We start from the raw sequence: 112,742 nt of genomic DNA, 5'->3' as shown, positions 1-112,742 counted from the left end.
CTTTATACCGTTCCTCTTTGGCAAGCTCCAACGCTTTATCCGATAATTGAGTGACGTTGTCAAGGCTGCTTGTTTGGCCCCCATTCGCATGTGCCGCGACTGGCAGACAAACAAGCAGTATACTGAACATAGCGGCAAATATAAATTTCATTCCCTGTCCCTCCCATACGGTATAACAAATCATATGTGGAAACGGACAAGGTTAGACCTTTATTTGCCAGAAGAAGCCGGCCGATCCCTCGTTAAATAATAAACAAGAATTACCGAAACAGCGCTGAGCCAGAACGTAAGATAACCGATCAGCTGCATGTGTTCCCAAAGAACATCATACCTTGGCATCATGCCGTATACATAGTCGATGATCTCGTTATGAAAGGCCCAAAGAGCCGCTACTGCCAGATGACGGAGGCGAATCCGATAGTATGAAGTGTACAGGAGCCCTTCCACCGCCATTCCAAGATGAGAGAAGATCAGCATGTAGTTCGCCAAATACAGTGGAGGGTACACGAGACCGCCGGCAATATTCATTCCGACTGCCCATATTCCGTACTTAAACAGGCTGACTGCCGCCAGCGCTTCAATATAGGGAAGATTTTTTCCAAATAGAAAGGCAATGAGCACGAAGACAAAGAACAGACTTGCCGTCGGGCTGTCCGGTACGAAAAGAACGAACTTCAGCGGGGTTTCCGCGAGCTGGTCTTTATACCAGTAATACCCGTAGGCGGTTCCAAGAATATTGATGATAAGCAAACTGGAAAGGAACCATTTTTGCTTCAGGATTCCATATAGATAGATCATTATTTTCCTCTCCTCACTTGCCGGTTGATGTAAAAAAAGCTGACTATGAAAGCCAGCTTTTTAGATGTTACTTTTCCAATTTTGAGATAAAGGTTGCCAATTTTTTCAAATCCGCTTCATTGCCTTTATAAGCGTTTGCAGGCATAGCTCCTTTACCCTCTTTGGCGATTTTCATGATCTCTTCAGGTTTTAATCCTGTGCCTATGAGCGAAGGCCCCGTTCCGCCTGTCAGTTCTGATCCATGACAGCCTACACAGGATTGGCCTTTGAACACTTGATAGCCCGGATCGTTCTTGTCAATATTGCTCTCAACGATCTTACCCTGTTCTTTCGCCTTTTCCCAGTCATGGGTAACCACTGACTCCCATGTTAAATATGTAATGGAAATAAGGGCAAGCAGCATTAATCCTGTGGCGACAGGTCGGCGCGAAGGACGGCGTTCAGGACCTCTGTCCAGCCATGGTGCCAGCAGCAGCGCTCCAAAAGCAAGTCCAGGAATAACAACCGTTCCGATCAGAACGTAATCACCGGCAGCGTACTTGTATTTTAAAAGCTGATACAAGAAAAGGAAATACCAGTCAGGAAGCGGAATATATCCTGCATCTGTCGGATCTGCCTTACGCTCCAGCGGAGATTCGTGAGAAATGGTTAAGATTAAATACCCTATTAAAAAGACGGCACCTACCATCCATTCTTTCAAAAGGAAGTTTGGCCAAAACGCCTCCGTTTTTCCGGGATATTCAGAATAATCCTTCGGGATGTTCGGTTTGCGCTCTGCAGGAACACGGGAGTCTCCTACAAACTTCATTCCTTTGCCTCGATGCATCTTTCTCCCTCCCTTTTTTAGCGGCCCAAAGCCTCTATGCCCTGAAGCATGTCCGCTTTGTCCGCCAAGCTGTATCTCTATTGCAGAGAATGTCTTTCAATTTCAAAAATAAAGATAATTAAAAAGGCAATTTTACAACGGACCCGAGATACCTTGTTTGCGGATCATGATAAAGTGGGCACCCATTAGCGCCAGCAGTGCAGCTGGCAGGAAAAAAACATGAATCGCAAAGAAACGCGTTAATGTCTGTGCTCCGATAATCTCTCCGCCTGCAAGGAACGTTTTTGCGATCGGTCCGATCACAGGAATGGTTTCTGCGATCTGAATCCCTACTTTTGTAGCGAACAGCGCTTTCATATCCCAAGGCAGCAAATAGCCTGTGAAACCAAGTCCAAGCATAACACCAAAAATAAGTACTCCAACTACCCAGTTTAATTCACGTGGTTTTTTGTATGCGCCCTGGAAAAATACGCGCAAGGTATGTAAAAACATCATAACGATTACCAAGCTGGCTCCCCAGTGGTGCATCCCCCTTACGATCACTCCGAATGCCACCTGGTTCTGAAGGTAATAAACGGATTCCCAGGCATTGACGATATCCGGAACATAATACATGGTCAAGAACATTCCAGACAAGATTTGGATGACCGTAATAAAGAACGTCAATCCTCCGAAACAATAAACGAACGCGGAAAAGTGATGGGCCGGGTTAACGTGCTCTGGCACTTCATGGTCAGCCACATCGCGCCACAGCGGCGTAATATCCAAGCGTTCGTCTACCCAATCGTAAATTTTTTGCAGCATTTATTACGCCCCCTTTCGTGGTTTTGCCTTTCCTAGATACAACTTGCCGTCCTTCACCTTGCTGTCATACTCATCAAGAGGCGCAAGAGGCGGTGTGCCTTTAATATTCGTACCGTCTTTTTCATAACGGCCTCCGTGGCAAGGACAATAAAATTGGTTTGGGTGGCTTGGATCTGTGTTCCAGTCAATCGTACAACCCAAATGCTTACAAACCGGTGAAAGCGCTATTAATTCACCCTTTCCGTTTTTGTACACCCATGCAGATTGGGTGACCTCCGATTCGTACCATCCGTCTTTTTGCTTGATCTTAAAGTTGAATCGCTTTGGTTCCTTGCCGATCTTGCTGACTTCAGTAACCGCTACCATATCCTGGTCCGCACCCTTTTCAAGGATGGGGTCGATGGCAAAACGCACCATAGGCATGAGCATCCCTGCAGCCATGAATCCTCCGACACCTGTCAATGTGTAGTTCAAAAACTGGCGCCTGGAGATATCTTCCTTAGACATTTCGTTTCCCCCCCTTGCTGTAAATAAAGTCCATCCGGACAATTGTTTTACACACATATTACTAGGACATTAACATGATAGCGTAAGTTGTCTTTTACTGTCAATATGAACATGTATCTCCAGTACTTGGTTTTTCAGCATTCCTGCCACTTATGGAGAATGATCTGAAACAGCTGCTTGACCTGTTCTTTGACGATCTCTTCTTTGTATGAAGGATCCATTGTTTCCATCGGGATGACAGGCATCCAAAGGAGATTTTCTCCCAGCTTCTGTTCACTTTTTTTCCATTCGGCATCACTCGTAAGGAAAAAAATATGCCGGAACCCTTCCTCTTTGAGTTCCTTTACCCATGACAGGAGCCTGGATATGAGAGCTTCTTCACTATCATGTTTTAAATAGGTAAAAGCGGGCATCAGAAATAAACGGCCGTGAAGCTGCCGTTCTGTTTCTTCAGCGATCAGAAGGGAATAATCGGCCATTCCGGCGCTTGTTTTCATCGAAATCCCGAAGGAGAGGGGCTGCAGAGGGATGACAACCGTATCGACGAACTCTTTTGACTGCTGATAAACTGTAATATCACCTGATCTCCATTTCATCTGTGAAGCTCCTTTATGCAATAATAGTTTGCTGTTTACTCCATCGTATCAAAAAACAAAAAATAAAACCCTCTTTTTTAAAAAGAGGGCTACAACTTTCTAAGTTCGTCAGTCAGCTGCTGGAACGTTTCTTCATCTTTTTGATCCAGCGCACGGTCAATTTTTACGAGAATTTTTTGTTTTTTAAACTGAGACACCGATTGGTCCAGAATCAGCTCTGCCCACAGGCCGTATTTGCGGTCTGTCACCATATTGTCAGGCAAATGCGGGTTTTCTTCCAGCACAGAAGCGTACTCGGGTGTCAACCTTGAAGAATTAAAGTTCAATTCGATAAAGATGTCTTCTTCGTGATTAAGCCGGATATCGTGGAATGATTTTTCCGCATCCGTCGTTAAAACATTCTGTTTATAAAAACGGAACGGGACACCATCCGTGCATTGAGCGGACATAATAATGGCTTTAGGGCAATACTCTGCTTTTTCGACAAAGTGAACCTTTTCCATGAGCTGGTCGTCACTGACAAGGTAATTTAACAACCAGACGCACTCACGTTTTTTTAGTTGATAATGATTTAAAAACCATTTAATAAAATCCTTCTTTTCAAGGACAGAAACGGTGCTGCTCATTGTGATCCCCCCATCATTCCTAACCAAAGTATATTACTTTAGTATATTCTTGCCCTCCTTGTTAAATCCTTCTAACCGGAAAGAATATTTACAGAAAAAAGCGGGTGGTTTAGAACTCTTCCAGCCTGCTGATCGTCTCCTCCACATGGTGAAGGTTCGGGTTCAGTGATAAGACATGTTTCAAGATGCCCGCTGCCTTGACAGGTTCTCCTTCTTCAATCAGAAACATTCCGTACTCTTCCAGGAAAACTTCATGATTTTTAAAATAAGGATAGGCCCCTTCATATTGTTCTCTGGCAAGTTTAAATTCTTCTGATTCCTTGTATGCAAAGGCCAGATCCCATATCATCTCGGGTGTCTCATCACCTTGTTCTGCCACATGTGTGAGCAGTTCGATCATATCGTCAAAACGTTCTTCCTTTTTCAGCATGGATGACAAATGAAGGACAGCCTCTGCATTTGATGGGTTAAGCGCAATCACTTCCCTCGCATACTTTTCGCCTTCTTCTCTGTTTCCGGTACGGTACATGAGGCGCGCGGCACGCACTTTAAGGTCTTCATTGAATTCGTCTTTGCTGATTCCTTGCCTGATCACCTCGACCGCTTCATCGAGAGCTCCTTCTTCCTCATAGGAGGCGGCAAGCAATGGATAGAGAGTTGTATATTCAGGATCCAGTTCTTTTAATTCTTCCAGAGCAGAAATGGATGTTTTATACTCCCCTGTTTTATGCGCCGTCAAACCGTATCCGAACAGACTGTGCAGTTCCTTTTTCAACTCCAGCCCTTTTTTATAATACTCGAGAGCTTCTTCAAACTTTCCGCCCCTGCTCAGTGCCTCAGCAAGCCTCAGGTAAAGGTCTCCTTCCGGAAGCGTCGAAGCAATCGGTTCAGCTTCCTTGAAGAAGGCGGCACTCTTGATAAAATCGCCCCTCTCTAAATACAGTTCACCAAGAGCATAGGCAAGGACAGGCTCGTCCGGTCTCGTCTTCTTGGCCTTCAGCAGCTTTTGTTCTGCTACTTCATGAAGCCCCTGCATAAAATAAAGGTCTGCCTGCAGAAGGAGAGATTGGACGTAGGAATCGTCATATGCACTGATCTGTCCCAGTATTTCAAGAGCTTCGTCTTCCTTTTCCATCTCGATGAGCAGCTCGGCGGCAAAGATGCCGAGGTCCCCATCCTCAGGATAAAAAGCTCTTAGCTGTTTGACGATTCCCATCGCTTCCTCTAAATGTCCCCAGTTTTCATAGACCCTTGCGATTGTGTAGAGCGTTTGATGGTCAGCTTCTTTTCTAAGTAACTCAATGAGCTTCATGCCCTCCTGGACATGTCCCATTTCAACAAGGGTGATGGCTTCCTGTAACTTTTCCACGAATAAAAACTCCTTCTCTCACGGCAGTCTGTTTGGTAACCATTATACATGAGAGAGGGCGTCCGCATCAAAATGTACGTCTTCAACTGCCGCCCTTATATAGACAGGCTATGAGCAAGCAGATAAAGATATGAGTATTTCAAAACAAAAAAAAACCCTGACTTTGAAAGCGCTGTCAGGGAAAACAATAATATGGATAGGAGTGGAGAGAAACCATATTAGTTATATTATAGCAGTCCCGACGTAAAAATCAACAGTATTTTTCGAAAATTTTGAATTTATCGAGAGAGAGACCAAGCCGGCCTCTCTTCTCCAGATGATTTATACCGTTTCTTTTTTCACGTTTCCAGACTTCAGTAAATAGTTTTCCAGGTGTTCAATGATCTCACTGTTCTGCTCTTTGTCACCGATCGTAATCCTCAAGCTTGTCGGAAAACCTAAGGCAGCACCCGAACGCACGATATAGCCTCTTTCCAGGAGATGCTGGAACAAAAGGTTCGAATCCTGTTTAAAATCAATGAGGATAAAATTGGCCTGGGAAGGATAATAGTCCAATCCTCTTGCCTTGCAGAAATCATAAAATTGCTGTAGGCCTTCTCTGTTTCTATCAGAGCAGGACTTGATGAATTCCTGATCTTTAATCGCAGCCCGAGCCGCTGCCTGTGCAATGCGAGAAGTGTTGAACGGTTCTCTGGCAGGTTCAATGGCAGTGATGAGCTTCTCATTACCGATCCCGTAACCGATTCGCAGCGCAGCCAATCCATAGGCTTTAGAAAACGTCCTTAGGATGACGAGGTTTGGATACTTATCCAGGAAAGGGATGGTTTCCGGAAAATCATCGGCTACTACGTATTCATAGTAGGCTTCATCGCTCACGACGAGCACGTTATCCGGAACATCCGCCATAAATGACTTGAACGATTGTTGATCAATATAGTGGCCTGTCGGGTTATTAGGGCTGCAAAGCCAAACGATCCTTGTTTGGCCGTCAATAGCCTTCAGCATGCCATCCAGGTCATGCTCTCCATTAAGCAGCGGAATCTCGCGTACTTCTGCACCTTCAATGACGGCGTTATGCTTGTATTGCGGAAAAGTGTTCGCTGCCATGACCGTGTTCGTGCCTTCACGAAGGAAGCTTCTTGACAAGATCTGCACGACTTCGTCGGATCCGTTGCCAAAAATTAAGCTGCCTTTTTTGACTCCTAAAAAACGTGAAAGCTCCTCCCTGAGTTCTGCACTGTATCCGTCAGGATAAAGCCCAAGATTAGCGGCCTCTGCTGTGATCGCATCTTTTACAGACGGTGAGCTTCCATAAGGATTTTCATTGGATGCCAATTTAACAATTTTGGACAGCCCGTATTCCCTTTTCACTTCCTCAATTGGTTTGCCCGGCTGATAAGGTTTTAAATTTAATAACTGTGATTTTGCCTCCACAAAGACCCTTCCTTTCGGTTAACTGTAAACTTTCAGCGGGACCAGTGCAGCCAGGAAATCTGAAAACGTTTGAAGTGCTTCCCTTTGCTTATCCTCCCTGAGAAGGTCCGGTCCCAGCTCCTCAATTTTTGAAACGATGGTGCTGCCTACGATGAAACCATCACATTTCTCCTCGAATTGCTGCATCTGCTCTCTGCTTGACAGTCCGAAACCGATGAGAACCGGAACTGAACTTGCCGCTCTCGCATCATTCAAAAAGCGGTCGATTCCGCTTGCAAACGATGTCCTTGCCCCGGTAACACCAAGGGAAGAGATGCAATATAGAAATCCTTGTGCGGACTCTCCGATCTCTTTAAGCCTTCCTTCAGATGTAGTGGGTGCAGCGAGAGAAATGAGACTGAGATCATGATCTGAACATGACGCCTGAAGGTCTTTGCTCTCTTCAAAAGGCATATCCGGAACAAGAAGCCCATCTATTTCGTGCTGTGCTGCCAATTCAAAAAATTTCTGTTCTCCCAATTGTAACAAAAGATTGTAATAAGTAAAGATAATGACCGGAATCGTTAAACCAGCAGCTCGCATATCGGAGACGAGCACCATCGCTTTTTCCAGGGTCATATCATTTTCAAGCGCCCGTTTGGAAGCACGCTGAATGACAGGTCCATCTGCGAGCGGATCGGAATAGGGAATCCCAAGTTCAAGAGCATCCGCCCCTGCTTTTTGAAGAGCGATTGCCAGGTCAACGGTAATATCAGGTGAAGGGTCACCTGCTGTAATAAAAGGTACAAACAACGGTGATTTTTTTTGCTGAAACTCTTTTATTCTATTCCCCATGAGCGGCATCCTCCTTCTGCTTTTCAAAAAGTGTATGAACGTCTTTATCTCCTCTGCCCGAGAGGCAGACGATAATATTTTCACCGGATTTCATGCTGCTGGCTTCCTTGAGGGCCTGTGCCACCGCATGTGCACTCTCGAGGGCGCATAAGATGCCTTCTTCACGGCAAAGAAGATTCAGTGCTTCGAGCGCTTCATGATCCGTAATGTTTTCATATCTCACTCGTTCTGTAGATTTTAAGAAAGCATGCTCCGGCCCCACACCCGGATAATCCAAACCTGCGGAGATCGAATAGGGCTCCTGAATCTGCCCCTCCTGGGACTGAAGCAGGTAGGTCATTGAACCATGGATGACACCTGCGGTCCCATTGGCCATGGTCGCGGCATGCAATCCAGTCAAGAGGCCTTTTCCTCCGGCTTCAACCCCGACTAGAGAAACATCCTCTTCAACGAAGGCGGAAAACATACCGATCGCATTGCTGCCGCCTCCGACACATGCGACGACTTTATCTGGCAGGCGGCCATCCTTAATTTGTGCAAACTGGGCTTTTGCCTCGTAACCGATGACACTCTGAAACTCTTTAACGATCTTTGGATAAGGATGGGGCCCTACAGCCGAACCGATCATGTAGAAGGTATCATCAACAGATGCTACCCATTGGCGTATCGCTTCATTCGTTGCGTCTTTCAGTGTTTTCGTGCCGCTGCTCACAGGAATCACTTCTGCTCCAAGCAGTTTCATACGGAATACATTTAACGCCTGCCGCCTGATGTCCTCTTCGCCCATGTACACTTTACATTCCAAACCATACCTTGAGGCCGCTGTAGCGGCTGCAACCCCATGCTGTCCCGCTCCTGTTTCAGCGATGATTTTTTTCTTGTCCATTCTTTTGGCTAGAAGCGCCTGCCCGATCGCGTTATTGATCTTATGTGCACCAGTATGGTTCAAGTCTTCCCGTTTCAGGTAGATGGAAGCTCCCCCCACCCGTCTGCTCAGCTTTCCAGCATAGGTTAATGGGGTGGGCCGGCCGGAATAGTCGGTCAGTTCATGCTGAAGTTCCTCCATGAAGCCTGAGTCTTCAATCGCTTCCTTGAATCCTTTTTCAAGGTCTTCCAAAGCAAACATAATCGTTTCCGGTACAAATTTTCCGCCAAATTCTCCATATCTGCCCCGGCTGTCAGGATATACTGCTTTCATTTTGCATCATCATCCCTTCTAAATCCTTAATTTTCATACGGCTTTTTTTGCCGTCTTCTTCAATTCCGCTGCTTATATCAATGCCGTGCGGACGATAGTTCAGCAGCTTCATAATATTTTCCGCCTGAATACCTCCCGCGATAAAACAAGCAACGCCTTGCCGTGCGGCCTCTTCTAAATACATGGGCACCGCCTCCCAGTCGAAGGCTGTGCCCGTCCCTCCATATACTCCTTCTACACGGGCATCGATAACGTATGCATCCGCGAATCCTTCAAACTCTTTCATGGAGTTCCATCCGCTTGCCTCATGCCGTATCGCTTTCCATATTGTTTTTCCGGTTACTCGTTTCAGTTCTTGAAGAAAGCCAGGTGTTTCGTCTCCATGGCATTGAATGATATTCAACGGTGCTTTTTCTAAAGCATCCTGCACCTCTTCAATCGTCGGGTTAACAAATACACCTGTTAATTGCAGGTTGACAGGCTGGATCTCCCTAATCCACCGCCCCGCGTCTTCCGGATCAACCCTCCGTTTGCTCGAAGCAAAAATAAAGCCTGCAAAATCAGCCAGTGATTCTTTCACAAGAAGGAGATCTTCCTTGCTTCGGCAGCCGCAATATTTAATAAACGGAATTTTAGCTGCCATACAAGATTCGGATCCCTTCAGCCGGCGATGATGCGCGCATCAGTGTTTCACCGACCAAGATCGCATCGATGCTGTGGCTTCGCAAGAAATGGAGATCTTCTGTATCTTTTATCCCGCTCTCGCTGACGGTTAAGATGCCCTCAGGTATGTGGCTTGCGATGGCGGCGGTATGGTTAACGTCCGTTTTGAACGTACGAAGGTCTCTATTGTTGATTCCGATCAGTTCAGGAGTAAACTCATTCAGGACGGCTTGCAGTTCCTCGACTGAGTGGACTTCCACCAGGCACTCAAGATCGTGTTCATGGGCAAAACGATAGAGCTCGTGCAGTTTTTGCGGTGTCATCGCCGCAGCGATCAGCAAGATGGCGTCGGCCCCGATATGAGCACTCTCAAGCACTTGAATTTTATCGATAATAAAGTCTTTTCTTAATACCGGAAGGGAGACCATCTGTTTCACCGCTACCAGATCGGCTATATGCCCCTGGAAAAAACGCTGATCAGTCAGCACCGAGATCGCAGCTGCCCCCCCCTGTTCATATTCAGCAGCTATTTCTGCAGGTACATAATGTTCTTTAATCGTCCCTTTTGAAGGCGATGCTTTTTTTACTTCAGCGATGAGTGCAGGGGAGGCTTCTGATGCTCTGATCGCTTTATAGAGAGAGGTCTTCTTTCTGTCACGTTTTAAACTGTAGCAGGTTTCGAGCTTTGTGATCTCTTCTTTTTTTTGTTCAAGAATTTGTTGCAGCATATGGAACTCCTCCTGTATGGTTCTGTATCATCTCTAAATGCCGGATGGCACTGCCATTTTCAATGATGCCGCGGGCCAATTTAACACCTTCACGGATGCTTGAGACTCGATCTGTAAGATACAATGAAGCAGCTGTATTATAGATCACGATATTTTCCGCAGAAGCATTCGCTTGGCCCCGCAGGACCGCACGAATGAGCTGAGCGCTTTCCTCGCTGGACCCGACCGTTACCTCCTTCGGCTGTCCATATGGGAGTCCGGCATCTTCAGGGGTAAGGATAAATTCGCTCACGTTGCCGTTTTCCACTTCATAAAAGTGGGTCGGTGCGAAGATAGAACATTCATCAAGCCCATCTGCCCCTGTGACGACGAGCGTCCTCTGGTGTTTGAACTCGGCGATGGCATGCGCCATCTTCTTTGCCGTTTCATTGTTATAGGCGCCAATCAGCTGATGGGTCGGATGAGCCGGATTGCATAAAGGCCCAAGAATATTAAATACAGTACGGAAGGAAAGTCCTTTTCTTGTGTGGCTTGCATGCCGGAGGGCCGGATGATAGTTTGGAGCAAAAAGAAAACAAAGGGAAAATTTCTCCAGGTTCTCTACGATATCTGCCGCGTTGCTGCTCGTTGCGATCCCAAGCTGCTGGAGCACATCTGCACTGCCGCTCTTTGAAGTAACCGCTGAATTGCCGTGTTTGGCAACTTTCACTCCCGCGGAAGACAGTAAGAGGGAGGACGCGGTGGATATATTAAAAGTCGACGCTCCATCTCCGCCTGTTCCGCACGTATCAAGAATTTGCGGATAATCCAAATGGAGAGGTACGGTATGATCCAGTATTGAAGTCGCGAATCCAACGATTTCCTCGATCGTTTCTCCGCGCAGGCGAAGAATCGTAAGCAAACTCGATAGCTGGACTTCCGTTACTTTTCCTTCCAATATTTCGTTCATCATTTGGCTGGCTTCTGCTCGTGTAAAGGTTTCTCCCAGAATGCCTTTTTGAAGCAGTTCTTTGACGGCCATTGCAATTCCTCCTTAATATATTTAGTGCAATAAGTCGGCAAAGATCTATTCATGTAGGGGATAAATAAAAGGAAAGACACAACATGGTTTGTATTCACCTCCATCAAAATGGGAATGAATGAGGCTAAAGGAGGTACAAAAAAAACCATGCACGAAGAGGCATGGGTAGTTTATGTATTCATAACCCTCTGCTCGGCTCCACTCATCATTCTCAACTATTCTCATCTCTAAACTAATCTCTAAACTCTATTCTCGGGTCAAAATTTAAAATCGTTAAAACACAAGATAAAGCATTGTGTTCAATTTGTCAACCCAAAAGCCTGATCACGTAATACCGATCAGTCAATGGTTTCTGATAGACTGTCACGGTCATGCCCCCTGCCTCCGTACGAAAACAGCTGTTCCTCACTGTACGAGGAACATTTTTTAATGATGACGCAGCAAATAAGCCTTCTTTTGCCTTCCTCAAGGCAATCACATCAAGATCCGTCGCCAAAATGGAATAGCTAAAATCACCGCCTCTCTCCTGCAGCATGGAAGAGAGTGTGTAAGGCTCTTCACCTGTTGAACACGCAGCACTCCATATTTTCAATCGGTTCGTACGGCTTAATAGGTCGGGTATGATCTTCTCCTTCACAACAAGCCATCGTTCAGGGTTCCGGTAGAACTCCGAAACGTTGATCGTCATCCGGTCAAGAAATTCGTCCATCAAAAGACGGTCTCTCCTCAAAGCTTTCGAAAAAAGTGCAAAACTTTCATAATTCTTCTTATCGCGAAAAGCAGCTAGCCACCTCTTCATCTGGGCCTCTTTATAGAGCGACAGGTCAATGGAAGTCATGGAATGAATGTCTTTTATAAAATTCGAATAATCTAGATCCACATTTCCTACTCCTTTTTATAGTGTTTACCTTTTTTATCGGCAATTAGGAAACATCCTTAACGCTCATGTAAAGAGGGTAAAAAAAACAGCCGGATTGAATTGACCCCAAAAAGCATTTTACTTTTTGGGACAATCCAGAACGGCTGGTTTTATAACGCTTACATTAAATCCAAGAAGAAATTGTTTTTTCGTAGTTAACGAGTTCGTCTTCCTTGAAGAAAAGACCGATTTCACGAACAGCACTTTCAGGAGAATCAGAACCATGAATGATGTTGTTGCTTACGTTTACTGCAAAGTCGCCGCGAACCGTTCCGGCTGCCGCTTCTGAAGGGTTCGTTTTACCCATCATGTTACGAGCAGTAGCGATTACATTATCTCCTTGCCACACCATAGCGAAAACAGGTCCGGAAGTAATGAAGTTTACCAGCTCTCCGAAGAACGGACGCTCTTTATGTTCTCCATAGTGGTTTTCTGCAAGCTCGCGTGAGATTGTCATCAATTTAGCTCCAGCGAGCTGAAATCCTTTTTTCTCGAATCTTGAAACAATCTCTCCGATCAAATTGCGCTGTACACCATCTGGCTTTACCATTAGAAACGTTTTTTCCACAATAGTTCTCCCCTATCTTCTATGTATTGGTTCAGGGCTTGTATTCTAGCTGAGACCCCTAGAAAATAGTATCAAAAATAATACGATTTAGCAATGAGCTAAAATTTGCGCTTGCCAATATATTTTGCAATCTTGATCATGCTGTTTTTCGCTTGTCCCGCTGGAAGCTGCTCGGCGGCGGCCAGCGCATCGGACAAATAGGACTGCGCAGCCCTGGAAGCTCTTTGAATGGATGAACTGTTTTTGATCTGATCGATAATACCGGAGAATTCATCCTGATCCCACGTTTGATAATATCTCTGGATTCTGTGTTTCAGTTCAGGCATCTGCTCCATCGCATAGAAAACCGGAAGTGTGATGTTCCCTTGTTTCAAATCGCCGCCTGCAGGTTTACCCAGTTCTTTTTCAGTTGCTGTGAAGTCCAGAATGTCGTCGGTGATCTGATACGCCATACCAACGGAATAGCCAAAACGGTACAGCTGCCGTTGCAGCTGTACAGAAGCATTGGAGGCAATCGCCCCAAGCTGGCAGCTGATTGCGATCAAGAGGGCTGTTTTTCTCTTGATTCTCCGCAAATATTGCCTGATGCTCTGATCAAGATCGAACTGTTCTTTAATTTGCTGGATCTCACCAAGGCACATCTCTTTCATGGAATAAGAGAGGACTTGATGTGCTGCGATCTGGCGGACATTGGTCATCATCTCGATCGCTTTAGCAAACAAAAAATCTCCTGTGTACATCGCAACTTTATTGTCGTACTGTGATTTTACGGTCTTTGCACCCCTGCGGAGCTCGGCGTCGTCGATCACATCGTCATGAACGAGAGACGCCATATGTATCGTTTCCAGAGCAGCAGCGACTTTTTTCACGCTGCGGACATCATATTCTCCAAAATGTGCGGACAGCAGCACGAAAACAGGCCTGATCCGCTTTCCTCCTGCTTTAAGCAGCTGGCTTCCGGCTTTTTGCAGGATGGGATGGTCTGCGGATATTGACTGTTCAAGTTCAGTTTCAATCTGCTGCAAATCTTTTTTTACATGTGAATAGAGTTCTGTCAGTTTCATAGCGTTCACCTAAATGCCCTGTAAGGAGTAGTCAAAAAAAGTAAATGCAGGAACGGACTCAATCAACGAATGCTTATGGGCGAGCTGAAAGTAGTGCTTAAGCCCTTTCAGATGTTCTTCCCCAAAATCATAATTGATGCCATGAAAATAGTTTGCCCAAAAAGAGAATTCTCCCCCATGTGCCGGAAGAATATGTCTGATCATTTCATGATAATGGTCTGACTTCGTTTTTTGTTTGCTCTCGGACATCTCAAATAAGAGTTTCTCGAGCAGAGCCGGCTCTCTTTTAATTGTATCGTTCCGCACCGCCATGACTGCGTACGTCATAGGAAATCCCGTATGATTAAACCATAGTTCACCAAGATCATATACATGGATTTCTTTGTCCTGCCGCCAATCAGCCTTAATCGCATCCTCACCGATCAGCAGGCATGCGTCATGGTCTTGAAGCATCTGATCATAGTGCGGAGCCATCGTTTCGTAAACCGGATTTAGGCCGTAAAATTCTTTAAGAATGATCTTCAGCAGAACGACCGAGGTTGCAGAACTTGAAGTAAGTGCGATTTTCTTGCCATCCAGTTCTCCAACAGCAGTTTTTGAAAATAAGAGAATCGATCCCACTTTTCCAAAGGTGGAAACGGACAGATTGGGAAAAAGGCTGTATTGGCTGCTGTTTTCACCGAATGAAAAGGAAGATATTCCTCCTAGATCGATTTCTCCCCTCGCCATTCTTCGGTTCAGCTCAGCGGGTATCTGAGGAATAAACTTCGAGCCAGTCCTCTCAAATTCATTTTTATTCAAATAAAAAAACATAGGAAGGATGTTTGTATATTTAATCTCGCCGATATTGAGCGCCATTACTCTCCCCACCTCCTAAACAGATCATGCTGGACACCCAAACTGTCCAGCGCTTTGCCGACTAAAAAATCCACCAGATCGTCCAGTGTTTTCGGCAGCTGATAATAACCGGGCATCGCAGGAAGAATCTTGCCGCCTGCCTGGGTTACTTTGAGCATATTTTCCAGATGTATGCTGTTCAGCGGTGTTTCCCGCGGCACAAGGACAAGTTTCCGCCCCTCCTTCAGCATCACATCCGCTGCCCGTTCAAGCAGGTTGCCGGATGCACCGTGAGCAATGCCGGACAACGTGCCCATCGAGCAAGGTATAATAATCATTCCGCTGTTCTGATAAGAACCAGAAGCAATAGGAGCTTTGAAATTCCTAAGCGTATGATAATGAAGCTCACCCGTGCTATCTTTCTGAAAATGTTCCTGAAGAATAGTTTCACGGTCTTCCGTATCCCAACCTAGTTCTTCATGAAAAACCTGCCAGCCGGCTTCGGTGACCATCAGGTGTACTTTATGTCCGCTTTTCAGCAGTTCCTGAACAAGGCGGACACCATAGATGGCTCCGCTCGCTCCTGTTATTCCTACAGCAAAATTTTTCATAGCAGCAAATCTCCCAATGAGAAAATAAACATCACAATGCTCAGAATTCCGTTCATCGTAAAAAAGGCAACATTCAGTTTAGACAAATCTTCCGGAGAAACCATGGAGTGCTCATAGATCATAATCGCTCCTGATAAAAACACTCCGGCAAAATAGACCCATCCGAACGAGGAAAAGGCACCGAGCACTAAGAAGGCTGTAAAGCTAAGCACATGAAAACAGCGGGCGATAAAAAGGGCTTTTGGAATTCCGAAATAAGACGGAATGGAATACAGCCCATGATTTCTGTCATAATCCGCATCCTGAGTGGCATAAATCACATCAAACCCAGCTGTCCAGAACACCACACCGGCATAGAGCAGAAAGGCTTCTGCCGAGAGAGTTCCAGTTGCTCCGACCCATCCTCCCAGTGGGGCCAAAGCAATCGTTGCTCCCAGAATCACGTGGCATAAGTAGGTAAAGCGCTTCGTATAGGAATAGAATACTAGAAAAAAAACAGCCAGCGGTAAAAGCCACACGGAAAGAAGGTTAAGCTGTGAAGCACTGACAAACAGCAGAACAAAAGAACCGGCAATAAATAATACGGCTTCTTTCATGCTGATTAATTTTGCAGGGATGGCCCTTGTTGCCGTCCTTGGATTTTTTTGGTCAATCCTTGCGTCGATGACACGGTTTAGCGTCATCGCTGCGCTGCGCGCACCGACCATGGCAAGAGTAATCCAGATCCATTCGCTGATCGATGGAAAAGATCCTTCCTCCACCACATTACCAAGTATCGCCCCCAAAAATGCAAACGGGAGCGCAAATAGAGTATGTTCAAACTTGATCATTTCAAGAATGATAGCTAATTTCTTAAACACAAGCGATCTCTCTTTCTATGTTTGTTTAATTCCCATATGCATGGCAGCCGTTCCAAACGTATAAGGCTTAACGGTTACATGGGATAGACCGGCTTCTTCGAATAAAGTCTTAAGCTCATTTCTGTCCAGGAATTCTCCGGCAGATTCCTGAAGCCAGGAATATTCACTATAGCTCTTTGCCAGAAGTTTCCCCAGGAACGGCATAACGACCGAGAAGTAAAAACGGAATACATGCTTAACGACAGGTGTGGTAGTCTGAGAGGTTTCCAGGCAGACCACTTTCCCGCCAGGCTTTACGACACGGTGCATCTCCCTGATTACCTGGAGATAATCAGGAACGTTCCGAAGACCGAACCCGATGGTCACGTAATCGAACGAATTATCGGGAAAAGGCAGCTCCATAGCATTTCCATGGATCAACTTTACATTCGTGCACCTGAGTTCTGAAACCTTTTTCTTGCCGACTTCCAACATGTTCTGGCTGAAATCCAGTCCGGTTACAGACCCGGATGCCCCGACCGCTTTCGCGAGAGCGATGCTCCAATCCCCTGTGCCGCAACACACATCAAGCGCCCGGCTTCCTTCTTTCACGGCCATGCGTTTCATCGTATCATTTCGCCATCTGGTATGCTGTTTAAAGCTGATCACGTTGTTCATAAAATCATATTGGCCTGAGATTTTTTCAAAGACCGAATGGACCCGCTGTTCTTTTAAATGTTCCATCGCTTATCCTTCCTCCGGCAATAAATAGTGAGGTGCTTCAAGCAGTGCCCTCATTCTCTTTTCCATGAATGGCTTTAATATGTCCGGCTGCTTTTGTGTCTTGAGCCTATGGCGGGAAAGCAGCAGATCATTTTTGATCTGATGATGATAATCTGAAAAAAGAGGATCAGGGCATTGAGAAGCGGCAGATACAAACAAAAACTCAGAGATAAAAGGAATGAACTCTTCCTTGCCAAAGTGTCGTGCCACCCTCGACAGGATCCCAGCCTCCAAGCTTTTGATTCCGCTTGTGATTTCTTCGGGTTTTGATTGTTTGCTGTAGTAAAGCCTCATCTTGCTCTCGTTCACATCCTGAATCGCGAGTGAAAGTGCCCGGATGAGCGGGAGATCTTCACAGAGAGACAGCATGAAATAGTACAGGCTGCTGTAATAATCTCCCGCCAGAACGGTTAATTGCCGTCCTTTCACATTGTCCTTTTGAATCTGAAGTATGTATTCATGTGTATCGAGCGCACTTTGAACGAGCATTACAGCTGCGTAATATTCCTGCAATTCTTCGCCTTCCAGCCCGCTTTCTCTCAAAAGCGAATACGCAATGAGGCATTTATCCTTATTCATCCGGGGAACATCGACATACTTATTTAAAAAGGAATGTTCCATCGCACGTAAAACGTATTCATTTAATTTTTTTATTTCTTGGATGATCTTCATGTCCCTGCCCCCACATCCTGCAAATACAGCATACTCTATCTATTATGTATTATATCATACAGGCCACTCAACAATCCTTTACGCCATAAAGAAAACTTGGCTCGAGCCAAGCTTTATACTTCCGTGTCAACTTCACCATGCCGTGTATATATGACCGCCTTGCCCCGTACTTTGACTGCTGATGTATGCTCAGTGAACTGCGCCAGCATGACCTCGCCCTTATCCAGTTTCTCCGAGTGGTGAAATCTGGTCTCAGTCCCTCTGGTCAATCCTATGACGTTAACACCGTTTTCTTTCGCTTTGATCACAAAAAACTCATTCTCGTTCATCTTCTCGTTCGCCTTCATGCCGTCCACTCCATTTCCTTTAAATTAACCGCGAATAAACGTTAAGACTTCTGCCCTGGCGGCGGCATCCTTAACAAATATTCCTCTTACTGCAGATGTAATGGTTTTAGAGCCCGGCTTCTTCACACCGCGCATCGTCATGCACATATGCTCTGCCTCGACAACGACAATGACACCATGCGGGTCAAGCGTTTCTACCAGCGCATCAGCAACATCAGAAGTAATTCTTTCCTGCAGCTGCGGTCTTCGGGTCACCGCCTCGACTGCTCTTGCAAGTTTGCTGAGCCCGGTAACTTTTCCTCCTCTTGGGATATAGCCGATATGCGCCTTCCCAAAGAATGGGACAAGATGGTGTTCACACATGGAATAGAACGGAATGTCTTTTACAAGAACCAGTTCCTCATGGTCTTCCCCGAAAATCGTAGCAAAATGTTCTTTAGGATCCTGGTTCAGACCCTGAAATACTTCCTGGTACATTTTAGCCACTCTTTTGGGTGTATCAACGAGTCCTTCTCGGGACGGGTCTTCTCCAATGGCCTCAAGTATCATAGTTACTGCTTGCTGTATTTTCTCCTGATCGAATTCCTTCACTGCGGTAGCCTCCATTTTCATTCCTGCAACGTTTTAAGTAGGTTCATTCCCACGTTCGCTGTACGTTTTCTAAAACCGATTCTAGCATATGTAACAAGCAATGGCAAAAAAGGAAGGCTCATGGCGCATTTTTCTTCCAAAATAAAAGAACCGCATAATGCGGTTCTTGCTTGCCCTATGTATAAGCTTATTTTAGAGCATCCTTAAGGGCTTTTCCTGGTTTGAAAGCAGGCACTTTGCTTGCTGCGATTTCGATCTCTTGACCAGTTTGCGGGTTGCGACCCTTACGAGCGGCACGCTCACGAACTTCGAAGTTACCAAAACCGATAAGTTGTACCTTGTTACCTTCTTTAAGAGTTTCAGCGATTGCCTCGAATACTGCATCAACAGCTTTAGTGGCATCCTTTTTAGAAAGTTGAGTTTGTTCAGATACTGCATTTACAAGATCAGTCTTGTTCATTCCATTCACCTCCTCTCAAAGAACACTATCATCTATATATGTTTCTCGGCTGTCTTACTATCATAAAGCGCTGAGCCCTGTTTTATACAGGATTTACTAAATACTTTCGTGACAAGCCTTATAATAAACGATAAGTCATAAGAATTCAATATTTTTATGCGGAAAATAGCGAAAATCCGACTTTTACAGAGCCAATTTGACTTTTTTCAACAAAAAAGACTCCTTTAAAGGAGCCTTTCATTATAAAATAATAGCGATTAAACCTCCAGAACCTTCATTAATTATGCGTTCCAGTGTTTCTTTCAGCTTGTATCTTGCATTCTCCGGCATGAGTGAAATCTTCCCTTGAATGCCTTCTCTTACGATGGAATTGAGGGATCGCCCAAAGATATCTGAGTTCCAGATCGACAGCGGATCTTCCTCAAAATCCTGCATGAGATACCTTACGAGCTCTTCGCTCTGTTTCTCTGTACCGATGATCGGCGCAAACTCTGATTCGACATCTACTTTAATCATATGAATCGATGGTGCTACCGCTTTCAGCCTGACACCAAACCTTGAGCCCTGACGGATAATTTCCGGCTCATCGAGGCTCATATCGGTCAGAGCTGGAGCCGCTATTCCATATCCTGTTTGTTTCACCATCCTTAAGGCGTCAGCGACCTGATCGTACTCCTGCTTGGCATAGGCGAACTCCTGCATCAGCTGCAGCAAGTGGTCTTTCCCCCTGATCTCCACACCGACGACTTCTTTTAATATCTGGTCATACAGGTCATCCGGAGCAAACAAGTCAATTTCGGCAATCCCCTGCCCCATCTCGATGCCTGCGAGACGTGCATCATCGATAAATTCGAAGTCGCTGAAGCTTCCTACGACCCGGTCGACATCTCTAAGCCTTTTAATGTCCTTCACCGTTTCCCTTACCGCTTCTTCGTAGCTTTCCCGCAGCCAATGCTCCTCTCTAAGCACCATGACCCAGCTTGGCAGGTTCACGTTGACTTCAAGAACCGGGAACTCATACAGCACTTCCCTGAGAACATTGTTTATATCATGCTCTGTCATACTCTCAACACTCATGGCGAGAACAGGAATATCATACTTCTCGCAAAGTTCCTTGCGAAGCTGCTCTGTATCTGGATGATGAGGGTGCACAGAGTTGACTACAAGTATAAATGGTTTGCCGACTTCTTTCAGTTCATCGATCACTCTTTCTTCCGATTCGATATAGTCATATCTTGGAATCTCACCGATCGAGCCGTCAGTAGTGACTACGACACCGAGAGTGGAATGCTCCTGAATGACTTTTCTCGTACCGATCTCAGCCGCTTCATGAAAAGGAATCGGTTCATCATACCATGGTGTATGGATCATTCTCGGGCCGTTCTCATCCTCATAGCCTTTTGCACTCGGCACGGCATAGCCTACACTGTCCACTAGCCGGACATTGACATCCAAACCTTCCCCAACATGGATGCTCACAGCGTTGTTCGGAACAAATTTAGGCTCTGTCGTCATGATGGTCTTCCCTGCTGCACTCTGAGGAAGCTCATCCTGTGCCCGCTGTCGTTCACCATCATTTTGAATGTTAGGCAGCACGACCAGCTCCATAAACCGTTTGATAAAGGTAGATTTCCCTGTGCGAACAGCACCGACTACTCCGAGATAAATGTCTCCTCCTGTCCGTTCAGCGATATCTTTGAAAATATCGATTTTTTCCATTCATTTCCCTCCCGATCCAAATAAGTTCCGGATGCTATTCTTGGACAATACATACTTATGATGTTGTCCCAAAAATATGATAAGGAATGAAAGTTTTTTCATACAAAAATCAGCGATGGACCTCAGTTCGTTGTATAGACCGGGAGAGAAGCACAAACACTTGTGATCTTCCGTGTGCAAACTGTCCAGGTTATCACCATGTCCGTTTTTATATAAAAAACCCTCCTCCTTTTCTATGAATGTATTAAAAAGGAGGAGAGTTCATGCCAATTATTTATGGGTGCCGTGGAAAGTTATTGATCCGTTACCTGAAACTCGGGTTCTCCGTTCTTAACCGTATAAGGAACGGACCGTACTGGAACAAAGAAGGAATTTTTAGTAAGAAGCGTCCGAACATCTTCCCCCTTTTTCACAGGGAGTCCCTTTTTGATGAGTGGATAAAGATCCATGGAATAGTCCACGTGGACTTTTGAGTCATTATCAACAATGAATGGCAGGTTCTTTCCGGAGTAAGGGCTGACAGCGTATGGCGCTTCTTTGTAGCCCATCTTTTTGTAATCAAGGGTGTACCTGCCATTGGCCAATATCTTTTGATATGGCGGATATTTATGGGTTCGGACATACTCCTTCAGTCTGGCTTCCAGATCCTGTGCTTTGTTCACGATCACCAGATCTATCAGCCTTACTTTTGGCTTTGTTTCTGCATCAATGAGCACATACTGGAACGTTCCGCCTTTTTCAAACGAATTTCCTGGAGGCTGCTGCATGTACTTTGGGACAAGCCTTCCAAAATCAATCGGGTATTTTTCATAGACGTCTGTTGAGGCGTCTTTGTTTTTGATCGGCAGCACTGACGTCTCTTTATGGTAATCGTCCACCGCAGACTGCACCATGGCAATCTGGTCTTTATAAGGGACCCGGTTTTCACTTTTTTGGCTGTCAGGATACAGACACCCCGTCAGGCTGAAGAGCAGGCAAACTAAAAACGTGAGAGTACATATCTTTTTCATGTTTCTGGCGTACCTATCCTTTCACCGGTCCGCTAAAGACTACGAGTACAATTAAGATGCCTGCTGTAATCATGCAAATATATGCGATAGCTGCCAGTATGTATTTAAAAATCCCTTTTAGTTTTAACCTGCTGATCATGATTGAAAAAACCGCGATAAACATCAATGCGATGGATGAAAGCGCAACCCACATTTTCATTAATCCAGCGTCCATTTATATCCCCCTTTGCATACAGCGTAAATTATAGCATAAAACAAAAGAAATGCGTATGTGCTCATGTTTTGGTCCGACAAGCGCTGGAGCGATTCTGGCGGTAGTGTGAAGACGACTAGGGATGAAAAGAAGATCTCACTTTTCCTCTTTCGAGAACCAGGGTGAAATATGATTCAAATTCATCTTTTAAGTTGTAGATGGACACTTCTTTCTTACATCAAAAAAAGACAGGCCGGTGTCTGATACACCGCCTGCCGAATGACTAAATACACCAATTTGCAGATTGATTGGCTATCCGTTCAAGCATACCTATTTGTTATCGAACATTTTGGATAATGTGCTGAAATCCAGAGGTACATTGTTATTAATAACCGCATTGACAATTTGATCTTCTTTTTGCCTAGAAACAGGGACACCGGCCAAGGAGGCTACCTGGGAGATCAGTCTTCTTAAAGTGCGTTCATCCCGCAGATTTTCATTGCTGACGGTCTGGGCTAGTTTAAAAATATCTTCTTTCTTAACGTTCGTTTTCTTCTCAACTTTATCAAAAAATTGATTGTTCCGATCCATTTTTCGTCCTCCTCCAACAACCTATTCACCATTATCCTATGCGTTAGTCTAATAATCGTGATAGAAATCGGGAAGATAACCGTATGGATGATTCGGACATTTTTTTTCCTATAAAAGAGAAGATACGTCTTCCACCTCATGGGTCCTGCTTCTTCTCATCAGCTCATCCACAGCTTCCTTTGCATTCTTTCCGTCAAACAGAACATCGTGAAGAACATTCGTGATCGGCATCTCCACATTTTCTTTCTGAGCGAGCTGATATGCTGCTTTCGTTGTTCTTACCCCTTCAACGACCATCCCCATCTTTTCAAGCACAGCTTCGAGTGCTTCTCCTTTGCCCAGCATGTTTCCGGCCCTCCAGTTTCTGCTGTGGACACTCGTACAAGTAACGATTAAGTCTCCAATTCCGGTCAAACCTGCGAACGTCAGCGGGTTAGCCCCCATCTTCGTTCCCAGTCTGGCGATCTCAGCGAGCCCTCTTGTAATCAGAGCGGCTTTCGCGTTGTCTCCATAGCCAAGACCGTCGGACATGCCCGCCCCAAGGGCAATGATATTCTTCAATGCTCCGCCGAGTTCAACGCCCACAATATCTGGATTGGTGTACACCCTGAAATTCTGGTTAATAAACAGGTCCTGAACAAATTCCGCTTCCTCAATATCCGATGAGGAAACAGTGACGGTAGTAGGCTGTCTCAGAGAAACTTCCTCCGCATGGCTTGGCCCGGACAATACAACGATGGATTTTCGTTTATCTGCAGGCACTTCCTCCTCAATGATCTCGGATACCCGTTTATACGTTTCCGGTTCGATCCCTTTGCTGGCATGAACGATGGTGACCGGCTGATCTAAATGAGCTGTCAGATCCCCCAGTACCTCTCGAATCGCTTTAGTAGGAGCGACGAGCAGGATCGTTCCAGTTCCTGAAACCGCTTCCTGGAGATCGGTAAAACCCCGAAGCTCTTCAGGAAGCGAAACGCGCGGCAAATATTTTTCATTGGTATGTAGGGAATTAATTTCTTCAATCTGTTCTTGTCTTCTTCCCCATATGCGAACATCGTGTCCGTTATCCGCTAGTACGAGGGCCAGCGCTGTGCCCCAGCTGCCGGCACCGACTACTGCTACTTTTTCCATTGCTAATCCACTCCTTGCTTAATGCCCTATTTTTCTTTCATTTCCTTTTAAAAGTCTGGAGATATTGGTGCGGTGCCTCCATATCGAGAGAACACCGATCAATGAGGCGCATAGCGCCGCCTCCGTAGGTATAGTTTTTAAAATAAACATTAAAACAGGCGTCAAAATCATAAATACGATGGAGCCTAACGAAACAAATCGGGTAGCTGCAATGATCAGGATGACGAAGAATCCCGCTATGAGAGCAGGAATAAACGAAGCCACCACAAAAACACCAATCGTCGTCGCCACCCCTTTTCCGCCCTTGAATCCATAATAGACCGGCCAGTTATGGCCGATGATGGACATTGCGCCCGCCGCAATCGCCGCGGTCATATTGTATTGCATGGCAAGTGCTGCCCACACAGGGATCATTCCTTTCAGCCCGTCCAGCAGGAGCACGCAGATGGCAGGACCCACACCGATCACACGCAGTGTGTTCGTCGCCCCGGCATTACCGCTCCCCAGCTTGCGTATATCACCTTTTTTCATACCTTTAGTGATCATATAGCTGAAACTGATCGAACCTAATAAATAAGCACCGATAAACAACAAGACAATCTGCATGAAGTTCACCTATTCATTTTTTTTGCGGGCAACGATTCTGATCGGAGTGCCAGTAAAGCCAAACGTCTCCCTCACTTTGTTTTCAAGGAACCGGCGGTATGAAAAATGAAGAAGTTCCGGATCATTGACAAAAAGTGCGATGGTAGGCGGCTTGATGGCTACCTGTGTAGCATAATTGATCTTCAGGCGTTTACCGTTGTCCGTCGGTGTAGGGTTCATCGCCACCGCATCCATAATAACATCGTTAAGGACGTTTGTCTGGATACGAAGAGAATGGTTCTCAGCCACTTGGTTGATCAAAGGATAGAGCGTATGAAGCCTTTGTTTTGTTTTTGCGGATACGAAAAGGATCGGAGCATAGCTTAAATACAAGAAATGATCGCGGATCTTCTGTTCAAATTCGCGGAGTGTTTTATCATCTTTTTCAATGGCATCCCATTTATTTACGATAATAATCACGGCTTTGCCTGCTTCATGCGCGAAGCCTGCCACTTTTTTATCCTGCTCGATAATTCCTTCTTCTGCGTTTAGTACAACACAAACGACATCAGCCCGTTCGATGGCCTTTAAAGCACGAAGAACGCTATATTTTTCGGTATGTTCATAGACTTTCCCTCTTTTTCTCATGCCTGCCGTGTCAATGATCGTATATTTCTGGCCTTCACGAGTAAATTCCGAATCGATCGCGTCTCTCGTTGTTCCGGCGATATCGCTGACGATGACACGCTCTTTACCTAATATCGCATTAACGAGCGATGACTTGCCAACGTTTGGACGTCCGATGAGACAGAAACGGATTGTTTCATCATCTTCCTCTTCCTCAGGCTGTTCTGGAAAATGGCTGAATACTGCATCCAGAAGGTCTCCTAAACCAATGCCGTGAGATCCTGATACAGGATAAGGCTCTCCCATTCCAAGAGAATAAAAATCATAGATCAAATCCTTGCGTTCCGGATTATCAATTTTATTTACCCCAAGGACAACCGGTTTCTTTGACCGATATAGGAGTTTTGCGACTTCTTCATCAGCTGCTGTAACCCCTTCTTTTCCATCCGCAAGAAAAAGGATCACATCGGCTTCATCGATAGCGACCTCTGCCTGCTGCCTCATGAGATGCAATAGAGGTTCATCACCGATTTCGATTCCACCGGTATCAATTATATTAAATTCACGGTTCAGCCATTCGGCTGAACTATAGATTCTGTCCCTTGTCACACCCGGCATATCTTCCACGATAGAAACCCGGTCTCCGACAATACGGTTAAATATTGTGGACTTTCCCACATTCGGTCTTCCGACGATGGCCAAAACTGGCTTTTGCATGTCGACACATCCTTTTAACTTAATAGTCCAAAAAAAGAAAACCCTTCCGGAATGAAGGGCCTAGAGATAGCTAATTAATTTTAGCAGATAAAAGTATAACCTACAACTCTCATTCAGCGCGCCCTCACCCTAGATACCCGTTTTATCATTTTTCCCTTCCCTGCTTCAGCAGACAAGAAGTGCCCGAACTGCTGCACGCCCCTCGAGACAAAGCATAAAGCCAGCGACAAGGTCACAACATCAAGGAAATTAAGGCTTCCGAGCTCGATGCCCGATGTTAATTTTTGAATTACCAGATGATAGAGAGCCTCTCCCACGCAGAATCCGCCTGTCAGCACGAGCGGGCGATAATGAGAATCCTTGATCAGCATCAGAGAAAAAACAAAAAGGGCGCCGGCCAGCAGCCATTTCACTTGGACGACGATCCAGACTGGATCATACATCGAGAACAGCAGCATTGCATTATAGGAAAGGGCAATAAGAAATGTACAGAAAACATAATACAGCACCATCTTAAACGGTAATCTTAAAATCCAAAGATAACAGCTTAAAGCTAAAATCAGAAATGAACAATGAATGCTTAAACGCCCCGTGTCCAATACGAGCCCATGCGTGATCAGCAAAATCAGAAGCAATGCTGAATAAACAGTCCTCCGAGGCGCTGTTTTCATCAAAAAAGTGCTGTAGGCCCAGCCGATCCATGCAAACCAATAAAAGAAAATACCCTCCAACCTGCTCTCCTCCTCTACCACCATTATGGCTCAATCGCATAAAACCTAATCAAGCAGTCATAATAAAAGCAAATAGAAAGGAGGCAGCATCATGGGAAAAGACCGCCAGGAAAAAAAACTTCGTGAATCACACCGGGTAGAATCCGACCGTGACCAGAGCCTGAAATACGCTGGGGCAACATCACTCGAAGGCCCTGAAGAAGCGAGAAGAAGAAATAACCAGAAAAGCTAAGAACAAAAAAGAACTCCTAAACGGAGTTCTTTTAATCTTACTCTTTATTTAAACCTTTAAGTTTATCGCCGATCATATCAGCAAGCGAGAATCCTTTTTCTTCTTTCGGGAAGTTCTCACGGATGTTCTGCTGTTCTTTAGCTTCTTGTGCAGCGCGGATGCTAAGTGAAATTCTTTTTTCTTTCCTGTCAATATCCAGCACTTTTACTGTCACTTTCTCGCCTTCAGACAGCACTTCTCCAGGATTTCCAATATGGCGGTTGCTGATTTCGGAGATATGCACAAGCCCTTCAACACCCTGTGCCACCTCAACAAAAGCACCGAAGGAAACAAGGCGCTTCACCGTCCCCTGGATGACTTTGCCTGGTGCAAGACCCGCTTCAAGGCTTTCCCAAGGTCCCGGCTGAGTCTCTTTAATGGAGAGTGAGACACGTTCGTTATCCCGGTCGACAGAAAGGACTTTCACTTTTACAGCCTCCCCTTCTGAGACAACTTCTGAAGGATTATCCACACGTTTATGGGATAGCTGGGAAATATGGACAAGGCCGTCTAGCCCGCCGATATCAACAAACGCACCGAAATCTGTTAAACGCTGGACAGTGCCATCGAGCACCTGGCCAGCTTCCAGATTGTTCAGCAGCTCCTGCTTTCGTTGAGATTCCTGTTCCTCCTCTACCGCCCGATGGGAGAGGATCACTCGGTTTTTCTCTTCATCCAGCTCAACAATTTTCACCGTTAATGTTCGGTTTTTATAGTCGCTGAAGTCTTCAATAAACCTTTTTTCGACCATGGATGCGGGAATGAAGCCGCGCACTCCAAGATCCACGACCAAACCGCCTTTTACTACTTCATGAACGGTCACTTCAAACGTTTCGTTCTGGTCAAACTTTTGCTTTAGCTCTTCCCACGACTTGACCGTGTCCACCGCCTTTTTGGAAACGGTGAGCTGATCTTCTGTAAGAGACGTGACTTTTACTGTCACTCTGTCTCCTTCGGTCAGAAAATCTGATGCTTTTTCAACAAAAACATTGGAAATCTCGTTCACAGGCAATACAGCATCCTGCTTATAGCCCACATCTATAATGGCCAGCTTATCTTCAACCTTTAGGACAGTCCCTTCTACCACATTTCCAACTTCCAGCACTTTTGTTTCTTCTAAACTTGTGTTCAACTCATCAGCCATACCACAATGCCTCCTCAATTTCGTATAAGTATATATTTCAACCTTCTATATGAAGGAAGTATACAGTATTCCTTTTACGATACAGATTCCTTTAGAAGCTTTTCTATATTTAACATTATAAGGTTTGTTGCGTCTTTTGCGGAAGCTTTTTGCACTCTCATTTCTGTAAAATCAATCGGCTTTCCGAAACTAACAGTGATTTTTTTGCCGCGTTTATACTCACCTTTGATGGCACATGGCACGACAGCAGCTTCTGATTTCAGTGCAAAAAAACCTGCTCCCGCCAGCCCCTGGCCTAATTCGCCTGTTTTGCTTCTCGTACCCTCTGGAAATAACCCAAGAACTTTTCCTTCTTTCAGTATGCCGAGTCCATTCCTTAACGCCTGTTTATCGCTCATACCGCGTTTAACAGGAAAAGCATTAATCATTGGCAGGATCGTCTTTAGGACAGGCATGCTGAACAGTTCTGCTTTTGCCATAAAATGAACGTCTCTTGGTGCGGCCACTCCGACAAGCGGAGGATCAAAATTATTAATATGATTGCTGCATAACAGGATTCCGCCCTCGGCAGGCACATTTTCAATCCCTTGAATTTCTACTCTGTACATGCTTTTCAAATAAGCACTGCACACCGCTTTACCGAATTTGTAAAGGTTCAATTTATCCAGCCCTTTCACTCACCAAATGAAGAATTTCATTAACAACATCTTGAATGGACATTGATGTGGTGTCAAGCTCTATCGCGTCATCCGCCTTTTTCAATGGAGCAAACTCACGTTCTGAATCACGTTTATCTCGGAGACTGATCTCTTCCTTCAATTTCTCTAGATCCGCTTCAAATCCTTTGCTTGTATTTTCATCGAATCTTCTTCTTGCACGCTCTTCTACAGATGCGATCAGAAATACTTTCAGTTCTGCATCTGGCATGACATGAGTCCCTATGTCCCGGCCGTCCATCACGACACCGCCAGCACTTGCCAGCTCCTGCTGGCGTCTGACCATCTCTTCTCTTACCTGTTGAGGTGCTGCGACAAAAGACACATTATTCGTGACTTCCGAGCTTCTGATCTCTTTGGAGACATCGTTTCCGTCAAGGATGACAGCCTGGCCGTTCTCTGTAATCTCTAATTCTATATTTGTATCTTTAAGAAGAGATTGCAGGATCCTGCCGTCATGTAAATCAGACTTTGAAGACAGGGCTTTATAGGTTAATGCCCTGTACATGGCACCCGTGTCTATGTATATATAAGAAAGCTTGTCCGCGACCAATTTGGCAACTGTACTTTTGCCCGCTCCTGCCGGGCCGTCAATGGCGATCTTTAGTTTCTTGTTCATGTTTCCTCCTGCATACACAAAAATCTTTTATTGAAACCATACGAATAAAAGCAGGTATACACCCTGCTTTTTTAACGTATTCGTTGGCCACATTCCGCCATTAACTATACCATAAACCCAACTAGCGGTCTATGGTTTCCATCGTGCCTGAGTTCTTGCCTTTTATGACGCCTTCATAATAAATGCTTTTGTTTACGTTCCGTTTCCATGTTTCATGTGTAAGTATCCATTGAGAGAGAATAAGAAAAACAAAATGGATAATGGCCAGCTTCAAGAGCAGGCTTTCAATTTTTTTCACGCCGATCAGCCTCCTGATACTTGAAACTAATATGTCCAAGCATCATCGGATCTATTCGTTCAACAACTTCTTTTTCTCGGCAAGCTGCTGCTCAAAACAGTAGCGTACAAGATTTTGCTGCGCGGCTTCACCAAGGCTGCTAAAGTGCACAGACGCCTTTTCTTTGCCGTTGTGCTCGAGGATGCGCAGCACATTGCATTCTGCCTTGAGGCAATGAACAGTACCTGAATTCATCGGGAGTATGACCCCGCAGATGATCCTCATGCCTTCCTTTAACGGATGTCCGGCAGGTAAAGCACTTCGCAAACCGCCAGCACTGATGTCCGAGGTGACTGAAGTAAACGGTATGAATACAGTATCTGACGGGTGCACAGCGATATCCAGCATGGACTCAATGCGAATAAATTGGCGCCTCTGGAGCTTGACTAAAGATTTTTCATCCGGATGCTGGATCGCTAAGAGTGGGATACGGTCAATTTTTCGTCCGCTCAGCTCGGTTTGAAACATATATACATTTTGATCTTGATGGTAGAATGTCGCTTTGAACGCTGTACCATTCACAAAAAACTCTGTTTTTCCTGTTACTTCATTGATCGGATAATCAATGTAGATCTGGTCATCAGACAGTTCCATCACTTTGCATTTATAGCGTATTTCCTGTCTTGAAACTGCCGGCTCCAAAATTAGCGAGTCACCTATAGCAAACAACACAATCCCCCATTATAAGACTATTTTACCATTTATTATGCCATAGTTCCCAAAAAGCACACGTGCATAAAAAAAGGAAAGCAGCGAAGCTTTCCTTTTACCAACTTACATGGAGCTGTAATCCGGTTCTCCTTCTTTTAATTTCTTCACTTGCTCTTCATCTCCGTTTTCCGCACTGACATAGATCACGTACGTTTCATCTCCAAGTACTCCTAAAAACTCATAGCAATAAATCTCCTGCTGAACATCATTCTTGATGATAGCCATGTGTTTTTCCATCATTTTGAACTTCGGATTAAGCTTCGTTCTCGCCTGCTTTTCACTGACTTTTGCAGGAGGGATGGTCCGTTCATGATGGGAAGTTAAGAAATCGGTCCCCTGGTACCCCATAATATCTCCATTATCCAGTGCCACTTTAACAGAGACACTGTCCGGATAGATTCTTACACCATCTTGAACATTTACGAAAGTGAAGACACCGATGTTATCGTACTGATTAGCTGAGACAACTTCCATTTTACTCTTCATGTGAAGGTTAAGGAACGAAACGGCTTGTTTCTGAGCCTCATTCAGGCTGATCTTCTGGGCGGCTACTTTTCGGTCTTGCAGCACCCATAATGGATAACCGCCTTTTTTTGTAACATCCATGTAGGTTGTTGCTTTTGTTTCCGGATTGTACATGGTGAGGGAATACGCTTTATATTCTGAGCCTTTACCCGTTTCTTTTACGCTTATTCTTACATTTTTCTTGAGCTGGAAGAACTTGATCGCGAGTTTTTTTGCATCCTCTCTCGAGATATTTTCTCCCTTCAGTTTGGATACGTTCCGTTTTTTAGCGTTGTGGATATTTGTAACTTCCGGGCCAAAATCTGTCCGTGAATAACCTTCAGAAGATTTATCTACCGTTTTAAAACCATCGATGATCGTATTGTCGTCAGGCTGTTTGTTGCTTGCAAGCGCCATCTCAACATCCATCCAGCGAAGGTTCTTTTTTGAAGCGAGTGCTTCTGTCTTGCGAAGTTCATTTTGAATTTCTGACGAGTTGGCATAAAGACTTTTAAGTGTTGAATATTCTTTATCTGACAGCGGCTTCTTCTCAAGATCTCTCAATGAGACACGGTAGCTGAAATCACCCATTTTCGTTAAGAAATCTTCTGTCTTGTTAAACGGGAGTAAAGAAAGCGGCAATTGTCCGACGTTGTTATGGGCTTCCGAAGTGAGCCTCCATACTTGAGCGAGAGTTGGAGACAACTGGCGTCTAGAGTTCATAGCCAGAGTTTCCCCGATCTTATCATGCAGGGCGTCAACATTAAAGTTTAAATCATGAAAGGCACGCTGATAGTTGTTTTCCGCCTGAATGAGGATGGCGTTCTTTTTCTGGTGTTCACTATATCCCCAATACCCCGTACCTGCTATAGCTACTACTAATAAAGCGATTAATACTGTCCGTATCAAGGAAATCACCTCCGTTATTTGGTATAGATGTGCTTACCAATTTTTTTGATTTGAGGCCTTGTCCAAATCCAGCCGGATGTTGCTGTATCAGGATTAAAATAATAAAGCGCTTCCCCGGTAGGGTCCCATCCGTTTAAAGCATCCATGACCGCTTTTTTCGCTTGTTGATTCGGCGTCAGGTAAATTTGTCCGTCTGCAACTGCCGTGAACGCTCCTGGTTCAAAAATAACCCCGGATACAGTGTTGGGAAACTCTGGGTTTTCCACCCTGTTGATGATCACCGCGGCTACCGCGACCTGGCCGATATAAGGCTCTCCACGAGATTCACCATAAACAGCGTTCGCCATCAAATTTATATCATTTTGAGAATACCCATCCGGAATGTTTTTGCCGGGTCTCGGCTTGCTGACTTTGGCAGCCTGCTTTTGGCCCGGCTTTGCCGGTGCTGCATTTTTCCCTGGTGCGGCGGGCTGCTGTGCAGCCTTCCTTCCAGCATTTTTTTTCACTTGCTTTTGTTTTGGAACTCCGCCGTAAGTAGTAAATTTATTGCCTTTGCGAATTTGTTTATGAACCCATCCATAATCAAATTTCGTCTGGTCCGCCAGCTTCTTCTTCGTTGTAAATCCAGCGAGTCCATCGACCTTTAACCTGTTTTCATACTGAAAATTACGAAGAGCCCAGTATGTTCTCCAGCTGAAGACACCGTCTATTGGACCATTGTAGAACCCGATATATTGCAGCCTCGACTGCAGCTCAACTACATCTTCACCTGTTGCACCCTTTTGAATGACCTGGGGAGTAAAGGCATGGGTCGTTTCCGGAGTATATCCGGCCATAATACATGTCATAGCAACTAAAAAAAACAGCGTCCGTCTAATGTAACGCATTGGTTTTTTCATGAGAAAGTGCCTCCTGTGAAATATTCTCAGCTTTGTATGATAAAAGTAGCTTTTGTAAATCTGAGCATTTTATGCAATGAATTGCTGAAGAATTAGACAAGAAAAAACCCGGAGCTTTAAATTCTCCGGGTTTAGGATCCTACATTTTTCTGCCTTGTCATCCAGGCTGTTTTATGGGCATTGGCGAGCTTCACTTTTTTCAATCCCAGCCACCAAAGGAACAGCATAAAAGGCAGCATGGCGATAAGAAAATCCTTTTCGAAAACAAGTAATATCCAATTGTAGATGGCATGCAATACAAACGGTATAAGAAGGGAAAGGGTTAAGAACATTTTTCTCTTCTTACCAGAAGAAAACTTAGCCTTCCCAAAATAATACCCGCTGATCACACCGAACAGGGCATGGCTGGAGACGGGCATCAATGCTCTGCCGAACGCTTCAGTCAGTCCATGCACGTACAGGTATAAAATATTCTCCATTGAAGCGAATCCAAGGGATAAAGCCACGGCATAGACGATCCCGTCATATGGCTCATTGAACTCCGCATGCTGATAGGCGCAATAAAAAACTAGAAACCACTTTAAGAATTCTTCGAGAACAGCAGACAGAAAAAAGCCCTCTGTAAAAGAAGAAACCATTATTTCTTCTTTAAATCCGAATTGGATAACCATAATGGGAAAAACGAGCAAAGCTCCAAAAATATATAATCGAATGACCATAGAAACAGGCTCAGTTTCATATTTATCTTTTAAATAAAAGAAAGCAAGCAGGGCGACAGCAGGAGCAACCCCTGCCGAAATAATTCCAATCATAGAAGCCCTCTTTTCAGCTGTTTTTTTCAATCGTATCATGGAACACATAGAATGGAAACCGTTAGCTGATGTTTATGAAGAAATTGTAACATCTGCCTAGAAAATCGTCTGTATGCGGTCTCCCTCTCCTGCAGCCAGAAGTACGGCAAGCCGGATTCTGGCCTTCTTGCTGTCATAATCCTTGCCCAATATCACTCCATGTTCAGCAAGATCAAACGTACTTCCGAGATAATCATAGGTCGGATAGACTTGACCTTCTTCAGAACTGGTCGTAATGACAACCTTAATACCTGCTGCAACAGCTTCAATAATGGATTCCATCATCAAAGGGGCAACCTGTCCCCTTCCAGCACCCTCAAGGATAATCCCCTGAACTCCGCTGTCCATGGCGGCTTTCACAAATTTGCCGTCCGCACCGATGTAACACTTGATGATGTCAACAGCAGGCACTTCTTGTACTACCGTATAAAATTCTCTTCCAATAGGCTTTTGATAAGCTACCACCTTATCATTATCAATGATCCCCAAGTAACCAAATCCGAACGAATTAAATCCCTGCAGGTTGGATGCATGGACTTTTTTTACATACCTTGCTGTAAAGATCCGCTCGTTAAAAACAACCACCGTTCCGGACCCTTTTAAATTGGGATCGCAAGCGGTATAGATGGCATGCCTCATATTCGTATACGAGTCACTGCCGATCTCGCCGGGCGAACGCTGTGACCCGGTTACAACCACTGTCCTAGGATCAGCAATGGTGAGATCAAGAAAATATGCGGTTTCCTCAATACTGTCCGTTCCGTGGGTGATGACTACTCCATCATAAGCGGAATCTTCATACAAGTTTTCAATCGCTTCTTTAAGCACGTTTAAATGTTCAAAGGTCATGTGCATACTTGGCACTTGGAACAGTGAAAAGATATTCACTTCAATATCGTTCGGGAGTTCAATCATTGCAGCCAGCTCTTCTCCCGTTAAAGCCCCTGATGACAGCAGTCCTGTCGTTTCATTCGGCTTACTGGCAATCGTTCCTCCGGTTGTGATCAACGCTACTTTTTTCATATGTAAACACCTCCTCAGTATCATAACACATGCTATTCGCTACAAAAACATCCATTCTTAACGAAGCACAAACAAAAAAACAGCCCCGGTTCTAAAGAAGCGAGGCTGCCAGCGTTTCGGCGATTAAACCGCCATGGAATCTTCCGTTCTCAATAAAAATTTCATTGGCATTGTTTCCCGCCGCAATCACACCGCAGATAAACACATTTTTCACATTGGTTTCCATCGATTCAGGATTGTAGGCCGGCCGACCGGATTCATGGTCTATAAGAATCCCAATTTTCTTTAGGAAATCATGGTCGGGATGATATCCGGTCATCGCAAACACAAAATCCGCTTTTACGGTTTCTCTGTTTCCTTTTTTATCAAATGTAACTGTATTTTTTCCGATCTCAAGAACATTTGATTGAAAATGCATCGAGATTTTCCCGCTGTTCACATGGGAAACAAACTCAGGCAGCACCCATGGTTTCACACTTTTTGAATAATCTTCTCCCCGATAAAGAACCGTCACTCTAGCACCCGCTTTTTGAAGCTCGAGAGCTGTATCGACTGCTGAATTTTTTCCTCCGATGACCGTTACATCTTTATTATAGTAAGGATGGCCTTCTTTAAAATAATGAAACACATGGTTCTGATCCTCGCCTGGGATGTTCATATAGGCAGGATTATCATAATATCCGGTTGCAATAACAACAGCCTTCGCTTCATACTCATATATATCGTCCTTCGCCGTTTTAGTTCGGATATAATAGATTGTATTGTTCTTTTTTTGAACTTCTGTTACTTTCTCAAAGGTACGGATATTCAGTTGTTTTCGTTTGGCCACCTCGCGATAGTAGGTCAGGGCATGAATTCTTCTCGGTTTCCTTTCCTCATTCACAAAAGGCACATTACCGATCTCCAGCTTTTCACTTGTGCTGAAAAATGTTTGATGGGTCGGATAGTTATAGATCGACTCCACAATGTTTCCCTTTTCAATCACCACATAGGATAGCCCTTTCTCTTTCACAGAGATGGCTGCGGATAAACCGCATGGGCCCCCGCCGATAATACACACATCGTACTTCATTTCTCCACTCTCCTGGTTTCACTAATCTATCGAATTAATCTTTTTTAAGCTCACCCAAAAACAATAAAAAATTCCCTATCCATTAATGATAGGGAATTTTTTCGCCTTTTGCAAAGTATTAAATCCAGCCCCTGAATCGAGAAGCTTCAGCCATTTTTCGCACGCCCACCATATAAGCAGCGAGACGCATGTTTACCTTTCGGTTCGTTGAAGTTGTGTAAACGTTATTAAAAGACTTCACCATAACGCTTTCAAGTTTCTCTTCCACTTCTTCTTCTGTCCAATAATACCCCTGGTTGTTCTGTACCCACTCAAAATAGGATACCGTTACTCCGCCAGCACTTGCCAAAACATCTGGAACGAGAAGAATGCCACGCTCGGTTAGGATTTTTGTTCCCTCAAGTGTTGTTGGGCCGTTGGCGGCTTCAACTACGATTGAAGCTTTAATATTATGAGCATTTTCTGCAGTGATCTGGTTTTCTATCGCTGCCGGAACAAGAATGTCGCAATCGAGTTCTAAAAGCTCTTTGTTGGAAATGGTATCTTTGAATAGTTTAGTTACGGTACCAAAGCTGTCTCGTCTTTCAAGCAGATAGTCAATGTCAAGGCCATCAGGATCATGCAATGCACCATAAGCATCCGAGATTCCGATAACCTTTGCACCTGAATCATGCATAAATTTCGCTAAGAAGCTTCCTGCGTTACCGAATCCTTGAATAACGACTCTTGCACCCTCAAGTTGAAACCCGCGTTTTGCAGCCGCTTCACGAATGCAAATGGTTACACCCTTTGCTGTAGCAGTTTCTCTGCCGTGAGAACCGCCGAGAACCAATGGCTTGCCTGTGATGAAACCCGGAGAATCAAACTCTCTGATTCGGCTGTATTCATCCATCATCCATGCCATGATTTGTGAATTGGTAAATACGTCTGGCGCTGGAATATCCTTTGTAGGTCCAACGAGTTGGCTGATCGCTCGGACATAGCCGCGGCTCAGGCGCTCCAGTTCACGGAACGACATGTTGCGGGGATCACAAATGATTCCGCCTTTTCCGCCACCGTAGGGAAGATCTACAATTCCCGCCTTCAAGCTCATCCAAATCGAAAGTGCTTTCACTTCTGTCTCTGTTACGCTTGGGTGGAACCGTACTCCCCCTTTAGTCGGTCCGACAGAGTCGTTATGCTGTGAACGGTATCCCGTGAAAATTTTAGTAGAGCCGTCATCCATCTTCACTGGAATGCGGACTGTCAGCATCCGGATCGGTTCTTTAAGAAGTTCATATACTTCTTCTGGGTACCCTAATTTATCAAGTGCTTCGCCAATCACCGACTGTGTTGCGGTAAGCACGTTGTTATTTTCATGGTTATCTGATTTGTGATCTGCTGCGTTTTGGGCAGTCATTTGGTTACCTCCCATAATTGTCACCTCTAAAGTTTAGTCCATCTTCAGAGACAGTATACACCTTTGTTAGTCCTATGAGAAGGGAATTTTAAAGATTATCGCGTAAAAGGTAAGCGCTTTCGTTACTATTTTACTATCCTATCGCCCGCATAATGAAACCCTCCCTAGATACGGCGGGAGGGCATCCATTTATTTTTGAAGGGAAAGCTGGATCAGCTTTTCGATCATATCAGGGTAAGAAAGACCTACTTCTTTTGCTGCGTCAGGGAACAAGCTGGTTGGTGTCATTCCAGGCAGTGTATTCACTTCAAGAATGACCGGTGCACTTCCGTCGTTCGGAACAATGAAATCTACCCGGGAATACACTTCGCATCCCAGTACTTCATGCGCCAAGACCGCCTGTTTTTGAAGCAAGGCAGTCGTACGATCGTCAAGGCGCGCAGGTACATAATGCACACTCCCGCCTTCCGCATATTTAGACTCATAATCGTAATACGCATTTTTCGGTACGATTTCAACCACCGGGAGAGCACTTACTTTACCTTTTTCCCCCATTACCGCCACTGTCACTTCTTTGCCAGAAATAAATTCTTCCACCATCACTGTATGATCATGCAAGAGCGCGGATGTGATGCCGCTCAGCATTTCATCTTTGTTTTGGGCGATGGTCAATCCGATCGTAGATCCCTCATGATTAGGTTTAACGACTAGCGGATATCCAAAAGGAACATCCAATTCATCTTCACTGTAGAGTTTTTTCTCCAAAACCAACTCATTTGCTGTACGGATTCCGGCAATTTTAAAGAACTGCTTCGAACGGGCTTTATCCATCGCCAGTGCCGAAGCAAGCACTCCGGAACCGACATAAGGTATTTTAAGCATATCAAGCAAACTTTGCAGCTTTCCGTCCTCACCATACTTTCCATGCAATCCGATGAATACGATATCCGCATTCAGACCAATAATTTCTTCCAAACGGTCAGGATGAAAGTCAACTCCGATTACTTCATGCCCTTTCGATTCCAAAGCGTTCATAATCTGTTTTCCACTTGATAAGGATACCTCTCGCTCTGCAGATACCCCTCCGTATAAGACTGCAATTTTCATGTGTGTAATCACTCCCACCCCAATAAATATATGTAGTTCATTATATTCCCTGCCACGTTTTGTGAGCTTTTCTATAAGGAAATCCCATCTATCATACCATGTTTGAAGGATGATGTAATGGCATATGTGTTTTTTTAAAACAAAAAAACTCCCGGATTTCCGGGAGTTTACTTAAAATAGGAATTGATCTGTGATATGGCATTGCTCTTCATCAGCGCTTTTCCATATTCGATCACCCTGTAGCTTGTTATGGTTGAAGAGCTTCCGAATTCGGCCAATAATGCAATAAGTGTATCCAGCTCTATATCAGGAAGATCCTGTTCTTCAAATTTTAGATAAAAACAGCTTTCGAATGAATAGAGTACTCCGCCGTCGATGTTAAGCTGGCCAAGGCGTTTTGCCAATGAGATCACATCTTCAAATGACGAAAATTCATAGAAGATTTCGTCACTTTCATCCAAGGTAACCTGCATTTCAATATAGTCTTCATCATAATCGTCTTCGAGTTCATACTCGTTATGACCTTTTGTCACAATGACCACCATTCCTTGCGCCGGTAAAGCAAAAACTTCAACAGCAATCGGTCCGTCTGCTTTGAATCCTACTTCATCGTCTGCTTCGGTCATCATATCTCTGAATAGTTGATGAACTTTCGGAATATCCTGCCAAATTTCATCTTTGGAGATTCCGCGTTCCTTCAAATCATCAAACGTTAGGAAGATCTTGATTTTGTTATAAGTTAATCGCTCTACCCGCATTTCTGGTCCCCCTTACGATCGATTCCGCATCTCTTTAATACACTATATGAGTGAGCAGAAAGTTGGTGCTAACTTCTCTTTGCCACTCTTCAATGATCAAGAAGCGGTCGTTTTTCTTGTTTTCGTTTTTTATGAATCCATTGTTCCCAATCTGTTTTTGTGTTCCCTATTATCATGTCTTTAAATTTGGTTTTTATATCATTGGATAAATATTCAATCCCCAAGCCCCCCAAGCCGATCTGAAGGTAGGGATATTCTTTTTCCGCCACTTCAAGCCATTTCAAGGTGTCTGAAAGATGTTCTTCCATTGTACAGGAAACCACTAACAGCTTAGGGTCGATTTCGTCAATGACCACACTGAGATCTTCTGGAGGAATCCCTTCACCAAGATAGATGACTTCAAAGCCCTTTTGCCTTAAGTAAAGCGTGAAGATGAGCAAACCTAATTCATGTGTCTCTTTCAATCCGCATACCGCCAGAACCTTTGGCCGATATCCGTCTACAGGCAGATGATAAATGACATTGCCGATCTTCGCTTTCAAAAAAGATGTTGCGTAATGCTCATGGGCGACTGTGATTTTTTGTTTTTCCCACATGTGCCCAATTTTTACGAGTAAAGAACCTAATATATCAATAGTAACTTTTTCTATTGTAAACAGGCTGAATGCACGGTCCAATACTTCCTTGGCTTTGTTTTCTTGAAAAGAAAGCAGAGCAGCCAGCAGCTCGTCCGCCAATTGAACTGCCAGATCCTTCTGGCTGCTGTTTTCCATGACGAACTCGTCGATATTATTCCCATGATGATCAAGCAGATCTACAGCCTGACTTATGGTGAAACCATGTTTAATTTTGTTCATGAGCCATTTGATGATATAGATGTGTTCATCTGTATAAAGCCGGTGTCCTGCTTCATTGCGCCTGGGCTGGATGATGGAGTATCTTCGTTCCCAGGCTCTTAAAGTTCCTGCTTGGATGCCAAGCATCTTTGACACAGCTTTAATATTATACTTCCCTTCCTGTGAAGCCATCTCTATATCCCCCAATAGCTGATTATACCTTTAAGTATAGCGGACTGCTTTCCTTGTGTAAAATTTGTACAACGGCTCACAATCATACGCGTACATGCATAGTACTAAAACTAAGGGAGTATTGGTTAAATCCCCGTTAATAACTTTTTGTAAAACACATTTTAACTGAAAATTGATAAAAAGGACAGCCCCTGCATTTCAGGGCTGGCCGGATCAGTCTTCATGTATGCTTAATATTCTAAAACCAGACTGGCTGAGCTTTTCCACAAACTTTTCAAGGTTTGGCGTTTTTTCCACTTTCATGACCATCCTTCTTACGAGCTGATCGGTTTCATCAAAAGTGGTCAGCGAGATAATATTTTCGTGGAATTGTTTAGTAATTTCAGACAGCCGGGCTATTCTGCCTTCTGTTTCAAGGGAAGCGAAGGAGATTCTGACCCCAGGCTTCTTCATGCCGAACGCACTTTGAAACTGCTCCAGAACATCATACCGGGTCACAACGCCAAGCAAATGATTGTGCTTGTCAGTGACAGCAACGATCGGCATGTCTTTCACAATGAGGAGCGTTCTTTCAAACATTTCATCCTCACAGATGGTCTGGTTTTTACAGCAAGCAATATCGCCGGCTTTGGTTTTTTCTAGAAACTGCACCTTCGACTTGCCGCTTGCAAAGAAAGCTTCATAGATGGAATGCCGGGTAAGAATTCCTTTAAACCGTTTGTCCGAAACAACCGGAACACCATCGATATCATGTTTTTCCAGAAGGTCAAGCACTTGTTTGACGGAATCTTTTTCCATCACAAAATGTGTTTTTCGCAGCGGGATCATATTGCTTTTTACAAACATATCCTCACTTCCTCCCCGTCTTCACACGATTTAAATTTTGAGAATATTTAAAATCTTTTATTGAAAATACTGTAAAATTGCCTTATCATGAGATTAACCATTTAAAATATTTAAAAGAATGGAGAGGAACACCATGACTTTATTAAAAATCAAGACAAAATCTCTCGTGTTGAATAAAGATTTACAATATAATGAAAAACTTGGCCTACCTGTAGAAGTGTATTGCCCGCTTTCCCACCAAACGATCGCTTTCGGTCGCATTGAAACAATGGATGATTGTTTTGTAGTGATTAATTCAGAAAAGCATTCCATTTCAGACCATTTCTTTTTCGGATGCCCCTGCGCATGCTAACTCTTCATTTATGATATAGATTAATGTTGTACTCTGCCTTGACATACTCCAATACCTGATGCCTATTCTTCCACATTTCCGGCCTTGGCCATAAATCGTCTCCGCGTTCAATAATCTCTTTCCTGATGCTTTCATATTCTTCATCTGCTTTTGCACATTTCTTTTTAAGCCGTTTCCACTGAACCCCAGCCAATAGAAAGTAGATCCCGATAAACCAGATCATCTTGTCACCGGCCAGTGAAAGCATTGCCGCCCTGACACCTTCCATATGGTTTAGCTTAAATCCGTACAAGTAAATCAAACCAAGACAACCCATTAATGCACTGTAAAATGCCCACCACTTCATCTGTCTGTCATACATGTCTTTTTGTTCTTTTTTTTCAATCAGCGTGTTAAGGACCACTTTGCAAATTTCTGAGATATAAGGCTCGACCTTCCAGTAGTTGATTGCGTTCATATAAGCCCCCTCCTGCTTCAACGTATGCGGAATGGGAATAAATCATTCCCAATCACATACTGTTTTTGAACCAGTTGTCCCGAGGCTTTTCAGATGACACGCAGCACCATTGACGAACAGAACAAATTGATAAAAAAAGGATGATGACGTAAGTTTAGTCACCATCCTTTAACACCTCATGATTCAATTTTCACCTTCTGTACATCATCATTGCCTTTTAACGGATCCGTTACTTTCGGAAACCAATAGTTATAAGTAAGGATAAATACCACGAGAAGCAAGAAGATCACTAAAAGGGACTTGGCCAGGGGCAGCCGGTCCTTTTTTTCCGTTGCCGATGGAGAACTTTCAGATTCGAGTTCTGCCGCATGTTCTTTTCCAATCCGTTCGGATTTTCTTTTATGAAATTCCTTCCTCGAAGGCAGCGGACGATCGCTGATTAATTCAGATTGTTCACTCATGTTCTTCATGAGTACCACCTCCGTTGTCCTCTAGTGGGTAAGATTCGATATGAGCTGAAAGCCATCCCTTTGAAATCAGCAGTCCCAGCAACAAATCGATAAAAAAATGAGCAGTCATTGGAACAAGGAGATTTCCGGTATATTCGTATAAATATCCAAGAAGAAAGCTAAGTAGAACCGCCGCAGTGAAAAGTACTGGTTTTTTTATATACCGTACATGAAGAACAGCAAACAGTAAACTGGTCAAGCTTAGTCCCAGCAGGGGCTGTACTGCTCCCCGAAAGAGCCACTCTTCCGAGAAAGAAATAACTGCTGTAAGAACAGCAATATGCCAGACCGGCATTGATCGGAAGATCCGAACATTGATTCCTCCATCGTCCAGGGATTCTTTCGGCAGCCATTTATGTAAAAGAAGATTGATCAGGACGACTCCAATAGCCGTTCCCGCCCCAAAGACAATGATGTTAAAGCTTTCCCACCTGAGCCGGGTCAGATCAAAATGTGTAAACCACATGACCGCTATGCCAGCCGTAAAGAACAGGAATTGGGAAAAATAAATATTAATGCGTAATTCTCTGTCGCTCATCTGCTGGATCAGCTGTGCTTGATCCCAATTCTTCATGTTGATCATCACTTTCCTGATTAAAGATTAGCTTCAGCTCTTTTTGCCAATTTATTGGAGCTTCAGTCTGCAGCTGTTGTTGGCTATCTGTTTGAAAAAAAAGCTCTATATCCGCCCTGCAAAAACTGCAGCATTGCTCCGGTCGCTCCTCCAGCTCTTCATGAAAGATATGCGCAATCCTTTTCCGTTTGCAAAAATCACCCTTTATCCATTCTACCATTTCATCTATTTTTTTGCGTTTTTGAGCTTTTCTGCTTCTTATTTTTTGAAGGATACGTTTTTTCGCATCTTCTGGAAGCACGTCCCCTTCGTTTGCAAAATAACCTTCTTTTTCGAACTGATAAACGACAAATCGCCTTGCACTTTCGTTCATCTCAAATCGCTCGAGCATAGCGGCAAAACATTCACGGCCGGCTGCCGGAAGTGACGCACAGTGGAGCACTTGCCCTTCTTCAGGGAACTCATGGTCAATAAACATTCCAGGAATCTCTTCATCTCCGCTGCAGTATAACATAACAGCAAGACTTTTTTTCCCGTCTCTCCCGGCACGGCCGATTTCCTGGACATAGGACTCCATCGCCGAAGGCATATGGAAATGGATGACAAACCGAATGTTCGGCTTATTGATGCCCATTCCAAATGCGTTCGTACAGCATATGATATCCAGCTCATCATTAAGAAACTGCTTCTGGATCAGCAGCCGCTCTTCATTTTCCATACCTCCATGATAGGCAGCCACACGATGCGTCCCTCTTTGCCTAAGATGCTCGGCCAGATTTTCAGCCCAGGACCTTGTAGAGGCATAAAGAATGCCAGGACCACATAAAGTGGAGGCTAGCCCAATCGCGCGGTTCAGTTTATCCAAATGCTCGTCATATTGCTCGACAGTTAGTGCGATGTTCGGCCTGTCCACTTGATAGATATGCATCGAACAGCCTGTCATTTCGAGCTTTTCCCTAATATCGTCTCGGACTTCCGGTGTTGCAGTTGCAGTCAGGGCGAGGCATGGAGGATTCCCCAGAGCAGAGCGGCAAGAAGCCAGTTTTAAATAGCTGGTCCTGAACTCATGGCCCCATTGTGAGATACAATGCGCCTCATCAACGACAAAAAGCGAGACGCTGATTTTTTTCAATTCGTTGATCACGTATTCATTCTCAAGAATTTCAGGGGAAACATATATAAATCTATAAGAGGAGAGCCTGTGAAGTACTCGTTTTTTCTCTTCGAAATCCATGAAACTGTTCAAAGCCACTGTCCTTTTTTCCCCTGAACGCTTCAGCTGCTCCACCTGGTCTTCCATTAAAGACAGCAGTGGTGATACAACAATGATGGAGCCTGAAAAAATATAGCCTGGAAGCTGATAGCAGATAGATTTCCCCGTACCGGTAGGCATCATCGCCAGTACATCCTTTCCCATCAGGAGATCTTCTATCACTTCCCTCTGGCCCGTACGGAAATCTCTGTATCCAAATTTTTCACTTAATAGATCTGCCAGTTTCATTCCGATCACCTGCCCTTCCAAGCACGAGCCGTATTTTAAAGTAAGAGATATCGTCTCCGAGGCTTTCTTTAATACGTTTCAGTTTTTTGGTCTGAAGCTGTTGAAAGGCCGTTACAATTCGGGCATGTTCCTGCTCAGAAACATAAGGCCTGATCGAAAAATCCGGACGATGGATTGAAATCTCTACCAGATGGTCTTCAATCGTGCTTCTCTTCATCCTTCTGATGCTGATGATCTGTTCCATGCTCTTCCCCGATTTCAGCAGTCTCCATGTCTTTTGGGCGGATACAGTTAGGGGATCGTTTACTTCCAGACAATTTACGAGCCTGTTTAATATCGGATAAGTGACCGCCTCACGACCTTCGGCATATTTAAGAAGATAGTGAAGAACAAAACGGAAATTAAACTCCGCATCTTCTTCCTGCAGCCCAAGGACTGCAGCCGCTTGCTGATTTGTCAGGCCCGTCCTGCCATAACGGCTGAGCTTGAGTACAAATACCTCTGCATAGGGCTCCGGCAGTTTGCTCAAAAGCGCAAAGAATTCTTCGTATAACCTGCCGGCAACTGCCTGCCTCTCCTGTCGTTTAGGAAAAATTCGTTTCACCCTAAAATGGGTCACCGGGTCTCTTGTTGCTGGAAGAAAATCATATACGTTCCGGGTACTGTAAGACAATGCTTGTATGTATTCAGCGAGGAGTCTGGAAAACGGTATTTCTGCATCCCGGTACCGAAGTCCGTTGAACGCAAAAATGTATGGCCGCTCCTTTAAAAATTTCGTAAGTTGTTCTTCACCTTCTTCGGAAATGATGTACCGGTCTTTCAGTTTTTTAACGAAATGGGCCTCGACCAGATGGTTCACCGTCTGTTCGAATTCTTCACGCCCGAGCCCTGGGAAGACTGCAAATAAAAAGGAAAGCTCAAAAAGGTGCCCGTCAGAAAGCGTTTGTGACGTTTTTTTCCCGTTGATCAGATGCAAGATTCCTGACAGGCTCCGCTCACCATTAAATTTTTTAAAACAATAGAGCAGCAGCCCTTCTCGTGTATTCATTATCTTTCACCACACTTACAAAACTTGAGTCTTGATGCGAAGACTGATAAAGAAGCAGAACTTCGTTTCATGGAGAAACACCCGGGGAAACATGTAAATAGAGGGAGTAAAGAGATAAACCGTTATTTTTTCTATTGAAATATTGGTAGCTAATAAATTACAATATGAATAGCACACATATATTGAAGTATAACATTTTGAATGTATACGTGTTTTACTGTATAGTTCTTACCATGATTAGGAGGTTACAAATATGCCAAAGTACACAATTGTAGACAAAGACACTTGCATTGCCTGCGGAGCCTGCGGAGCTGCTGCGCCGGATATTTATGATTATGATGATGAAGGTATCGCCTTTGTTACCCTTGATGAAAACCAAGGAATTGTAGAAATTCCCGACGTATTGATCGATGACATGCAGGATGCTTTTGAAGGCTGCCCTACAGATTCTATTAAAGTGGCAGACGAACCGTTCGATGGCGATGCGTTGAAATTCGAATAGAAAAATGAAACAAGACCCTTCATGCTCACGCTGGAGGGTTTTTTGTATTCCATTTCATTTAAAAACAAATGATAACCATTGTCAATTACATTTTTTCGAAAGAGGCAGCATCTTTTCATCTCTTCGTCTGAAAGCCTTTCATTTCTAGTTACCTCATATGATCTTCTCAATTTTCGTTTGTACTCTATATAGGCGTGTGGTAAATTATCAATATTATAAAAATATTCTGCCTAGTTAAGAAAAATTACAAATCGGGAGTGGATGAAATGTTTCGAGTGCTGGCAGCAGATTCAATTGCAAAAGAAGGTATGGCGGCTCTGGAGAGTGAGTCAGAGGTTTCCGTCATCTATGGCAAGGCGGAGGACATACAAGATCCTGAAAGTATAGACGCGCTAATCGTACGGAGTGCCACTAAAGTGACAAAAGAACTTCTTACTCGTTTTAAAAACATCCGGATCGTAGCGCGTGCTGGTGTCGGAGTGGATAACATAGATCTTGATGCCGCGACAGAGAACGGTGTACTTGTTATAAATGCCCCGGACGGAAATACAATCTCTACTGCTGAACATACATTTGCGATGATTATGGCCACCCTGCGAAAAATTCCTCAGGCCAACCAATCGATTAAAGATGGAAAGTGGAGCCGCTCCAACTTCAAAGGCGCGGAGCTCTCAGGAAAAATACTCGGCATCGTAGGGCTTGGAAGAATTGGGACGGAACTGGCTAAGCGGGCTCGTGCGTTTGGCTCTAAAGTACTGGTATTTGATCCTTTTTTAACGACTGAGAGGGCCAAAACACTGCAGGTGGCTCCAGTCAGTCTTGATGAACTCCTTGAGAGCAGTGATATTATTACTGTCCATACCCCCCTTACGAAAGAAACTAAGAATCTCATCAATGCCGACAATCTATCAAAGACAAAGAAGGGGGTTTATTTGATCAATTGTGCCAGAGGCGGCATCCTCGATGAGGAGGCACTGTACACCTACTTATCAAACGGCCATATCGCCGGCTGTGCGCTTGACGTGTTTGTGCAGGAGCCCGCGGTGGAAAACCGGCTTGTTCACTTGCCGAACGTGATTGCAACACCTCATATTGCAGCATCAACTGCAGAAGCACAGATGAATGTAGCTGCCCAGGTTGCCCAAGAGATCCTGGCTTTTTCCAAAGGAAAACCGGTTAAAAACGCGATCAACCTGCCAGCTCTCTCCAATGACGACTTTCAAAAGATTTATCCGTTTTATGAGCTTGCTAAAGTTTCAGGCCAGTTTTTATCCCAATCTTTTTCTTCTCCAATAAAAGAAATCAAGATTACCTTTTCAGGTTCAATCACAGAAATGGACACTGGCTTAGTTTCTAGAGGACTTCTGTCCGGCTTCCTACAGCCAAGAGTCGACCGAATTGTCAATGATATCAATGCCACTCTTATCGCGAAAGAACAAGGCTTTTCGTTTGGCGAGAAGTATAGTACAGAAACACAAGGCTATGAAAATCTCATCGAAGCCCGTGTCATTGGAGAAACAGAAAGCTTCAGCCTTCAATCTACCTTTATTTATGGCTATGGCCCTAGAGTCGTCAACATCAATGGTTATTCTACGGACTTTGACCCCGAAGGATTTCTAGTGTACATCGAGCATGTCGATAAGCCCGGGGTCATCGGCAGGGTCGGGAAGCTGCTTGGTGACCTGGAGGTTAACATTGCGGCGATGCAGGTCGGCAGAAAGATGGCTGGCGGTGAAGCGATCATGATGCTTACCTTTGACAAAGAACTGGATCAGGACATCTTGCTGAAGATTAAAGCACTTTCTGATGTTGTATCGGCTACGACCATTAACCTGTAATTTTAAAAGCTCTGTCAGCCTGCTGAATTTCTCTAGTCTGCGGCTCTAAAGGATAAAAAAAGCATGGAGACTGCTGTCTCCATGCCTTTTTTGTTAAAACGCGATTTCTTTTCTTTCTCCCTTATCAAAGGTCATTACAGACGTATAACCAGCTTCTCTCGCAAGCTCAAATGCCTGTTCATAATCCAAGCCCACATGTGAAGGCTCATGGGCATCGGAAGAAAACACGATTGGAATCCCTTTGCTGCGGCACATCTTTAAAAGAACAGGCTCTGGATACAGACGCTGGACCGGTTTTCGCAGCCCTGCAGTAGAGATCTCTACGCACGTTTTTGAATTTTTTAGAGCGTCTGTTGCCCGTTCATACTGTTCAAGAAGAAATTCTTCATCTTTCGGTATGTAGTTAAAAATTTTAACAAGGTCGATATGGCCGATGATATCAAATAGGTTAGACTCTGCCAGCGTGACGACTTGGTCATAATATTGCCGGTATACATCATATAGATCCCTTCTGTCCCACTCCTTGCGGAACTCTGCGAGATCAATGCCAAAGTCCCCTACCCAATGGACAGAACCTATCACATAATCAAAATCATAGCTTGATATAAAACGTTTCATCTCTTTGTGACGTCCTGGCGTATAATCCATCTCAATTGACATCTTTACATCGAGATCCTTAGACCATGCCTCATGAAACAAGTTTACATAGTCTTTCATGTCATAGTATCTGCGTTCTTCCATCCAAGGCTTGCTCACAATATCTTTTGTTTGGTAAAAATGGTAGGCATGTTCGGAGATTCCGAAGTGGCTGATCTCTCTTTCCTTAGCCTGTGCAACAAATTTTTCAAGATAGTCCAGTGTGAGCGTTCCTTTTTCTAAATGATTGTGATAGTCTGTCGGCAAGCTTGCTCCTCCTCAAATTGTCCAACCTAATTCTGATGCAAATCCTTATCAACTTTTGTATCATGAATTTCCGGTTCCTTCAAGTGTTTTTCAAAACTTTCTCCTGACTTTGCATTCCCTCCTTTCCCGCCCACAAACAGAATGCCGATGCACAAGGTGATGGCCAAAACAACAAGAAAACGTCGTCCATAATCTTTCATCTTATCCTCCCTGAAACTAGAATCACCTTTTCATGTTATGCGTCTATGTATGAAACAGAACAAAAAAACGGCATTAGTGAAACTTCAACTGGGTGAAGTTCATCGCCGTTTGTTTTGTTTTCATCCATGATTCATTTTGTTTCTTATGGAACAAGAAAAATCGAGCCGTTTTCCTATTCTTCAACAGCTAGCGGCAAAAAGAACGAAAACGTCGTCCCTTCGTTCAGCTTGCTGTGAACAGAGATCGTTCCTCCGTGGCTGACCACGATATTTTTGGCGATCGCCAGACCGAGGCCGGTGCCGCCTTTCTTGCCGCGTGTCCTTGCTTTATCCGCTTTATAAAACCGTTCAAAAACGAAAGGAAGGTCTTCATCGGCAATTCCCGAGCCGTTGTCGGTCACTTCTATTTTTAATCTTTTCCCTGTATCGCCGACCCGGATGGAAACTTTGCCGCTGCTTGCGGTATGGCGGAGCGCATTATCGATCAGATTGGTCAGAACCTGTTCGATCCGGTCAGGATCGAATTGGGCCATCCCGTCTGTATCGATGGTCAGTGAAAGATCAATCTCCCTCTCTCGTGCGATGCCGTAAAACTTGCGAACGACCCGTTCAAAAAATTCAGTAACCTGCACATTGACCGGGTGAAGCTTCATCTGTCCGGCTTCCAGTCTGGCAAGGTCGAGCAGTTCATTTACGAGACGGCCCATGCGGAGAGATTCATCATGTATGATCCTGACGATTTCCTTTTCTTCTTCCTTCGAGCCTGCCACATCATCAACGATGGCTTCACTGTAGCCTTGCAGCATGGCGATGGGTGTTCGGAGTTCATGAGAGACGTTCGCGATAAAATCTTTTCTTAATTTATCCATCCGTCTCTCTTCCGTCATGTCCCTTAAGACAGCGACTGCTCCCCTGACATACGACTGATTATAGAGAGGCGTCATGACTACCACCCAGCTTCTCCCCTGAATATCAATTTCAATGTACTGTTCTTTTTCGAGCGTAACCACATTTTCAAACAACTCCGTCAGCTCATCAGGCAGAGTTCCTTCCTCGCGGCGATCCATGCCCTGTTCATAATACCAGGCCTGCAGGAACCGTTCAGCAGGTGGATTGGACACGAGGATGCTCATCCTTCTGTCAAAGGTAATGACCCCGTCCGCCATCGAACTCAAGATTCCTGACAGCTGTTCCTTTTCCTGATTCAGAGCAGTGATAAAGTTTTTCAGCTGTCTTCCCATCCTGTTAAAGGCCATGGCAAGCTCGCCGATCTCGTCATGTGTCAGCATAGGAACCTTCATATCAAACTCTCCTCTTGCCATATGAGAGGCTGCCTCCCTCATTTTTCTGAGCGGGGCCGTTATCCGGGTAGAGAGAAAGAAGGCAAAAATGGTTGTTAAAATGATCGCGATGCCCGCTGATAAAAAGATCAAACGCTTCGTATAGTTCGTGCTTTCAGCAATGTTTTCAAGTGACTGGTAGATATAGACCGCACCCGTTTTTCCGTTTTGCATTTTAAAAGGCAATCCGACGATCAACAGCCTGTTATGTTTTTCTTTCCCTTTTGACATTACCGGAAAGTCGCCTTTTTTTACGACCTTATCCCCATTTTTGTAGACAGAGGACAGGGATTCATTTTTGAAGAACACCTTTACGGGCAAATCCGGTTCCTCGTTTTTCTTCGGAACGGGGGAATAATACTCCTTTTTATCCATGATGAACATAGCATTTAATGAGTATGCATCGACCAGTTCTGAGGAAATGCGCAAAGCCTCTTCCCTGTCGTCATAATGTTCAACGAGCTCCACCATTTTTTTAGCAAGCTTGGTGAGCTGCTGTTCTGCCTGTTCATCGTGGTATCTCTCTACGAATTGTGTAAGCAGGACAGTTAAAATAAAAAGGACGACGGAAACCAAAAGTAATATGGTTACCCAGAGCTTTCCGACTACACTGCGCCAGATCATTGTTGTTCGGCTACCTCAAATTTGTAGCCCACTCCCCAGACCGTCGCAATCATCGAGGCTGCTTCCGGTGAAACTTTGTTTAGCTTCTCACGAAGACGTTTAACATGCGTGTCTACTGTCCGCAGATCACCGAAGAACTCATAGTTCCATACATCTTTTAAAAGCTGCTCCCTCGCATATACTTTATCCGGTGTCTTCGCCAGATAATACAGCAGCTCGTACTCTTTTGGCGTAAGATTGACTTCCTTTCCTCCGGCGATCACGCGGTGTGCGTCATGATCAATCGTCAGATGCGGGAATACGATAATATTTTTAGCGACGGATTCCGTCTGAAGGAACTTAGTTGATGAAGACCTGCGCAGCAGCGCCTTCACTCTCAGGATGACCTCCCTTGGGCTGAAAGGTTTTACGATATAATCATCAGCACCGGATTCAAAGCCGTGGATCCGGTTCATCTCTTCTCCTTTTGCCGTAAGCATGATGACAGGCGTCGCTTTCCTTTGACGCAGTTTTTCACAGACTTCCATACCATCCATACCCGGCATCATCACGTCCAGCAAGATGAGGTCATAATTTAAGGTCAAAGAGTAGTCAAGCGCTTCCTCTCCGTTCTCCGCTTCATCTACATCATAATTTTCTCTTTCAAGATACATTTTTAAGAGCTTGCGAATCCTTTCTTCATCATCAACAACAAGAATTTTTGCTTCTTTTTCCACTGCTGTTCCTCCATTTCTTATGTATCTGCTCTTCTATCATACATGAACACTCTGTATATCACAAAACCCTTCATACCAGGCATTAAATCCTGACATGAAGGGTTTGGCTTTCTCCATATTTACGCGTAAGAATGCAGTCCGGAAATGACCAGGTTCACCGCAACCAGGTTGAACATGATGATGACAAAACCGATGACGCAAAGCCAGGCAGACTTTTCGCCATGCCAGCCCCGTGAAAGCCTGAAGTGCAGATAGGCAGCATAGAACAGGAACGTGATCAGAGCCCAAACCTCCTTTGGATCCCATCCCCAGAACCTTGTCCATGCCTGCTGAGCCCAGATCATCGCAAAAATGAGAGCGCCAAGTGTAAAGACAGGAAAACCAATGGCCACCGATCGATAGCTGATCTCATCCACAAGATCCGGTTTTAAATTCTTGAGCTTTGGCTGAATGGCTGCCGCGATCCGTTTTCTTAAGATCAGCCGGATGATGCCATACAGCACACCGCCCGTAAGCAGGGACCAAATGAATGTATTAAATTTCTTCGGCGCTTCTTCACCGTTCATCCAGGAAGGAGCGTTCAGAAGCGGTCCGAAGTGATTGTCTGCCTGTGTTCCATTCGGCGGACCGACAAGAGCCGGCACATTATACGTGAGCTCAGTTTTTTGATCCTTCTTGTCCGTCCAATCAAATTTCGTCTCATAACCAGCAGCAGAAGAGATTGCACTGACAAGCACGAATCCAAGCACACATAAGAGCAGGTACATGATGATTTCAATCATCTTTGTCTTTTTGGAAGAAACCGTTTGGTCGACCATGCGGATCAGATAGATGAAACCTGCTACAAATGAGATCGACAGGATCCCTTCTCCGAGTGCTGCAGTTGTTACGTGTATTTTCAGCCAGTCACTTTGAAGGGCTGGAATCAGCGGTGCGATATCTCTCGGGAACATGCTTCCGTATGCGATGACCAGCAGGGCGATCGGCATCGCAAAAACCCCGAGGGCATTCGTTCTGTAGATGCCATACAACAGAATGAAAGCAAACACCATCATCATTCCGAAGAACGTTGTAAATTCAAAAAGGTTGCTGACCGGAGCATGGCCGCTCGCGATCCACCGCGTAACGAAATATCCAAGCTGTGAAATAAAGCCCAGGATGGAAAGACCATATCCGATTCTCCCCCACTTCCTGGTATAAGCTGCTTTCTCGTTTCCTTTTTTGTCGGAAAGCGACATGGCAAAGACGGCTGTTGCAATTAGATAGATAATAAAGGCGATATAAAGCAGATTACTGCTAAGTTCAGCCATAATAACCTCCTGTCAGGGCTTAAGCGCTTTTTTCGTCGCTTTGGTCAACAGGCATGACCAGCCCGGATTCCTGTGATATGGCCTGCATTTCTTTTTTCAGGCCAAACCAGTTTTTATTCGTATGGGCAGCGATCCACAATTGCCCGTTTTTCTGCTGAATCCAAATTCTGCGGTGGTTCCAGTACAGACCCTGAACTACTCCAAGCATGAAGATGATTCCGCCAACGATAATGATTGGAAGTGTTCTGTCTTTTTTCACGGTTAATGCTGATACGTTTTTGGTTTCGAGTCCGGAGAAAGTCATCTTATACTTGTTCTTTCCGGCCTCGACGTTCTTCCGGATTCCAATAAAAGCGGTTTCTCCTTTTGGTGTTTCAGGAGTAAACATCTTAAATACGAATGCAGGATTGTCGGGAACACTGTTTTCTGTTGCAGGCTGGCCGTCTTCATCAAGCTTGAAGTTAGGGAAATATTCTATCATTTTCACTTTGTAGCCGTTTCCAAGATTATACTCGGATTTAGGATTAAAGAGATTGATCTTGATTTCTCCAAAGCTTTTGCCCGTCGATTTCTTTTCAAGCTTCAGGTTCATTCTATGAAACTCGTTCAGCTTGAAATCCACTTGATAGAGGGCATAGTCCCCAAAAGCAAGCGGCTCGTTCACTTTGATCTTAGCATCTTTGACTTTTTTCAGTTGTGGAGCTTCTCCAACCACATGTGAAGGATCGGCATGATAAAGCGTGACATTGCTCTGATAGTTCTTCGGCACCTCGTTGTTCACCTGATTCAGTGCATTGGAAAACTGCTTGTCCTTTTTATTGTAGAGCTCCATGACGAATTTATGGTTCTTGGCATAGTACTGGCCTTCATCCGTTTTTGTGCCAGGGATGGCGGCCGTCTCCCCTTCTCTGATCCAGAGGGTCTGATCGGTATACATGCCAGGGAAGAAACGGAGCATGGCACCGATCAGGAAGATGATGAGCCCGGTATGGTTTACGTATGGGCCCCATCTGGAAAATCGGTTCTTCTCAGCGAGGATATTGCCGTTGTCTTCTTTTATTTTGTAGCGCTTTCCCAAGAGAACCTTCTTCACTTGTTCAAATGAAATTCCATGATCTGAAACTGCAAAAAGGCGCTGTCTTTTCATAAAGCTTTCATGGCGTGTCACCCGCTGGTGCTTTAAGGCCCTGTATAGGGGAACACCCCTGTCAATACTCACAATAATTAAAGAAATACCTAAAGCGGCGAGCAGCAGTAAAAACCACCAAGACCCGTATAGATTGTGAAAACCGAGCAGATAGAAGATCTGCCCCGGAGTGCCGTACTCTTGTTTATAATACGTCGTTGGATCCACATTGGGAGGTATGTACATTTCCTGCGGAAATATAGTGCCGATCGCAGCCGCTACCAGGATGACAATGATAATTCCAATGCCTACTTTTACAGAAGAAAAGAAGTTCCAAATCTTATCGATAAAGGTTTTATTGTAGGTCTGTGAACGAACCGCGCTGCCCTCATATCTCATGTTGATGAGCTCTCCCGAATGTTCGTTGCTTAACGGCTTCCCGCACGATTCACAAATCTCAGTTCCGAACGGATTCTTGTGGCCGCATTCACATTGTATGGTTTTCAATTTTGCACACCCCGTTACGGCTTGATTTTTTCCATGTACGTTTTAATTGTTTGATTGGATAATGATTCACTCGTTTTTTCAATGATGTTTCCATTCTTGTCAACAAGGAATGTTGTTGGAATGGGACCTATGCCATAAGCTTTCGTCACTTCACGAGAACCATCGAGCGGAATGGGGAAAGACAAATGGAACCGGTCTGCAAAGTTTTTTACAGAAACATTGGATTCCCCGACATTGACGGCGAGAATCTCTACTCCTTGTTTCTGATACTTTTTATACTCTTTTTGCATGTACGGCATCTCCCGCCGACAAGGCTTGCACCATGTTCCCCAGAAGTTCAGGAACACTCCTTTGCCTTTATAGTCTGACAGCCGGACTTTGTTTCCCTGCAAATCCGTCAGCTCAAAATCGGGTGCTTTATTTCCCTTTTGCACACTGCCGTTCCTGTCTTGAAACACATTATTATAGAAGGTATAACCGACGGCAATGGCTATGATGGCAAGAAGAATTGAGCGAAACACCAGTCTTCTTTTCTTTTTCAATTATGACGCCCCCATCTTATATGTTCCCAACTTAACTATAACGCTTGAAATTTTATTTATGGCCTCTCTTTTTTGACGGTTGTGTGACAGCTTGGTTGCGAAGCTGTTTGACTTCATGCGGTGTCAGTTCTCTAAATTCACCGGGATTGAGACCTTTCACATCTAAAAACGCATAGCGCTCCCTCTTCAGTTTCATAACCGGATGCCCGATCGCTTCAAACATTCTTCTGACTTGCCGGTTTCTTCCTTCATGGATGATCAGCTCAATAATAGAGGTTTGTTTCTTTCTGTCCCCTGAGATGAACTTCACTTTTGCAGGCGCTGTCTTTCCATCCTCAAGCATGACACCTTTTTCCATTTTTTTCAGCACTTCGCGTTCAGGAATTCCTTTAACTTTGGCGATATATGATTTGTCCACCTTGTATTTGGGATGCATCAGTTCATTGGCGAATGCTCCGTCATTGGTCATGATCAATACACCAGATGTGTCATAATCCAAACGGCCGACAGGAAAAATGCGTTCCTCTACGATATCCTGAAAATAATCGGTTACGACTTTTCTTCCTTTATCATCTGAAACAGCGGTAATGACACCAGATGGCTTGTACAGCAGAAAATACACCGGTGCCTCCCTTTCTATCTGCACTCCATTCACTTCAATGCGGTCCTTTGCGGTAACCTTCGTGCCAAGCTCCTGCACAACGGATCCGTTGACTTTAACTTTTCCTTCCAATATCAACTCTTCAGCTTTACGCCTTGATGTAATTCCGCTCTGGGCAATTACCTTTTGTAAACGTTCCATGATTTCACCTCATTTAACATCATACTCTGTACATCTTTATTTCTCAAGTTGAGCATTGACATCTTCTTGACACAAAAACACACCGAACCATGAAGATTCGGTGTGTTCTATGAAAATACGATGGTAACGACGACAATGGATGCAATAAAACCCACCAAGTCTGCAAGGAGTCCGACTTTCAGCGCGTATCCCATCTTGCGGATGCCAACAGCACCAAAGTAGACCGTCAATACGTAGAACGTCGTATCCGTGCTTCCTTGAATGGTAGAAGCCAGCCTGCCAATGAATGAATCAGGCCCATGCGAAGCAATAAGGTCAGAGGTCATGCCTAGCGCTCCGCTTCCAGAGATTGTGCGCATCAGCCCAAGCGGCACTACTTCACCGGGCACGTGTATCAAGTCAAATATCGGTTTGCCGAAGTCCAGCAGCAGATCAAGAGCACCTGAGGCTCGGAACACAGAGATGGAAACAAGCATCCCCACCAGGTAAGGAATCATGGAGACCGCAAGAGAGAAACCTTCTTTGCCTCCTTCCACAAACGCTTCATAGGTCGGTACTTTTTTCACTGTTCCATACAGCAGGATTAAACCGATTAAAAAAGGGATAAACCAGATGGAAAATGAATTTATGAAACTCATAATCTACTTTTTCCCCTTCCTGATCGACCGATAATAGAAAAAACGGTCAATACAAAGTGCAAACACCGTTGAGACGGCAGTAGCCAGCAGTGTTGTACCTACAATGTCTGTTGGATTGGAGGATCCATAATTCATTCTGATCGCAATAATGGTTGTAGGAATTAACGTGATGCTCGACGTGTTGATGGCGAGAAGAGTGATCATCGACCGGCTCGCTTCATTCTTTCCCCCGTTCAATTTCTTAAGCTGTTCCATCGCTTTAATTCCCATAGGTGTCGCTGCGTTCCCCAGACCAAAGAGATTCGCTACCATGTTGGATAATATATATCCAAGTGCCGGATGGCCCTCTGGAACATCAGGGAAAAGCCGTTTGACGAGAGGGCGGAAGAGCAGGGCGAGCATTTCAAGGAGACCGCCCTTTTCCGCAATTTTCATAAGCCCTAGCCAAAAAACCAGGATACTGACCATTCCAAGGCTGATGGTTACCGCTTCCTGAGCGCTTTTAAACACAGCAGCATTCACTTTATCCACGTTTCCAGTCAGCATGGCGACAATAAATCCAATCACCATCATTCCTACCCAAATATAATTAACCATGTTTTGCACCTGAGGTGATGGAGAATAGGAAAGCCACCATATCTTTAAACACACTCCAGAAGCTCTTGCTGTCTTCCTTCACCAAACCTTTTCCCTCATAATACAGAGGCATGTCTGCAATCATCGTGTCCCCCAGCATCACTTTCATTTTGCCAATCGGTTTAGGAACCGCCCCATCCTTCCATTTTCCGCCTTTTGGAGGCTGATACAGGGTGACGGATTTCTGAATTTGTTTTTTCTCGGTTTTCATCAGTGGATAACGAAGATCTCTTGAGGCTTCAATCTTATTTTTATAGGCTTTCAGCTTGATTCCGCCCACTACCCCTTTTTTTACCACTCTGACCAGATCGAACGATTGAAATCCCCAATTGAACATTGCCGCATGATCATCCCAGTCGTTTGGATCGTTCAGTGTTACAGCGATCAGCCCCATTCCATCTTTCTTGGCCGTTGATACGAGCGTCCGTTTTGCAAGCTTCGTATAGCCCGTTTTTCCTCCCGTAGAATAAGGATACCGTTTTAGCATTTTATTCTTATTGCGCCAGACTCGGTCCCATTTTTCACCTTCTTGCGGCGAACGGTAGATTTCCGAGGCTGAAATCTCGCTAAACTGCCGATTCTCCATCGCATAACGTGTGAGCACCGCCATGTCGTAAGCGGTGGAATAATGGTCATCATGATCATCCAGCCCATGAGGGTTGCGGAACAGCGTGTTCTTCATCCCGATCTCCTGTGCTTTTTGATTCATCATGTATACGAAGCCGTCGAGGCTGCCTCCGACATATTCAGCGATGGCCACTGCTGAATCATTTCCCGAACGAAGCATGAGACCGTATATGAGATCTTTCAGGGGAATGCGCTCACCAGGCTTTAAATAAAGCGATGAGCCTTCCGTTTTCGTCGCTCTATCACTAACCTTCACCCGGTCCTGAAGTTTTCCGGACTCGATGGCAAGGATAGCAGTCATGATCTTCGTAATGCTTGCGATCCTCATTTGCCGGTGTTCGTTTCTTGCATATAGAATCCTGCCTGAATCCTGATCCATAAGGATGGCAGCCCTAGCTGAAACACCAGGCCCGTCCGCATGAGCGGCAAATGGTGTACAAACAAAGGCCAAGATGGCTATTAGTATCGGCAATATCCATTTTTTCGTTGTATAGAGCATATGTATCCCGTCCTTAGTTGTTTTGTACAAGTTTATGCAAAAACAGGACGGTTATGATGGTAAATTATATCCAATTATGTTTTATCACTTGGAATGAACCTTTGTTTCCGGCCAAACCGCTGACTGTAATCGGTTGCTTCCTTAAGAGCTCTTTCTTCTGCCGGAATGCGGACAGAAAGGATCAATGCATTAAAAGCAAGAAAAAGAAAGCCTGTGAAATAGGCCTGGAAAACAAGCGGTATCGTAATGATCTCAAGGGTTACAATACAATAGTTTGGATGTCTGATATATTTGTATGGCCCTCTTGCCACCACTTGTGCCCCGGGTAGTATAATAATCTTTGTGTTCCAATACATTCCCAGCGTTGTCAGGCACCAAACACGGGCAAGCTGTGCCAGTAAAAAGACGGAGAAGGGAATCCACCACCATGCGGCGGGCTCTTTATGGAAAAGTGTGACTTCCAAAAACAATGAAACAAAAAAAGAAGCATGGATCATGACCATCCATTTGTAATGTCGCTGCCCTGCCTCAACTGCTCCTTTGGAAAGCATCAGCTTTTCATTCCTCCTGGCTATGAAGAGCTCTCCCAGCCTTTGAAGAATGAGCATACCGAGAAAAAGAAAAAACATAGCATCTCCCCCTTACGACCATTGAATATACAGCAGTTCAGAAGAAAAACCAGGTCCCAGTGCAGCCATCAGTCCGGTTTCACCCTTATCCGGCATTCTTGCCATAAACCGTTCCATGACATAAAACACCGTAGCGGACGACATATTGCCAAATTCCCTGAGCACCGCTTTGGATATCGCCGTCTTCTCAGGCCGCATCTCCAGTGCATCCAAATAGGCGTCCAATACTTTTTTACCTCCGGGATGAGCGATAAAGTGCTGTATGTCTCGTCCGGATAAATTGTTATTTTCGAGAAACTCATCTACATTCGGTTTAAGCCATTCCCGTATGATATTTGGAATGTCCCGTGAAAACACAACGTATAGCCCGTTGTCTTTCACATCCCATCCCATCACATCTTCGGAATTTGGCATAAGGGTTGACATGGTATCCTTCACTTCGGGAATGGACAGAAGGGCTGAAGCTTCTGCCACATCAGATTCATCTCCGCAAAGAAGCGCACATCCCACGCCATCTGAAAAGAGTGATGTCCCGACAAGGTTGCTCTTACTGTGATCATCGTGCTGAAACGTTAAACTGCAAAGCTCCACACTAAGAACGAGAACGCATGCTTTTGGATACGCACGGCAATAGTCATATGCCCTTGAAAAACCGGCAGCCCCTCCTGCACAGCCAAGCCCCCAGATCGGCACCCGTTTTGTATGCGGCGAGAATGGGAGCTCGTTCATGATTCTCGCCTCAATGCTCGGTGTAGAAAACCCTGAACTGGAAATAAAGAAAATCGCATCAATTTCCTGGAAATTGACTTTACGGTTCAAAAATGGGGAATCCTGCAGGCATTTACTAATTGCCCTGCTCCCATACTTCGTTGCAGTCTCAATGTAAATATCGTTTTTCTCCTGAAGAGTATGTGTTTCCTTGAACCATTCCAGCGGTTTTGTGAAATGCCTTGTCTCAATTTCGCCGTTGTGAAATACTTTTAAAAGTCTCTCAATATCTTTAAACGACGAAGAAAATAACCCTCGTGCAAATTCGAGAGCCTGCTCCTGTTTCAGCTTATGTGGAAGATTAGTGGTTTGGACGGATACTATTTTGGGCATGTTTGAACCTCCGTATAGGTTGTTCTATAAGTTTTCCCTCTTTGCACCCGTTTTACGCCAGTATTTGCAGCCACAAAAAAAGTCTCCCGAAAGGAGACGCTTTTTCAACGGTGCTTCGCTTTTTTCCAGATTTCTTTTAATTCCACCCAGTCCATGTTCTGAAAAAGAGACCGAAAGTTTTCTTCATTGTTCATGTAAATCCTTCTTCGTTTTTGGGCTTCCTTTAACTGAAGCAAGGCTGCAAGTGCTGCGATGTCTTTGATCATCAGCTGTTCTCCGTTCTCTGTGGCCAATTGTTCGGAGATGAGAGGCTGAAGCCGTTCTTCAAAATATTTCACATACAGCAGCTGAAGACTCCTTTCGTTTCCATCCTGTTCATAGACCACCTCTGAACGGTTAAAGAATTCTTCTGGCGAGTTTGGCTTTTCCTTCACCAGCTCATAGCCGGTACATGCTTTAATTTTCAAAGCATTCAGCTCCTGTCCTCTTTATTCCATCGTCTCTTGAAACTTTGAAAAAAACAGATCCGCTTCCTCTTCGATGGACTGATCGTTCACCTGTTCAGGCAGCGGAGGAAGTTCCTGTAATGATTTTAGGCCGAAATGCTCCAAAAAGTTTTTAGTTGTTCCATAAAGAATGGCCCGCCCGGTTCCTTCTGCACGGCCTGTTTCAGTGATAAGGCCTTTTGTGGAGAGCGTCTGCAGCGGCTTTTCGGTCTTCACTCCTCTGACTTCCTCAATCTCAGCCCGTGTAATCGGCTGTTTATAGGCGATGATGGCAAGAGTTTCCAAAGCAGCCTGAGATAGACTGGCGTGGGAGGGAGCAGACACAAGCCGTTCATAATAAGCTGCATGCTCTCGCTTTGTGACAAACTGGAAGGAACCGGCGATCTCTATGATTTCCATGCCTCTCTCTTCAGATTTGTAGCTCTGGATCAGCTCAACAAGCAGTTCTTCGACCGAAGCCACGGTGATCTGCAGAACGTCGGCGATCTGCTTTTTGTCAATGCCCTCCTCTCCTGATACAAATATTAGTCCCTCAATGACTGCTTTATGTTCTGCTGATTGACTCAAACTTCATTCTCCTTTGTTGCATAAATAAAAATTTCACTAAAATTGTTTTCCTGTTCACACGTCACATCTTTTGTCTTCATGAGCTCAAGAACCGCAAGAAACGTTATGACGAGCTGTTCCCTGTTTGATGACGCAAACAGTTCCGAGAATTTTCTCCTGCCCGAAGAACGGATATCATTTATTATCTGCTTCATCCTTGTCTCGATCGGTATCTCCTGTCGTTCAATCGTTGTTCTTCTTGGCGCCTTCTCCAGCTTTTTCGTAAAAATCTTCTGCATTGCCGCGAGCATGTCATAGATCGTAACGTTAGCTACGGGATTAACATCTTCTTCCTGACTCTCATAATATGTCAGATCCATAGCCTCTCTTGTAAAGATCATGCTTCTGGCCGTTTCTTTCTCTTTCAGGCCGACGGCAGCCTGCTTGAATTTCCGGTATTCTATAAGCCTGCGGACGAGGTCTTCCCTTGGATCCTCATCCATCTCGATCTCCATCTGCTGATCAAAATCCTGTACCTCCTGTTTGGGAAGGAGCATCTTGCTCTTGATGGCGAGCAGCGTTGCCGCCATGACGAGGTACTCGCTGGCCACGTCCAGTTTTAATTCCTGCATCGTATGTATATAGTTCATATATTGTTCTGTAATCGCAGCAACAGGTATATCGTATATATCAATCTCGTACGAAGTGATCAGATGCAGAAGGAGATCGAGCGGCCCTTCAAATGCATCGACTTTCACGCTATACTTCATAGTAGTAACCCCTGTAGTCAAATTCTTTATCGTACCGGAATTATACCATATTTTAAACGCAGTTCCTTTTAAGCATTTCAAAAATTTTAGTAAGATATATGTAGAAGAGAAACAAGGAGGCCATTTCATGTACCCGGAAGCATACATCGAATATCTAACCTACTTCCATGGATCGAGGGACTTTTTCGAATGCCATGAAGTACTTGAAGAGCATTGGAAAGACGAAGGGCAGCATAACGGCGTGTGGGTCGGTCTGATCCAGATAGCGGTCTCCCTGTACCATCAGCGGAGAGGCAATTATAATGGCGCACTCCGGATGATGAAGAGCGCGATCGATAAACTGACTGTACATAAAGAGGAGATTGAGCGTCTGGGTCTTAAGTATGAGGCATTATTGGAAGTGCTTGGCAAACGATTGGATGAAATAGAACGGCTCGTTCCTTTTAGAGATGTTGACCTCCCTCTTGCGGATCCATTACTGATCAATCTTTGCTGTGAACGCATCGAAAAAGAAGGCTCGGTCTGGGGCAGAGAAAGCAATATGGATGATGAGCTAATCGTTCATAAACATAAGCTTCGTGACCGGAGCGAGGTGATCCGCGAACGGGAGGCTCAAAAAAAACTGCGGCTGAAAAAGAACAGCTGATCTTGCCAAAGAATGAATTTCCACCAAAAAACCCCCGGCTAACCGGGGGTTTTCTCTTGTTTTATTCTTCCCAAACTTTTACTTCTTTCATAACGTCGCCTTGCTTGATTCTTAAAACAGTATCCATGCCTTCAGTAACTTGTCCGAAAACAGTATGCACGCCGTTTAGGTGAGGCTGCGGCTCATGAACGATAAAGAATTGGCTTCCGCCTGTGTCTTTTCCAGCATGTGCCATAGAAAGTGAACCAGCTACGTGTTTGTGCGTGTTGCCGGCAGTTTCGCATTTGATCGTATAGCCAGGACCGCCTGCACCTGTTCCTGTTGGGTCTCCCCCTTGTGCTACGAAGCCTGGGATGACACGGTGGAACGTTACACCATTGTAGAATCCTTCGTTCGCTAATTTTTCAAAGTTAGCGACCGTACCAGGTGCTTCTTCTGGATAAAATTCGAGCATAATTTTTTCGCCGTTTTCAAATTCAATTGAACCTTTTTTCATTGAAATAACCTCCTGAATTCAACATACTCCATTATTTTATGCTTTTTTTGCCTCAGAGTCCAGCGAGGTCAGCTAGCACTTCTTAATTGCCGGCAAACACGCCATTCTTTAAAGGAAGATCCAGGCGTAAAAGGTCTTCATACGATTCTCTTCTAACGACGAGTCGGCCTTCTCCTTTTTCCGCGAACACGACTGCGGGTCTCGGAATGCGATTGTAATTGTTGGACATGGAATAGCCATAGGCACCCGTACAGAACACGGCCAGCAAGTCTCCGGTCCTTGCTTCAGGCAGTACGATATCCCAGATCAGCATATCTCCTGATTCACAGCATTTTCCAGCGATTGATACTTTTTTCGTCCCTTTTTCACCGGCCCTGTTCGCCAGCGCTGCTTCGTACTGCGCCTGATAAAGTGCAGGACGGATATTATCGCTCATGCCTCCATCCACCGCCACGTAGTGGCGAACAGAAGGAATTTCTTTTTGTGAGCCGACCGAGTAGATCGTCGTTCCTGCATCCCCTACAAGTGAACGGCCGGGTTCAATCCAGATCTCCGGTATCGGAAGAGAAGACGCTGCGGATAGCCTTGTAATCTCCCCTATCATCGCATCGATGTATTCTTTCGGTTCGAGCGGTTCATCTTCTTCTGTGTAGCGGATCCCAAAACCGCCTCCCAGATTTAAAACTACAGGAACGAACGAATATTTTTTATCCCAGTTCTGAAGAAACCCATAGAGTTTTTGAATGGCCAACACGAATCCCGCTGTCTCAAAGATTTGTGAACCGATATGGAAATGAACGCCCAAAAGGTTCAGATGGCGCGATTCAAGCGATTCGAGAACAGCCTCTTCCGCCTGCCCGTTCTGAAGGTCAAAACCAAATTTGGAATCCTCCTGTCCTGTGAGAATGTACTCATGGGTGTGTGCTTCAATTCCCGGAGTGATCCTCAGCAGGATGGATGTATCCTTGTTGTGCTGATTGCACAAGCTTTCAAGCATGCGGAGTTCATGAAAGTTATCGACGACAAAGCAACCGATGTCCGACTGAAGCGCGTATTGCAGTTCTTCATAGCTTTTGTTGTTTCCATGAAAATGGATCCGGTCCGCAGGGAAACCTGCCGAAAGCGCAGTGTAAAGTTCTCCTCCTGAAACGACATCCAGGCTCATCCCTTCCTCATCCATCAGCTGGACTTGCGCGAGACAGGAAAACGCTTTGCTTGCATATGCGACCTGTGCCTTGATCCCTTGATCCTCAAACGCCTTCTTGAAAGACCTCGCCCGCTGTCTGATCAGCTCCACATCATAAATGTAAAGCGGTGTACCATATTCATGCGCCAGCTGAACCGTGTCAACCCCGCCGATTGTTAAGTGGTTATCATCATTGATTGAACTTGTACCGTGTAAATACATGAAAGATTCTCCCCTCTGCTTTTCCATTAGAGATTCTGTTCCGACATAAAAATAAAGACAGCTAATGTAATAAGGTACATTAACTGTCTTATACCGTACCCCCATTTGCCGGAATAGTTCTCCACTGCGTGCATTGCAGTGACAGTCCGCTGTCTGTTCGGCAGCGACCCAGCATGAGGATGTATGGACCATCTTCACACTTCGGCAAATTGGCCTTTAAAATGATTTCTTCATGTCCATTCACTCCATCATCCTACTCATCCGCTTTGCGCCTCTACCCCATTATCAATAAATGAGGCATATCCAATTGTTATGAACAAATTTATCACAAATTTATTATTTCGGCAATACTTCTCAGGAAGTCGGCTGTTTTTTGCTGTTCTGTGGATGAACGATGCTCGGCCTGATATTTGAGAGCGGCACGGCGATCCTGATGACGATCTGCAGGAACGCTTTGGCGTTAAACGGAATGAATGGCCATAAGTAAGGAGTGTTCAGGTTTTTCATCGAACAGAGATAAAGGATTAAAACGGTAGATCCCCCTACAAGGCCTGGAACATGGAAGATGGCCGTCAAGATGAGCAGCAGCAGACGCAGCATCTTGTTGGCTATACTCAGCTCGTAGCTTGGAGTCGAGAATCCTCCAATCGCAGCCACAGCAACATAGAGAATTACTTCTGGAACGAAGAGCCCGACATCGATCGCGATCTGGCCGATCAATACGGCTGCTATCAATCCCATCGCCGTCGACAGCGGACTGGGTGTATGGATGGCCGCTACCCTCAGTATTTCTATCCCAATCTCAGCGAAGAGGATCTGAAGGAATAAGGGGATGTGCGTCGTCTTGTTCGGGCCGATAAAGTCTATGTTGGGGGGCAGAAGTCCATCCTGAGTGGCGTAGAGATACCATAGCGGCAGAAGCAGCAGCGAAGCGACGATCCCCGTGAATCGTACCCACCGGAGAAAGGCCCCTACCATAGGGGTCTGCCTGAACTCCTCTGCATGCTGAATATGATGGAAGTAAGTGGTCGGCGTAATGATGACCGATGGGCTTGTATCTGTAATAATCAGAACATGCCCTTCCATGAGATGCTGAGCAGCTACATCCGGCCTCTCCGTATAACGGACGAGGGGAAAGGGATCCCAGCCCTGCTTGAGAAGAAACTCTTCGATCGTCTTATCCGCCATTGGGATGCCATCGATGTTAATGCTCTGCAATTCTTGTTTTACGAGGTCGACGAGCCCCGGATCGGCGATGTCTTCAATATAGCAGATGCAGATGTCGGTCTTGGACCGCTCGCCGACCTGCATGATTTCATGCCGCAGCCGTTCATCCCTGATCCGCCTTCGGGTAAGGGCCGTATTGATGATGATATTTTCCGTGTATCCATCACGGGAGCCGCGGACGACCTTTTCAACGTCCGGTTCTTCCGGCTGTCTGCCAGGATAGCTACGTACGTCCACGATGAACGCTTGGTCCTCCCCTTCAAGAAAGACCGAAATCAATCCAGAAAGCATGCGGTCAATAGCGATCTCCAAATTATCGGTCAGTTCCACCTGCTGGTGAGACAGATGGTTATGAAGTACCTCTTTTACATTGGAGGGCGCACGATGCCCATGGTCCATATCCATGAGCTCTCTCATGATCTCAATAATAAATAGGCTGTCGCATAAACCTGTACAGTAATAGATCTGAACTTCTTTCTTCATTACGTACAGTTTTCTGACACCCACATCAAAGCTGATTCCGATTCCCAGCCGTTTTTTCAGCTGATGTTCGTTTTCTTGGATTTTTTTACTGATTGGTGTCTTCTGCTGTTCTTTCGATCCCTGCATGATAACCGCTCCTTTCTAAAATGGTCGCCACCGCCAGACTTGTGATCGGGGCTCCTTTTTCGACCGCGTCATGGCCGGCCATCTTTCCGATATCACCGATCCCGATGACCATCGGGAGGTTTAATTCGTCAAGAATATACACCGTGTCTCCGTTGATTCTTCCTGTCTCAATATCAGGAAGCCCGCTCTTGTCGATTCCGTATTCAGTAAAGGCCCCATAACGGTCGATGGAAAAATGGACTTTGGTCCATTCCGAATAACGGGTTTTGGATGCGACGGCTATCGCACCAAGCACTTCGATGTCCGGATGGCTGCACACGATTCTCATTGCGAGCTCTCCCGGGCCCTCCCCGCGAAACCCGCAATCATCGAACATGACGAGGACGGGATCGTACGGTGTCTGCAGGATCATTTTGACAAGCTGGTGCCCGCTAATTTTTGAAGGGTTCCCCCAGGACTGGGAAATACAGCGTCCACCTATTTTTCTGGCTACATGCTCTACTGCCCGCAGAGCATATAAATCTCCGTCTGTAATGAGGATGACACGCTTTTTTCCCACTGTTTTCACCCCTTAGGCTTAAAGATTAAAGCGACCAAAAAACCGAATAGAATAGCAGAAGAGATCCCGGCAGACGTCAGTTCAAAGATTCCCATGGCGATCCCGATAAAGCCATGATCTTCTGAAGATGCCATCGCACCGTGCAGCAGATTATGTCCAAAGCTCGTGATCGGAACAGTAGCTCCTCCGCCTGCAAATTTTATAAGATTATCATAAATGCCGAATGCATCCAGTGCAGCTCCCGCGACAACAAAGGAGCTGGTGACGTGTGCAGGGGTTAATTTAAACACATCCATCAGGATCTGGCCGACCACACAAATGGCGCCTCCCACTAAAAATGCCCAAAGATACTCCATTAGTTATGCCCCCCCTTTGTACTTTCAAGGACCACTCCATGAGCGATCGTAGGTATGGATTCCTTTTGCTGGATCATGGTCGGATTCAGGAGTGCCCCAGTGGCAACGACCAGAATCCGTTTCAAATGACCTGATTGGAGTTCTTTTACAAGATGGCCGTATGTTACGACTGCAGAACAGGCGCATCCGCTTCCCCCGGCGAACACTTCCTGATCCGGCCGATACACCATCAGTCCGCAATCTCTGTGGTTCTTTGAGATATCAACTCCTCGCTCACTTAAGAGCATCTTCACGATCGGGGCCCCGACTGCAGAAAGGTCCCCGGTTACGATTAAATCGTAGTAATCGGGGTCATTTCCTGTCTCTTTAAGATGAGCCGCGATGGTATCTGCTGCTGCTGGCGCCATCGCTGAGCCCATATCAAAAGGATCCTTGATCCCGAAGTCTTTTACTTTTCCGATCGTCGCAGCGGTTATTTTTATAGATGACGGTTCACTGCTGACGAGAGCGGCCCCTGCTCCTGTCACTGTGAATGTTGCGGTATCCGGTTTCTGTCCGCCATATTCAGTCGGGTACCGGAATTGGCGCTCTGCTGTTGCGTTATGTGAACTGACCGCTGCCACTACACGTTTGGCATATCCGCCGTCCACTAAAGCTGCACCAACTGCAAGAGATTCCATCGAAGTGGAACATGCACCGAAGACACCTAGAAACGGGATCTCATTGGTTCTAGCTGCGTAGTTCGCGGTTACGACTTGATTAAGGAGATCGCCGGCAAGGAAAAAGTTAATATCCGTGTTCTTCAATTTCGCCTTTTTCAAACAGCTTTCGATCGAATCTTCCATCAATCGCCGTTCTGCCAGTTCCCAGTTCTTCTCGTTGCAATGAAGATCGTTGTATTTCACGTCAAACATCGCTCCGAGCGGCCCCTCGCTTTCCATGGGCCCTGCAGCCGTTCCCGTTGAATTTAAATAAACCTCATCTCCAAATTTCCATGTTTGCCTGCCGAGAAGTTTCATACCCATCGTTCCTTTACATTAAAATTTTAAATGCGTACCGGATCATTCCGAAGATATAAGCGGATACAGCTCCGAAAACAATAACAGCCCCCGCCAGTTTGAACAGATTCGTAGCGATACCAAGGACAATGCCTTCACTCTTATGTTCCAGAGCAGCACTCGTCACAGCGTTGGCGAATCCAGTTACCGGAACTGCCGATCCTGCTCCTCCGAATTGTCCGATCTTGTCATACACGCCAATGCCTGTCAGCAAAGCTGAGATGAGGATCAGCGTGGCTGCAGTTGGATTGCCTGCTGTCTGTTCATTAAAATTAAAATAGGTCATATAAAACTTCTGGAGGGCTTCTCCTATAATGCAGATGAACCCTCCCACTAAAAAGGCCTTCAGACAGTTCAAAAAATACGGTGGTTTTGGTTGCAAAGGCTTGATCTTTTCTGCGTAAGCCTGCTGCTGTTCTTTATTCGACATCATCTTTTCTCCTATCTTATTGATTTACGTATACTATCCAATGAAACAAAGAGCCCAGCACTTTTCCTAAAACAATCGCCATGATGATTACCAGAAGCTTTTCTCCAAATCCAATCCTTTTTGCCAGGATCGGAAGGACATTCAATACTTCCGTCAGTGCGGCTGCGAGCATTCCTATAAACACACCGCTGAAGAGCCCGATCGCGATAAGCAGCATCGGCGAGCAATGAAAAGAAGCATTCCGCAAGTTCAGCCAACCGCCGATCACTGCCCCCAACACAACACTCCATTCATACGCGCGTATAAAACAGTACGTTTTACTCAGCTGCATCAGGCGGGGAATAATTCCGAGAACGGTTAGAAAAGCAACAACCCCAGAACCAACCGCAATGCCTCCGCCAAATCCGATGAACGCAAGGAACAGACTCTTAATCCCCATGAATCTTCTTCTCGGTTTCTTTGTTCTCATGAATAATGACATACTGGTCAAGGTCCTGCTGGTACTTAAACATCTCTACTTCCAGCGGGCTTGGTTCTTCGTTCAGTCTCTTTTTGAACACATGGTTAAAAAATAAGACCATCCCGAGCCCAAGACCAAAAGAATAAGGGATCTGCAGAAGGAGCGGCTGACTATTATAACTGCCGGTAATCATGTGATAGATCTTTTGATGGACGATCTGCATACTCACATCTTCATGGAAGTTCATGATTGCGAGAGCTGAACCGATAAATAGGAGCAGCCAAACGAGTACAAAATAGACTGCCGCCATCTTTTTCTTCTTAAACTGGATCTCCAGTATCGTCTGGGCGGGACCGACCGTTTGGACCTCGCAATTCGGCAGCACCTCCCATATCTGTTTAACTACCTTCATCACATCAATAACAACCAAGTGCTTATCCGCCGGTTTAACCTGATAAATGACCAGGTCCTTCAGCTTTTTGAAAGCTGAAGGAGATGCGACGATTTGTGCGACCGTTTCAAGTGTAACGGGCTGCTGAAGAACAACCTGAACCTTTTGTCTCATGCGTATGTAAACAGTAGATTCCTGCATGGTTGTACCTCCTGATTATCTTCGACATACGTTTTTAGTATGTATTTGGTAAAGTTGTCTCATTCTTCATCCGATGATTATCCATCAATTCCCAAAAAGAAAAGCGCAGGCGCCTTGCTAATGTCCGACAAGCTCCAGCAATACGCTTTTTTGTGTTGAGGGGTATGAGTGAAGCCACCTTGAGGACAGCTAAGTCAATTCATTCAAAAAGAAAAGCCAGATGGACTGTTAATCCATCTGGCTCTTCATCTGAGCTAATATTTTCTTTTCAAGGCGGGAGACTTGCACTTGTGATATTCCAAGGCGTTCAGCTACTTCCGACTGTGTCTGGTCTTTGTAGTAACGGAGGTACACGATGACCCGCTCCCTTTCGTCCAGGGATTCAATGGCTTCCTGCAGCGTGATCTTATCAAACCACTTGTTCTCGGCCGTATCAGCGATCTGGTCGAGGAGAGTGATGGGATCTCCGTCGTTTTCATAAACGGTTTCGTGGATCGACGTAGGTGCACGCACTGCTTCCTGTGCAAGCACAACTTCCTCAACCGTGATGTCCAGTTTTTCAGCAACCTCGTTAACAGTCGGTGTCCTGCCGAGCACTTTTGCAAGCTCATCCTTCGCTTTTCTTACTTTGTTCCCCATTTCCTTCAAGGACCTGCTGACCTTAACTGTTCCATCATCCCGGATGAACCGCTGGATCTCTCCGATGATCATAGGAACGGCATACGTGGAAAAGCGGACATCATAACTCAAGTCAAACTTATCCACTGATTTCAGAAGGCCGATGCTTCCGATTTGAAAAAGGTCGTCAGGTTCGTATCCCCTGTTGATAAAACGCTGTACAACAGACCAGACAAGGCGCATGTTTTTCTCCACGATCAGGTCTCGGGCAGACTGGTCGCCTCCCTGGCTTCGTTTGATCAGTAACTTGATTTCCTCATCCTTAAAGAACGATTCATTCTTACCGCCTTTAACCTCGACATCCATAAGGCATACTCCTTAATTGATAACCGCTTTATTTTTTGCCAGGAATTTAGTCAAGTGAATCGTGGTGCCATAGGAAGGTTCGGAGATCACTTCCACCTCGTCCATAAAATTCTCCATGATTGTAAAGCCCATACCAGAACGTTCAAGCTCCGGCTTAGAGGTGAACAATGGCTGTCTCGCCTCATCCAGGTCTTGAATTCCAATCCCTTTATCCCTAATCGTCAGTTTCACCATATCCTCGTCAAGAACCGCTTCAATGTATACAATTCCATCCGCTCGGTTTTCGTATCCATGAATGATCGCGTTGGTCACCGCTTCAGAGACGACGGTCTTAATCTCGGTCAGTTCATCCACCGTCGGATCAAGCTGGGCTATGAACGCAGCAACAGTTACCCTGGCGAACGATTCATTCTGGCTCAGTGCCGAAAACTGAATTTTCATTTCGTTTCTCATGTTAAGCCACCCCCAATGTTTGTAGGGCATACTCTTCGTTTTCTTCCAGCCTGATGATCTTAAAAAGGCCAGACATATCGAATAAACGCTTGACCGCCGGAGAGATTGCACAGACCACCATCTCGCCGTGATTGCTCTTGATCTGCTTATACCTTCCAAGGATTACGCCAAGTCCTGAGCTGTCCATAAAAGCCAGCCCTTCAAGGTTCAGCATAATATGTTCAATATTTTTATTCTTTAAAATATCATCAACCTTCGTCCTCAGTTCATCAGCAGTATGATGGTCAAGTTCACCTTCGAGGCGAATACATAATACGGTATGCTTAATTTCCAGCCCGATGTTAAGACTCAACTTTCTCTCCTCCTTTTTCTTGATGTAAAAATGTTTCGATAGCAAAAGGACGAAATCCTCCACTGTTACAAAACTAGTGCGATTTCGTCCATATTAGTCAATTCATGCATTATTTCGATTGTGCCATGTGGCCGATCGTCCGTTTGAATAAGCTCCACCATGAAGCGCTCTTTACATTTTCCGATGCAAGCAGCGGGCTTTTGGTGATTGTCTTCCCATCCTTAACAATGCTCAGCATTCCGACTTGCTCGCCTTTTTTAATCGGCATTTTTAAATCTGGCATGACAGTAACCTTTGGAATGACTTTGTTTTCTTTTTCACCGCGCTTGGACAGGATAGAAATGCTTTCAGAAGTAACAACGGCTAGGTTCTGCTTGTTTGCCTTCTGAATTTTGACCTGTTTCACGATTTGATGGCGGTCAAATAATTTTTTTGTTGCGTACTGAGAAAATGCATAGTCGAACATGGATGTGATCTGCTTGTTTCGTTCTTTTGGATTGGGTGCTCCCATTACGACCGCGATGACACGCATGTCATGCTTTTTAGCTGTCGCGGTCAGGCAGTATTTGGCCTCTTGAGTGAATCCGGTCTTTAAACCATCTGTTCCCGGATAAAATTTAACGAGTCTGTTCGTGTTCACAAGCCAGAATTTGTTCGGTGTGTTTTGGCGAAGGTATTGCTCATACTGGCCTGTATATTTTGTGATTTCTTCATGCTTCAGAAGTTCTTTGCCCATGATCGCCATATCATGAGCGGATGAATAATGGCCCGCTGCAGGCAGCCCGGTCACATTTTTAAAGAAGGTATCATTAAGCCCCAGCTGTTTTGCTTTTTTGTTCATCATATCGACAAAGGAAGATTCGGATCCGCCGACTTTCTCAGCCATCGCAACGGATGCATCATTGGCGCTGCCGATCGCAATTCCTTTCATCAGATCATGCACGGTCATCTCTTCGCCCGGTTCAAGGAAAATTTGGGATCCACCCATGGAAGCGGCATACTCGCTGACCCGGACAGGATCGGTCAGTTTGATTTTACCGGAATCCAGCGTTTCCATGATTAGAATCATCGTCATAATTTTCGTCATGCTTGCAGGCGGCAATTTTTTGTGGCTGTTTTTATCAAATAATACCGTCCCTGTATCACGCTCTATTAAAATGGCAGATGATGCATTTGGAGCCAGCGATAATGTTTTTTCAGCAGCGAACGTTCGCCCTCCGCCTGCAGACAGCAGTAGCGCCATGGCAACTGCAACCATTATGTATCGTTTCATTGCATTTTCCCTCCAATTCATGATACCCCTATTTTTTCCATTAATTTTGGGTTTATACAAAAGAAGGAAGAAAACAAAAAAGGATCATCCAAAAAAGGATGATCCCAAACCGTTCATTATTCTTTGATCTCTTTGTAAACAAGTGTTGGTGCAGCAGCTTTTCCCGCAGATACGGTATATGCGGCATGGATTTTATCTTCAACCGCTTTCACGTCTTCAGTGTTGCTGTAGATTGTCACAAGCGGTTCACCGGCAGCAACCGGCTCTCCAACTTTCTTTTTCAGCATCAATCCAACTGCTAAATCAATTTGAGATTCTTTAGTCGCACGGCCTGCACCCAGAAGCATGGCAGCTGTTCCGATTTCGTTCGCAACAATCTCGGATACATATCCATCCTGTTTCGCTTCCACTTCAAACGTATATTTTGCCTGCGGAAGCTTAGAAGGATCATCTACAACCGATGCATCTCCGCCTTGTGCACTTAAGAAAGTTTTTAGCTGATCTAACGCTTTGCCGTTCGTCATGACTTTTTTTAATTTTGTTCGTGCTTCTTCAAGGGAATCCGCCTGCTTTGCCAGATACACCATATGGCTTCCTAGCGTAAGGCAAAGCTCTTCAAGATCTTTAGGGCCTTCCCCTTTTAACGTATCGATCGCTTCTTTTACTTCCAGCGCATTTCCGATGGCAAACCCTAATGGCTGGCTCATGTCAGAGATGACAGCCATTGTGTTTCGTCCTACAGCATTACCGATCTGAACCATCGCTTTTGCCAGTTTTTCTGCTTCTTCAACCGTCTTCATAAAAGCGCCAGCGCCCGTTTTCACATCAAGGACGATTGCATCCGCACCCGCCGCGATCTTTTTGCTCATGATCGAGCTTGCGATCAACGGGATCGAGTTAACCGTTGCCGTAACATCTCGCAAGCCATAAAGTTTTTTGTCCGCAGGAGTCAAGTTGCCGCTTTGTCCGATAACCGCTACTTTATTTTTATTGACAAGGGAGATGAATTCTTCGTTGTCGATCTCTACGTGGAACCCTGGCACCGCTTCAAGCTTGTCGATCGTTCCTCCAGTATGGCCTAGGCCTCGGCCGGACATTTTAGCGACAGGCACATTCAAAGCGGCAACTAACGGAGCCAGTACTAAAGTTGTTGTATCCCCCACACCGCCTGTAGAGTGTTTATCCACTTTAATTCCTTCAATCGCAGACAAATCAATCTGGTCTCCAGACTCTACCATCGCAAGGGTAAAGTTTGCACGCTCTTCAGTCGTCATGTCCTGGAAATAGACGGCCATCGCAAAGGCTGCCATCTGGTAATCAGGCACGGTTCCGTTTGTATAGTTTGTAATGATAAAATTAATTTCTTCCTTTGTTAATTCTTTTCCGTCTCTTTTCTTTTCAATCAAATCGACCATTCTCATATTCAAACACCGCTTTCCCTACAAAGTAACATTTTTGACTAATTCTTTAACTAAGTTGATAAATTTCGGTTTCGTACGGTTGGCAACTGCCACTACTTGCTCGTGTGTGAGAGGTTCGAGCTCATCAGCGATGGCCATGTCCGTGATACAGGAAATGCCGATCACTTTCATGCCCATATGGCTTGCTACGATCACTTCAGGTACAGTAGACATTCCAATTGCATCCCCGCCTACTGTACGCAGCATGCGGAGCTCGGCCTTGGTCATGTAGGTCGGGCCTGTGATACCGGCGTAAACTCCCTGCTGCACGTTAATGCCGAGGCTGGCTGCAGTCTCTTTTGTAAATTGTACAAGCTCAGGTGTATAAGCTGTACTCATGTCCGGGAAACGAGGCCCGAGCTCTGCGTCGTTTGGCCCGATCAGCGGGTTCGCTCCTGTCATGTTCAAATGATCGTCAATGATCATGAGATCGCCGGCTGAAAACTCAGGGTTCATGCCTCCGCACGCATTCGTCACGATTAAAAGCTTTACGCCAAGCCCCTTCATCACCCGAACAGGGAACGTAACATCCTGCATGCTGTATCCTTCATAGAAATGAAACCTTCCTTGCATCGCTACAACGGTTTTGCCGTTGAGTCTACCTACAACAAGCCTTCCTGCATGCCCTTCTACCGTCGAAACAGGAAAATGCGGGATATCACTGTAATCAATATGAACCGGATTTTCGATTTCGTCTGCCAGTTCTCCAAGGCCGGAACCAAGAATTAATCCAATTTCAGGTGCAGCCTTTTCAGCCTTAGACTGAATCGTGCTCACTGCTTCATTTATTTTTGATAATAGAGTAGCCATTTTTCTTCCTCCCTTAAACTGATTTAACAATGCCTTTTACAAGACCCAAGAAGTTTGCTTTTACTCGTTCCGTTGTTTCCATCACTTCATCGTGGGTAAGCGGCTGATCCAGAATTCCGGCTGCCATGTTTGAGATGCATGAAAGGCCAAGGACCTTCATTCCGGAATGCCGGGCTACTATGACTTCCGGTACGGTGGACATTCCTACGGCGTCGCCGCCCAATGTTCTAAGCATGCGAATCTCGGCCGGCGTTTCATAACTCGGACCAGAGTTGGCAACATAAACTCCCTCTTTTAATGTGATGCCGAGGGATGAAGCAGTACTTCTGGCGATCTCCTGCAAGCTGAGTGTGTATGCTTCAGACATGTCGGGAAATCTCACCCCGAAAGAGCTGTCGTTTGGCCCGATCAGGGGATTGTCGTTCAGGTTATTGATATGGTCGGTGATCAGCATCAGATCTCCTGCTTCAAACGAAGTGTTGATCCCGCCTGCCGCATTAGTTACGATGACACTCTCCACACCAAGCTCCTTCATCACCCTGACAGGGAAAGTAACCTTTTCAAGAGAGTAGCCTTCATAGTAATGAAAACGGCCTTGCATCGCAATGACTTGTTTTCCCTCCAGCTCGCCGATGACGAGCTGGCCGGCATGGCCTTCAACCGTCGAAACCGGAAATTCAGGTATTTCGCCATAAGGCAGAGTCACCGCATTCTCAATTTCATCAGCCAGTATCCCCAAACCAGATCCCAGGATGAGTCCGATATCCGGTTTAGTTGACAATTTTCCCTGGATATAACCTGCAGCAGTCTGTATTTGTTTCAAATCTCCCATTGTTTTTCCTCCTAGTTCAGTTGATCAAAAAAGCTTTTGCCGTATCCTGGCAGCTTCACATTGTAGTTATCGGCTACCGTTGCCCCTATATCGGCAAAGGTTTGGCTTACCTTTAATGGTTTGCCTGACTCAATTCCTTTGTAGTACACGAGGAGCGGAACATATTCTCTCGTATGGTCTGTTCCATGATGCACCGGGTCATTTCCGTGATCAGCCGTGATGATCAGGACGTCATCTTCGTTCAGCTTCTCGAAAACCTCAGGAAGGCGGGTGTCAAAATCTTCAAGGGCTTGCCCATAGCCTTTCGGGTCTCTTCTGTGGCCGAATAACGCGTCAAAATCAACCAGGTTTAAGAAGTTCAGTCCAGTAAATGACTGATCCATCGATTTAACGAGCTGATCCATGCCGTCCATATTGGATTTTGTGCGGATCGCTTCCGTAACCCCCTCGCCATCATAGATGTCGGAGATCTTACCGAGCGCGATTACATCATATCCGCTGTCCTTGAGTTCGTTCATGACCGTTCTGTCAAATGGCTTCAGTGCATAATCATGGCGGTTGGCTGTCCGCTTGAAGTCACCCGGTTTGCCGACAAAAGGGCGCGCAATAATGCGTCCGACCATGTATTTATCATTTTTCGTAAGTTCTCTTGCCGTTTCACAGATTTTGTACAATTCCTCAAGCGGCACTACCTCTTCATGGGCCGCGATTTGCAGAACAGAGTCCGCAGAGGTATAGACGATGAGCGCCCCAGTCTTCACGTGCTCTTCGCCCAGTTCATCCAGAATTTCAGTTCCGGAAGCTGGCTTGTTCCCGATGATCTTGCGACCTGACCTTTCTTCAAGCACCTGAATCAAGTCATCTGGAAAGCCTTCCGGAAACGTTTGAAACGGCTGTTCGATATGAAGGCCCATAATTTCCCAGTGCCCTGTCATCGTATCCTTGCCGTTCGATGCTTCCTGTAGCTTCGCATAATGCGCCTTCGGCTTTTCTGCCGGTTTGATACCCTTAATTTCACGGATGTTACTCAGTCCTAACGCTTCCATGTTCGGCATGTGCAGCCCGTTCATTTTTTCAGCGATATGACCGAGTGTATCCGATCCTTTATCATCAAACTTCTCAGCATCCGGAGCCTCTCCGATTCCAACTGAATCCATTACAATCAAAAACGTCCGTTTAAATCGTTTATATTCCATTATGAAAAACCTCCAAAAACTATTTAATACATACTTAGATACTATATCCGCACAATCGTCTGGACAAACTCAGCAGCTATGATGTCAGAAGTCAGACATCTATGCGAAAAAAAAGACCTATGCCCTTGGATGATAGGCCGCATAAATATCTTTCAGCCTCGTTTTTGACACATGCGTGTAGATCTGGGTAGTCGAGATGTCTGCATGTCCCAGCATCTCCTGTACCGCCCTAAGATCGGCTCCATTTTCCAATAGATGTGTCGCGAATGAATGCCTAAGCGTATGGGGAGTCAATTCTTTTTCAATCCTTGCTTTTTTGGCAAGCTGCTTTAAAATTTTCCAAAAACCTTGTCTTGATAACCGATTGCCGTGGTGATTCAAAAACAGGGCATTGCCGCTCTTTCCTTTTGAAAGTGCTGGCCGGCCAGTATCCAAGTACGTCTGAATGGCTTCTGTCGCCATCTTGCCGAGCGGGATAATCCGTTCTTTGTTTCCTTTTCCAAGGCAGCGCAAAAATCCCATCGATAAATGGACATCAGCAAGATCAAGACTTACCAGCTCCGACACCCTGATCCCGGTCGCATAAAGCAATTCCAGCATGGCTTTATCCCTGATCCCAAACGCTTCTTGAGTATCAGGAGTATCTAAAAGCGCTTCCACTTCGTTCATGGCAAGCACCTTCGGAAGCTTGCGTTCAGCTTTTGGTGTTTCGATATGTACAGAAGGATCTGAATCGCATACTTTTTCACGAAGCAGAAACTGATGAAATGAACGTATGGAAGCGATGTTCCTGGCAATGGTGGTCGAAGCTTTGCCGTTTTCCTTCAGATGAAGCAGATAACCTATTATATTAGCACGCTGTATTTGATTGATATCTGAAATGTTTTCCACTTTTTCAATGAAAAGCACATACTGCCCCAGATCGCGGCGGTATGAATCCACCGTGTTTTTTGAAAGACCACGTTCGACTATTAAATAATGAATAAAATCCTGGACATGATCTGTCATATCTTCGCTCCTTATTCACTGGATTCGTAGAAAAACAGCAATCGGATGAGCCAATTGCTCTCCTCTTTACCTGTAATGGAAGCATCGCTTTGGAAAACCTTAACTGCTTTGCCCTTGGGCACGTCATACCGGTGATAATCCTGGTACTCCTGATTGATCCAAAGCAAGCCAAAGTAGAATAGCAATGTGCAGGCCGTGAAAGATAAAAAGATTTTTGATGCGTTCCAGCATAATCTCAGCCAAGATCTCATAGTTCAGAGGCCTCCCGTACACTCATATTAGTACAGGTTATGCCAAAGAATTACCGTTCTATACACATTTTCTAAATTTACTACAACTTTACGTTAACTGATTCTTTCGGTTTTGTAAATAAATAAAAAATGATGAGAACCTTTCGTCAGGAATTCTCATCATTTTGGTCCTTTCCGTTACAGCGGTGGCAGATGCCGTGAAAAGTAAGGCGGTGGTCCTTTATTTTAAAATTCCAACCCTCTTCAACAACTTTTTCAACATCTCCCAGGAGATCCTCTTGTATTTCATCAACCGCACCGCATTCCAGGCAAACGAGGTGATGATGAAAATGAGCCGCTCCTTCTGTACGGAGGTCATACCTTGATACGCCATCTCCAAAATTTATTTTATCGACTACTTTCAGTTCAGTTAATAGTTCCAATGTACGGTATACAGTGGCAAGGCCTATCTCCGGTGATTTCTCTTTCACGAGCAGATAGACGTCTTCTGCACTTAAGTGATCTTCCTCATTTTCCAGGAGGACCCTAACTGTCGCTTCTCGCTGGGGAGTAAGCTTATAGCTCTGGGAATGCAGCTGTTTTTTGATCCGGTCTAGACGGCTTTCCATACCTAATCCTCCCTTATGTCTCACATGATTATTATAAATCAACAGAAGAAAAGGTGTCAATTTAAAATAATTATAATTTGCTGTTTATAATTATTATTAGGTAATAATGAAAAGCTTTTATTTAGAGGACTTTAAACTCATGACTACTTCCATCAGCCACGGTGAGAGATACGCTTCAAAGGCAGATGCAACAGCCAAAAACAGTCCGACTGTTATAATAAGCGCCGAATATTTAAAGAACTTTGGAAAAAAGGGTTCACTTGATTTTTTCCAAAACTGCTGCCTGATCATTTTTATAGAAAATAGAATTGAGGCAGCAGCAGCCACGATCAACCCTGGAACCAGAATCAGGTTTTGCGGCAGAACGGAAACAAATGCGAGCAGGAATCCGTGCCAGCCCATCTGGTTGACGAGAAACCCGACGGTAAACCCGATGACTACCCCTTTTATGAACAGCATGACCAGAATAACCGGCAGACCGATAACAGACAGCCCTAAAATCCACATGACCAATATATATTTAATATAGTGGCTGTAGCTTTGTGAAAACATATCCTTTGGATCGGCGAAGCTTCCATTGGACACCTCTCCAAAAAAACGGGACAAATAATTCAGGAGGTCCTGTTTTTGAACGAGGGTGAGGCTGTTAACAATCACAGCTCCAAAAATAACGCCCATCAGTAAGAGGACGGATACAAACACATACAGTGAATAATGCTCCTGAAGATGAAACAGTACAAACCTTTTCATAGACCGCATCTCTATTTCCTCCCTTAATCTCTTAATTCATTCTATGAATGTCAGAGGGAGGTATGTCTATTTTTTAGTTGCTAGATTTGTCTGAAGCGACTTTACCGTACTTGCCGCCACCGCCTGAATGAAAAGACAGCTTGCCTTCCCTGGCATGCAGAATGTGATGAACGATCGGTTCCGGTGCGGCTTCCATTAAATCTTTTTCTTCCACTTCATGCAGGATCGCCATGTCCGTGCCAAAATGATTTCGTAATTTTTGCAGCGTTTTTGGTCCAAGTGCCGGGATGAACTCCAGCGGAACTTGATGGATGTAGGGCGGTCTTTCTTTCGCATATGACAGTGGCCGGGCGGCAGCTCCTAGTTCGTTGATCCGGTTTTTTACTCCTCGTATCGTTTTGGAGCTCCCGCATTGCGGGCATGACGTCCCTTCCTCCTCCACGATCATCGCAGAGCAGTTGGCACAGGTCGTTTCATAGTACTTGCCAAGCCTCGGATTTAAGCCGTAGTTTGCCGTAACCCTTCTTCCCTGTTCCTGTCGAAGTGCCATTTTGAATTCCAGAAAGGTTGGCTTCTCCATTATAATCGTCTGATATTCCCGCCCGATTTTTTCCAAAGAATGCGCGTCTGAATTAGATAGGAATGGATAGGCTCTCAATTCTTCCACAGAAAGGGCCATTGTTGTATCTGAACTTAACCCAAGTTCGACAGCGTCTATCATATCAGGAAGGAAAACTTCTGACAGTGATGTCTTCACTCCTTTTCCATACAAGCTCTTGTGCGGAGTAAACACGTGAGCAGGGATGAACAGCCCCCCGAGCTCTCTCGTTTTTCGTTGGAGGTTATGTGCGGACTCGTAGATTCGCTGCGAGCTTAGCGTTATGTTTTTCATTCGGGCGGCCATGTAAAAACTGAATGCTTTCATCTTTTCAATCGATGGAAAAAATACAAGTACATGAATGGGGCCTTGGCACCTCTCATCATAGATTTCAATTTCGGAACCTGGCAGGAGGCATACCTTCTCATACCATAAACCGCCTTCTTCGTGTTCTTCCATGACCCCTGATACCAGCATCTCTTCCAGCTCCTGAATGACCTCTGGAACATGGCAGTCAATGATTCCAAGCAGATTGATGCCTTTCACATCAGAAGCCATGTCTAATATATTCGGTAACGTCAGAGTCTTAGCTCCCGTAATCTTTACTGGTTTTCCTGATCGCGACCTTCCGATATGTACGTGCAGGTCAGCGTAATATGTGTTAAGCATCTTTTTAAAGCTTTCTCTTCAATTGCACATATTGTACAGCATAGGCTGTTTTCGCATCATGGATCTGCTGGTCTCTCATGAAATCCAGCGCCTCTTCCAGCGATACTTCAAGCACATCCAGAAACTCATCCTCATCCGGCTGTTGTTCTTTGCACTCCTTTAGTGAATCCGTGTAGTACAGATGAATCAATTCATCCGCAAATCCAGGTGAGGTGTAGAACGATGATAAATATTCCAGTGTTTCACATTCGTATCCTGTTTCTTCAAGCAGTTCACGCTTCGCACACTCCAGCGGATCTTCATCCTTCTCCAGCTTTCCTGCCGGTATTTCAACAATGGTCTTTTCCAAGGCTTTACGGTACTGCCTTACGAACAGCAGTTTATTTTCCGGTGTAAGGGCAATAATAGCTACTGCCCCGGGATGTTTTACAATCTCGCGTTTGCTTTTGCTGCCGTTGGGCAGGAGAACTTCCTGCAGTTCTAAATCTATGATCTTTCCAGAATAAACAGGGGTTGTCGAGAGTGTCTTTTCTTTTAAATGGTCCATAGCTTGTCTCACTCCTGGTTCTATATCTTATTTGTCTACATAAAGTCTATCATAAGCGGGACGTGATGAACACGATTACGCCGTATGGAGGAGGGAACCTATGAAAGTGTATATTCAGCAGAATGGTGTAACGATGGTAGGAAAAGCGTGGCAGATTAAATATATGCTGAAGCAATATATGAAACAGCATTCCACCGTAAAGGAGTGGATCACTTCTGTTCCGGGACAAAAACGCTGACCCTTCCAGACTGGAAGGTTTTTTTTTGCCTGTTTTCATGCTACTCTTTTTGTAATTCACTCATACAAGGAGATGATTTCCCATGAAGCAGAACAAACTAGGAACTTCCGATTTGCTTGTAAGCGAAATCGGTCTTGGCTGCATGTCCATTGAGCCTGGAAACGAAACCGAAGGAAAAGAAATGATCCAGAGAGCATATGAAGAAGGCGTTACGTTATTCGACACGGCCGATCTTTACCAATTCGGCTGGAATGAAGAATTCGTTGGTAAAAGCGTCAAACCTTTCCGGGACAAGATCGTTCTTTCAACTAAAGTCGGTAACCGCTGGACAGAGGATAAAAAAAGCTGGGATTGGGATCCATCGAAGACATACATAAAATCTGCGGTTAAAGACAGCCTTCAACGCCTCCAAACGGATTACATCGACCTGTATCAGCTGCATGGAGGGACCATCGAAGACAATATGGATGAAACCATCTCTGCCTTTGATGAATTAAAAAAGGAAGGCCTCATCCGGGAATATGGCATCTCTTCCATCAGACCAAACGTGATATCTTATTACGCAGAGCATTCAGATATCGTGAGCGTCATGATGCAATACAGCATCCTTGACCGCCGGCCGGAAGAAGAAATGCTTGATTTCCTTTATGATAAAAACATCAGTGTAATCGCCCGCGGCCCTGTTGCGAAGGGCTGGCTCTCTGAACGAGCGCTGCAGCGCAACGAAAGTGACCAGTACCTGGACTATCAAGGCAAAGAGATCCAGGTACTGGTTCAAAACCTACACAGTGAACTTGGAAGTGAAAGGAGTCTGAGCCAGACTGCCATACGGTATGCTCTCCATCATCCTGCAGTTGCATCTGCTATACCAGGTGCCAGCTCCGTGAAGCAGCTGCTCTCCAATATCGGAGCCAGCGCCAGTGAGAAACTGTCTTCTGAAGAGGTTGCCGCTGTCCGTTCATTGTCTAAACCAAACGTCTACGAGCAGCACAGGAGATAAAATAAAAAAGCGCCGCGGCAGACTGAGCTAACCTAAAAAATCGCTAGGTCAGTCTAGACCGTGGCGCTTTTTTTATGAAACATTTTCTATGATCATGGCAATCCCCTGTCCTCCGCCGATGCAAAGACTCGCTAAACCATACTTTGCGCCCCGGTTTCGGAGTTCATAGGATAACGAAAGCAAGAGCCTTGCCCCGCTGGCCCCTACTGGATGGCCGAGCGCGATCGCCCCGCCATTTATGTTTGTTTTTTCCCGGTCAAGCCCCAATTCTTTTTCAACAGCAAGATACTGTGAAGCAAACGCTTCGTTCACTTCAACAAGATCCATGTCCTCAATGGCCAGCCCAGCTTTGGTCAGTGCCTTTTGTGTAGCTGGAACCGGCCCGATTCCCATCAGCTTTGGATCCACTCCGCAGACTGCCCAGGACACGATCCTTGCCAGGGGTTTGACTCGCTTGCTCTGAACGCTATCCTCTCCTGCCAGTATGAGAGATACAGCTCCATCGTTTATACCGCTCGAATTTCCAGCGGTTACTGTTCCATCTTTTTTAAACGACGGCCTCAATTTCATCAGCTGCTCCAGTGTCGAATCCGGTTTCACGAGTTCGTCATTTTCAAGCTCAAGCTTTTTCTTTCCGTCCGTGACCACCGGAACGATCTCCTCAGCAAAACGGCCGCTGCGAATCGCTTTTGCCGCTCTTTGGTGGCTCAGCAGTGAATACTGATCCTGCTCTTCTCTCGTGATACTGTATTTTTCAGCCAGGTTTTCTGCGGTGATTCCCATCCCGCAACCGATGTACTGATCGGTTAAGGTATGAAGAAGCATATCCTCCAGCTGGAGATTTCCAAATTTCTGCCCTTGAAAACGCTGGTTAAAGGTTACATGCGGGCTCATGGACATGTTCTCAATCCCTCCGCATAACGCCAGCTGTGCATCTCCGGTCTGGATGGCAAGCGCACTGCTCACGACAGCCTGGAGACCCGAGCCGCATAGCCTGTTAACGAGCATCGCCGGGACTGTTTCGGGAATATCAGAACTTAGGGCTATATGCCTTGCAGCATAAGCCGCATCGATGCTTGAATGAATAACATTCCCATAGACCACATCCCCGATCTCCTCAGGTGTAACTTCTGCACGCTGAAGCGCTTCACGGGCGGTCAGCGTTCCAAGCTGCAAGGAAGAGATATTTTTCAATGATTTCCCAAAGCTTCCGAAAGGTGTCCTGGCCCCTTCCACCACATAAACTGACCCCATCATCTTCCTCCCCTTTCGCTTTATTCTTAATAAGCTTCTGTTCTTACATTTTCAGCAATGATCAAATCAGGTTCCGTGCACGCTTGAATGTCTTTTATGGTATAACCGGCTGCGACCTCTTGCAGCTTCAGGCCCTGTTCTGTCACATCAAGAACCGCTCTGTCCGTAATGATGCGGTGCACGACGCCTTTTCCTGTTAACGGCAGGCTGCAGGCTTTTAAAATTTTGCTTTCTCCTCTTTTATTCACATGCTCCATGATGACAATGATCTTTTTTGCGCCGTGAACAAGGTCCATCGCACCTCCCATACCTTTGATCATTTTTCCTGGAATCATCCAGTTGGCCAGATCACCTTTCTCTGAAACTTCCATACCGCCAAGAATGGCGATATCAACATGGCCTCCTCTGATCATCGCAAACGATTCGGCGCTGTCAAAATAAGAAGCGCCCTTGATGGCGGTCACCGTTTCTTTTCCTGCATTGATCAAGTCCGGATCGACATCGGATTCCTTCGGGTACGGACCGATCCCGAGCAATCCGTTTTCGGATTGCAGGACGACGCTCTTGTTCTCACTTATGTAATTCGCTACCATGGTAGGCATCCCGATGCCAAGGTTGACATAGAATCCGGCCTCAATTTCTTTTTCTGCTCTCCTTGCGATTTTTTCTCTTGAATTCATCGCCATTCCCCGCTTTCTCTGCTTATGATTGAACGGTCAGTCGCTCGATGCGCTTTTCCTGCTGTGCGACAATCATCTTCTGTACTTCTGCGATGGTTATTTTCCCTGCGGCTGCAATCATAGGGTTAAAGTTTCGCGCCGTCTTGTTATAGATCAAGTTTCCTGCCTTGTCTCCATGGGCGGCGCGGATTAAGCTGTAATCTGCAGTCAGTCCTTTTTCTAAAAGGTACTCCTTATCATTAAAAGTACGGACTTCTTTTCCTTCCGCGATCGGTGTACCGACTCCTGCTGGTGTGTAAAAGGCGGGAATGCCTGCACCGCCCGCGCGAATCCGTTCAGCGAGCGTCCCTTGGGGAATCAATTCGACTTCAATCTCGCCGGATAGCACCTGTCTCTCAAACTCCTTGTTTTCCCCTACATAGGAACCCAACATTTTTCTAATCTGTTTGTTCTTCAGGAGCAAGCCGAGCCCCCAATCATCTACGCCGCAGTTATTGGAGATGACAGTTAAATCCTTCGTGCCCTTTTCAACGAGTGCCAAAATTAATTTTTCCGGAATCCCAACGAGACCGAATCCGCCCACCATCAGAGTCGACCCGTCTTTAATTTCTTCAATTGCTTTCAGTGCACTGCTCTCAATAGACTTCATGCTGCTCCCTCCTTATTGCCACTTTTCATTTTCAACGATTGTCGCTACTCCCTGGCCACCGCCAATACAAAGGGTCGCCAGCCCGTAGCGTTCCTCTCTTCTTCTCATCTCATGAAGAAGAGTCACGAGGATTCTCGCACCGCTTGCTCCAATCGGATGGCCAAGGGCGATTGCACCTCCGTTGACATTCAATTTATCATTGGAAAACTTAAGCTCTTTTCCTACGGCCAGCGATTGGGCGGCAAAAGCTTCATTCGCTTCGATCAAACCGATATCATCAAGCGTTAGCGCTGATTTTTCGAGCACTTTTTTCGTGGCATCAACCGGGCCGATTCCCATGATGCTCGGATCCACACCCGCGCTGGCGTTTGCCACAATCCTGGCAAACGGTGTCAATCCCAGCTCTTCCGCTTTTTTTCTGGATACAACCACCAGGGCAGCTGCGCCGTCATTTATGCCTGAAGCATTTCCTGCTGTTACCGTTCCGTCTTTTTTAAAGGCTGGCCTCAGCTTGCTAAGCTTTTCAGCTGTTGTTCCTTTTTTCGGATATTCATCCTCCGAAAACAGAAGAGGATCTCTCTTTCTTTGCGGAATCTCTACTGTCACGATCTCATCCGCAAATTTGCCTTCCTCCATGGCTTTTTCACATTTTTGCTGGCTGTCTGCGGCGAACCGATCCATCTCTTCGCGGCTCAGCCCATAGGCATCACAGAGGTTTTCAGCCGTAATTCCCATATGATAATCATTAAAGGCGCACCATAATCCGTCATGAACCATGGAATCAACCAGCTTGCCGTCCCCCATGCGCAATCCGCTTCTTGCATCGTTCAAAAGATATGGCGCAGCACTCATATTTTCCATTCCGCCGCAGACGACAATCTCCGCTTCTCCGAGCATGACTGCCTGACTGGCTAAGTGAAGAGCCTTCAGGCCTGACCCGCAGACCTTGTTGATCGTCATCGCGGAAACCCCTTGCGGCAATCCCGCTTTCATGGCCGCCTGGCGTGCCGGGTTCTGCCCTAATCCCGCCTGAAGAACGTTCCCCATGATGACTTCACTGACCTCATCCGGTGAGATGCCTGCCTTTGATAGTGCCTCTTTGATGACAATGGCTCCCAGCTCTGTAGCAGGAATATCCTTCAAACTTCCCTGAAAGCTGCCGATCGGTGTTCTGACAGCGCTTACAATCACTGCATCCTGAATGGCCATAAATTTCTTCTCACTCCCTATTTTTTCTGAATATTCCTTATTATCATATCATAATTCCCTGGCTCATATTGCAACTTAAAGAGCTAAAACGTAAAATAAAGGGAAGATTACATACATAATGCAATGATAGGAGGAGCCATGGAACTACCTCAAAGAGTCACCATCATTGAAGTTGGGCCGCGCGACGGACTTCAGAATGAAAAACAGCTCGTTCCGGCTGAAGACAAGATTCGATTCATTCATAAACTGAAATCCTCTGGCATTCAAGAAATGGAGCTGACCTCGTTCGTTTCGCCTAAGTGGGTGCCGCAGATGGGAGATGCCGAACAGGTCATTGAGCATTGCACAGATGACAGCATACGTAACATCGTGCTTGTGCCCAACAGCAGGGGCGTAGAGCGCCTGCTTGCTTCCGGCTGCAAGAGCGCTGCTTTTTTTGTCGGAGTCAGCGATACGTTCAACAGGAAAAACATTAATAAAAGTACCCGAGAAAGCATGGAGGAGCTTGCTCCGCTTATCCTGGATCTGAAACGAAAAGGATTTTTTGTGCGGGCCTGTATCTCCACTGCATTTTATTGTCCGTATGAAGGAAAGATGGACGAACAGGACGTGCTGAAAATTTGCGAAGAATTTGCAGAGCTTGGGGTAGATGAGCTCTCTGTCGCTGACACGATCGGGATGGCCAATCCGCAGGAAGTGTATGATCTATTCTGCCTGTTAAAACATCATCTTCCTTCAGCCCTGCTCATCGCTGCCCATTTTCATGACACACGTGGAATGGCCCTTGCAAATATCTTTTCCGCTCTTCAGGCAGGGGTGGACCGCTTCGACACATCCGCAGGCGGGCTTGGAGGATGCCCCTTTGCACCGGGGGCTACCGGGAATGTATCTACCGAAGACACCGTTTATATGCTTGACCGTATGGGCATTTCTACAGGCATCCAGCTTGAGCCCCTCCTTGACGCAGTAGAGTACATCACTCCTTTTGTTTCCCGCGCCCTTCAAAGCAGGCAGTACCTGCTCTCAAAACAGGAAAAGACGCCATAGGCTTCGTTCTTCATCACTGAAGAACGAAATAAAAACAGGAAAGACGCCCTTTTAGGCGTCCTTTCCTGTTTTTATTTTAGTTTTCGAGCCTAAGATGCGGATTAAGCATCTGATTTGGGCTTTTCAGCTGAAACGTATGCTGTTCCTTTTTAAAATCGATCGTCATCTGTTCATCAAAGAACACCGCGTTATCCTTCTCTATATAAACAGGCAGGAAGTTTGTTTCAAGCTGTACCGTTCCCTCCGGTTCATGCTCCACAATCCAGAGTGCCGATACCCCGCTGACCACACAGCCGCAGCCTTCCGTATCATATTTCAGCAGAATGCGGCCGCCATGCTGTATTTTGCCCTTTATCTTTTCGATCGCTCTTTCTGTCCATTCCAGTTTCATGTCATTTCTCCTCGCTGTTCGTGGTTTGTATTACATGTATGGCCCAGTGCATACCATTCTACCCAGTTTTGCATATATCGTTTTCCGAATTGCTCCTCTTCCTCCATTTTGACAAGTTCGCGATAAATCTGTGTATGATGGGCTGTCCAGAAATGAACCATCGTTTCTTTAAAATTCCTTCTTTCCGTATCTGATTGTCATTTTAACATATTCTTGTACGGTTGATCATTGTTCCTGTTCTCTGGCAGTTTCCGCTTTTATGTGCCAGAGTTCAGCTGGCCGTCCTTTTCTTATACACGAATTTATACAGCAAACAACAAACCAGCAGCACTCCTGCCCCTGCCAGGATATAGTTCTGTGATGCCTGAAGCACATGGTTAACGGTCTTCACTTCTCCCAGCCTGCCTAAAAACAGCATGGCAACCGCCAAGGGAAAGATGCCGATAAAGGTCAGTCCGCCGAATTTCCACCGATTGACTTTGCTCATCCCTGCTGCGTAGGAAACATAATTTCCGATTCCCAATGGCCGTGACAGAGCAATGCTCCACTCTCCGTATTTCTTAAACCCTCTCTTCGTTTTCTCCACTTTCTTCTCGCTGAACTTTTCTTTCATCTTGCTTTCAAGCTTATAGCCTATTACATAAGGTACATAGCTGAATATGGTATATACGGCACTCACTGCAAATGCCAGAAGCAGGGTCTCGAGCAGGTTTGGCTTCAGCAGAAATCCATAGATCAGAATGACCAGCGCACCGGGAAAAGGAACTGAGGAAGCCTCCAGGGCGGTCCCCATAAACAGCCCGGCCGCCCCCATCTCTTTTAAAAAATGAAAAATCATTTCAAACATCCGTGCATCCTCCTCCTTCTGTCTCCTCCTCTCTATTCCCTCTCCTGATATTTTCAACCGCGCCTGGTTTGAAACGATTCATTACAGGGTAGATTGCCTGTAGATCACTATTTAATCCATTTCAGGAGGATCACATATATGAAAAAGATTTGTTCAAAAACCGTTTCCATCACCAGTGACGCTTCTAAATTTACCATTCAAAAGATTACAGATTTCGTAAAAATCTCCCGATCATTTCAGTCCAACGTGTTCCTATGTAAAAATGGAGTCACCCTGCACGCAAAAAAATTAACATGCTTTGTTACCTTTTTCATGATGCTGCGTAAAGGGGAGTCATTTCTCCTGATCACTGAGGGCTCTGATGCGGATTCCGCTATCCAGCAGCTTCTTAAGCAGCTCCTCCCTTCCCAAGCGACTACATAAAAAGAAGCGCTGATTGCCATTCAGCGCTTCTTTTTCCATGAGAAAGGTCACAGGCCCAGTTTTTTTTGCCATCTTTTCCTTGTTACGACCGGGAGGATAATCAATGTGATGATGATGATGGAGGAAATTAAAATCTCCTTCATCCCTGTATTGGCCACTGAAGCCCCTAAGTAGGTGTATGCCAATGTACCCGGTATGATGCCGATGGCCGTAGCTGCCGCATAATCTTTAAATTTGACGTTCGCCGCAGCCGTCAAGTAGCTCACAAGATCATAGTTTAATATGGGGAGCAGACGAAGAATAAGTACATAAACAAACCCGCGCTGCTTGATGCCCTCCTGGACCTTCTGATACTTTCCCTTCCACTCTTTTTTCAGCGCTTTCTTGCCGATCCATTTCACTGCCCAGAACGTCATGAGCCCGCCTGACAATGACCCAAGGTATGTATACAGACACCCCCAATATAACCCGAAGGCCAAGCCGCTCGTGACTGCGAACACGGAGGACGGAAACAGTACAAAAGGACGGACTGCATATAGAGCGATATAAACGATAGGAGCCCAGACTCCCCATGACAGTATCCATCCTCGGAAGCGCTCCGGCGTTAAATTTAGATACCGATGGTTGATATATAAAAGGCAGCCTGCCAAACTTAAAATCAGTAAATAATGAATCATTCGTTTTTTATTGCGGATCAATGATTACTGCTCCTCTCCACACATCTCTTTCTATATTTTCCTGTATTTTCCGATGGAAGTCACTTTAATTTTAAATCAATTTTATGACATTTCTTTTTCCACCCCTTCATAAGCTTTATAAAAAAGGATATGCAGGGAGAGAGATTAACTTGAGATTGATTGCAAAAAAACCCATCTACGCCGGAAACGCAAGTCAATTTGTGCAGTTCACAAGCAGCTATGAAGAAGCTGTGTACGTTAAAAAAGGAGATAAGACAGCAGACGGAAAAAGCTTGCTCGGCCTTATCGCATTGTCCATACAGCCAGGGCAGGAAATTGAAATTTCAAGCGAAGGGAATGTTGACTCCCTCCAGAAAAAATTATTGGCCTCCGATCTGTTTGATGCAGTCAAATAAGCCAGCCTTATTTATAAGGCTGGCTTATTTTCTGTGTCTTTAAACGTCCGTCTCTATCCCTATGATGGTGTCGAGAGGGACGTCCTGTCTTTTTCCTTGATCATTGATCATTCTGAGCAGGCGGCGATGCGGGTCATAATAGTGGATGAGCCCCTGTATCGCTTTTTCGCGAAGATGATCACGGCAAAATACGGCGACCTCCCTTGCCTCTTCCATCGCAAAAAAGATCTGCTGGTTCATCTCCTCCAACTGCTGTTCATCAAGTTCAGCGTTCTCAAAGGAGGCCTCTTCCCGCTCCCAGTCCCTTAATTTTTTTACATGTTCAGGCAGCATCATAGCCGTCCATTTGATACTTCCCCGGTCTTTGATCATCTAGAGAGACCCCTCCATTCTGTTTTACGCTTTATGACCGCCTAAAAGGGTGCTGCGGTGCAGAGCCGTCCCTCCACTCGTATAAGAAACCGCCCGGAGGAGAGCGTTGGATCCGTATTTCCTGCGGATATCGTCCATCACATAGCCAAGCTTTCGTTTTTTAGGATGCTCAAGTGTAAAGATGCTGAGCTGCGTTTCACTATCTTCACATACATTGGACAAAGCAATAGTGATTTTACGGACCGTCTTTCCTTCATAAAATGTATGAAAGAGTTCCAGGCACACCTGATAGATCTCCATCGTAATGTTAGTCGGTTCAGATACGGTCTTTGATCGGTAAAAGCCCCCGCCCCATTCTTCTTTGCTGTAGCCGATTCCCAGACTGACCGTCCTTCCCGCTTTTCTCGCTGTTCTCGCCCGTCGCGCCACTTCCTCGCACATTTCTAAAATGACATGCTGGACCTCTTTTGGATCGTCGTAGTCCCGAAGGAGGATCTGGCTTTTTCCATAGCTGATCTGGCCTTGCATGATCGGAGCCCCCACCTCTGAGAGATCAACTCCCCACGCATGGTAATAAAGCTGATTTCCCATGACACCGAATTTCTTTTCCAAAAGCTCCAAGGGATAATGCGCAAGGTCTCCTACCGTTGTGATGCCCATCAGATTCAGCGAGCGCTCCACACGGGAACCGATGCCCCACATCTTGCTTAAAGGCGACAGCGTCCACAACTTCTTCGGCACGTCCTCATACGTCCATTCCGCCACCCCCCTTTTTTTCGCCTCCAAGTCGAGACATAGCTTAGACATCAGCATGTTCGGCCCGATCCCGATCGCACAGGGGAGACCAAACTCCTCTTTAATCGCTGTACGAATGGCTTGAGCCAGCTTCACCGGCCCTCCCCACAACCGCTCTGTCCCGTCTGCCTGAATAAAACTTTCATCTACACTGTAAGTATGAATCGCTTCTTTTGGAACAAAGCGGTTGAGCAGACGCGTGATCTCCATGGAACGCTTGAGAAAAAAGGACATTTGGGCGTCTACGATGTGAATGCGGCTGTCTTTCGGAATCTCAAACAACCGGTTTCCTGTCCTTATTCCAAAATCTCTTTTCAGACAGGGAGAAGCTGCCAGGACAACACTTCCCTGCCTCTCTGTGTTCCCTACAACAGCAAGGTAACAGGTCAGCGGGTCGATCCCCAGGCGCATAGCCGCACAGCTTGCATAAAAACTTTTCATATCCATGCACAGAATTGAACGATTTTGAATCTTGGAATAATCGATCAACTTCCTTCACCCCTCCAAAGCAAACGTTCGTTCTCATTAATTATGTATACCCATTTTAACCGAATATATGTTCTGTTCTCAATGGAAATTTTTTCAGGGCTATTGACCGTCCGGTATGTGTAGGCTACATTGTTTGGAGAAGAAAGGAAGTGGAGAATGGAGAATCGGCTGCTGCGCAAATGGCTGGAAAAAGCATTGCTGGACTATTTTTATCACAAGGAGTGTATTCCTTATACTGAGAAAGAATATACTCTCCTTGAGGAACAAATAAAAAAAGAGCTTCAAACCGAAGAGGCAGAAGATCCCTATCTAACCGTTCAAGATGTCGTATACACCTTTGTTACAAAAGAATAAGCAACCCCCCCAATAAGCCGGGCTTACGGGGGGTTGCTTGCGTTATCCCTATTTTACAGCGGCTGCTTTCTCAAAGAAATGCTCCCATGCTTCATGAATTCCTCCGGCGTAAAGCCTTTGCGCCCGAAAGATCAGGGGATGATCCGGCAGCTCTTTTAATTCCTCCTGGCAGTTCCCAACGATGACGGACGGATAGCCGAGGGTAAGCATGTCACGGTCATTGCCGGAATCACCCGCGACTAATATATTGGCCTCCTCCCATCCTTTTTCACGAATCAGAAAAGACAGGGCTTCCCCTTTTCCTGCATTGGGAGGAAGAATATCTACATCTCTTCCGGAACTGTAAATGAGCTTATGCGGCACAGAGCTGTCAATCAGCTTTCGCTTTACGTCTTCCACTGCTTCATCGCTTTCCGCATAATAGGAGAGCCGATGGGTGGATGGAATGGATTGAGGCATTAAGCCTCTGCATGATTCAACGATCCGGGAAATTGCATCAGGGTTCCATTGTTCTTCCAATGTTTTTTTCCATCGCTCATGAAGTGCCGGATCATTAAAATCATACATCTCTGTACCCACGTCCGATATAAGGATCGAAGGCATAGGAAGCTTTTCATCGTTGATCAAATCCATAGTGGAAGCATAGTGCCTTCCGGTAACATAAACGAGCTCCACCTGATAGGGGCGATCTTTATAATAGTCAAGCAGAAAAGCAGTCATTTCCTGTTCTCCAACCAGGGTGCCGTCAAGATCAGTAGCTAAAAGATGTGTAACGTTTTCTCGTTTCACCTGACAGAACCTCCTCATACACATGCTCAACCCTCGCTGCCACATTCGGCCAGCGATAATCGCGTTCCGCAAGGGAAGATGCCTGTTTACCCAGCCTTTGTGCAATGATGTCGTTGTTTAAAATAATCTCCAGTGTGAGCGCTAAATCCTGGGCGTCCTTTGGCGCAACGAGCAGTCCTGTTTCTCCTTCAACCACGACATTTTGAAGCCCGCCTACACGAGAGGCAATGACTGGACAGCCGCACGCCTGTGCCTCTGCAGCTACCATTCCGAACGATTCATAGTAGGAAGGAACGACAGCGACGTTGGCAGCATTAAAGTATTCTGCGAGCTGCTCCTGGCTTTTCGGCCCGACAAACTGAACATAACGTTCAATTCCTTTCACCCAAGAACGCTGTTCGTCCTGAATCGGAAGCCGGTCATCACCGATCTCTTCTTTCTGTCCTCCGGCAAGAATCAGCCTTGTATTTGCTGGAACATCTCCCCATTGAATCAAATATCGGAATGCTTGAAGAAGGGTTTCAACACCTTTTGTCTCTTCCAGCCGTCCAGCATAAAACACAAGGGGGCCTTGAACGTCCAGTTTTTGTTTAATCGCCGTTTTTTGGTTAAAAGGATAGAATTTAGGAGATACACCGATCGGAATGACATCAACAGGTGCAGGCTGCTTGGCAAAATCGTAGATCAAGCTTTTCTCACTGTTGGTCGTGGCAATCACGCGGTTGGCGGACCGGAGAATGGTTCGTTCATATTGGAACCTGCGCTCATCCCTTTCACCTGTCGCACGTTCTTTTGCTGCGCCAAGGGAATGCGATGTGTGGACGAACGGTACATTATACTTTCTGCGAAGCTGACGGCCCAGAATGCCGGACAGCCAGTAGTGGGTATGAATAATATCATATTGTTCTACAGGAACGAGTTGCTCGATTTCTTTGAAAAAAGCGGGCAGTATCTGAAACATTTCATTTTTGGAGACAAAGCCTTTGACACCGGCTTTGATGCGTATGACTCTTGAGCGTTTGCCGAACGCCTCCGTCTGCGGGGCATCTTTATCACACCAGTGGGTGATGACATCGACATCCCATCCCCTGCTTTCCATGGCAAGCGCCAGATGGTAGACATAATTGTTCTGTCCTCCGGCTTGCTTGCCGCCAAGCTTTGCCAGCGGATCTCCATGGTCGGATATAAATAAAACTTTTTTATTCATAAGAGCTACCCCTCTTTCTATGGTTGCGGTCTATAGCCTGTACTATATATACCCGTTCTCACCACCGGCAAACCATAATAAGTGCTTTAGCCCTATTAATATAAGACTTTCTTCCTTTTATCCAGCAACAAAAGCGCATCCAACATGGATGCGCTTTTGTTTACATAATATAATTATTGTCTATTTTTGTTTGAATGCATTTCCGCCAAGCTTTTCTACGAGGCGGGGAAAAAGCTGATAGAGTGTGCTTCCGGCGTTCATCCAGCGAGGAAGATTGATCTCACGGACCGGACGGCCGATTGCCGAGATGATTCTGTTAGACACATATTCAGGGGACAGCATCCACCTCTTAACATTTTTCTCATAGGTTCCGGATTTATCCGCAATGGAAAAAAAGTTGGTTTCGATCGGACCCGGATTAACGGTTGTCACCTGAATTCCGCTGTCTGCCAGTTCCATCCGCAGCCCGTTTGAGAAGCCAAGAACCGCGTGTTTGGAAGCCGCATAACCGCTCGATTTTGGTGTGGAGATCTTTCCTGCCTGAGAGGCAATATTAATGATATGCCCGGAACGCCGCTCGATCATTTGCGGCAAGACGGACTGGGTGCAAGCCATCAGTCCGACCACGTTGGTCTGCAGCATACCAGAAAGGTCGTTAAGGTCTGCGTCAACGAAATAATCGAATATCCCATATCCAGCATTATTGATCAGAACATCAACAGAAACGGTGCGGATGATTTCCTCAAACACAGCTTTTACCTCTTCGATATTGCCAACATCCAGCGTATAAATCAGGGCGTCCACGTTGAATGTCTCTTTAAGATTGTTTTTTACAGCCGCCAGTTTTTCCATATTTCTGGAAACAAGCACCAACTGAGCTCCAAGACTTGCCGCATCATGGGCAAGCTGGGCTCCCAGCCCCCCTGATGCACCTGTGATTACAACTGTTTTTCCTTTCAATTCCTTCATATTGTTATGCTCCTTCTGCCCGCTTGTAGTAGATGATTCCGTGAAGGTCTTTTGCGAGAATCCGTCCCTCTTCTTCAAGAAGGTCAAGATGCCCGACGGTTTCCGAAAGAGTAAGGCCCGGCTCCTTTTGATAGATGCCCGGGAATAATAACTTGCTTAATTCATAGGCTGTCTTCTCACTGGATAGCATCTCCCATAAAGCGTGGGCCCGGCTGTTCTGCTGTGCAAGCCTTTCCTTGATCAGCTCTGAACTATTGGAGATGGGAAGGCCATGCCCCGGAAGGATGACGTCAATAGGGAGTCCGGCTGCTGTCTTCAATGAATTCCGGTATTGCAGCAGGGGTTTAGGCCGCTCTGTTTCAGTGATCAGGGGCGGCTCGATGAGCGCGTTGGAAGATATGCGCTGCAGCAAAAAATCTCCTCCGATCATGATTCCGCTCTCCTCATGAAACAGAGAAAGATGATCAGGCGAATGGCCCGGTGTTTTCATCATCGTCCACCCCGGAAGCCCCGGAACCTCTTCTCCTTCATACAAAGCGGGAGTAGCGTGGACAACAGCAGAGAACTCAAGATATTTTTTTAACTTCATATACTCAAACCGGACCGCTTCTTCCGGCATACCCATTTTTTTGTAAAACCCATCATAAAACCGATTTCTATGTACGAAAAATTCCTTCTGCTGGCTCAGATAGGGTATTTCTTCTAAACTGGCAAGGACAGACGGCACCGGACTCTTAAAGTATGCATAAAGCCCGACATGGTCCGGATGATAATGAGTAAAGATCACTTGTTCAATATCCTTTTCAGCCAGCCCGTTTTCAGCCAGTTTCTCCCGGAAGATTTTCCATGCTTCCGGTGTTTTTGGCCCGCAGTCAACAAGGGTAAGCTTCTCCCCTCGTATGAGATATACATTGACATCTCCTACCGGAAACGGTGTCGGAAGCGAGATGGTTATAATATTCTGATTCAACATTGTTCACCTGACCTCATCTGTTGGCATATATATACCAATCAGTATAGCAAAAGATGAGCTTCTTAAGAAAAGTTAATATTGCAAAAAATATGAACTTGACATACTGTACTGACCCATTGCATAATGTTTTGTAATAACTGAACGCTGAACACGGCGCTGAAAGGGACCAGTAATTCATTAAACGGCTGAAAGAGAATGGAATCCACCGGCTGAAAGATTCCAGCAGTACGAGATGAATGAACCTATCCCCCGAGCCATCAGGGATTGAACCTGATCGTATGCCTTCGATACAGGCAATAAGCTGGGCTTTTAAAAAGCCAATTAAGGTGGTACCGCGGATCGCACTCCTCCGTCCTTTTCCAAGGATCGAGGAGTGCGTTTTTACGTTTAACCTAAGTTGGAGGGATTGCCGTGAATAAGAAAATCGCATTTATTGGAGCAGGCTCCATGGCAGAAGCTATGATTTCAGGATTGATCACCAATAAACTCGCCGTGCCCGAACAAATCATCGCAGCCAACAGAATGAACACGAATAGGCTCTTAGAGCTGAAGGAAAGGTATGGAATCGATATTGCGGCATCTGCATCCGATGCGGTCCGGAAAGCAGAGATTCTCATCCTTGCCATGAAACCGAAAGATGCAGAGGACGCCCTGTACGCGATCAGGGATTCCATCGGTGAACAGCACCTTATCATTTCAGTGCTGGCGGGAATATCAACCGACCATATCTCCCGCCTTCTTCAGTCGGATGCACCAGTCATTCGTGCGATGCCGAACACATCGGCAGCGATCGGATATTCTGCTACTGGCCTTGCTGCTGGAAAATATGCGGAAGACCATGATCTCAAACAGGCGGAAGAGCTTTTTAACTGCATAGGAACGACCACCTGCTTGAAAGAAGAAAGTCTGCACGCCGTAACCGGATTGGCCGGAAGTGGTCCGGCCTATGTTTATTATTTAGTCGAAGCGATGCACCAGGCAGCGTCCTCTCTTGATCTTAGTGAATCTGAGGCAAGAGATCTGATCGCGCAGACACTTTTGGGCGCTGCCCATATGCTGAAAATGAGCGGCGACCATCCCCGGCTGCTCCGTCAGAAGGTAACCAGTCCCGGGGGTACAACAGAGGCGGGCATACAGATGCTGGACCAGTTTCAAGTAAAAGAAGCCATTGAATCATGCGTCAAACGCGCTGCCCAGCGCTCAGAAGAGCTCGGCAGCCTGTATACACCGCCGTCTGCCGAAGGAATTGTTTGACAATTCTGTCATCTTATTTTATAATAAAACAACTATAGCGCAACAACGGGAGGTATAAGATGCTTGATCAAGAAGAATTCAAGCGGTACAATCTGTTGTTTAAAGAGTTCGAACAATTTCTTACACGGCCACTGACAAAAAAGGAAAAAGATTTTATAAAATGGATCGTAAAAAATGATATGAGCATTGAGCGCACTACTTCTGCGCGAGCCACCTAAACAAGCCCCTGAAAGTAACGGGCTTGTTTTTTTGGTTTTAGAACATTTGGCCGGCTTATGTTAAGGTAAGAGTATAAGAAGAAAGGAGTGTTCCCGCTATGACAAAAATATTTGGACACCGGGGTGCCAGCAAGGTATGCCCAGAGAACACGATGGCCGCTTACACTCGCGCATATGAAATGGGAGCAGACGGACTTGAAATCGATGTCCATTTAACGAGCGACGGCATTCCTGTTATCATTCATGATGATACGGTCAAACGGACAACGAACGGAAAAGGATATGTTAAACATTTTACGCTCGCTGAGATTAAACAGCTGGACGCGGGCAGCTGGTTTTCTTCGGCCTTTCAACATGAACGGATTCTTACACTCGAAGAATTTCTGCAGTGGATCTGTAGAACACCTCTTCTTCTCAATATTGAATTGAAGAATAACAAAGTGCATTATGAAGATTTAGAGAAAAAAGTCTACAGTCTCGTAAATGCTTACGGCATGAAAGAAAGAACGATCTATTCTTCCTTTAACCATTACAGTCTTGTTCAATTAAGAAGCATGGATCCATACATTGATATTGCACCCCTGTACTCCTCGGCCATCTACGAGCCTTGGAACTATGCAAAAAGTATGGGGGCGCTGAGTGTGCATCCGCAATTTAAAAGTCTTCACCCTATCATTCTGGAGAGCCTTCAGGAGCATGGGATACGGGTCAGACCGTACACGGTGAATCAGGAAAAGTGGCTGCATTATTTTTTGGATTGGCAGGTGGATGCCATCATCACAGATACACCCGATGTGGCGGTGGCCATCAGAAACGGCGAGATCCCTGAACCGAAGGGTTTTATCCTTGAAGTGTACAATAAGATGAAAAAAAAATGAGCGGCAGCCCGCTCATTTTTTGATCTTTTCAATCGGAAAAATACTAAAGTCATCAGCGATCATCGTGTTCGAAAAAACTTCCTCTGCCTCTTTTAAAAGCAGCATTTTCTCCTCTTTATGATACCTGGAACTGATATGGTTCAAGATCAATGCGGCTGCATTCGCCAGCCTGGCGGTAACAGCAGCCGACCGGGCTGAAGAATGGCCGAATTCCGCGGCCTTTTCTGCCAATTCATGCAGGACAGTCGCTTCATGGACAATCACCGAGGCATTTCTTCCCAGCTCTACCGCATTATCACAGTATTTCGTATCACCGAGGATAGCGACAATCCGTCCAGGTACAGGAGGTGATACAAAATCACTGCTCTTGAGCACTGTTCCGTCCTCCCGTCGAACATCCCTTCCTTCTTTCAATTGCTGATACAATGGACCGGGCGCCAGCCCCATCTTTTTTAACATGCCGGCTTTCAGCTTCCCTGGCTGCGCCTGCTCTTCCAACCGAAAACCGAAACAAGGGATCACATGGTCCAGTTTCTTGGCATATACGTGCCTGCCATCGTCTTCACAGATCAGTCCTTCACCGATCTCAATGACTTGGATCGGATAGGTGAGATACGTTTCGCTTATGTTCAATGCAGTTTCGATAAATGCTTTTATCCCCTTGGGACCGTAAATCACCACTGGACTCGCTTCGCCATTTTGAAAAGAACGGCTTCCAAGAAGGCCCGGCAGACCAAAGATGTGGTCTCCGTGCAGATGGGTAATAAAAATTTTATTGATCTTACGAGGTTTGAGAGAAGTGCGCAATATTTGATGCTGTGTGGCTTCTCCGCAGTCAAAGAGCCAGACTTCTCCGCCCCTTTGGAGGAATTTAAGGGCCACTGAAGATACATTCCGTTCCTTGGATGGCATACCGGCTCCCGTTCCCAAAAAATGAAGTTCCATCTCAGCTATTCCTTTCATTCTTTAACATAAAAAATACGAGGCGATAAAGGACAACGAAAAAAAGAAGCAAGCTTCCTCCGGCAAGAAATCCTGCGAGCACATCACTTGGATAATGCACACCAAGATAGATTCTGCTCAGGCCGACCAGCACGATATAAGCACATCCTGCTGCAGTGATCAGCCACCGCACCCATCGATGTCCAATCTGTTTTACAAGCAAGTAGAACAACAATCCAAAGAAACCGATGGAGATCATGGCGTGTCCGCTTGGAAAACTATATCCTCCGATTTCAACAAGACGATGAAGGGATGGCCGCCTTCTTTCATAAATTCCTTTAAGAAGCTCATTTCCGTTGCGGGCCGCAAACAAGCAGATCCCCAGTAACACTGGTTCTAGCCATCTTCTTCTCCATAAAATGAAAAAAACAGAGAACACAGCAAACGCTATAAATTGATTAGGCCTTGATGCACTATCAGTAATGACGATAAAAGCTCGCGTCAGCTCCCGGGGCTGATAAGCCGTTATGGCATGGATGACGGTCTCATCGAGTCTTTTTACGAACGTCTCCTGATAGATCCCTCCAATAAGAAGAAAGAACCCTAAAAGAAACACTAATCCAAGCACAGACGAAAGTTGGATACTTTTTTTCAAATCATGTTCACCTGGCCTTTGGCTAATAAAAGTCTGATGGATCATCTGTTAGTTTGCCTCGAATAATGGACTGATCACCAAACTTTTTTTGAATATCGCTGATCAATCGATTGACGTCATTCCGCTTTTTTTCCTGTTCAAACGTAAACAAGTCCATCTGTTTGTAGGCTTTTTCTTTCGGTAAGACATCTGCGGCCGTAATACCGAGGAGACGGACTGGCTCACCGTTCCAATGTTTCGTAAACAAAGACCATGCATTCTCAAGAATATCTGCCTTAGCATGAAAGGGATTTTCCATCGTCTTGCTTCTGGTGACCGTCTTCCGGTCTGCATAGCGGATCACGATCTGAAGGTTCTGTCCAACGGCGTTCTTGGCTTTCATCCGCCGTTCCACTGAATCTGCCAATACGGAAAAGACGCGTTTAAGCTCCGCTTGATCACTTACGTCTTCAGCCAGAGTGGTAGAGTTGCCCACCGATTGAAATTCAGAGGCGCGCTCCGGATCAACCGGGCGGTCATCGATACCGTTCGCACGCTCCCATATCCTCACTCCGTTTTTTCCAAAACGGTGTTTAAGGCTGTAAGCATCTTCTTTTGCGAGGTCACCGATGGTATAAATGTTATATTTTTTTAGTTTCTCCTCTGTGGCTTTTCCGATTCCGTGCATTTCACCGACGGTCATGGGCCAGAGGATCTGCTGGATCTCCCGCTTTCGCAAGACCGTAATGCCCATCGGTTTTTTCATATCCGATGCCATCTTGGCAAGAAATTTATTCGGTGCAATCCCTATGCTTGAAGGTAGGCCCAATTCATGGAGCAGCCTGTCTTGTATCTCCTCGGCCGCTTCAATCGGGCTCATCGCGGATCCTGTAATATCAAGATAGCCTTCATCGATTGAAACAGGCTCCACGAGCTCCGTATATTCCCGGAGCAGCTGAAACATCTTCTGAGACATCGTACGGTACTTTTGAAAATCCGGCCGTAAGACGATGAGAGATGGACAAAGTTTTTTTGCCTGCCACAGTGGCATCGTCGTTTTTATCCCGAACTCCCGTGCTTCATAGCTGCAGGTAACGATGATGCCGCGCCGTTCTTCCGGATTGCCGGCGATGGCTAAAGGCTTTCCCTTTAAAGCAGGGTCCATCATACTTTCCACCGAGGCATAAAAGCTGTTCATGTCGACATGCAGGATAAATCTTCGTTTTAAGTTGGCGGACCTATCCATGTTGTTCCATCTCCTTCAATCCTTTCCTTCCCCATTATAAGAAATGAGAGAACATAAGAAAAGCGAAAGCCGTTTGACTGCCGCACCATAAGAAAAGACAAGGCCAAATCACCTTGTCTCCACTGTTTCACGCAGCTGCCTGCCTGTTTTCTCAATCCATTCCACATACTCTTTCCCGTGGAAATGCTCGTTCATGTCCCTATTCAAGTTTACAAGCTCTAGCAGTAATTCCTGTTTGCCGTGATCTATACTCCAGTTTTGAAGATAACGGTAAACTGAATATGTGCCTTCACCGGACAGCTTCTGTTTTTTCTCTCCCTCTTCTGTAAGGGTAACGTACGAAATTCGCCGGTCATGATCTTTTTTCAATAAATGTATCAACCCTTTTTCCTTCAGGCGTTTAATAACCTGCATGACTGTCGAAACATCCCATAATCCGAGCTGTGCAATGCGGGAAATTGTGGCTTCCTGTTCTAAGGATACAATCCATAGAATGTGCTGCTCAGCTTGAGTCAATCCCAATGACTTCGCTGATTTTTGCCACTCATCTTCAAGTACCTTGTACACTCCCCGCAAATAGTTCATCATTATATGCATGTTCGCAAGTTCACTCATCCAATCCCTCCGGCTTTCCATCCTATTTAGACATATTTTTCCATGGTCAAACTATCACCAAATATACTAATTTGAGCTATATATGTCAACCTTGACCTGAAGGGCCATAAAAACAGGAGCCAAACCTTTTCATGGATGGCTCCTAATCTTTACTCTCCGGCGACTTCCTGAATGACCGCAACCACGATCTCGGCTGTTTTCACCAGTTCCTCGATCGGCATTTTTTCATTTTTTGTGTGAATTTCCTCGTATCCTACTGCAAGGTTTACGGTTGGGATCCCGTGGCCGGCGATTACGTTCGCATCACTTCCTCCGCCGCTTTGCAGCAAGCGGTGAGGACGTCCGATCCGTTCAGCAGCTTTCTTCGCCACTTCAACGACATGATCCCCGTCGCCAAATTTAAATCCAGGGTACATCACTTTTATGTTTACTTCAGCGCGGCCGCCAAACTGAGAGGCAGTTGCTTCAAACGCTTCTTTCATCTTAGCCACCTGAGCTTCCATTTTCTCTGTGACAAGAGAACGGGCTTCTGCCAGAATAGCCACGTGATCACAAACGATATTGGTCTGTGTGCCGCCCTCAAATCTTCCAATGTTAGCCGTTGTTTCTTCATCAATCCTTCCGAGCGGCATTTTAGAGATAGCCTTGGCTGCAATGGTAATGGCTGACACACCCTTCTCAGGGGCAACACCTGCATGTGCAGTCTTTCCATAGATATCAACAATCAGCTTGGCTTGTGTCGGCGCTGCGACAATGATGTCGCCGACTTTGCCGTCACTGTCGAGCGCGAAACCGAACTTTGCGGTTAATCGGGCAGGATCAAGCTCTTTTGCTCCTACAAGCCCTGACTCTTCACCAACGGTGATGATGAACTGAATGTCTCCGTGTTTAATATTTTGTTCTTTTAAAAGTTTAACGGCTTCAAGCATCGCAGCGAGGCCTGCCTTGTCGTCCGCACCAAGGATGGTCGTCCCATCGGTTACCACATAGCCGTCTTTAATCGCAGGTTTTACCCCATTGCCAGGTACGACCGTATCCATATGTGAGGTGAAATAAATCGGATCCACTCCGTCTTTATTGCCTTTCAGCGTGCAAATCAGGTTTCCGGCGCCATGTTCAGTTTTAGATTCGGCATCATCCTCAAATACTTCAACACCAAGATCGGTGAACTTTTTTGTAAGGACTTTGGAGATTTCCTTTTCAAATTTTGTTTCAGAATCGATCTGTACCAATTCCAAAAATTCTTCTAGCAGTCGTTGCTCATTAACCATCGTGTCTTCCTCCATTATAACGGGATATTGCCGTGTTTCTTCCAGGGCCTTTCCTCATGCTTCGTCCGGAGCATTTCCAGAGCTTGAATACATTTGATCCTCGTATCCCGTGGATCGATGACATCATCGACCATACCTCTGGAAGCTGCAACATACGGATTGGCAAACTTCGTCCGGTACTCGTCGATCTTAGTCTGCCTTGTCGCCTCAGGATCATCGCTTTGTTCGATCTCTCTCGCAAAAATGATGTTCGCCGCACCCTGCGGCCCCATGACTGCGATCTCTGCATTCGGCCAAGCAAAAACAAGGTCAGCGCCAATCGATTTGCTGTTTAATGCGACATAAGCCCCGCCGTAGGCCTTGCGCGTGATGACCGTTATTTTTGGAACGGTTGCCTCGGAATAGGCATACAGGATTTTAGCTCCGTGTCTTATAATGCCGCCGTGCTCCTGTTTAATTCCTGGAAAAAATCCGGTGACGTCCTCAAAGGTGATAATCGGAATATTAAAAGCGTCACAAAAACGAATAAAGCGCGATGCCTTATCCGAAGAATCAATATCAAGGCCGCCAGCCATGATTTTTGGCTGATTACATACTAATCCTACCACTTCACCCTTAATCCTGGCAAAACCAATGACTATGTTCCTGGCAAAATAGGCTTGAACTTCTAGAAAAGTGTTCCGATCGACCACTTGCTCGATGACCTTACGAACATCATACGGTTTCGTCGCATCCACCGGTACCACCTCGGCGATATCAGGGCGGTCATCGTTCTCCTGCTCCTGGACTTCTATTCTAGCCGGTTTTTCTTTATTGTTCTGAGGAAGCAAGGCTATCAGCGCCCTAACCTGCTCGAGCACTTGAGACTCTGTTTCCCCCATAAAATGGGCGTTTCCGCTTTTCGTGCTATGCACCTTCGCGCCGCCAAGATCCTCAGATGAAATTTTTTCACCCGTTACCGTTTCGATAACTTTCGGCCCGGTAATAAACATTTGACTTGTCTGCTCCACCATAAAAACGAAATCGGTGATGGCCGGGGAATAGACAGCTCCACCTGCACATGGCCCCAGAATAACGGAAATCTGCGGAATGACGCCGGAGTAGATCGAGTTTCTGTAAAAGATCTGGCCATAGCCGTCCAGAGAAACAACCCCTTCTTGAATTCTCGCGCCCCCAGAATCGTTCAGCCCGATAAATGGTGTTCCATTCTTAGCCGCAAGATCCATCACACTGGCGATCTTATGGGCGTGCATCTCACCTAACGCGCCGCCAAAAACGGTAAAATCCTGAGCAAATAAATAAACCGGCCTGCCATGAATCTTTCCATACCCTGTAACGACACCCTCTCCAGGAGCCTTCATATTCTGAAGACCAAAATCGGTGCAGCGGTGTTCAATAAAGGGGTTTAACTCCACAAACGTTCCCTCGTCAAGCAAAAGATCAATTCGTTCTCTTGCGGTCAATTTTCCACGCTCATGCTGTTTATCAATCCTGTCGTCTCCGCCTCCAAGCTCGATCTCACGTTTCCTTTCATAAAGTTCTTCCATTTTATCGTACATGTCCATCAGGACTCTCCTCCTTCCTCCACGGGTTTTTCGCACAGTTCAAACAGCACCTTATGAGTAGAAGATGGATGGATGAATGCGATGGATGCCCCGCCGGCACCTTTCACCGGATGTTCCTGGATCATCTTTACGTCAGCTTTTTTCAATTCCTCAATTCTGGATGAAATATCTTCCACACCAAGAGCCACATGGTGGACACCCTGGCCCCGTTTGTTGATAAACTGCCGGATCGGGCTCTGTTCATCGATTGGTTCAAGAAGCTCCAGCCTTGACTGGCCAACCTTCAGGAAGGCCACCTTTACCTTTTGAGTTTCCACTGTTTCCACCGCTTCAAGCTTAAGCCCGAGGGTATTCAAATAAAACGGAAGAACCTCGTCGAGGGATTCGACAGCAATGCCGATATGATCAATTTTTTTGGGAGGCTCCATTCCTGCAGGCGCCGGGTAACCATCCCGTTCAAGCACAGCTGCCTCAATATATTTAGCCGTTTCAACCGTTGGTGTGCCTGGTGTGAAAATTTTTCTTACGCCTGCTGATTCAAGAAAAGGAATGTCTTCCCAAGGGATGACACCGCCCCCAATTACAATTATGTCTTCTGCCCCCCGCTGTTTTAAAAGAGACATCACTTCGGGAAACAGTTCATTATGCGCTCCCGACAGGCAAGATAAACCGATCGCATCCACATCTTCCTGCACAGCGGCGGCCACAATCTGTTCGGGGGTCTGGCGGAGACCGGTATAAATGACCTCCATCCCATAATCGCGAAGAGCCTGTGAGATGACAAGAGCTCCGCGGTCATGACCGTCCAGTCCAGGTTTTGCCACCAGCACACGTATTTTTTTATTCATTGTTCTTCCCACTCCTGTCTGTCTATATTCCTGTAAATTCTCCAAACTCTTCACGGAGGATGCCGCAGATCTCTCCAATGGTACAATAATCGCGCACACAGTCCAAAATGAGCGGCATCAGGTTTTCTGACCCTTGAGCACCTTGGCGGAGCGCATCCAACCGAGCGCTCACTCGGTGTTGGTCTCTTGAAGACTTCAGCCGGGTGAGCTTTTCTTTTTGTTTTTCACCGAGTGCCGGATCAACTCGTAAAAGCTCCGGCTGTACTTCGTTCTCCACCGTGAATGAATTCATCCCTACGATGATTTCATCCCCTTTTTCGATTGACTTCTGCGTCTCATAAGCCGTATGATGAATTTCCCGCTGCATGTATCCCTGTTCAACTGCTGAAACGGCACCGCCGAGAGACTCAATTTTTTCAAGATAACGAGTAACTTCTTCCTCCATAACATCGGTCAGATGCTCCACATAATAAGATCCTGCCAGAGGATCCACCGTATCCGCCACTCCGCTCTCATGGGCTATGATCTGCTGGGTCCTCAACGCGATTCTCGCAGAATCTTCGGTAGGAAGGGCGAGAGCTTCATCCCTCGAATTCGTATGCAGGCTCTGAGTGCCTCCCATTACGGCGGAAAGAGCCTGAAGTGTTACACGGACGATATTATTATCAGGCTGCTGAGCGGTCAGCGTAGAACCGCCTGTTTGGGTATGAAACCGGAGCTGCCAGCTTTTCGGGTTCTTAGCCTTATAATGTTCCTTCATGAGTTTAGCCCAAATTCTTCTGGCTGCCCTGAACTTAGCGACTTCTTCAAAAAACTGATTATGGGCGTTAAAGAAAAACGCAAGCCTCGGTGCAAAGTCATCGATGTTCAAACCCGCGGCCAGTGCAGCGTCAACATACGCTTTTCCATTGGCGATCGTAAATGCCAGCTCTTGGACGGCATTCGCCCCTGCCTCCCGGATATGATACCCTGATATACTGATGGTGTTCCATTTCGGAACGTATTCCTTACAAAAAGCAAATATATCCGTAATGAGCCGCATGGACGGCTTAGGAGGGAAAATATACGTTCCTCTCGCAATATATTCTTTTAAAATATCATTCTGGATCGTTCCTGAAATTTTCTCTGAAGAGACACCCTGTTTTTCGGCCACGGCGATATACATCGCCAGCAAGACGGACGCGGGTGCATTAATCGTCATCGATGTACTTACCTTATCGAGCGGGATATCCCGTAAAAGCGCTTCCATATCTTCCAATGAATCAATGGCAACTCCTACTTTTCCTACCTCTCCCTTGGACATGGAATGATCAGAATCGTATCCGATCTGTGTGGGGAGATCGAAGGCAACCGAAAGGCCGGTCTGTCCCTGTTTTAGCAAATAACGGAACCGCTTGTTGGTCTCTTCAGCCGAACCGAATCCGGCATATTGCCGCATCGTCCAATAGCGGGCCCTGTACATCGTGGGCTGTATACCCCTAGTATAAGGATATTCGCCCGGCAATCCAAGCTTCTCTATATCATAATCTTCTGCTTCAATGCCATAGAGCCGGGCGACTTCAAACTTTGAACTTGTTTCAAATCTTTCTTTTCGTTCCGGAAACCGCTGCATGCTTTTTTCTGTGGCGAGCTTCCAGTTCTTCACTCTCTCCTGATGATCGCTCATATGGGTGCCTCCTATAACCTATCATTCGACATTTTCTTTCTTTACATTACTTTCTTTTTGAAAACGCTTTTTCCTGCTATAATCACTAAATTTATAGACAGATAGGAGGAAATGTTGTGAGACGGTTGAAATCCTTGTACAATAATAAATGGATAAGGAGGGTAATGATGTCTCAAAAATTAATCAAAACCGTCGTTTTCATTATGCTGGGCTCGTTGCTGCTGACAACGTTACTGACGGGAATCAGCGCGCTGTTCTAGTAAAACGCCAAAAAAATAAGCCTGTACGGCTTATTTTTTATGCATGGATCAGACGTCACTCTTCCTAAAACTCTTCTTGATCTGAAGATACCGTTCGATCTCATTTAACAGGTGTAGAAGCTTTGATCTTGTCTCAAATTCTTCCCTGTCTTTCGGAAGATCCATTTCACGAAACCTTCCTCTCATTCTTTCAATACTGTTTAAATAGATCACTGCGGTATTGCCAGGATGGACAGCTTCACTCAATTCACCAAAAAAGTCTCCGAGGATATAACCCTGCAGATACCGCTGGTCAATAGAAGATAGTATCGGTATCATCTGTTCAATCAGTTCAAGCTGCTTTTCCCTCATTTTAAAATAATGGTAATACTCATTCTCATACCGAACAGTATGGTTTTCTACATCACGGAAAGCCAGATCCTTCCCCTCATCGATCAGCCGGGCGGCCTCGGTTATCTCTTTACCGTCCCACAAGTGGTTATGGTCGTAGAGATAGGCGCGAAACTCCAGAAAGATGGATTTAAACTGTTCCTCGAGGCCTAACTGAATTTTCTTTAAGGTATGTTCCATGCTCGGCATATATAAGTTAACCAAGAGTGCCATGCCGATCCCAATACAAATCAGAGCGATTTCATTCCCCACCGCTTTCCAGCTGAGATATTCCAGTGTATACAGATGAAGAATAATGACCGAGCTCGTAATGATGCCTTCTTTAAGGTTCAAAGCGACAACGACTGGGATAAACATCAGGATCAGCAGCCCGATGCTCCAGGGATGGTATCCCAGAACCTGAAAGAAAACAGCAGCAAACACGATCCCGATGAGACAGGCCGCAAACCTTTCCCAGGAGCTGATCAATGAGCGTTGCTGCGTAACTTTTACGCAAAGAATCGTTAAAATTCCTGCTGAGCTGTAGAATTCCAGTCCGAGCCACTGAGCGATACCGATGGCTAATGCCGTTCCAACGGCCGTCTTTATCGTCCTGTAGCCGATTTTCATTGCTGGCATAACTTTTCTTCCTTTCCTGCTTTACTCCAGACGATTATCTCATGAATATCATGCTGCAGAAAGAATTTTGACATGCAAATAGAAAAGCGGAAGCGACCTGGGATGAAAAGAAGATCTTACTTTTCATCCTCCGAGGACCTATGCTGGACATTACTTCTAGCAAAAAAAGAGACCCGAAAAGGCCTCTTACAATACTTTTTCAAGAAAGGATTTCGCTCTTTCTGTTTTGGGCTGTGCAAAAAATTCAGCCGGCACAGCATCCTCAACAAGCACACCGTCATCCAAAAACAGAACACGGTCTGCCACCTCTTTAGCGAAGCCCATCTCATGGGTGACGATCGCCATCGTCATCCCGCTTTGAGCAAGGGACTTCATGACGTCCAGCACTTCCTTTACCATCTCGGGGTCCAGAGCTGAAGTAGGTTCGTCAAACAGCATAACTTCCGGACTCATGGCGAGGGCTCTTGCAATCGCTACGCGCTGCTTCTGGCCTCCGGACAGCCTGCCTGGATATTCGGCTTCTTTATCAGCAAGGCCGACTCTCTTCAGAAGCTCACGGGCTCCTGCTTCTGCCTCGCGTTTGGACACTTTATTCACGGTAACCGGGGCATACGTTAAGTTGTCCATAACGGTCATATGAGGAAAGAGGTGGAAATGCTGAAACACCATTCCGATCTTCTTTCGGACCTGCTGGATCTTAGATGCTTGAGCAGTTACCTCCTGATCCTTGAATAAGATTTTTCCATCCGTCGGTTCTTCAAGCATGTTAATACAACGGAGGAACGTGGACTTCCCTGAGCCCGAAGGCCCGATGATCGCAACGACCTCGCCTTGGCCGATCTGCGTGGAAATTCCTTTTAAGACTTCGTTTTTTCCAAATGTTTTATGCAGGTTTTCTATTTTAATCACCGCGGCTCATTCTCCTTTCAAGCATGCGTCCCAGAACAGTTAATGCCATCACCATCACATAATAGATGATGCCCGCAGTGATCAGCGGCTCAAAATAACGGTACGTATCTGCTCCGACAATCTGTGCGCGCCTCATGATATCCGTCGTACCAATCACCGCAATGATGGCTGATTCCTTCGTTAAGGTGATAAATTCGTTCATTAGTGCCGGAAGAATGTTCTTCAAGGCTTGCGGAAGGATGATCTGTCTCATCATTGACCCATAGGAGACCCCAAGCGCCATAGACGCTTCTCTCTGTCCTTTATCAACTCCATTGATTCCGGCCCTGATGATTTCGGAAACGTAAGCCGCCGAGTTTAATCCAAAGGTCAGTACACCTGCAAGAAATGGTTCGATTTTATATCCTGTCAGCTGAGGTGTCGCATTATAGATGATCAGCAGCTGAAGAATTAGCGGTGTTCCCCGGAAGATGGACGTATACGCGTCTGCTCCCCATCGAAGTACCCGCACTTTGCTGATTTTGAACAAAGAAAGGACCGTACCAAGCACAAAGCCTAAAAGTATGGATACAACCACAAATTTAAGTGTTGTTAATATCCCTTTTAAAATATACGGTACTGAAGGCATGATGGTGGAAAAATCCACAATGGATTTTTTCTCTGCCTTTTTCTTAGATTTCGGTTCAAACCATTTATTGGCGATTTTATCCAGCTCGCCATTCTTTTTCATCATTGCGATCTGCTGATTAAAATCAGCCCTCAGGCCGCTTCCTTTTTGAAGGGCAACCGCGGAACCCGCAGTAGCGGAATCCGGTATTTCAAAAGCACGTAAATCAGAATTTTTATTCAGGTATTCAATGGCGACTCCGTCTTCAATAACCGCACCATCAAATCGTTTGGACATGATTTCCTGTACAAGGTCTGGAACTTTATTTCTTTTTTCGATATGGACCTTGTCTACTTTATCTGCAATTTTTTTCGCTTCTTTTTCCTGAATGGATCCAAGCTGGACACCAATTGTTTTCCCTTTTAAATCCTCAATCGTCTTAATTTTAGGATCGTCTGTAACGACCAGCTGCTTCGCCTGGTAGTAGGTGCTTGAGAAATCAACCTTTTTCTTCCGCTCTGCATTAGGCGTCATACCGGCCATGACGAAATCGACCCGCTTAGAATCCAGTGCGGGAACCAGACCGTTAAAATCCATATCCTTTATGACGAGATTATAGCCGAGCTTGTCCGCAATATGTTTGGCCACATCCACATCAAAACCGATGATTTTGTTGCCTTTGGTCGTATCAATATACTCATAAGGCGCATAATCGGCAGATGTTCCCATCACGAGTGTTTTTTTGTGTTTCTCTTTTGCCATAGCCTGATGACCGCCCATCGGCAATACAGCTCCCACTGCACTGAAAACGAGCAAAAACGCCAGTGAAAGTAATACATAAGTTCTTTTTTGCATCGATATCCCCAACTCTCAATAGTGTATCTATTAAAATTTATGCACTCATATTTATTCAATATAATGCATTTTAACACAAAAAGTAGGGATTTTACGTTTTCTGATAATTCCGAATGTATTTCTATACAAAACAATGCATATGAAAACCCATCCTCTTGGAGAATGGGTCCTGTCTTTGTCTTTTGTTTATTTGCAATAGGTATTAAACGCACCGATCAGTTTATTCACAACTTCCATCGGTTCTTCGCCTTCGATTTCATGTCTTTGCACCATCATCTGGATCTCTCCGTCTTTTAAAAGGGCAAAGGAAGGTGAAGAAGGAGGATATCCGGTAAAATAGGAACGCGCTTGTTCTGTCGCTTCCTTATCCTGTCCTGCAAACACTGTCACAAGATGGTCTGGGCGGATTCCTTGTTTTACAGAGTAAGAAGCAGCAGGCCGGGCGATGCCGCCTGCACACCCGCATACAGAATTGACCATAACCAAGGTCGTCCCTTTTTTAGCCAATGCCTCGTCTACCTCTTCGGGTGTTGTTAATTGTGTATATCCGGCTTCTACGATCTCTTTTCGTGCCGATTCAACGGCATCATTCATGAAAAAGTTAAAATTCAGATTCATTGCTAACCTCCCCTTTCTGCCTTTATTTTACCCGTTTTCTCATTCAATACAAAGAAAAGACGCTTACCGAAGCGTCTTTTCTTTAGGGGGTTATGGGGTATGGAGGTGTTGATACTTCTTACTTACCCTTTTCTTTCCCGCATAAACCTCTTTTTAATAAATAGATGTTGTTTCACTCGAAATATTTTCTAAACGTTCTTTCACACGGGCAAGGAATCGGCCGCATACGAGTCCGTCGAGTACTCGGTGATCAAGTGAAAGACAAAGGTTAACCATATCGCGGACCGCAATCATACCGTTATTCATGACAACCGGACGTTTTACGATGGATTCCACGGAAAGAATCGCCGCTTGCGGATAATTGATGATCGGTGTAGACATAACAGATCCAAAAGATCCCGTGTTATTGACAGTGAACGTACCGCCTTCCATATCATCTGCACCCAAACGGTTCGTACGCACTTTATCTACCAGATCCTTCACTTCACGCGCGATGCCTTTGATACTCTTCTCATCAGCCTGTTTGATGACAGGAACGTAAAGCGCCGTATCCGTTGCTACCGCAATCGAAATGTTGATGTCTTTCTTCTGGATGATCTTATCACCCGCCCACATGGAGTTCAATTGAGGAAATTCCTTCAATGACTCGACGACAGCTTTAATAAAGAATGGCAGGAACGTTAAGTTGAAGCCTTCTTTCGATTTAAAGTCGTTTTTCACTCCATTGCGGTAGGACACGAGGTTCGATACATCTACCTCGACCATTGTCCACGCATGTGGTGCTTCATGCTTGCTTCTCACCATGTTCGCGGCGATGGCTTTTCTGACGCCTGTTACCGGAATTTCAATATCTCCAGGCAGGCTTTCCACTGGCGCTGCAGGTGCTGGCTTAGGAGCTTCCGCTTGAGGAGCCGCCTGTGGTTCAGGAGTCTTAACATGGGCTGCTTCCTGAATCGGTGCTGCCCCTTGTGCCGGAATAATGCCGGATTCAATTAATTTCTTTAAATCTTTGCGGGTGATACGGCCGTTCATTCCTGATCCTTCTACTTGGTTCAGGTCAATGTTATGCTCATCCGCTAGTCGAAGGACCGCTGGAGAAAAACGGTTTTTCTCAGATTGATCCCGCTTAGGAAGCCCAGTTGATGCAGAAGGAATTGCGGCTCCTTCCTCTTTTTTATCAGAAGGAGCATCCGCCGGAGCTGCTTCATCACTTTTTTTGGATGTTCCGCCTTCCGTATCGATATAACAGATTTGATCACCCACTGCTAGTGTATCGCCTTCCTGAGCGGTCAGTTCCTTAATAACACCTGTAAATGATGAAGGAATTTCCGCATTCACTTTATCGGTCATTACTTCAGCAAGCGGATCATACTTTTTGACATGATCACCGGGCTGTACGAGCCATTTGCTGATTGTGCCTTCTGTTACACTTTCCCCGAGCTGGGGCATTAAGATTTTTTCCGTCGCCATAAATTCACCCTCCTGCTAGAGTGCTGTATTAAAATTCAGCCAGTTCTCTCATTGCTTTTTCCACTTTGTCC

General features: G+C 45.5%; 134 protein-coding genes, 1 riboswitch and 1 other annotated feature (2 of these 136 running past the window's edge). Of the genes, 15 read left to right on the top strand and 119 right to left on the bottom strand.

All coding sequences use genetic code 11. The features are described 5' to 3' along the window. From ABHN01_RS12505 to ABHN01_RS12345, 33 genes are all read right to left on the bottom strand, one after another. Positions 1-151: the start of a sporulation protein YpjB gene (locus tag ABHN01_RS12505; RefSeq protein ID WP_290400668.1), read on the bottom strand. It extends 635 nt beyond the left edge of the window; 151 of the gene's 786 nt are visible here — the first part of the coding sequence; it begins with the start codon at positions 149-151; its stop codon lies beyond the left edge, outside the window. A 59-nt stretch (positions 152-210) separates the two neighbouring features. Then, positions 211-798: a DUF1405 domain-containing protein gene (locus ABHN01_RS12500; RefSeq protein ID WP_429875792.1), complete on the bottom strand. Its 588-nt coding sequence runs from the start codon at positions 796-798 to the stop codon at positions 211-213. Between the two features lie 67 nt (positions 799-865). Next, positions 866-1,624, bottom strand: a complete 759-nt coding sequence (locus tag ABHN01_RS12495) for a c-type cytochrome (RefSeq protein ID WP_429875791.1) — start codon at positions 1,622-1,624, stop codon at positions 866-868. A 132-nt stretch (positions 1,625-1,756) separates the two neighbouring features. After that, positions 1,757-2,428, bottom strand: coding sequence for a menaquinol-cytochrome c reductase cytochrome b subunit (gene qcrB, locus ABHN01_RS12490; protein WP_053358068.1), 672 nt, complete (start codon positions 2,426-2,428; stop codon positions 1,757-1,759). A gap of 3 nt (positions 2,429-2,431) precedes the next feature. Next, a complete protein-coding gene (locus tag ABHN01_RS12485; RefSeq protein ID WP_290400671.1) occupies positions 2,432-2,935 on the bottom strand; it encodes a ubiquinol-cytochrome c reductase iron-sulfur subunit in 504 nt (167 codons plus the stop codon). 134 nt (positions 2,936-3,069) lie between these two features. Next, positions 3,070-3,531 carry a YpiF family protein gene (locus ABHN01_RS12480; protein ID WP_429875790.1) on the bottom strand — a complete coding sequence of 154 codons (462 nt, stop codon included), beginning with the start codon at positions 3,529-3,531 and terminating at the stop codon, positions 3,070-3,072. Positions 3,532-3,620: 89 nt separating this feature from the next. Further along, positions 3,621-4,157 (bottom strand): ReoY family proteolytic degradation factor, encoded by a 537-nt coding sequence (locus ABHN01_RS12475; protein ID WP_290400673.1) that lies wholly within the window; start codon positions 4,155-4,157, stop codon positions 3,621-3,623. A 109-nt stretch (positions 4,158-4,266) separates the two neighbouring features. Further along, positions 4,267-5,526 (bottom strand): tetratricopeptide repeat protein, encoded by a 1,260-nt coding sequence (locus tag ABHN01_RS12470; protein WP_429875789.1) that lies wholly within the window; start codon positions 5,524-5,526, stop codon positions 4,267-4,269. 321 nt (positions 5,527-5,847) lie between these two features. Beyond that, positions 5,848-6,960, bottom strand: a complete 1,113-nt coding sequence (gene hisC / locus ABHN01_RS12465; RefSeq protein WP_429875788.1) for a histidinol-phosphate transaminase — start codon at positions 6,958-6,960, stop codon at positions 5,848-5,850. 18 nt (positions 6,961-6,978) lie between these two features. After that, on the bottom strand, positions 6,979-7,794 hold the full coding sequence (gene trpA / locus ABHN01_RS12460; RefSeq protein WP_429875787.1) for a tryptophan synthase subunit alpha: 816 nt from the start codon (positions 7,792-7,794) through the stop codon (positions 6,979-6,981). Continuing rightward, positions 7,784-8,992 (bottom strand): tryptophan synthase subunit beta, encoded by a 1,209-nt coding sequence (gene trpB / locus ABHN01_RS12455; RefSeq protein ID WP_429875786.1) that lies wholly within the window; start codon positions 8,990-8,992, stop codon positions 7,784-7,786. The genes trpA and trpB overlap by 11 nt, the downstream gene beginning before the upstream one ends. Then, complete coding sequence (locus ABHN01_RS12450; protein WP_429875785.1) at positions 8,973-9,635, bottom strand: phosphoribosylanthranilate isomerase; 663 nt, start codon at positions 9,633-9,635, stop codon at positions 8,973-8,975. The genes trpB and ABHN01_RS12450 overlap by 20 nt, the downstream gene beginning before the upstream one ends. After that, positions 9,625-10,383 carry an indole-3-glycerol phosphate synthase TrpC gene (trpC, locus tag ABHN01_RS12445; protein ID WP_429875784.1) on the bottom strand — a complete coding sequence of 253 codons (759 nt, stop codon included), beginning with the start codon at positions 10,381-10,383 and terminating at the stop codon, positions 9,625-9,627. The genes ABHN01_RS12450 and trpC overlap by 11 nt, the downstream gene beginning before the upstream one ends. Next, entirely contained in the window at positions 10,364-11,404 is a 1,041-nt protein-coding gene (trpD, locus tag ABHN01_RS12440) for an anthranilate phosphoribosyltransferase (RefSeq protein WP_429875783.1), read from the bottom strand. Before trpD ends, trpC begins: the two co-directional genes overlap by 20 nt. A gap of 307 nt (positions 11,405-11,711) precedes the next feature. Further along, complete coding sequence (locus tag ABHN01_RS12435; RefSeq protein ID WP_429875782.1) at positions 11,712-12,284, bottom strand: CheR family methyltransferase; 573 nt, start codon at positions 12,282-12,284, stop codon at positions 11,712-11,714. Positions 12,285-12,447: 163 nt separating this feature from the next. Continuing rightward, positions 12,448-12,891 (bottom strand): nucleoside-diphosphate kinase, encoded by a 444-nt coding sequence (ndk, locus tag ABHN01_RS12430; RefSeq protein ID WP_429875781.1) that lies wholly within the window; start codon positions 12,889-12,891, stop codon positions 12,448-12,450. 98 nt (positions 12,892-12,989) lie between these two features. Further along, the gene (hepT, locus tag ABHN01_RS12425; RefSeq protein ID WP_429875780.1) at positions 12,990-13,955 is read right to left on the bottom strand and encodes a heptaprenyl diphosphate synthase component II; all 966 of its coding nucleotides are present in this window, start codon (positions 13,953-13,955) and stop codon (positions 12,990-12,992) included. A 9-nt stretch (positions 13,956-13,964) separates the two neighbouring features. Continuing rightward, entirely contained in the window at positions 13,965-14,813 is an 849-nt protein-coding gene (locus ABHN01_RS12420) for a menaquinone biosynthesis protein (RefSeq protein ID WP_429875779.1), read from the bottom strand. Next, a complete protein-coding gene (locus ABHN01_RS12415; protein ID WP_429875778.1) occupies positions 14,813-15,403 on the bottom strand; it encodes a UbiX family flavin prenyltransferase in 591 nt (196 codons plus the stop codon). Before ABHN01_RS12415 ends, ABHN01_RS12420 begins: the two co-directional genes overlap by 1 nt. Then, positions 15,400-16,263, bottom strand: a complete 864-nt coding sequence (locus ABHN01_RS12410) for a UbiA-like polyprenyltransferase (RefSeq protein ID WP_429875777.1) — start codon at positions 16,261-16,263, stop codon at positions 15,400-15,402. Before ABHN01_RS12410 ends, ABHN01_RS12415 begins: the two co-directional genes overlap by 4 nt. 15 nt (positions 16,264-16,278) lie before the next feature. Continuing rightward, entirely contained in the window at positions 16,279-16,986 is a 708-nt protein-coding gene (locus ABHN01_RS12405; protein WP_429875776.1) for a demethylmenaquinone methyltransferase, read from the bottom strand. A gap of 3 nt (positions 16,987-16,989) precedes the next feature. Continuing rightward, positions 16,990-17,697 (bottom strand): heptaprenyl diphosphate synthase component 1, encoded by a 708-nt coding sequence (locus tag ABHN01_RS12400; RefSeq protein ID WP_429875775.1) that lies wholly within the window; start codon positions 17,695-17,697, stop codon positions 16,990-16,992. 113 nt (positions 17,698-17,810) lie between these two features. Continuing rightward, the gene (gene mtrB, locus ABHN01_RS12395) at positions 17,811-18,044 is read right to left on the bottom strand and encodes a trp RNA-binding attenuation protein MtrB (RefSeq protein ID WP_290400689.1); all 234 of its coding nucleotides are present in this window, start codon (positions 18,042-18,044) and stop codon (positions 17,811-17,813) included. A 24-nt stretch (positions 18,045-18,068) separates the two neighbouring features. Then, entirely contained in the window at positions 18,069-18,635 is a 567-nt protein-coding gene (gene folE / locus ABHN01_RS12390; RefSeq protein WP_429875774.1) for a GTP cyclohydrolase I FolE, read from the bottom strand. Between the two features lie 187 nt (positions 18,636-18,822). Then, the gene (locus tag ABHN01_RS12385) at positions 18,823-19,095 is read right to left on the bottom strand and encodes an HU family DNA-binding protein (protein ID WP_290400691.1); all 273 of its coding nucleotides are present in this window, start codon (positions 19,093-19,095) and stop codon (positions 18,823-18,825) included. 240 nt (positions 19,096-19,335) lie between these two features. Further along, positions 19,336-20,814 (bottom strand): stage IV sporulation protein A, encoded by a 1,479-nt coding sequence (gene spoIVA / locus ABHN01_RS12380; protein WP_290400692.1) that lies wholly within the window; start codon positions 20,812-20,814, stop codon positions 19,336-19,338. 293 nt (positions 20,815-21,107) lie between these two features. Then, the gene (locus tag ABHN01_RS12375) at positions 21,108-21,824 is read right to left on the bottom strand and encodes a hypothetical protein (RefSeq protein ID WP_290400693.1); all 717 of its coding nucleotides are present in this window, start codon (positions 21,822-21,824) and stop codon (positions 21,108-21,110) included. A 13-nt stretch (positions 21,825-21,837) separates the two neighbouring features. Further along, entirely contained in the window at positions 21,838-22,038 is a 201-nt protein-coding gene (locus tag ABHN01_RS12370; RefSeq protein WP_290400694.1) for a DUF2768 domain-containing protein, read from the bottom strand. Positions 22,039-22,347: 309 nt separating this feature from the next. Continuing rightward, positions 22,348-22,608, bottom strand: coding sequence for a stage VI sporulation protein F (locus ABHN01_RS12365; protein WP_290400695.1), 261 nt, complete (start codon positions 22,606-22,608; stop codon positions 22,348-22,350). Between the two features lie 108 nt (positions 22,609-22,716). Further along, positions 22,717-23,739, bottom strand: a complete 1,023-nt coding sequence (locus ABHN01_RS12360; RefSeq protein ID WP_429875773.1) for an NAD(P)H-dependent glycerol-3-phosphate dehydrogenase — start codon at positions 23,737-23,739, stop codon at positions 22,717-22,719. Positions 23,740-23,757: 18 nt separating this feature from the next. Next, the gene (gene plsY, locus ABHN01_RS12355) at positions 23,758-24,345 is read right to left on the bottom strand and encodes a glycerol-3-phosphate 1-O-acyltransferase PlsY (protein ID WP_429875772.1); all 588 of its coding nucleotides are present in this window, start codon (positions 24,343-24,345) and stop codon (positions 23,758-23,760) included. A gap of 9 nt (positions 24,346-24,354) precedes the next feature. Further along, the gene (der, locus tag ABHN01_RS12350; protein ID WP_290400698.1) at positions 24,355-25,668 is read right to left on the bottom strand and encodes a ribosome biogenesis GTPase Der; all 1,314 of its coding nucleotides are present in this window, start codon (positions 25,666-25,668) and stop codon (positions 24,355-24,357) included. Positions 25,669-25,781: 113 nt separating this feature from the next. Next, a complete protein-coding gene (locus tag ABHN01_RS12345) occupies positions 25,782-26,399 on the bottom strand; it encodes a YphA family membrane protein (RefSeq protein WP_429875771.1) in 618 nt (205 codons plus the stop codon). Between the two features lie 91 nt (positions 26,400-26,490). Here ABHN01_RS12345 and ABHN01_RS12340 point away from each other — a divergent pair, with 91 nt between their 5' ends. Continuing rightward, positions 26,491-26,631: a YpzI family protein gene (locus tag ABHN01_RS12340; protein WP_290400700.1), complete on the top strand. Its 141-nt coding sequence runs from the start codon at positions 26,491-26,493 to the stop codon at positions 26,629-26,631. Positions 26,632-26,668: 37 nt separating this feature from the next. Here ABHN01_RS12340 and rpsA read toward each other — a convergent pair whose 3' ends face one another. The 15 genes from rpsA to ABHN01_RS12265 form a co-directional block, all read right to left on the bottom strand. Continuing rightward, entirely contained in the window at positions 26,669-27,814 is a 1,146-nt protein-coding gene (rpsA, locus tag ABHN01_RS12335; protein ID WP_429875770.1) for a 30S ribosomal protein S1, read from the bottom strand. Between the two features lie 74 nt (positions 27,815-27,888). Further along, the gene (locus ABHN01_RS12330; protein WP_429875769.1) at positions 27,889-28,473 is read right to left on the bottom strand and encodes a lysophospholipid acyltransferase family protein; all 585 of its coding nucleotides are present in this window, start codon (positions 28,471-28,473) and stop codon (positions 27,889-27,891) included. 1 nt (position 28,474) lies between these two features. Further along, on the bottom strand, positions 28,475-29,149 hold the full coding sequence (gene cmk, locus ABHN01_RS12325; protein WP_290400703.1) for a (d)CMP kinase: 675 nt from the start codon (positions 29,147-29,149) through the stop codon (positions 28,475-28,477). 121 nt (positions 29,150-29,270) lie between these two features. After that, entirely contained in the window at positions 29,271-29,447 is a 177-nt protein-coding gene (locus ABHN01_RS12320) for a DUF5359 family protein (RefSeq protein WP_429875768.1), read from the bottom strand. 51 nt (positions 29,448-29,498) lie between these two features. After that, on the bottom strand, positions 29,499-30,155 hold the full coding sequence (locus tag ABHN01_RS12315) for a flagellar brake protein (protein ID WP_429875767.1): 657 nt from the start codon (positions 30,153-30,155) through the stop codon (positions 29,499-29,501). Between the two features lie 105 nt (positions 30,156-30,260). Further along, positions 30,261-31,610: a germination protein YpeB gene (gene ypeB / locus ABHN01_RS12310; RefSeq protein WP_429875766.1), complete on the bottom strand. Its 1,350-nt coding sequence runs from the start codon at positions 31,608-31,610 to the stop codon at positions 30,261-30,263. A gap of 14 nt (positions 31,611-31,624) precedes the next feature. Further along, complete coding sequence (gene sleB / locus ABHN01_RS12305; protein WP_429875765.1) at positions 31,625-32,509, bottom strand: spore cortex-lytic enzyme; 885 nt, start codon at positions 32,507-32,509, stop codon at positions 31,625-31,627. A 131-nt stretch (positions 32,510-32,640) separates the two neighbouring features. Next, positions 32,641-33,321, bottom strand: coding sequence for a glutamic-type intramembrane protease PrsW (gene prsW, locus ABHN01_RS12300; protein ID WP_429875764.1), 681 nt, complete (start codon positions 33,319-33,321; stop codon positions 32,641-32,643). A gap of 96 nt (positions 33,322-33,417) precedes the next feature. Next, positions 33,418-34,383, bottom strand: coding sequence for an asparaginase (locus tag ABHN01_RS12295; RefSeq protein ID WP_429875763.1), 966 nt, complete (start codon positions 34,381-34,383; stop codon positions 33,418-33,420). Positions 34,384-34,474: 91 nt separating this feature from the next. After that, on the bottom strand, positions 34,475-35,455 hold the full coding sequence (locus ABHN01_RS12290) for a YpdA family putative bacillithiol disulfide reductase (protein WP_429875762.1): 981 nt from the start codon (positions 35,453-35,455) through the stop codon (positions 34,475-34,477). Between the two features lie 118 nt (positions 35,456-35,573). Then, complete coding sequence (locus tag ABHN01_RS12285) at positions 35,574-36,854, bottom strand: Glu/Leu/Phe/Val family dehydrogenase (RefSeq protein ID WP_290400710.1); 1,281 nt, start codon at positions 36,852-36,854, stop codon at positions 35,574-35,576. A gap of 189 nt (positions 36,855-37,043) precedes the next feature. Beyond that, entirely contained in the window at positions 37,044-37,961 is a 918-nt protein-coding gene (locus ABHN01_RS12280) for a D-alanine--D-alanine ligase family protein (RefSeq protein WP_429875761.1), read from the bottom strand. Between the two features lie 167 nt (positions 37,962-38,128). Beyond that, positions 38,129-38,719 carry a genetic competence negative regulator gene (locus ABHN01_RS12275; RefSeq protein ID WP_429875760.1) on the bottom strand — a complete coding sequence of 197 codons (591 nt, stop codon included), beginning with the start codon at positions 38,717-38,719 and terminating at the stop codon, positions 38,129-38,131. An 89-nt stretch (positions 38,720-38,808) separates the two neighbouring features. Continuing rightward, the gene (locus ABHN01_RS12270; protein WP_429875759.1) at positions 38,809-39,747 is read right to left on the bottom strand and encodes a MerR family transcriptional regulator; all 939 of its coding nucleotides are present in this window, start codon (positions 39,745-39,747) and stop codon (positions 38,809-38,811) included. Between the two features lie 213 nt (positions 39,748-39,960). Next, the gene (locus tag ABHN01_RS12265; RefSeq protein WP_429875758.1) at positions 39,961-40,593 is read right to left on the bottom strand and encodes a CBS domain-containing protein; all 633 of its coding nucleotides are present in this window, start codon (positions 40,591-40,593) and stop codon (positions 39,961-39,963) included. Positions 40,594-40,726: 133 nt separating this feature from the next. Between ABHN01_RS12265 and ABHN01_RS12260 the strand changes: the two genes are divergently transcribed. Further along, entirely contained in the window at positions 40,727-40,945 is a 219-nt protein-coding gene (locus ABHN01_RS12260) for a hypothetical protein (protein ID WP_429875757.1), read from the top strand. Positions 40,946-40,949: 4 nt separating this feature from the next. Here ABHN01_RS12260 and ABHN01_RS12255 read toward each other — a convergent pair whose 3' ends face one another. The 5 genes from ABHN01_RS12255 to ABHN01_RS12235 all read right to left on the bottom strand — a co-directional run bounded on the left by ABHN01_RS12255 (position 40,950) and on the right by ABHN01_RS12235 (position 45,034). Then, positions 40,950-41,402, bottom strand: coding sequence for a DUF2663 family protein (locus ABHN01_RS12255; RefSeq protein WP_429875756.1), 453 nt, complete (start codon positions 41,400-41,402; stop codon positions 40,950-40,952). 176 nt (positions 41,403-41,578) lie between these two features. Next, positions 41,579-41,872 (bottom strand): hypothetical protein, encoded by a 294-nt coding sequence (locus tag ABHN01_RS12250; RefSeq protein ID WP_429875755.1) that lies wholly within the window; start codon positions 41,870-41,872, stop codon positions 41,579-41,581. Then, entirely contained in the window at positions 41,856-42,485 is a 630-nt protein-coding gene (locus ABHN01_RS12245; protein ID WP_429875754.1) for a CPBP family intramembrane glutamic endopeptidase, read from the bottom strand. The genes ABHN01_RS12250 and ABHN01_RS12245 overlap by 17 nt, the downstream gene beginning before the upstream one ends. Then, the gene (locus ABHN01_RS12240; RefSeq protein ID WP_429875753.1) at positions 42,424-43,986 is read right to left on the bottom strand and encodes a RecQ family ATP-dependent DNA helicase; all 1,563 of its coding nucleotides are present in this window, start codon (positions 43,984-43,986) and stop codon (positions 42,424-42,426) included. Before ABHN01_RS12240 ends, ABHN01_RS12245 begins: the two co-directional genes overlap by 62 nt. Continuing rightward, a complete protein-coding gene (locus tag ABHN01_RS12235; RefSeq protein WP_429875752.1) occupies positions 43,961-45,034 on the bottom strand; it encodes a helix-turn-helix domain-containing protein in 1,074 nt (357 codons plus the stop codon). The genes ABHN01_RS12240 and ABHN01_RS12235 overlap by 26 nt, the downstream gene beginning before the upstream one ends. Before the next feature lie 253 nt (positions 45,035-45,287). On the opposite strand from ABHN01_RS12235, the gene ABHN01_RS12230 reads away from it, so the two are divergent. Beyond that, entirely contained in the window at positions 45,288-45,536 is a 249-nt protein-coding gene (locus tag ABHN01_RS12230; protein ID WP_062235300.1) for a ferredoxin, read from the top strand. A gap of 266 nt (positions 45,537-45,802) precedes the next feature. After that, positions 45,803-47,374, top strand: a complete 1,572-nt coding sequence (gene serA / locus ABHN01_RS12225; protein ID WP_429875751.1) for a phosphoglycerate dehydrogenase — start codon at positions 45,803-45,805, stop codon at positions 47,372-47,374. Positions 47,375-47,467: 93 nt separating this feature from the next. Here serA and ABHN01_RS12220 read toward each other — a convergent pair whose 3' ends face one another. The 16 genes from ABHN01_RS12220 to ABHN01_RS12145 form a co-directional block, all read right to left on the bottom strand. Beyond that, a complete protein-coding gene (locus ABHN01_RS12220; protein WP_429875750.1) occupies positions 47,468-48,277 on the bottom strand; it encodes a histidinol-phosphatase in 810 nt (269 codons plus the stop codon). A gap of 26 nt (positions 48,278-48,303) precedes the next feature. Then, entirely contained in the window at positions 48,304-48,477 is a 174-nt protein-coding gene (locus tag ABHN01_RS12215) for a hypothetical protein (RefSeq protein ID WP_290400723.1), read from the bottom strand. 173 nt (positions 48,478-48,650) lie between these two features. Then, positions 48,651-50,441 (bottom strand): ATP-binding protein, encoded by a 1,791-nt coding sequence (locus tag ABHN01_RS12210; protein WP_429875749.1) that lies wholly within the window; start codon positions 50,439-50,441, stop codon positions 48,651-48,653. Then, the gene (locus tag ABHN01_RS12205; RefSeq protein ID WP_290400725.1) at positions 50,438-51,157 is read right to left on the bottom strand and encodes a response regulator transcription factor; all 720 of its coding nucleotides are present in this window, start codon (positions 51,155-51,157) and stop codon (positions 50,438-50,440) included. Before ABHN01_RS12205 ends, ABHN01_RS12210 begins: the two co-directional genes overlap by 4 nt. 119 nt (positions 51,158-51,276) lie before the next feature. Then, positions 51,277-52,467, bottom strand: a complete 1,191-nt coding sequence (gene ccsB, locus ABHN01_RS12200; RefSeq protein ID WP_290400726.1) for a c-type cytochrome biogenesis protein CcsB — start codon at positions 52,465-52,467, stop codon at positions 51,277-51,279. Between the two features lie 19 nt (positions 52,468-52,486). Then, on the bottom strand, positions 52,487-54,100 hold the full coding sequence (gene resB / locus ABHN01_RS12195) for a cytochrome c biogenesis protein ResB (RefSeq protein WP_429875748.1): 1,614 nt from the start codon (positions 54,098-54,100) through the stop codon (positions 52,487-52,489). Between the two features lie 14 nt (positions 54,101-54,114). Beyond that, positions 54,115-54,642 carry a thiol-disulfide oxidoreductase ResA gene (gene resA / locus ABHN01_RS12190; protein WP_429875747.1) on the bottom strand — a complete coding sequence of 176 codons (528 nt, stop codon included), beginning with the start codon at positions 54,640-54,642 and terminating at the stop codon, positions 54,115-54,117. A 52-nt stretch (positions 54,643-54,694) separates the two neighbouring features. Continuing rightward, positions 54,695-55,444, bottom strand: a complete 750-nt coding sequence (locus ABHN01_RS12185; RefSeq protein WP_290400729.1) for a pseudouridine synthase — start codon at positions 55,442-55,444, stop codon at positions 54,695-54,697. A 107-nt stretch (positions 55,445-55,551) separates the two neighbouring features. Continuing rightward, positions 55,552-56,082 (bottom strand): spore maturation protein, encoded by a 531-nt coding sequence (locus ABHN01_RS12180; RefSeq protein ID WP_290400730.1) that lies wholly within the window; start codon positions 56,080-56,082, stop codon positions 55,552-55,554. 3 nt (positions 56,083-56,085) lie between these two features. Next, on the bottom strand, positions 56,086-56,679 hold the full coding sequence (locus ABHN01_RS12175; protein WP_290400731.1) for a nucleoside recognition domain-containing protein: 594 nt from the start codon (positions 56,677-56,679) through the stop codon (positions 56,086-56,088). Further along, positions 56,672-57,844 (bottom strand): D-alanyl-D-alanine carboxypeptidase family protein, encoded by a 1,173-nt coding sequence (locus ABHN01_RS12170; RefSeq protein ID WP_429875746.1) that lies wholly within the window; start codon positions 57,842-57,844, stop codon positions 56,672-56,674. The genes ABHN01_RS12175 and ABHN01_RS12170 overlap by 8 nt, the downstream gene beginning before the upstream one ends. A 74-nt stretch (positions 57,845-57,918) precedes the next feature. Beyond that, complete coding sequence (locus ABHN01_RS12165; protein WP_429875745.1) at positions 57,919-58,473, bottom strand: isoprenylcysteine carboxyl methyltransferase family protein; 555 nt, start codon at positions 58,471-58,473, stop codon at positions 57,919-57,921. A gap of 12 nt (positions 58,474-58,485) precedes the next feature. Beyond that, complete coding sequence (locus ABHN01_RS12160; protein ID WP_429875744.1) at positions 58,486-59,574, bottom strand: type III polyketide synthase; 1,089 nt, start codon at positions 59,572-59,574, stop codon at positions 58,486-58,488. Between the two features lie 104 nt (positions 59,575-59,678). Next, positions 59,679-60,041, bottom strand: coding sequence for a hypothetical protein (locus ABHN01_RS12155; RefSeq protein WP_429875743.1), 363 nt, complete (start codon positions 60,039-60,041; stop codon positions 59,679-59,681). A gap of 21 nt (positions 60,042-60,062) precedes the next feature. Beyond that, on the bottom strand, positions 60,063-60,647 hold the full coding sequence (gene scpB / locus ABHN01_RS12150) for an SMC-Scp complex subunit ScpB (RefSeq protein WP_429875742.1): 585 nt from the start codon (positions 60,645-60,647) through the stop codon (positions 60,063-60,065). Next, complete coding sequence (locus tag ABHN01_RS12145) at positions 60,644-61,396, bottom strand: segregation/condensation protein A (protein WP_429875741.1); 753 nt, start codon at positions 61,394-61,396, stop codon at positions 60,644-60,646. Before ABHN01_RS12145 ends, scpB begins: the two co-directional genes overlap by 4 nt. Positions 61,397-61,523: 127 nt before the next feature. Here ABHN01_RS12145 and ABHN01_RS12140 point away from each other — a divergent pair, with 127 nt between their 5' ends. Then, positions 61,524-62,042, top strand: a complete 519-nt coding sequence (locus tag ABHN01_RS12140) for a DUF309 domain-containing protein (protein ID WP_429875740.1) — start codon at positions 61,524-61,526, stop codon at positions 62,040-62,042. A 61-nt stretch (positions 62,043-62,103) separates the two neighbouring features. On the opposite strand, the gene ABHN01_RS12135 is transcribed toward ABHN01_RS12140, so the two are convergent. The 23 genes from ABHN01_RS12135 to ABHN01_RS12025 form a co-directional block, all read right to left on the bottom strand. After that, complete coding sequence (locus tag ABHN01_RS12135; RefSeq protein ID WP_429875739.1) at positions 62,104-62,538, bottom strand: peptidylprolyl isomerase; 435 nt, start codon at positions 62,536-62,538, stop codon at positions 62,104-62,106. A gap of 82 nt (positions 62,539-62,620) precedes the next feature. Beyond that, positions 62,621-63,946 (bottom strand): diaminopimelate decarboxylase, encoded by a 1,326-nt coding sequence (lysA, locus tag ABHN01_RS12130; protein ID WP_429875738.1) that lies wholly within the window; start codon positions 63,944-63,946, stop codon positions 62,621-62,623. 106 nt (positions 63,947-64,052) lie between these two features. Further along, a riboswitch (Lysine riboswitch) is annotated at positions 64,053-64,231 on the bottom strand. Positions 64,232-64,300: 69 nt separating this feature from the next. Next, positions 64,301-65,782, bottom strand: coding sequence for a spore germination protein (locus ABHN01_RS12125; protein WP_429875737.1), 1,482 nt, complete (start codon positions 65,780-65,782; stop codon positions 64,301-64,303). After that, positions 65,742-66,341: a stage V sporulation protein AE gene (locus tag ABHN01_RS12120; RefSeq protein WP_429875736.1), complete on the bottom strand. Its 600-nt coding sequence runs from the start codon at positions 66,339-66,341 to the stop codon at positions 65,742-65,744. The genes ABHN01_RS12125 and ABHN01_RS12120 overlap by 41 nt, the downstream gene beginning before the upstream one ends. 5 nt (positions 66,342-66,346) lie before the next feature. Beyond that, entirely contained in the window at positions 66,347-66,697 is a 351-nt protein-coding gene (gene spoVAE / locus ABHN01_RS12115; RefSeq protein WP_429875735.1) for a stage V sporulation protein AE, read from the bottom strand. After that, the gene (spoVAD, locus tag ABHN01_RS12110; RefSeq protein ID WP_429875734.1) at positions 66,697-67,716 is read right to left on the bottom strand and encodes a stage V sporulation protein AD; all 1,020 of its coding nucleotides are present in this window, start codon (positions 67,714-67,716) and stop codon (positions 66,697-66,699) included. The genes spoVAE and spoVAD overlap by 1 nt, the downstream gene beginning before the upstream one ends. Before the next feature lie 13 nt (positions 67,717-67,729). Next, complete coding sequence (gene spoVAC, locus ABHN01_RS12105) at positions 67,730-68,188, bottom strand: stage V sporulation protein AC (RefSeq protein WP_429875733.1); 459 nt, start codon at positions 68,186-68,188, stop codon at positions 67,730-67,732. Between the two features lie 13 nt (positions 68,189-68,201). Then, positions 68,202-68,624 carry a stage V sporulation protein AB gene (locus tag ABHN01_RS12100; protein WP_429875732.1) on the bottom strand — a complete coding sequence of 141 codons (423 nt, stop codon included), beginning with the start codon at positions 68,622-68,624 and terminating at the stop codon, positions 68,202-68,204. Continuing rightward, entirely contained in the window at positions 68,614-69,237 is a 624-nt protein-coding gene (locus ABHN01_RS12095) for a stage V sporulation protein AA (RefSeq protein ID WP_429875731.1), read from the bottom strand. The genes ABHN01_RS12100 and ABHN01_RS12095 overlap by 11 nt, the downstream gene beginning before the upstream one ends. 228 nt (positions 69,238-69,465) lie before the next feature. After that, positions 69,466-70,221, bottom strand: coding sequence for an RNA polymerase sporulation sigma factor SigF (sigF, locus tag ABHN01_RS12090; protein ID WP_429875730.1), 756 nt, complete (start codon positions 70,219-70,221; stop codon positions 69,466-69,468). Positions 70,222-70,233: 12 nt separating this feature from the next. Then, positions 70,234-70,674 (bottom strand): anti-sigma F factor, encoded by a 441-nt coding sequence (spoIIAB, locus tag ABHN01_RS12085; protein WP_429875729.1) that lies wholly within the window; start codon positions 70,672-70,674, stop codon positions 70,234-70,236. A 1-nt stretch (position 70,675) separates the two neighbouring features. Beyond that, the gene (spoIIAA, locus tag ABHN01_RS12080; RefSeq protein ID WP_290400748.1) at positions 70,676-71,026 is read right to left on the bottom strand and encodes an anti-sigma F factor antagonist; all 351 of its coding nucleotides are present in this window, start codon (positions 71,024-71,026) and stop codon (positions 70,676-70,678) included. Between the two features lie 109 nt (positions 71,027-71,135). After that, the gene (locus ABHN01_RS12075) at positions 71,136-72,299 is read right to left on the bottom strand and encodes a D-alanyl-D-alanine carboxypeptidase family protein (protein ID WP_429875728.1); all 1,164 of its coding nucleotides are present in this window, start codon (positions 72,297-72,299) and stop codon (positions 71,136-71,138) included. 116 nt (positions 72,300-72,415) lie between these two features. Beyond that, positions 72,416-73,720, bottom strand: a complete 1,305-nt coding sequence (locus ABHN01_RS12070; protein ID WP_429875833.1) for a pyrimidine-nucleoside phosphorylase — start codon at positions 73,718-73,720, stop codon at positions 72,416-72,418. 18 nt (positions 73,721-73,738) lie between these two features. After that, positions 73,739-74,569, bottom strand: coding sequence for a purine-nucleoside phosphorylase (locus ABHN01_RS12065; protein WP_290400751.1), 831 nt, complete (start codon positions 74,567-74,569; stop codon positions 73,739-73,741). Between the two features lie 13 nt (positions 74,570-74,582). Then, a complete protein-coding gene (locus ABHN01_RS12060; protein ID WP_429875727.1) occupies positions 74,583-75,401 on the bottom strand; it encodes a purine-nucleoside phosphorylase in 819 nt (272 codons plus the stop codon). Positions 75,402-75,412: 11 nt separating this feature from the next. Further along, complete coding sequence (gene deoB / locus ABHN01_RS12055; protein ID WP_429875726.1) at positions 75,413-76,597, bottom strand: phosphopentomutase; 1,185 nt, start codon at positions 76,595-76,597, stop codon at positions 75,413-75,415. A gap of 117 nt (positions 76,598-76,714) precedes the next feature. Continuing rightward, the gene (gene xerD, locus ABHN01_RS12050) at positions 76,715-77,605 is read right to left on the bottom strand and encodes a site-specific tyrosine recombinase XerD (protein WP_290400754.1); all 891 of its coding nucleotides are present in this window, start codon (positions 77,603-77,605) and stop codon (positions 76,715-76,717) included. Positions 77,606-77,616: 11 nt separating this feature from the next. Further along, the gene (locus ABHN01_RS12045; RefSeq protein WP_290400755.1) at positions 77,617-77,856 is read right to left on the bottom strand and encodes a YqzK family protein; all 240 of its coding nucleotides are present in this window, start codon (positions 77,854-77,856) and stop codon (positions 77,617-77,619) included. Positions 77,857-78,002: 146 nt separating this feature from the next. Further along, the gene (locus ABHN01_RS12040) at positions 78,003-78,464 is read right to left on the bottom strand and encodes a Fur family transcriptional regulator (RefSeq protein WP_290400756.1); all 462 of its coding nucleotides are present in this window, start codon (positions 78,462-78,464) and stop codon (positions 78,003-78,005) included. A 117-nt stretch (positions 78,465-78,581) separates the two neighbouring features. After that, complete coding sequence (gene spoIIM / locus ABHN01_RS12035) at positions 78,582-79,223, bottom strand: stage II sporulation protein M (RefSeq protein ID WP_429875725.1); 642 nt, start codon at positions 79,221-79,223, stop codon at positions 78,582-78,584. 64 nt (positions 79,224-79,287) lie between these two features. Beyond that, positions 79,288-80,481: an endonuclease Q family protein gene (locus ABHN01_RS12030; RefSeq protein WP_429875724.1), complete on the bottom strand. Its 1,194-nt coding sequence runs from the start codon at positions 80,479-80,481 to the stop codon at positions 79,288-79,290. A 4-nt stretch (positions 80,482-80,485) separates the two neighbouring features. Beyond that, entirely contained in the window at positions 80,486-81,028 is a 543-nt protein-coding gene (locus ABHN01_RS12025; RefSeq protein WP_290400759.1) for an NUDIX hydrolase, read from the bottom strand. Positions 81,029-81,128: 100 nt separating this feature from the next. Here ABHN01_RS12025 and mciZ point away from each other — a divergent pair, with 100 nt between their 5' ends. Then, positions 81,129-81,266, top strand: a complete 138-nt coding sequence (gene mciZ, locus ABHN01_RS12020) for a Z-ring formation inhibitor MciZ (RefSeq protein WP_290400760.1) — start codon at positions 81,129-81,131, stop codon at positions 81,264-81,266. Positions 81,267-81,348: 82 nt separating this feature from the next. Further along, positions 81,349-82,266, top strand: a complete 918-nt coding sequence (locus tag ABHN01_RS12015; RefSeq protein ID WP_429875723.1) for an aldo/keto reductase — start codon at positions 81,349-81,351, stop codon at positions 82,264-82,266. Between the two features lie 72 nt (positions 82,267-82,338). Here the strand turns inward: ABHN01_RS12015 and ABHN01_RS12010 are convergent, their stop codons facing one another. From ABHN01_RS12010 to ABHN01_RS11995, 4 genes are read right to left on the bottom strand one after another with little or no spacing between them, the layout of a single operon-like run. Beyond that, positions 82,339-83,520 (bottom strand): thiolase family protein, encoded by a 1,182-nt coding sequence (locus ABHN01_RS12010; protein WP_429875722.1) that lies wholly within the window; start codon positions 83,518-83,520, stop codon positions 82,339-82,341. 26 nt (positions 83,521-83,546) lie between these two features. Beyond that, a complete protein-coding gene (locus ABHN01_RS12005) occupies positions 83,547-84,200 on the bottom strand; it encodes a CoA transferase subunit B (RefSeq protein WP_429875721.1) in 654 nt (217 codons plus the stop codon). 22 nt (positions 84,201-84,222) lie between these two features. Continuing rightward, complete coding sequence (locus tag ABHN01_RS12000; protein ID WP_429875720.1) at positions 84,223-84,849, bottom strand: CoA transferase subunit A; 627 nt, start codon at positions 84,847-84,849, stop codon at positions 84,223-84,225. 12 nt (positions 84,850-84,861) lie between these two features. Beyond that, positions 84,862-86,058, bottom strand: a complete 1,197-nt coding sequence (locus ABHN01_RS11995; protein ID WP_429875719.1) for an acetyl-CoA C-acetyltransferase — start codon at positions 86,056-86,058, stop codon at positions 84,862-84,864. A gap of 138 nt (positions 86,059-86,196) precedes the next feature. Here ABHN01_RS11995 and ABHN01_RS11990 point away from each other — a divergent pair, with 138 nt between their 5' ends. Then, positions 86,197-87,105: a hydroxymethylglutaryl-CoA lyase gene (locus tag ABHN01_RS11990; protein ID WP_429875718.1), complete on the top strand. Its 909-nt coding sequence runs from the start codon at positions 86,197-86,199 to the stop codon at positions 87,103-87,105. A gap of 76 nt (positions 87,106-87,181) precedes the next feature. On the opposite strand, the gene ABHN01_RS11985 is transcribed toward ABHN01_RS11990, so the two are convergent. After that, positions 87,182-87,496, bottom strand: coding sequence for an iron-sulfur cluster biosynthesis family protein (locus ABHN01_RS11985; protein WP_429875717.1), 315 nt, complete (start codon positions 87,494-87,496; stop codon positions 87,182-87,184). Positions 87,497-87,767: 271 nt separating this feature from the next. After that, entirely contained in the window at positions 87,768-88,343 is a 576-nt protein-coding gene (locus ABHN01_RS11980; RefSeq protein ID WP_429875716.1) for a DedA family protein, read from the bottom strand. Between the two features lie 138 nt (positions 88,344-88,481). On the opposite strand from ABHN01_RS11980, the gene ABHN01_RS11975 reads away from it, so the two are divergent. After that, positions 88,482-88,766, top strand: a complete 285-nt coding sequence (locus ABHN01_RS11975) for an HPr family phosphocarrier protein (RefSeq protein WP_429875715.1) — start codon at positions 88,482-88,484, stop codon at positions 88,764-88,766. A 47-nt stretch (positions 88,767-88,813) separates the two neighbouring features. Here the strand turns inward: ABHN01_RS11975 and ABHN01_RS11970 are convergent, their stop codons facing one another. Further along, positions 88,814-89,464, bottom strand: a complete 651-nt coding sequence (locus ABHN01_RS11970) for a TVP38/TMEM64 family protein (RefSeq protein WP_290400769.1) — start codon at positions 89,462-89,464, stop codon at positions 88,814-88,816. 149 nt (positions 89,465-89,613) lie between these two features. Here ABHN01_RS11970 and ABHN01_RS11965 point away from each other — a divergent pair, with 149 nt between their 5' ends. After that, entirely contained in the window at positions 89,614-89,859 is a 246-nt protein-coding gene (locus tag ABHN01_RS11965) for an HPr family phosphocarrier protein (RefSeq protein WP_290400770.1), read from the top strand. A 39-nt stretch (positions 89,860-89,898) separates the two neighbouring features. Here ABHN01_RS11965 and ABHN01_RS11960 read toward each other — a convergent pair whose 3' ends face one another. Both ABHN01_RS11960 and ABHN01_RS11955 read right to left on the bottom strand, forming a co-directional pair. Continuing rightward, positions 89,899-90,231 carry a YolD-like family protein gene (locus tag ABHN01_RS11960; protein WP_429875714.1) on the bottom strand — a complete coding sequence of 111 codons (333 nt, stop codon included), beginning with the start codon at positions 90,229-90,231 and terminating at the stop codon, positions 89,899-89,901. Between the two features lie 24 nt (positions 90,232-90,255). Next, on the bottom strand, positions 90,256-91,515 hold the full coding sequence (locus ABHN01_RS11955) for a DNA polymerase thumb domain-containing protein (RefSeq protein WP_429875713.1): 1,260 nt from the start codon (positions 91,513-91,515) through the stop codon (positions 90,256-90,258). 156 nt (positions 91,516-91,671) lie between these two features. Between ABHN01_RS11955 and ABHN01_RS11950 the strand changes: the two genes are divergently transcribed. Next, positions 91,672-91,869 (top strand): YqzH family protein, encoded by a 198-nt coding sequence (locus ABHN01_RS11950; RefSeq protein WP_290400773.1) that lies wholly within the window; start codon positions 91,672-91,674, stop codon positions 91,867-91,869. Between the two features lie 48 nt (positions 91,870-91,917). Here the strand turns inward: ABHN01_RS11950 and ABHN01_RS11945 are convergent, their stop codons facing one another. From ABHN01_RS11945 to ABHN01_RS11930, 4 genes are all read right to left on the bottom strand, one after another. Next, positions 91,918-92,658 carry an HAD-IIB family hydrolase gene (locus tag ABHN01_RS11945; protein WP_429875712.1) on the bottom strand — a complete coding sequence of 247 codons (741 nt, stop codon included), beginning with the start codon at positions 92,656-92,658 and terminating at the stop codon, positions 91,918-91,920. Further along, positions 92,621-93,865 (bottom strand): glycosyltransferase, encoded by a 1,245-nt coding sequence (locus ABHN01_RS11940; protein WP_429875711.1) that lies wholly within the window; start codon positions 93,863-93,865, stop codon positions 92,621-92,623. The genes ABHN01_RS11945 and ABHN01_RS11940 overlap by 38 nt, the downstream gene beginning before the upstream one ends. 180 nt (positions 93,866-94,045) lie before the next feature. Beyond that, positions 94,046-94,834 carry an SDR family NAD(P)-dependent oxidoreductase gene (locus tag ABHN01_RS11935; RefSeq protein WP_290400776.1) on the bottom strand — a complete coding sequence of 263 codons (789 nt, stop codon included), beginning with the start codon at positions 94,832-94,834 and terminating at the stop codon, positions 94,046-94,048. Positions 94,835-94,838: 4 nt separating this feature from the next. Further along, on the bottom strand, positions 94,839-95,804 hold the full coding sequence (locus ABHN01_RS11930; protein ID WP_429875710.1) for an MBL fold metallo-hydrolase: 966 nt from the start codon (positions 95,802-95,804) through the stop codon (positions 94,839-94,841). A gap of 150 nt (positions 95,805-95,954) precedes the next feature. Next, positions 95,955-96,167, top strand: a binding site (T-box leader). A 45-nt stretch (positions 96,168-96,212) separates the two neighbouring features. Between ABHN01_RS11930 and proC the strand changes: the two genes are divergently transcribed. The 3 genes from proC (at position 96,213) to ABHN01_RS11915 (ending at position 98,157) form a co-directional block, all read left to right on the top strand. Then, entirely contained in the window at positions 96,213-97,061 is an 849-nt protein-coding gene (proC, locus tag ABHN01_RS11925) for a pyrroline-5-carboxylate reductase (protein WP_429875832.1), read from the top strand. A 59-nt stretch (positions 97,062-97,120) separates the two neighbouring features. Next, on the top strand, positions 97,121-97,279 hold the full coding sequence (locus ABHN01_RS11920) for a hypothetical protein (protein WP_290400778.1): 159 nt from the start codon (positions 97,121-97,123) through the stop codon (positions 97,277-97,279). Positions 97,280-97,377: 98 nt separating this feature from the next. Further along, positions 97,378-98,157, top strand: coding sequence for a glycerophosphodiester phosphodiesterase (locus tag ABHN01_RS11915; RefSeq protein ID WP_429875709.1), 780 nt, complete (start codon positions 97,378-97,380; stop codon positions 98,155-98,157). A gap of 12 nt (positions 98,158-98,169) precedes the next feature. On the opposite strand, the gene rnz is transcribed toward ABHN01_RS11915, so the two are convergent. The 8 genes from rnz to ABHN01_RS11875 all read right to left on the bottom strand — a co-directional run bounded on the left by rnz (position 98,170) and on the right by ABHN01_RS11875 (position 106,944). Then, positions 98,170-99,102 (bottom strand): ribonuclease Z, encoded by a 933-nt coding sequence (gene rnz, locus ABHN01_RS11910; RefSeq protein WP_429875708.1) that lies wholly within the window; start codon positions 99,100-99,102, stop codon positions 98,170-98,172. Position 99,103: 1 nt separating this feature from the next. Continuing rightward, positions 99,104-99,754 carry a phosphatase PAP2 family protein gene (locus ABHN01_RS11905; RefSeq protein ID WP_429875707.1) on the bottom strand — a complete coding sequence of 217 codons (651 nt, stop codon included), beginning with the start codon at positions 99,752-99,754 and terminating at the stop codon, positions 99,104-99,106. Positions 99,755-99,776: 22 nt separating this feature from the next. Continuing rightward, positions 99,777-100,979: a DNA polymerase IV gene (locus tag ABHN01_RS11900; RefSeq protein ID WP_429875706.1), complete on the bottom strand. Its 1,203-nt coding sequence runs from the start codon at positions 100,977-100,979 to the stop codon at positions 99,777-99,779. A 108-nt stretch (positions 100,980-101,087) separates the two neighbouring features. After that, positions 101,088-101,594 (bottom strand): winged helix DNA-binding protein, encoded by a 507-nt coding sequence (locus ABHN01_RS11895; RefSeq protein WP_429875705.1) that lies wholly within the window; start codon positions 101,592-101,594, stop codon positions 101,088-101,090. Between the two features lie 149 nt (positions 101,595-101,743). Continuing rightward, complete coding sequence (locus tag ABHN01_RS11890) at positions 101,744-102,865, bottom strand: tripeptidase T (protein WP_429875704.1); 1,122 nt, start codon at positions 102,863-102,865, stop codon at positions 101,744-101,746. 14 nt (positions 102,866-102,879) lie between these two features. Beyond that, entirely contained in the window at positions 102,880-104,430 is a 1,551-nt protein-coding gene (locus ABHN01_RS11885; RefSeq protein WP_429875703.1) for an acyl-CoA carboxylase subunit beta, read from the bottom strand. Further along, positions 104,430-105,278, bottom strand: a complete 849-nt coding sequence (gene mce / locus ABHN01_RS11880; RefSeq protein ID WP_429875702.1) for a methylmalonyl-CoA epimerase — start codon at positions 105,276-105,278, stop codon at positions 104,430-104,432. The genes ABHN01_RS11885 and mce overlap by 1 nt, the downstream gene beginning before the upstream one ends. Before the next feature lie 22 nt (positions 105,279-105,300). Then, positions 105,301-106,944, bottom strand: coding sequence for an acyl-CoA mutase large subunit family protein (locus ABHN01_RS11875; RefSeq protein ID WP_429875701.1), 1,644 nt, complete (start codon positions 106,942-106,944; stop codon positions 105,301-105,303). Positions 106,945-107,060: 116 nt separating this feature from the next. On the opposite strand from ABHN01_RS11875, the gene prli42 reads away from it, so the two are divergent. Next, a complete protein-coding gene (prli42, locus tag ABHN01_RS11870) occupies positions 107,061-107,204 on the top strand; it encodes a stressosome-associated protein Prli42 (protein ID WP_429875700.1) in 144 nt (47 codons plus the stop codon). Positions 107,205-107,252: 48 nt separating this feature from the next. Here the strand turns inward: prli42 and ABHN01_RS11865 are convergent, their stop codons facing one another. The 6 genes from ABHN01_RS11865 to ABHN01_RS11840 form a co-directional block, all read right to left on the bottom strand. Continuing rightward, on the bottom strand, positions 107,253-108,212 hold the full coding sequence (locus ABHN01_RS11865; protein WP_429875699.1) for an aromatic acid exporter family protein: 960 nt from the start codon (positions 108,210-108,212) through the stop codon (positions 107,253-107,255). A gap of 186 nt (positions 108,213-108,398) precedes the next feature. Beyond that, positions 108,399-109,121 (bottom strand): amino acid ABC transporter ATP-binding protein, encoded by a 723-nt coding sequence (locus ABHN01_RS11860; protein WP_290400790.1) that lies wholly within the window; start codon positions 109,119-109,121, stop codon positions 108,399-108,401. Further along, complete coding sequence (locus ABHN01_RS11855) at positions 109,114-110,583, bottom strand: ABC transporter substrate-binding protein/permease (RefSeq protein ID WP_429875698.1); 1,470 nt, start codon at positions 110,581-110,583, stop codon at positions 109,114-109,116. The genes ABHN01_RS11860 and ABHN01_RS11855 overlap by 8 nt, the downstream gene beginning before the upstream one ends. A 186-nt stretch (positions 110,584-110,769) precedes the next feature. After that, complete coding sequence (locus ABHN01_RS11850) at positions 110,770-111,201, bottom strand: BrxA/BrxB family bacilliredoxin (RefSeq protein ID WP_429875697.1); 432 nt, start codon at positions 111,199-111,201, stop codon at positions 110,770-110,772. Positions 111,202-111,354: 153 nt separating this feature from the next. Then, the gene (locus ABHN01_RS11845) at positions 111,355-112,671 is read right to left on the bottom strand and encodes a dihydrolipoamide acetyltransferase family protein (RefSeq protein WP_429875696.1); all 1,317 of its coding nucleotides are present in this window, start codon (positions 112,669-112,671) and stop codon (positions 111,355-111,357) included. Positions 112,672-112,699: 28 nt separating this feature from the next. Beyond that, positions 112,700-112,742 carry the final stretch of an alpha-ketoacid dehydrogenase subunit beta gene (locus tag ABHN01_RS11840; RefSeq protein ID WP_429875695.1) on the bottom strand. The gene runs 941 nt beyond the window's last position, so 43 of the gene's 984 nt are visible here — the last part of the coding sequence; its start codon lies off the right edge, out of view — the gene reads right to left on this strand; the stop codon is at positions 112,700-112,702.

Source organism: Fictibacillus sp. NRS-1165, assembly GCF_050468105.1.
Lineage (GTDB): Bacteria > Bacillota > Bacilli > Bacillales > Fictibacillaceae > Fictibacillus_C > Fictibacillus_C terrinigri.
This window is presented reverse-complemented; position numbering and strand designations above follow the sequence as displayed.

Bases quoted from the DNA above. Each gene is read 5' to 3' on its own strand.
- sleB (WP_429875765.1), bottom strand. From the start codon at position 32,509: ATGAAAAAACCAATGCGTTACATTAGACGGACGCTGTTTTTTTTAGTT.
- trpD (WP_429875783.1), bottom strand. From the start codon at position 11,404: ATGGCCGTCAAAGAACTGCTTCAAAAAGGCATTCTGGGAGAAACCTTT.
- ABHN01_RS12100 (WP_429875732.1), bottom strand. From the start codon at position 68,624: ATGGGGATTAAGAGTCTGTTCCTTGCGTTCATCGGATTTGGCGGAGGC.
- ABHN01_RS12230 (WP_062235300.1), top strand. From the start codon at position 45,288: ATGCCAAAGTACACAATTGTAGACAAAGACACTTGCATTGCCTGCGGA.
- ABHN01_RS11895 (WP_429875705.1), bottom strand. From the start codon at position 101,594: ATGAGTGAACTTGCGAACATGCATATAATGATGAACTATTTGCGGGGA.
- ABHN01_RS12160 (WP_429875744.1), bottom strand. From the start codon at position 59,574: ATGCCCAAAATAGTATCCGTCCAAACCACTAATCTTCCACATAAGCTG.
- rnz (WP_429875708.1), bottom strand. From the start codon at position 99,102: ATGGAACTTCATTTTTTGGGAACGGGAGCCGGTATGCCATCCAAGGAA.
- spoVAC (WP_429875733.1), bottom strand. From the start codon at position 68,188: ATGATGTCGAATAAAGAACAGCAGCAGGCTTACGCAGAAAAGATCAAG.
- rpsA (WP_429875770.1), bottom strand. From the start codon at position 27,814: ATGGCTGATGAGTTGAACACAAGTTTAGAAGAAACAAAAGTGCTGGAA.
- mtrB (WP_290400689.1), bottom strand. From the start codon at position 18,044: ATGAAGGCGAACGAGAAGATGAACGAGAATGAGTTTTTTGTGATCAAA.
- spoIIM (WP_429875725.1), bottom strand. From the start codon at position 79,223: ATGCGGTCTATGAAAAGGTTTGTACTGTTTCATCTTCAGGAGCATTAT.
- ABHN01_RS12500 (WP_429875792.1), bottom strand. From the start codon at position 798: ATGATCTATCTATATGGAATCCTGAAGCAAAAATGGTTCCTTTCCAGT.
- ABHN01_RS12485 (WP_290400671.1), bottom strand. From the start codon at position 2,935: ATGTCTAAGGAAGATATCTCCAGGCGCCAGTTTTTGAACTACACATTG.
- ABHN01_RS11850 (WP_429875697.1), bottom strand. From the start codon at position 111,201: ATGAATCTGAATTTTAACTTTTTCATGAATGATGCCGTTGAATCGGCA.
- spoVAE (WP_429875735.1), bottom strand. From the start codon at position 66,697: ATGGAGTATCTTTGGGCATTTTTAGTGGGAGGCGCCATTTGTGTGGTC.
- ABHN01_RS12270 (WP_429875759.1), bottom strand. From the start codon at position 39,747: ATGGCTTCACAGGAAGGGAAGTATAATATTAAAGCTGTGTCAAAGATG.
- xerD (WP_290400754.1), bottom strand. From the start codon at position 77,605: ATGACAGATCATGTCCAGGATTTTATTCATTATTTAATAGTCGAACGT.
- ABHN01_RS12015 (WP_429875723.1), top strand. From the start codon at position 81,349: ATGAAGCAGAACAAACTAGGAACTTCCGATTTGCTTGTAAGCGAAATC.
- sigF (WP_429875730.1), bottom strand. From the start codon at position 70,221: ATGGATGTCGAGGTTAAAGGCGGTAAGAATGAATCGTTCTTTAAGGAT.
- ABHN01_RS11950 (WP_290400773.1), top strand. From the start codon at position 91,672: ATGGAGAATCGGCTGCTGCGCAAATGGCTGGAAAAAGCATTGCTGGAC.
- ABHN01_RS12070 (WP_429875833.1), bottom strand. From the start codon at position 73,720: ATGAGAATGGTCGATTTGATTGAAAAGAAAAGAGACGGAAAAGAATTA.
- ccsB (WP_290400726.1), bottom strand. From the start codon at position 52,467: ATGGCTGAACTTAGCAGTAATCTGCTTTATATCGCCTTTATTATCTAT.
- ABHN01_RS12285 (WP_290400710.1), bottom strand. From the start codon at position 36,854: ATGACTGCCCAAAACGCAGCAGATCACAAATCAGATAACCATGAAAAT.
- ABHN01_RS11920 (WP_290400778.1), top strand. From the start codon at position 97,121: ATGCTTGATCAAGAAGAATTCAAGCGGTACAATCTGTTGTTTAAAGAG.
- ABHN01_RS12360 (WP_429875773.1), bottom strand. From the start codon at position 23,739: ATGGAAAAAGTAGCAGTAGTCGGTGCCGGCAGCTGGGGCACAGCGCTG.
- ABHN01_RS12240 (WP_429875753.1), bottom strand. From the start codon at position 43,986: ATGAAACTGGCAGATCTATTAAGTGAAAAATTTGGATACAGAGATTTC.
- ABHN01_RS12170 (WP_429875746.1), bottom strand. From the start codon at position 57,844: ATGCTCTATACAACGAAAAAATGGATATTGCCGATACTAATAGCCATC.
- ABHN01_RS12495 (WP_429875791.1), bottom strand. From the start codon at position 1,624: ATGCATCGAGGCAAAGGAATGAAGTTTGTAGGAGACTCCCGTGTTCCT.
- ABHN01_RS12210 (WP_429875749.1), bottom strand. From the start codon at position 50,441: ATGATCTGGCGCAGTGTAGTCGGAAAGCTCTGGGTAACCATATTACTT.
- ABHN01_RS12475 (WP_290400673.1), bottom strand. From the start codon at position 4,157: ATGAGCAGCACCGTTTCTGTCCTTGAAAAGAAGGATTTTATTAAATGG.
- ABHN01_RS12140 (WP_429875740.1), top strand. From the start codon at position 61,524: ATGTACCCGGAAGCATACATCGAATATCTAACCTACTTCCATGGATCG.
- ABHN01_RS11985 (WP_429875717.1), bottom strand. From the start codon at position 87,496: ATGAAACTGGAATGGACAGAAAGAGCGATCGAAAAGATAAAGGGCAAA.
- ABHN01_RS12175 (WP_290400731.1), bottom strand. From the start codon at position 56,679: ATGGTTAATTATATTTGGGTAGGAATGATGGTGATTGGATTTATTGTC.
- ABHN01_RS11855 (WP_429875698.1), bottom strand. From the start codon at position 110,583: ATGCAAAAAAGAACTTATGTATTACTTTCACTGGCGTTTTTGCTCGTT.
- ABHN01_RS12025 (WP_290400759.1), bottom strand. From the start codon at position 81,028: ATGGACCATTTAAAAGAAAAGACACTCTCGACAACCCCTGTTTATTCT.
- lysA (WP_429875738.1), bottom strand. From the start codon at position 63,946: ATGTATTTACACGGTACAAGTTCAATCAATGATGATAACCACTTAACA.
- trpA (WP_429875787.1), bottom strand. From the start codon at position 7,794: ATGGGGAATAGAATAAAAGAGTTTCAGCAAAAAAAATCACCGTTGTTT.
- ABHN01_RS12000 (WP_429875720.1), bottom strand. From the start codon at position 84,849: ATGAAGTCTATTGAGAGCAGTGCACTGAAAGCAATTGAAGAAATTAAA.
- ABHN01_RS12095 (WP_429875731.1), bottom strand. From the start codon at position 69,237: ATGCAGGAATCTACTGTTTACATACGCATGAGACAAAAGGTTCAGGTT.
- trpC (WP_429875784.1), bottom strand. From the start codon at position 10,383: ATGCTGCAACAAATTCTTGAACAAAAAAAAGAAGAGATCACAAAGCTC.
- cmk (WP_290400703.1), bottom strand. From the start codon at position 29,149: ATGAACAAGAAACTAAAGATCGCCATTGACGGCCCGGCAGGAGCGGGC.
- ABHN01_RS12275 (WP_429875760.1), bottom strand. From the start codon at position 38,719: ATGCGGGTAGAGCGATTAACTTATAACAAAATCAAGATCTTCCTAACG.
- spoIVA (WP_290400692.1), bottom strand. From the start codon at position 20,814: ATGGAAAAAATCGATATTTTCAAAGATATCGCTGAACGGACAGGAGGA.
- ABHN01_RS11975 (WP_429875715.1), top strand. From the start codon at position 88,482: ATGAAAAAGATTTGTTCAAAAACCGTTTCCATCACCAGTGACGCTTCT.
- ABHN01_RS11885 (WP_429875703.1), bottom strand. From the start codon at position 104,430: ATGGACATGTACGATAAAATGGAAGAACTTTATGAAAGGAAACGTGAG.
- ABHN01_RS12290 (WP_429875762.1), bottom strand. From the start codon at position 35,455: ATGAAGTACGATGTGTGTATTATCGGCGGGGGCCCATGCGGTTTATCC.
- ABHN01_RS11875 (WP_429875701.1), bottom strand. From the start codon at position 106,944: ATGAGCGATCATCAGGAGAGAGTGAAGAACTGGAAGCTCGCCACAGAA.
- ABHN01_RS11980 (WP_429875716.1), bottom strand. From the start codon at position 88,343: ATGTTTGAAATGATTTTTCATTTTTTAAAAGAGATGGGGGCGGCCGGG.
- ABHN01_RS11900 (WP_429875706.1), bottom strand. From the start codon at position 100,979: ATGGATAGGTCCGCCAACTTAAAACGAAGATTTATCCTGCATGTCGAC.
- serA (WP_429875751.1), top strand. From the start codon at position 45,803: ATGTTTCGAGTGCTGGCAGCAGATTCAATTGCAAAAGAAGGTATGGCG.
- ABHN01_RS12265 (WP_429875758.1), bottom strand. From the start codon at position 40,593: ATGTTTGTAAAAAGCAATATGATCCCGCTGCGAAAAACACATTTTGTG.
- ABHN01_RS12480 (WP_429875790.1), bottom strand. From the start codon at position 3,531: ATGAAATGGAGATCAGGTGATATTACAGTTTATCAGCAGTCAAAAGAG.
- ABHN01_RS11990 (WP_429875718.1), top strand. From the start codon at position 86,197: ATGGAACTACCTCAAAGAGTCACCATCATTGAAGTTGGGCCGCGCGAC.
- prsW (WP_429875764.1), bottom strand. From the start codon at position 33,321: ATGATTGGAATTATTTCGGCAGGGGTTGCTCCTGCTGTCGCCCTGCTT.
- ABHN01_RS11865 (WP_429875699.1), bottom strand. From the start codon at position 108,212: ATGCCAGCAATGAAAATCGGCTACAGGACGATAAAGACGGCCGTTGGA.
- ABHN01_RS12405 (WP_429875776.1), bottom strand. From the start codon at position 16,986: ATGGAACATTTAAAAGAACAGCGGGTCCATTCGGTCTTTGAAAAAATC.
- hepT (WP_429875780.1), bottom strand. From the start codon at position 13,955: ATGAAACTGACAGAACTCTATTCACATGTAAAAAAAGATTTGCAGCAG.
- ABHN01_RS12420 (WP_429875779.1), bottom strand. From the start codon at position 14,813: ATGGCGCTCAATATCGGCGAGATTAAATATACAAACATCCTTCCTATG.
- ABHN01_RS11890 (WP_429875704.1), bottom strand. From the start codon at position 102,865: ATGGTTAATGAGCAACGACTGCTAGAAGAATTTTTGGAATTGGTACAG.
- ABHN01_RS12340 (WP_290400700.1), top strand. From the start codon at position 26,491: ATGGGAAAAGACCGCCAGGAAAAAAAACTTCGTGAATCACACCGGGTA.
- ABHN01_RS12375 (WP_290400693.1), bottom strand. From the start codon at position 21,824: ATGAAAAAGATATGTACTCTCACGTTTTTAGTTTGCCTGCTCTTCAGC.
- ABHN01_RS12125 (WP_429875737.1), bottom strand. From the start codon at position 65,782: ATGCAGGGATCGAAAGAACAGCAGAAGACACCAATCAGTAAAAAAATC.
- ABHN01_RS12385 (WP_290400691.1), bottom strand. From the start codon at position 19,095: ATGAACAAGACTGATCTTGTAAATGCAGTATCTGAACAAACTCAACTT.
- ABHN01_RS12185 (WP_290400729.1), bottom strand. From the start codon at position 55,444: ATGGAACGTTTACAAAAGGTAATTGCCCAGAGCGGAATTACATCAAGG.
- ABHN01_RS12370 (WP_290400694.1), bottom strand. From the start codon at position 22,038: ATGGACGCTGGATTAATGAAAATGTGGGTTGCGCTTTCATCCATCGCA.
- plsY (WP_429875772.1), bottom strand. From the start codon at position 24,345: ATGCAGATTGTCTTGTTGTTTATCGGTGCTTATTTATTAGGTTCGATC.
- der (WP_290400698.1), bottom strand. From the start codon at position 25,668: ATGCAAAAGCCAGTTTTGGCCATCGTCGGAAGACCGAATGTGGGAAAG.
- ABHN01_RS12030 (WP_429875724.1), bottom strand. From the start codon at position 80,481: ATGCTTAACACATATTACGCTGACCTGCACGTACATATCGGAAGGTCG.
- ABHN01_RS11915 (WP_429875709.1), top strand. From the start codon at position 97,378: ATGACAAAAATATTTGGACACCGGGGTGCCAGCAAGGTATGCCCAGAG.
- ABHN01_RS12060 (WP_429875727.1), bottom strand. From the start codon at position 75,401: ATGGGAGATTTGAAACAAATACAGACTGCTGCAGGTTATATCCAGGGA.
- ABHN01_RS12280 (WP_429875761.1), bottom strand. From the start codon at position 37,961: ATGAAAATTGCAGTCTTATACGGAGGGGTATCTGCAGAGCGAGAGGTA.
- ABHN01_RS12215 (WP_290400723.1), bottom strand. From the start codon at position 48,477: ATGAAAGATTATGGACGACGTTTTCTTGTTGTTTTGGCCATCACCTTG.
- ABHN01_RS12255 (WP_429875756.1), bottom strand. From the start codon at position 41,402: ATGAACGCAATCAACTACTGGAAGGTCGAGCCTTATATCTCAGAAATT.
- ABHN01_RS12245 (WP_429875754.1), bottom strand. From the start codon at position 42,485: ATGAAGAATTGGGATCAAGCACAGCTGATCCAGCAGATGAGCGACAGA.
- ABHN01_RS11845 (WP_429875696.1), bottom strand. From the start codon at position 112,671: ATGGCGACGGAAAAAATCTTAATGCCCCAGCTCGGGGAAAGTGTAACA.
- ABHN01_RS12400 (WP_429875775.1), bottom strand. From the start codon at position 17,697: ATGAAGATCATCCAAGAAATAAAAAAATTAAATGAATACGTTTTACGT.
- ABHN01_RS12415 (WP_429875778.1), bottom strand. From the start codon at position 15,403: ATGAAAAATTTTGCTGTAGGAATAACAGGAGCGAGCGGAGCCATCTAT.
- qcrB (WP_053358068.1), bottom strand. From the start codon at position 2,428: ATGCTGCAAAAAATTTACGATTGGGTAGACGAACGCTTGGATATTACG.
- ABHN01_RS12235 (WP_429875752.1), bottom strand. From the start codon at position 45,034: ATGAATACACGAGAAGGGCTGCTGCTCTATTGTTTTAAAAAATTTAAT.
- ABHN01_RS12260 (WP_429875757.1), top strand. From the start codon at position 40,727: ATGACTTTATTAAAAATCAAGACAAAATCTCTCGTGTTGAATAAAGAT.
- ABHN01_RS12250 (WP_429875755.1), bottom strand. From the start codon at position 41,872: ATGAAGAACATGAGTGAACAATCTGAATTAATCAGCGATCGTCCGCTG.
- ABHN01_RS12040 (WP_290400756.1), bottom strand. From the start codon at position 78,464: ATGGAAAGCCGTCTAGACCGGATCAAAAAACAGCTGCATTCCCAGAGC.
- ABHN01_RS11940 (WP_429875711.1), bottom strand. From the start codon at position 93,865: ATGAATAAAAAAGTTTTATTTATATCCGACCATGGAGATCCGCTGGCA.
- ABHN01_RS12010 (WP_429875722.1), bottom strand. From the start codon at position 83,520: ATGGGGTCAGTTTATGTGGTGGAAGGGGCCAGGACACCTTTCGGAAGC.
- ABHN01_RS11995 (WP_429875719.1), bottom strand. From the start codon at position 86,058: ATGGCCATTCAGGATGCAGTGATTGTAAGCGCTGTCAGAACACCGATC.
- mciZ (WP_290400760.1), top strand. From the start codon at position 81,129: ATGAAAGTGTATATTCAGCAGAATGGTGTAACGATGGTAGGAAAAGCG.
- spoIIAB (WP_429875729.1), bottom strand. From the start codon at position 70,674: ATGAGAAACGAAATGAAAATTCAGTTTTCGGCACTGAGCCAGAATGAA.
- ABHN01_RS12065 (WP_290400751.1), bottom strand. From the start codon at position 74,569: ATGGCTACTCTATTATCAAAAATAAATGAAGCAGTGAGCACGATTCAG.
- ABHN01_RS12005 (WP_429875721.1), bottom strand. From the start codon at position 84,200: ATGAATTCAAGAGAAAAAATCGCAAGGAGAGCAGAAAAAGAAATTGAG.
- spoVAD (WP_429875734.1), bottom strand. From the start codon at position 67,716: ATGAAACTTCTCGGCAGGCAAACATGGAAATTTGGAGATGAGGTTTAT.
- ABHN01_RS12045 (WP_290400755.1), bottom strand. From the start codon at position 77,856: ATGAGATCTTGGCTGAGATTATGCTGGAACGCATCAAAAATCTTTTTA.
- ABHN01_RS12135 (WP_429875739.1), bottom strand. From the start codon at position 62,538: ATGAAAAAAGGTTCAATTGAATTTGAAAACGGCGAAAAAATTATGCTC.
- trpB (WP_429875786.1), bottom strand. From the start codon at position 8,992: ATGAAAGCAGTATATCCTGACAGCCGGGGCAGATATGGAGAATTTGGC.
- ABHN01_RS12365 (WP_290400695.1), bottom strand. From the start codon at position 22,608: ATGGATCGGAACAATCAATTTTTTGATAAAGTTGAGAAGAAAACGAAC.
- deoB (WP_429875726.1), bottom strand. From the start codon at position 76,597: ATGGAATATAAACGATTTAAACGGACGTTTTTGATTGTAATGGATTCA.
- mce (WP_429875702.1), bottom strand. From the start codon at position 105,278: ATGAATAAAAAAATACGTGTGCTGGTGGCAAAACCTGGACTGGACGGT.
- ABHN01_RS12075 (WP_429875728.1), bottom strand. From the start codon at position 72,299: ATGAAACGATACATAATGGTTGCAGTTGCCATGGCGCTACTGCTGTCT.
- ABHN01_RS12180 (WP_290400730.1), bottom strand. From the start codon at position 56,082: ATGAGTTTCATAAATTCATTTTCCATCTGGTTTATCCCTTTTTTAATC.
- ABHN01_RS12145 (WP_429875741.1), bottom strand. From the start codon at position 61,396: ATGAAGTATAGCGTGAAAGTCGATGCATTTGAAGGGCCGCTCGATCTC.
- ABHN01_RS12165 (WP_429875745.1), bottom strand. From the start codon at position 58,473: ATGTTTTTTCTTTTTCTCGGTATGCTCATTCTTCAAAGGCTGGGAGAG.
- ABHN01_RS11935 (WP_290400776.1), bottom strand. From the start codon at position 94,834: ATGAAGGAATTGAAAGGAAAAACAGTTGTAATCACAGGTGCATCAGGG.
- ABHN01_RS12295 (WP_429875763.1), bottom strand. From the start codon at position 34,383: ATGAAAAAAGTAGCGTTGATCACAACCGGAGGAACGATTGCCAGTAAG.
- ABHN01_RS11960 (WP_429875714.1), bottom strand. From the start codon at position 90,231: ATGATCAAAGACCGGGGAAGTATCAAATGGACGGCTATGATGCTGCCT.
- ABHN01_RS12450 (WP_429875785.1), bottom strand. From the start codon at position 9,635: ATGGCAGCTAAAATTCCGTTTATTAAATATTGCGGCTGCCGAAGCAAG.